The sequence below is a fragment of the Reichenbachiella sp. genome (assembly GCF_033344935.1).
Classification (GTDB): domain Bacteria; phylum Bacteroidota; class Bacteroidia; order Cytophagales; family Cyclobacteriaceae; genus Reichenbachiella.
This window is the reverse complement of the sequence record NZ_JAWPMM010000001.1, coordinates 4,670,242-4,785,584: the sequence shown is the minus strand read 5'-3', so window position 1 is coordinate 4,785,584 and position 115,343 is coordinate 4,670,242. Positions and strand designations below refer to the sequence as shown.

108 protein-coding genes (2 of these 108 only partly in view) are annotated in these 115,343 nt (G+C 39.2%); 60 read left to right on the top strand and 48 right to left on the bottom strand.

The genetic code is table 11. The features are described 5' to 3' along the window. The 3 genes in view from R8N23_RS20505 to R8N23_RS20495 are tightly spaced (at most 6 nt apart) and all read right to left on the bottom strand, a layout consistent with a single transcriptional unit that may run on beyond the window. Window positions 1-692, bottom strand: the start of a protein-coding gene (locus tag R8N23_RS20505) for a MutS-related protein (RefSeq protein WP_318173478.1). Its footprint begins 1,117 nt before the window's first position; 692 of the gene's 1,809 nt are visible here — the first part of the coding sequence; its start codon is at window positions 690-692; its stop codon lies beyond the left edge, outside the window. Between the two features lie 3 nt (window positions 693-695). Then, the gene (gene feoB / locus R8N23_RS20500) at window positions 696-2,807 is read right to left on the bottom strand and encodes a ferrous iron transport protein B (protein ID WP_318173477.1); all 2,112 of its coding nucleotides are present in this window, start codon (window positions 2,805-2,807) and stop codon (window positions 696-698) included. Window positions 2,808-2,813: 6 nt separating this feature from the next. After that, complete coding sequence (locus R8N23_RS20495) at window positions 2,814-3,032, bottom strand: FeoA family protein (protein WP_318173476.1); 219 nt, start codon at window positions 3,030-3,032, stop codon at window positions 2,814-2,816. A gap of 153 nt (window positions 3,033-3,185) precedes the next feature. Between R8N23_RS20495 and radA the strand changes: the two genes are divergently transcribed. Next, a complete protein-coding gene (gene radA, locus R8N23_RS20490) occupies window positions 3,186-4,559 on the top strand; it encodes a DNA repair protein RadA (RefSeq protein ID WP_318173475.1) in 1,374 nt (457 codons plus the stop codon). 475 nt (window positions 4,560-5,034) lie between these two features. Here the strand turns inward: radA and R8N23_RS20485 are convergent, their stop codons facing one another. From R8N23_RS20485 to R8N23_RS20465, 5 genes are all read right to left on the bottom strand, one after another. Continuing rightward, complete coding sequence (locus tag R8N23_RS20485) at window positions 5,035-5,460, bottom strand: DUF1987 domain-containing protein (RefSeq protein WP_318173474.1); 426 nt, start codon at window positions 5,458-5,460, stop codon at window positions 5,035-5,037. A gap of 317 nt (window positions 5,461-5,777) precedes the next feature. Further along, window positions 5,778-7,766 (bottom strand): OmpA family protein, encoded by a 1,989-nt coding sequence (locus R8N23_RS20480; protein WP_318173473.1) that lies wholly within the window; start codon window positions 7,764-7,766, stop codon window positions 5,778-5,780. A gap of 53 nt (window positions 7,767-7,819) precedes the next feature. Further along, window positions 7,820-8,305 (bottom strand): hypothetical protein, encoded by a 486-nt coding sequence (locus tag R8N23_RS20475; RefSeq protein WP_318173472.1) that lies wholly within the window; start codon window positions 8,303-8,305, stop codon window positions 7,820-7,822. A 59-nt stretch (window positions 8,306-8,364) separates the two neighbouring features. After that, complete coding sequence (locus R8N23_RS20470; RefSeq protein ID WP_318173471.1) at window positions 8,365-9,381, bottom strand: TerC family protein; 1,017 nt, start codon at window positions 9,379-9,381, stop codon at window positions 8,365-8,367. Between the two features lie 109 nt (window positions 9,382-9,490). After that, the gene (locus R8N23_RS20465; protein WP_318173470.1) at window positions 9,491-11,278 is read right to left on the bottom strand and encodes an ABC transporter ATP-binding protein; all 1,788 of its coding nucleotides are present in this window, start codon (window positions 11,276-11,278) and stop codon (window positions 9,491-9,493) included. A gap of 119 nt (window positions 11,279-11,397) precedes the next feature. Between R8N23_RS20465 and R8N23_RS20460 the strand changes: the two genes are divergently transcribed. The 10 genes from R8N23_RS20460 (at window position 11,398) to R8N23_RS20415 (ending at window position 21,416) form a co-directional block, all read left to right on the top strand. Continuing rightward, entirely contained in the window at window positions 11,398-11,979 is a 582-nt protein-coding gene (locus R8N23_RS20460; protein ID WP_318173469.1) for a TIGR00730 family Rossman fold protein, read from the top strand. Between the two features lie 73 nt (window positions 11,980-12,052). Continuing rightward, window positions 12,053-13,327: a DUF2851 family protein gene (locus R8N23_RS20455; protein WP_318173468.1), complete on the top strand. Its 1,275-nt coding sequence runs from the start codon at window positions 12,053-12,055 to the stop codon at window positions 13,325-13,327. 93 nt (window positions 13,328-13,420) lie between these two features. Then, entirely contained in the window at window positions 13,421-14,689 is a 1,269-nt protein-coding gene (locus tag R8N23_RS20450; RefSeq protein ID WP_318173467.1) for a hypothetical protein, read from the top strand. After that, on the top strand, window positions 14,679-16,037 hold the full coding sequence (locus R8N23_RS20445) for a N,N-dimethylformamidase beta subunit family domain-containing protein (protein ID WP_318173466.1): 1,359 nt from the start codon (window positions 14,679-14,681) through the stop codon (window positions 16,035-16,037). Before R8N23_RS20450 ends, R8N23_RS20445 begins: the two co-directional genes overlap by 11 nt. A 38-nt stretch (window positions 16,038-16,075) precedes the next feature. After that, window positions 16,076-16,714, top strand: coding sequence for an acetyltransferase (locus R8N23_RS20440; RefSeq protein WP_318173465.1), 639 nt, complete (start codon window positions 16,076-16,078; stop codon window positions 16,712-16,714). A gap of 69 nt (window positions 16,715-16,783) precedes the next feature. After that, the gene (locus tag R8N23_RS20435) at window positions 16,784-17,641 is read left to right on the top strand and encodes a nucleoside phosphorylase (RefSeq protein WP_318173464.1); all 858 of its coding nucleotides are present in this window, start codon (window positions 16,784-16,786) and stop codon (window positions 17,639-17,641) included. Beyond that, window positions 17,638-17,982, top strand: coding sequence for a tRNA-binding protein (locus R8N23_RS20430; protein WP_318173463.1), 345 nt, complete (start codon window positions 17,638-17,640; stop codon window positions 17,980-17,982). Before R8N23_RS20435 ends, R8N23_RS20430 begins: the two co-directional genes overlap by 4 nt. Beyond that, window positions 17,982-18,854: a GNAT family N-acetyltransferase gene (locus R8N23_RS20425; RefSeq protein ID WP_318173462.1), complete on the top strand. Its 873-nt coding sequence runs from the start codon at window positions 17,982-17,984 to the stop codon at window positions 18,852-18,854. The genes R8N23_RS20430 and R8N23_RS20425 overlap by 1 nt, the downstream gene beginning before the upstream one ends. Beyond that, a complete protein-coding gene (locus R8N23_RS20420; RefSeq protein WP_318173461.1) occupies window positions 18,847-19,617 on the top strand; it encodes an EcsC family protein in 771 nt (256 codons plus the stop codon). Before R8N23_RS20425 ends, R8N23_RS20420 begins: the two co-directional genes overlap by 8 nt. Before the next feature lie 5 nt (window positions 19,618-19,622). Then, window positions 19,623-21,416, top strand: a complete 1,794-nt coding sequence (locus R8N23_RS20415; RefSeq protein WP_318173460.1) for an AMP-dependent synthetase/ligase — start codon at window positions 19,623-19,625, stop codon at window positions 21,414-21,416. Here R8N23_RS20415 and R8N23_RS20410 read toward each other — a convergent pair. The 4 genes from R8N23_RS20410 to R8N23_RS20395 all read right to left on the bottom strand — a co-directional run bounded on the left by R8N23_RS20410 (window position 21,413) and on the right by R8N23_RS20395 (window position 25,070). Further along, complete coding sequence (locus R8N23_RS20410) at window positions 21,413-21,877, bottom strand: YybH family protein (RefSeq protein ID WP_318173459.1); 465 nt, start codon at window positions 21,875-21,877, stop codon at window positions 21,413-21,415. The two genes, R8N23_RS20415 and R8N23_RS20410, sit on opposite strands and share 4 nt — an antisense overlap. Before the next feature lie 72 nt (window positions 21,878-21,949). Then, window positions 21,950-22,405, bottom strand: coding sequence for a doxx family protein (locus R8N23_RS20405; RefSeq protein ID WP_318173458.1), 456 nt, complete (start codon window positions 22,403-22,405; stop codon window positions 21,950-21,952). Between the two features lie 11 nt (window positions 22,406-22,416). Then, window positions 22,417-23,889 (bottom strand): vanadium-dependent haloperoxidase, encoded by a 1,473-nt coding sequence (locus R8N23_RS20400; RefSeq protein ID WP_318173457.1) that lies wholly within the window; start codon window positions 23,887-23,889, stop codon window positions 22,417-22,419. Window positions 23,890-23,924: 35 nt separating this feature from the next. Continuing rightward, window positions 23,925-25,070 (bottom strand): transporter, encoded by a 1,146-nt coding sequence (locus tag R8N23_RS20395; protein WP_318173456.1) that lies wholly within the window; start codon window positions 25,068-25,070, stop codon window positions 23,925-23,927. Between the two features lie 141 nt (window positions 25,071-25,211). Between R8N23_RS20395 and R8N23_RS20390 the strand changes: the two genes are divergently transcribed. Continuing rightward, window positions 25,212-25,892, top strand: coding sequence for a LytTR family DNA-binding domain-containing protein (locus R8N23_RS20390; protein WP_318173455.1), 681 nt, complete (start codon window positions 25,212-25,214; stop codon window positions 25,890-25,892). Here the strand turns inward: R8N23_RS20390 and R8N23_RS20385 are convergent. The 3 genes from R8N23_RS20385 to R8N23_RS20375 all read right to left on the bottom strand — a co-directional run bounded on the left by R8N23_RS20385 (window position 25,884) and on the right by R8N23_RS20375 (window position 29,495). Continuing rightward, window positions 25,884-28,508 carry an ATP-binding protein gene (locus R8N23_RS20385; protein WP_318173454.1) on the bottom strand — a complete coding sequence of 875 codons (2,625 nt, stop codon included), beginning with the start codon at window positions 28,506-28,508 and terminating at the stop codon, window positions 25,884-25,886. The genes R8N23_RS20390 and R8N23_RS20385 overlap by 9 nt on opposite strands. A gap of 70 nt (window positions 28,509-28,578) precedes the next feature. Further along, window positions 28,579-29,040, bottom strand: coding sequence for a DUF3291 domain-containing protein (locus R8N23_RS20380; protein ID WP_318173453.1), 462 nt, complete (start codon window positions 29,038-29,040; stop codon window positions 28,579-28,581). Between the two features lie 101 nt (window positions 29,041-29,141). Next, window positions 29,142-29,495, bottom strand: a complete 354-nt coding sequence (locus R8N23_RS20375) for a YraN family protein (protein ID WP_318173452.1) — start codon at window positions 29,493-29,495, stop codon at window positions 29,142-29,144. Window positions 29,496-29,987: 492 nt separating this feature from the next. On the opposite strand from R8N23_RS20375, the gene R8N23_RS20370 reads away from it, so the two are divergent. The 4 genes from R8N23_RS20370 (at window position 29,988) to R8N23_RS20355 (ending at window position 34,215) form a co-directional block, all read left to right on the top strand. Further along, entirely contained in the window at window positions 29,988-31,328 is a 1,341-nt protein-coding gene (locus R8N23_RS20370) for an ammonium transporter (RefSeq protein WP_318173451.1), read from the top strand. A gap of 104 nt (window positions 31,329-31,432) precedes the next feature. Next, entirely contained in the window at window positions 31,433-32,485 is a 1,053-nt protein-coding gene (locus R8N23_RS20365) for an outer membrane beta-barrel protein (protein WP_318173450.1), read from the top strand. Window positions 32,486-32,629: 144 nt separating this feature from the next. After that, window positions 32,630-33,658 carry a glutamine synthetase beta-grasp domain-containing protein gene (locus R8N23_RS20360; RefSeq protein WP_318173449.1) on the top strand — a complete coding sequence of 343 codons (1,029 nt, stop codon included), beginning with the start codon at window positions 32,630-32,632 and terminating at the stop codon, window positions 33,656-33,658. A 329-nt stretch (window positions 33,659-33,987) separates the two neighbouring features. Beyond that, on the top strand, window positions 33,988-34,215 hold the full coding sequence (locus tag R8N23_RS20355; protein ID WP_318173448.1) for a hypothetical protein: 228 nt from the start codon (window positions 33,988-33,990) through the stop codon (window positions 34,213-34,215). Window positions 34,216-34,218: 3 nt separating this feature from the next. Here the strand turns inward: R8N23_RS20355 and R8N23_RS20350 are convergent, their stop codons facing one another. The 5 genes from R8N23_RS20350 to panD form a co-directional block, all read right to left on the bottom strand. Continuing rightward, window positions 34,219-34,509 (bottom strand): HigA family addiction module antitoxin, encoded by a 291-nt coding sequence (locus tag R8N23_RS20350; RefSeq protein WP_318173447.1) that lies wholly within the window; start codon window positions 34,507-34,509, stop codon window positions 34,219-34,221. A gap of 1 nt (window position 34,510) precedes the next feature. Continuing rightward, on the bottom strand, window positions 34,511-34,792 hold the full coding sequence (locus R8N23_RS20345) for a type II toxin-antitoxin system RelE/ParE family toxin (RefSeq protein WP_318173446.1): 282 nt from the start codon (window positions 34,790-34,792) through the stop codon (window positions 34,511-34,513). Between the two features lie 227 nt (window positions 34,793-35,019). Further along, window positions 35,020-37,581: an ABC transporter permease gene (locus tag R8N23_RS20340; RefSeq protein ID WP_318173445.1), complete on the bottom strand. Its 2,562-nt coding sequence runs from the start codon at window positions 37,579-37,581 to the stop codon at window positions 35,020-35,022. Between the two features lies 1 nt (window position 37,582). Further along, on the bottom strand, window positions 37,583-38,278 hold the full coding sequence (locus tag R8N23_RS20335) for an ABC transporter ATP-binding protein (RefSeq protein WP_318173444.1): 696 nt from the start codon (window positions 38,276-38,278) through the stop codon (window positions 37,583-37,585). A gap of 117 nt (window positions 38,279-38,395) precedes the next feature. After that, on the bottom strand, window positions 38,396-38,776 hold the full coding sequence (panD, locus tag R8N23_RS20330; RefSeq protein ID WP_263052457.1) for an aspartate 1-decarboxylase: 381 nt from the start codon (window positions 38,774-38,776) through the stop codon (window positions 38,396-38,398). Window positions 38,777-38,959: 183 nt separating this feature from the next. Between panD and R8N23_RS20325 the strand changes: the two genes are divergently transcribed. The 3 genes from R8N23_RS20325 to R8N23_RS20315 are packed head-to-tail and all read left to right on the top strand — an operon-like array spanning window position 38,960 to window position 41,459. Then, a complete protein-coding gene (locus R8N23_RS20325) occupies window positions 38,960-39,367 on the top strand; it encodes a YciI family protein (protein ID WP_318173443.1) in 408 nt (135 codons plus the stop codon). Window positions 39,368-39,404: 37 nt separating this feature from the next. Further along, window positions 39,405-40,076: an arylesterase gene (locus R8N23_RS20320; protein ID WP_318173442.1), complete on the top strand. Its 672-nt coding sequence runs from the start codon at window positions 39,405-39,407 to the stop codon at window positions 40,074-40,076. Window positions 40,077-40,091: 15 nt separating this feature from the next. Beyond that, a complete protein-coding gene (locus R8N23_RS20315; protein ID WP_318173441.1) occupies window positions 40,092-41,459 on the top strand; it encodes an alanine/glycine:cation symporter family protein in 1,368 nt (455 codons plus the stop codon). Here the strand turns inward: R8N23_RS20315 and R8N23_RS20310 are convergent. From R8N23_RS20310 to R8N23_RS20290, 5 genes are all read right to left on the bottom strand, one after another. Beyond that, window positions 41,446-42,570, bottom strand: coding sequence for a DUF3179 domain-containing (seleno)protein (locus R8N23_RS20310; protein WP_318173440.1), 1,125 nt, complete (start codon window positions 42,568-42,570; stop codon window positions 41,446-41,448). The genes R8N23_RS20315 and R8N23_RS20310 overlap by 14 nt on opposite strands. Then, the gene (locus R8N23_RS20305; RefSeq protein ID WP_318173439.1) at window positions 42,567-43,505 is read right to left on the bottom strand and encodes a hypothetical protein; all 939 of its coding nucleotides are present in this window, start codon (window positions 43,503-43,505) and stop codon (window positions 42,567-42,569) included. The genes R8N23_RS20310 and R8N23_RS20305 overlap by 4 nt, the downstream gene beginning before the upstream one ends. A gap of 74 nt (window positions 43,506-43,579) precedes the next feature. Continuing rightward, on the bottom strand, window positions 43,580-43,879 hold the full coding sequence (locus R8N23_RS20300) for a hypothetical protein (RefSeq protein ID WP_318173438.1): 300 nt from the start codon (window positions 43,877-43,879) through the stop codon (window positions 43,580-43,582). Next, a complete protein-coding gene (locus tag R8N23_RS20295) occupies window positions 43,872-44,843 on the bottom strand; it encodes a YpdA family putative bacillithiol disulfide reductase (protein ID WP_318173437.1) in 972 nt (323 codons plus the stop codon). Before R8N23_RS20295 ends, R8N23_RS20300 begins: the two co-directional genes overlap by 8 nt. A gap of 9 nt (window positions 44,844-44,852) precedes the next feature. Then, window positions 44,853-45,446 (bottom strand): 5-formyltetrahydrofolate cyclo-ligase, encoded by a 594-nt coding sequence (locus R8N23_RS20290; protein ID WP_318173436.1) that lies wholly within the window; start codon window positions 45,444-45,446, stop codon window positions 44,853-44,855. 112 nt (window positions 45,447-45,558) lie between these two features. Between R8N23_RS20290 and R8N23_RS20285 the strand changes: the two genes are divergently transcribed. The 4 genes from R8N23_RS20285 (at window position 45,559) to R8N23_RS20270 (ending at window position 48,475) form a co-directional block, all read left to right on the top strand. Then, window positions 45,559-46,137, top strand: a complete 579-nt coding sequence (locus R8N23_RS20285; RefSeq protein WP_318173435.1) for a sigma-70 family RNA polymerase sigma factor — start codon at window positions 45,559-45,561, stop codon at window positions 46,135-46,137. Beyond that, entirely contained in the window at window positions 46,130-46,387 is a 258-nt protein-coding gene (locus tag R8N23_RS20280; protein ID WP_318173434.1) for a hypothetical protein, read from the top strand. Before R8N23_RS20285 ends, R8N23_RS20280 begins: the two co-directional genes overlap by 8 nt. An 84-nt stretch (window positions 46,388-46,471) precedes the next feature. Then, window positions 46,472-47,143 carry an energy transducer TonB gene (locus R8N23_RS20275; protein ID WP_318173433.1) on the top strand — a complete coding sequence of 224 codons (672 nt, stop codon included), beginning with the start codon at window positions 46,472-46,474 and terminating at the stop codon, window positions 47,141-47,143. Between the two features lie 85 nt (window positions 47,144-47,228). Continuing rightward, window positions 47,229-48,475 (top strand): IS3 family transposase gene (locus R8N23_RS20270; protein ID WP_318173432.1). Its coding sequence is split into 2 segments (ribosomal slippage): window positions 47,229-47,592 and window positions 47,592-48,475, totalling 1,248 coding nucleotides; the frame shifts between segments, so codons are not numbered across the junction. Window positions 48,476-48,528: 53 nt separating this feature from the next. Here the strand turns inward: R8N23_RS20270 and R8N23_RS20265 are convergent. After that, the gene (locus tag R8N23_RS20265; RefSeq protein ID WP_318173431.1) at window positions 48,529-49,722 is read right to left on the bottom strand and encodes a hypothetical protein; all 1,194 of its coding nucleotides are present in this window, start codon (window positions 49,720-49,722) and stop codon (window positions 48,529-48,531) included. A gap of 447 nt (window positions 49,723-50,169) precedes the next feature. On the opposite strand from R8N23_RS20265, the gene R8N23_RS20260 reads away from it, so the two are divergent. The 4 genes from R8N23_RS20260 (at window position 50,170) to R8N23_RS20245 (ending at window position 57,189) form a co-directional block, all read left to right on the top strand. Beyond that, complete coding sequence (locus tag R8N23_RS20260; RefSeq protein WP_318173430.1) at window positions 50,170-50,541, top strand: TerB family tellurite resistance protein; 372 nt, start codon at window positions 50,170-50,172, stop codon at window positions 50,539-50,541. Window positions 50,542-50,713: 172 nt separating this feature from the next. Continuing rightward, window positions 50,714-53,116, top strand: a complete 2,403-nt coding sequence (locus R8N23_RS20255; RefSeq protein ID WP_318173429.1) for an efflux RND transporter permease subunit — start codon at window positions 50,714-50,716, stop codon at window positions 53,114-53,116. Window positions 53,117-53,166: 50 nt separating this feature from the next. After that, on the top strand, window positions 53,167-56,541 hold the full coding sequence (gene ileS, locus R8N23_RS20250; protein ID WP_318173428.1) for an isoleucine--tRNA ligase: 3,375 nt from the start codon (window positions 53,167-53,169) through the stop codon (window positions 56,539-56,541). 12 nt (window positions 56,542-56,553) lie between these two features. Continuing rightward, window positions 56,554-57,189 carry a lipoprotein signal peptidase gene (locus tag R8N23_RS20245; RefSeq protein ID WP_318173427.1) on the top strand — a complete coding sequence of 212 codons (636 nt, stop codon included), beginning with the start codon at window positions 56,554-56,556 and terminating at the stop codon, window positions 57,187-57,189. An 85-nt stretch (window positions 57,190-57,274) separates the two neighbouring features. On the opposite strand, the gene accD is transcribed toward R8N23_RS20245, so the two are convergent. From accD to R8N23_RS20205, 8 genes are all read right to left on the bottom strand, one after another. Further along, window positions 57,275-58,117, bottom strand: coding sequence for an acetyl-CoA carboxylase, carboxyltransferase subunit beta (accD, locus tag R8N23_RS20240; RefSeq protein WP_318173426.1), 843 nt, complete (start codon window positions 58,115-58,117; stop codon window positions 57,275-57,277). Between the two features lie 80 nt (window positions 58,118-58,197). Further along, complete coding sequence (locus tag R8N23_RS20235) at window positions 58,198-59,409, bottom strand: NAD(P)-dependent oxidoreductase (protein WP_318173425.1); 1,212 nt, start codon at window positions 59,407-59,409, stop codon at window positions 58,198-58,200. Window positions 59,410-59,639: 230 nt separating this feature from the next. Beyond that, window positions 59,640-60,407: a TIGR00266 family protein gene (locus R8N23_RS20230; RefSeq protein WP_318173424.1), complete on the bottom strand. Its 768-nt coding sequence runs from the start codon at window positions 60,405-60,407 to the stop codon at window positions 59,640-59,642. A gap of 25 nt (window positions 60,408-60,432) precedes the next feature. Next, the gene (locus R8N23_RS20225; RefSeq protein WP_318173423.1) at window positions 60,433-60,618 is read right to left on the bottom strand and encodes a hypothetical protein; all 186 of its coding nucleotides are present in this window, start codon (window positions 60,616-60,618) and stop codon (window positions 60,433-60,435) included. Continuing rightward, complete coding sequence (gene gltX / locus R8N23_RS20220; protein ID WP_318173422.1) at window positions 60,611-62,152, bottom strand: glutamate--tRNA ligase; 1,542 nt, start codon at window positions 62,150-62,152, stop codon at window positions 60,611-60,613. Before gltX ends, R8N23_RS20225 begins: the two co-directional genes overlap by 8 nt. A 73-nt stretch (window positions 62,153-62,225) precedes the next feature. Beyond that, a complete protein-coding gene (locus R8N23_RS20215) occupies window positions 62,226-62,594 on the bottom strand; it encodes a RidA family protein (RefSeq protein WP_318173421.1) in 369 nt (122 codons plus the stop codon). A gap of 121 nt (window positions 62,595-62,715) precedes the next feature. Beyond that, window positions 62,716-62,859 (bottom strand): Rid family hydrolase, encoded by a 144-nt coding sequence (locus R8N23_RS20210; RefSeq protein ID WP_318173420.1) that lies wholly within the window; start codon window positions 62,857-62,859, stop codon window positions 62,716-62,718. Between the two features lie 478 nt (window positions 62,860-63,337). Continuing rightward, entirely contained in the window at window positions 63,338-64,252 is a 915-nt protein-coding gene (locus tag R8N23_RS20205) for an alcohol dehydrogenase catalytic domain-containing protein (RefSeq protein ID WP_318173419.1), read from the bottom strand. A 340-nt stretch (window positions 64,253-64,592) separates the two neighbouring features. On the opposite strand from R8N23_RS20205, the gene R8N23_RS20200 reads away from it, so the two are divergent. The 7 genes from R8N23_RS20200 (at window position 64,593) to pafA (ending at window position 74,549) form a co-directional block, all read left to right on the top strand. Further along, window positions 64,593-67,352, top strand: a complete 2,760-nt coding sequence (locus tag R8N23_RS20200) for a TonB-dependent receptor (protein WP_318173418.1) — start codon at window positions 64,593-64,595, stop codon at window positions 67,350-67,352. A 12-nt stretch (window positions 67,353-67,364) separates the two neighbouring features. Further along, window positions 67,365-68,330: a tartrate-resistant acid phosphatase type 5 family protein gene (locus R8N23_RS20195; protein ID WP_318173417.1), complete on the top strand. Its 966-nt coding sequence runs from the start codon at window positions 67,365-67,367 to the stop codon at window positions 68,328-68,330. Between the two features lie 92 nt (window positions 68,331-68,422). Continuing rightward, window positions 68,423-69,100, top strand: a complete 678-nt coding sequence (locus R8N23_RS20190; RefSeq protein ID WP_318173416.1) for a response regulator transcription factor — start codon at window positions 68,423-68,425, stop codon at window positions 69,098-69,100. After that, a complete protein-coding gene (locus tag R8N23_RS20185; protein WP_318173415.1) occupies window positions 69,097-70,353 on the top strand; it encodes a HAMP domain-containing sensor histidine kinase in 1,257 nt (418 codons plus the stop codon). Before R8N23_RS20190 ends, R8N23_RS20185 begins: the two co-directional genes overlap by 4 nt. A gap of 33 nt (window positions 70,354-70,386) precedes the next feature. Continuing rightward, window positions 70,387-70,821, top strand: coding sequence for a PepSY-like domain-containing protein (locus tag R8N23_RS20180; RefSeq protein ID WP_318173414.1), 435 nt, complete (start codon window positions 70,387-70,389; stop codon window positions 70,819-70,821). Window positions 70,822-70,834: 13 nt separating this feature from the next. After that, complete coding sequence (locus R8N23_RS20175; protein WP_318173413.1) at window positions 70,835-72,889, top strand: phytase; 2,055 nt, start codon at window positions 70,835-70,837, stop codon at window positions 72,887-72,889. A 52-nt stretch (window positions 72,890-72,941) separates the two neighbouring features. After that, window positions 72,942-74,549: an alkaline phosphatase PafA gene (gene pafA / locus R8N23_RS20170; protein WP_318173412.1), complete on the top strand. Its 1,608-nt coding sequence runs from the start codon at window positions 72,942-72,944 to the stop codon at window positions 74,547-74,549. A 25-nt stretch (window positions 74,550-74,574) separates the two neighbouring features. Here pafA and R8N23_RS20165 read toward each other — a convergent pair whose 3' ends face one another. Continuing rightward, window positions 74,575-75,456 (bottom strand): PfkB family carbohydrate kinase, encoded by an 882-nt coding sequence (locus tag R8N23_RS20165; protein ID WP_318173411.1) that lies wholly within the window; start codon window positions 75,454-75,456, stop codon window positions 74,575-74,577. Between the two features lie 161 nt (window positions 75,457-75,617). Here R8N23_RS20165 and R8N23_RS20160 point away from each other — a divergent pair, with 161 nt between their 5' ends. The 10 genes from R8N23_RS20160 to R8N23_RS20115 all read left to right on the top strand — a co-directional run bounded on the left by R8N23_RS20160 (window position 75,618) and on the right by R8N23_RS20115 (window position 87,903). Next, complete coding sequence (locus R8N23_RS20160; RefSeq protein WP_318173410.1) at window positions 75,618-76,646, top strand: LacI family DNA-binding transcriptional regulator; 1,029 nt, start codon at window positions 75,618-75,620, stop codon at window positions 76,644-76,646. A gap of 324 nt (window positions 76,647-76,970) precedes the next feature. Next, window positions 76,971-77,957, top strand: coding sequence for a class II fructose-bisphosphate aldolase (locus tag R8N23_RS20155; protein WP_318173409.1), 987 nt, complete (start codon window positions 76,971-76,973; stop codon window positions 77,955-77,957). A gap of 16 nt (window positions 77,958-77,973) precedes the next feature. Then, the gene (iolB, locus tag R8N23_RS20150) at window positions 77,974-78,843 is read left to right on the top strand and encodes a 5-deoxy-glucuronate isomerase (RefSeq protein ID WP_318173408.1); all 870 of its coding nucleotides are present in this window, start codon (window positions 77,974-77,976) and stop codon (window positions 78,841-78,843) included. A 7-nt stretch (window positions 78,844-78,850) separates the two neighbouring features. Beyond that, window positions 78,851-79,870, top strand: a complete 1,020-nt coding sequence (gene iolC, locus R8N23_RS20145; RefSeq protein ID WP_318173407.1) for a 5-dehydro-2-deoxygluconokinase — start codon at window positions 78,851-78,853, stop codon at window positions 79,868-79,870. Between the two features lies 1 nt (window position 79,871). Then, window positions 79,872-81,749, top strand: coding sequence for a 3D-(3,5/4)-trihydroxycyclohexane-1,2-dione acylhydrolase (decyclizing) (iolD, locus tag R8N23_RS20140; RefSeq protein WP_318173406.1), 1,878 nt, complete (start codon window positions 79,872-79,874; stop codon window positions 81,747-81,749). Window positions 81,750-81,765: 16 nt separating this feature from the next. After that, window positions 81,766-83,241, top strand: a complete 1,476-nt coding sequence (locus tag R8N23_RS20135; protein ID WP_318173405.1) for a CoA-acylating methylmalonate-semialdehyde dehydrogenase — start codon at window positions 81,766-81,768, stop codon at window positions 83,239-83,241. 22 nt (window positions 83,242-83,263) lie between these two features. Further along, complete coding sequence (locus R8N23_RS20130) at window positions 83,264-84,163, top strand: TIM barrel protein (protein WP_318173404.1); 900 nt, start codon at window positions 83,264-83,266, stop codon at window positions 84,161-84,163. 92 nt (window positions 84,164-84,255) lie between these two features. Further along, entirely contained in the window at window positions 84,256-85,272 is a 1,017-nt protein-coding gene (locus R8N23_RS20125) for a Gfo/Idh/MocA family oxidoreductase (protein WP_318173403.1), read from the top strand. Between the two features lie 19 nt (window positions 85,273-85,291). Next, window positions 85,292-86,308, top strand: coding sequence for an inositol 2-dehydrogenase (iolG, locus tag R8N23_RS20120; RefSeq protein WP_318173402.1), 1,017 nt, complete (start codon window positions 85,292-85,294; stop codon window positions 86,306-86,308). A 14-nt stretch (window positions 86,309-86,322) separates the two neighbouring features. After that, a complete protein-coding gene (locus R8N23_RS20115) occupies window positions 86,323-87,903 on the top strand; it encodes a solute:sodium symporter family transporter (protein ID WP_318173401.1) in 1,581 nt (526 codons plus the stop codon). Window positions 87,904-87,926: 23 nt separating this feature from the next. Here R8N23_RS20115 and R8N23_RS20110 read toward each other — a convergent pair whose 3' ends face one another. From R8N23_RS20110 to R8N23_RS20065, 10 genes are all read right to left on the bottom strand, one after another. Beyond that, entirely contained in the window at window positions 87,927-89,141 is a 1,215-nt protein-coding gene (locus R8N23_RS20110; RefSeq protein WP_318173400.1) for a porin, read from the bottom strand. Between the two features lie 513 nt (window positions 89,142-89,654). Further along, a complete protein-coding gene (locus R8N23_RS20105; RefSeq protein WP_318173399.1) occupies window positions 89,655-90,020 on the bottom strand; it encodes a RidA family protein in 366 nt (121 codons plus the stop codon). A 95-nt stretch (window positions 90,021-90,115) separates the two neighbouring features. Beyond that, window positions 90,116-91,678, bottom strand: a complete 1,563-nt coding sequence (locus tag R8N23_RS20100) for a Tn7-like element transposition protein TnsE (protein WP_318173398.1) — start codon at window positions 91,676-91,678, stop codon at window positions 90,116-90,118. Further along, a complete protein-coding gene (locus R8N23_RS20095) occupies window positions 91,678-93,492 on the bottom strand; it encodes a TnsD family Tn7-like transposition protein (protein WP_318173397.1) in 1,815 nt (604 codons plus the stop codon). Before R8N23_RS20095 ends, R8N23_RS20100 begins: the two co-directional genes overlap by 1 nt. Further along, a complete protein-coding gene (locus R8N23_RS20090; protein WP_318173396.1) occupies window positions 93,482-95,044 on the bottom strand; it encodes an ATP-binding protein in 1,563 nt (520 codons plus the stop codon). Before R8N23_RS20090 ends, R8N23_RS20095 begins: the two co-directional genes overlap by 11 nt. Continuing rightward, complete coding sequence (locus R8N23_RS20085) at window positions 95,037-97,154, bottom strand: Mu transposase C-terminal domain-containing protein (RefSeq protein ID WP_318173395.1); 2,118 nt, start codon at window positions 97,152-97,154, stop codon at window positions 95,037-95,039. The genes R8N23_RS20090 and R8N23_RS20085 overlap by 8 nt, the downstream gene beginning before the upstream one ends. After that, entirely contained in the window at window positions 97,117-97,932 is an 816-nt protein-coding gene (locus R8N23_RS20080) for a TnsA endonuclease N-terminal domain-containing protein (RefSeq protein WP_318173394.1), read from the bottom strand. Before R8N23_RS20080 ends, R8N23_RS20085 begins: the two co-directional genes overlap by 38 nt. Window positions 97,933-98,013: 81 nt before the next feature. Then, complete coding sequence (locus R8N23_RS20075; RefSeq protein WP_412071661.1) at window positions 98,014-98,394, bottom strand: RidA family protein; 381 nt, start codon at window positions 98,392-98,394, stop codon at window positions 98,014-98,016. 66 nt (window positions 98,395-98,460) lie between these two features. Further along, on the bottom strand, window positions 98,461-99,189 hold the full coding sequence (locus R8N23_RS20070) for a hypothetical protein (protein ID WP_318173393.1): 729 nt from the start codon (window positions 99,187-99,189) through the stop codon (window positions 98,461-98,463). After that, window positions 99,182-99,832 (bottom strand): hypothetical protein, encoded by a 651-nt coding sequence (locus tag R8N23_RS20065; RefSeq protein ID WP_318173392.1) that lies wholly within the window; start codon window positions 99,830-99,832, stop codon window positions 99,182-99,184. Before R8N23_RS20065 ends, R8N23_RS20070 begins: the two co-directional genes overlap by 8 nt. 106 nt (window positions 99,833-99,938) lie before the next feature. Between R8N23_RS20065 and R8N23_RS20060 the strand changes: the two genes are divergently transcribed. From R8N23_RS20060 to R8N23_RS20040, 5 genes are read left to right on the top strand one after another with little or no spacing between them, the layout of a single operon-like run. Further along, the gene (locus tag R8N23_RS20060; protein ID WP_318173391.1) at window positions 99,939-100,091 is read left to right on the top strand and encodes a hypothetical protein; all 153 of its coding nucleotides are present in this window, start codon (window positions 99,939-99,941) and stop codon (window positions 100,089-100,091) included. A gap of 26 nt (window positions 100,092-100,117) precedes the next feature. Further along, a complete protein-coding gene (locus tag R8N23_RS20055) occupies window positions 100,118-100,510 on the top strand; it encodes a lecithin retinol acyltransferase family protein (RefSeq protein ID WP_318173390.1) in 393 nt (130 codons plus the stop codon). A gap of 2 nt (window positions 100,511-100,512) precedes the next feature. Continuing rightward, the gene (locus R8N23_RS20050) at window positions 100,513-101,277 is read left to right on the top strand and encodes a hypothetical protein (RefSeq protein ID WP_318173389.1); all 765 of its coding nucleotides are present in this window, start codon (window positions 100,513-100,515) and stop codon (window positions 101,275-101,277) included. A gap of 3 nt (window positions 101,278-101,280) precedes the next feature. After that, window positions 101,281-102,453, top strand: a complete 1,173-nt coding sequence (locus tag R8N23_RS20045; protein WP_318173388.1) for a nucleotidyltransferase — start codon at window positions 101,281-101,283, stop codon at window positions 102,451-102,453. Further along, the gene (locus tag R8N23_RS20040; protein ID WP_318173387.1) at window positions 102,419-102,859 is read left to right on the top strand and encodes a hypothetical protein; all 441 of its coding nucleotides are present in this window, start codon (window positions 102,419-102,421) and stop codon (window positions 102,857-102,859) included. The genes R8N23_RS20045 and R8N23_RS20040 overlap by 35 nt, the downstream gene beginning before the upstream one ends. A gap of 78 nt (window positions 102,860-102,937) precedes the next feature. Here R8N23_RS20040 and R8N23_RS20035 read toward each other — a convergent pair whose 3' ends face one another. Genes R8N23_RS20035 through R8N23_RS20025 form a run of 3 tightly spaced genes read right to left on the bottom strand, consistent with a single transcriptional unit; the run spans window position 102,938 to window position 104,185 of the window. Beyond that, window positions 102,938-103,702 (bottom strand): metallophosphoesterase, encoded by a 765-nt coding sequence (locus R8N23_RS20035; RefSeq protein ID WP_318173386.1) that lies wholly within the window; start codon window positions 103,700-103,702, stop codon window positions 102,938-102,940. A 1-nt stretch (window position 103,703) separates the two neighbouring features. Beyond that, a complete protein-coding gene (locus R8N23_RS20030; RefSeq protein WP_318173385.1) occupies window positions 103,704-103,955 on the bottom strand; it encodes a hypothetical protein in 252 nt (83 codons plus the stop codon). 14 nt (window positions 103,956-103,969) lie between these two features. After that, on the bottom strand, window positions 103,970-104,185 hold the full coding sequence (locus R8N23_RS20025; protein ID WP_318173384.1) for a hypothetical protein: 216 nt from the start codon (window positions 104,183-104,185) through the stop codon (window positions 103,970-103,972). 109 nt (window positions 104,186-104,294) lie between these two features. On the opposite strand from R8N23_RS20025, the gene R8N23_RS20965 reads away from it, so the two are divergent. From R8N23_RS20965 to R8N23_RS19975, 11 genes are all read left to right on the top strand, one after another. Then, window positions 104,295-104,528, top strand: coding sequence for a helix-turn-helix domain-containing protein (locus tag R8N23_RS20965; RefSeq protein ID WP_412071672.1), 234 nt, complete (start codon window positions 104,295-104,297; stop codon window positions 104,526-104,528). Between the two features lie 397 nt (window positions 104,529-104,925). After that, the gene (locus R8N23_RS20020; protein ID WP_318173383.1) at window positions 104,926-105,285 is read left to right on the top strand and encodes a hypothetical protein; all 360 of its coding nucleotides are present in this window, start codon (window positions 104,926-104,928) and stop codon (window positions 105,283-105,285) included. Window positions 105,286-105,294: 9 nt separating this feature from the next. Next, a complete protein-coding gene (locus R8N23_RS20015; RefSeq protein ID WP_318173382.1) occupies window positions 105,295-105,732 on the top strand; it encodes a hypothetical protein in 438 nt (145 codons plus the stop codon). A gap of 34 nt (window positions 105,733-105,766) precedes the next feature. Beyond that, entirely contained in the window at window positions 105,767-106,165 is a 399-nt protein-coding gene (locus tag R8N23_RS20010) for a hypothetical protein (RefSeq protein ID WP_318173381.1), read from the top strand. A gap of 155 nt (window positions 106,166-106,320) precedes the next feature. Continuing rightward, a complete protein-coding gene (locus tag R8N23_RS20005) occupies window positions 106,321-106,722 on the top strand; it encodes a Fur family transcriptional regulator (protein ID WP_318173380.1) in 402 nt (133 codons plus the stop codon). 58 nt (window positions 106,723-106,780) lie between these two features. Then, window positions 106,781-107,173, top strand: a complete 393-nt coding sequence (locus R8N23_RS20000; RefSeq protein WP_318173379.1) for a hypothetical protein — start codon at window positions 106,781-106,783, stop codon at window positions 107,171-107,173. 138 nt (window positions 107,174-107,311) lie between these two features. Continuing rightward, the gene (locus tag R8N23_RS19995; RefSeq protein WP_318173587.1) at window positions 107,312-111,688 is read left to right on the top strand and encodes a CusA/CzcA family heavy metal efflux RND transporter; all 4,377 of its coding nucleotides are present in this window, start codon (window positions 107,312-107,314) and stop codon (window positions 111,686-111,688) included. A gap of 16 nt (window positions 111,689-111,704) precedes the next feature. Next, window positions 111,705-112,907 carry an efflux RND transporter periplasmic adaptor subunit gene (locus tag R8N23_RS19990; protein ID WP_318173378.1) on the top strand — a complete coding sequence of 401 codons (1,203 nt, stop codon included), beginning with the start codon at window positions 111,705-111,707 and terminating at the stop codon, window positions 112,905-112,907. A gap of 248 nt (window positions 112,908-113,155) precedes the next feature. After that, on the top strand, window positions 113,156-114,043 hold the full coding sequence (locus tag R8N23_RS19985; protein ID WP_318173377.1) for a cation diffusion facilitator family transporter: 888 nt from the start codon (window positions 113,156-113,158) through the stop codon (window positions 114,041-114,043). A gap of 43 nt (window positions 114,044-114,086) precedes the next feature. Continuing rightward, window positions 114,087-114,974 (top strand): cation diffusion facilitator family transporter, encoded by an 888-nt coding sequence (locus R8N23_RS19980; protein WP_318173376.1) that lies wholly within the window; start codon window positions 114,087-114,089, stop codon window positions 114,972-114,974. Window positions 114,975-115,026: 52 nt separating this feature from the next. After that, window positions 115,027-115,343 carry the 5' end (the start) of a response regulator transcription factor gene (locus R8N23_RS19975; RefSeq protein WP_318173375.1) on the top strand. 355 nt of this gene lie beyond the right edge of the window, so the window shows 317 of its 672 coding nt (coding positions 1-317); it begins with the start codon at window positions 115,027-115,029; its stop codon lies beyond the right edge, outside the window.

Here is a 115,343-nt window from a genome sequence, read left to right as displayed (position 1 = left end):
ATACTAACTGAAATTGTCGGCATCAAATATCGCATGATACGCCAAAAGGAATTGTCTATGAGTCGCAGATTTTCGTCGATCCACTGAACCAATGAAACAACGACATTCGTGTATTGAGCATTTCGCTGATCCCCATGATAGCCATAGGCAGTTAAATTCTGTCTCCAGGAGGTATCCTCTGATAGTTCTTGAACAGCCTGTTGTCGTTCTTCTATTTCAGGTTTTGAAGATTTAGCAAGCAACCAATTTTTGATGATTTCCCGAGTACCAGACAGTTTACTTCTAACTAAAAGTTGGTAAAGGGAATTAGAGCCAAATAAATCCAAATCCGGAGCATAGGAATGGTGGGTGTCGAGGTATTCTATACCGTCGTCTAGGTCTGAAAATTTACCTGAAACCCTCTTGAGCTCGTTTTCATTGATAGCAACTAAAAACTGATGCTGGGCTAAGGCAAACTTGAACTTATTGTGTTTTTGAATGATCCAACCAAAAACAGGTACAAACAACAGAACACTTAAAATCATCAATTGTATTTCCCTGACATTGGCAAAATACACTGCAGCTACTATAAAAGCACAAAAAATGAGTACTCTAATCCAGGACAGACGAGTCTCATTCTGTTCAAGCCCTACGGACTTTTGTCTTAATTCTTCAAGGCGAGATTCATAGTAATTTCCAGGATGGTCAGTCATGTATTAGCTTAATAATTGATAGGCGATTAACGCAAAAATATAAGCAACTGCTGACATATAGATCAACTGAAGAACAGGCCATTTCCAGGATTTAGTTTCTCTATAAACGACTGCCAGCGTACTCATGCATTGCATGGCAAACGCATAAAACAGCATTAAGGATACACCTAGCGCAATGGAGTACATCGGCTGACCTGTGTAGGGATTGATTTCCGCCCTTAATTTGTCCTTGATGGTGGACTCGTCTTCTGCTTCGGAGCCTACACTGTATATAGTAGCTATGGTACCAACAAAAACTTCTCTTGCCGCAAAAGAAGTAATCAGTGCTATTCCAATTTTCCAATCATAACCCAGTGGGCGAATGGCTGGTTCTATAGATTTACCTAATAAACCAGCATAAGAATATTCTAGTTTATGTGCGTTCAGGGCATCATCATATTCTGGAGAATCAACACTTAACTCCGGATACTTTTCCATTATTTTTTGATCCGCCTGAGTGAAATTTTCTCCTGGGCCGTATGAGGCCAGTACCCAAAGGATAATAGAAATGGCAAGAATGATTTTACCCGCCTCAAATACAAAAGTTTTGCTTTTTGAAAAAATCGTGATCCAAACATTTTTCCATTTCGGCCAGCGATAAATCGGCAACTCCATAATGAAATAGCTCTGCTCTTTTACCTTTAGAATCTTTTTCATCAACAGGGCAGAAAAAATGGCGCCAAAAAAACCGATAAGATATAGCGCCATCAAGGCCAGTCCCTGTACACTTAAAAAGCCAAAGAGATATTCATTAGGGATAACCAAGGCGATTAAAATAGCATAGACAGGGAGTCTGGCCGAGCAACTCATAAATGGAGTTACAAAGATGGTTATGATACGGTCTTTCCAACTTTCGATATTTCTAGCGGCCATAATCGCAGGGATGGCACAAGCTACACCAGAGATCAAGGGAACAACACTCTTTCCATTGAGCCCAAATTTTCTCATGATTTTGTCCATTAGAAAAACCACACGAGCCATATAACCAGATTCTTCAAGGATCGCGATGAAACAGAAAAGAAGAGCAATCTGAGGAATGAATATAACCACGCCACCAAGGCCGGGAATAATCCCTTCCGCAATAAGATCAGTAAGAACCCCGGATGGCAAATAAGTTTTGGCCCAACTACTCAATTTGGCAAAGCCGAAATCGATGTAATCCATAAAGGGTTCAGCCCATGCAAAAATGGACTGAAACAAGGCGAAGAGAATCACAAAGAATATGAGGTAACCATAGACTTTGTGGGTCAATATTTTATCTATTTTTTGATTGCGAGTGGCAGTAGTTTCTAGGTTGGTTTTTGTTACAATGTGTGAGAGTTTCTCACGGATGATTTTGTAGCGTTCAACAGTTTCAGTGGTTTGAAACTGACGGTCACAAAAATTGTACTTTATTTTCTCGTCAGCAATAAATTGCTTTTCGTCATTGCTCAAAAAAGTTTTACTATAAGTTTGTTGCGCGTATTGATACGCTACATAGTCATTATCGAGCTCAAATTTCTCCTTAATAACTGGTATGATCTCTGGAGACAGCTCATTGATATCGTAGAACAGTTTTTTCGATGCAGGTACATCTTCTAACAAAACTCCTTTCAGTTCTTGAATGCCTTCGCCAGTTCTACCATTTATAGTTAAGACAGTGGTATTGAATTGTTCCTCCAAAGCACTAAGATCTATATTCAGTCCACTTCTATTGGCTACGTCAAGCATGGATAATACCAGTATAGTAGGCAGGCCTAGGTCTTGAATTTCCGTAAATAGTAGGAGATTTCTTTCAAGGTTAGACGCATCTGCAATGACAACGATTTTATCAGGGAAGTCATGTGCTTTTTTGTCGCTAAGCACATCAAATACTACCCGCTCATCCATGGAGCGAGGATAAATACTATAGGTCCCTGGTAAGTCTATCACATTAGCCACAGTCCCATTTTGTCGGAACGTACCGCTGACTTTATCCATAGTAACACCAGGAAAGTTACCCACCTTTTGGTTCATCCCAGTGAGCAAATTAAAAATGGAAGTTTTACCTGCGTTTGGATTGCCAATCAGGGCGACATTTAACAAAGCGTTGCTCATGGGTTATTAAGATAAAGTAATGGTTGCCGCCTCTTCTAACCTTAAAGACAAATCATAGCCAGAAACACGAATGCAGATCGGGTCTCCCAGTGGAGCAGAAAATTTCATTTCTACTTCTGTGCCAGGGAGTACACCCATTTCTAATAATTTCAAAGAGATATATTCATTGGTAAAATTGTTTACAATTCCTTTCTCGCCTGGTCTAAGCTGTGCCACTGATCGCATGAATACTCTTATTTAGAATTATTAAAAATAAGAGCAAAAGTATGTGATTTGACGTAAGGCAGCAAGTCTAATTTTATGAGAAAAGTCATTGGGTTAAAAACGCAATTTCTTTTTGAAATTCAATTTAAATTGTCGCTTCAAACTTCAGTGTCTATGGCTAAAACTAAAACAGCTTTTTTTTGTCAGAATTGTGGAGCTCAATCTCCAAAGTGGGTAGGTAAATGTCCATCGTGTGGTGAATGGAATTCTTATGTAGAAGAGGTGGTGACTCAAACAACGAGCAATACGAAGATTTGGACCGAGGAGGATAAAAATGCAAGACCGAATCAGGCCGTGTCTATTCAAGAAATAAAGGCAGAGGATAGCGTCAGATTCAAGACAATTGACGAAGAATTGAATCGTGTATTGGGTGGAGGTATTGTGCCTGGATCTTTGGTGCTGATAGGAGGAGAACCAGGTATAGGAAAATCTACTCTTTTTTTACAAGTAGCTCTTGGCCTACCTAATAAGAAAATATTATATGTGTCAGGAGAGGAGAGTCCCCAGCAGATAAAAATGCGCGCAGAGCGTATGCAGGCAAAGTCAGACAATTGTTTGCTCCTTTCAGAAACCTCCCTGAACAATATCTTTCAGCAGATCAAGCAGGTCAATCCAGAAATTCTTATCATAGATTCTATTCAGACGTTGTTTTCATCTAAAGTAGATAGCTCCGCTGGAAGTGTGAGCCAAGTTCGCGAATGCACGGCAGAGCTCCTTCAGTTTGCAAAGACCTCAAATGTACCTGTATTTCTTATCGGTCATATTACAAAAGAGGGTACTATAGCCGGGCCCAAGGTTTTGGAGCATATGGTGGATACCGTACTCCAGTTTGAAGGAGATCGCCATCTGAGTTATAGAATCCTGAGAACGATCAAGAATAGATTTGGATCGACTTCTGAATTGGGTATTTATGAAATGTCTGGTACTGGCATGCGTCAGGTTTCTAATCCGTCGGAGATTTTGATCGCGCACAAGGACAGCGAACTCAGTGGGGTGACTATTGGAGCATCGATCGAAGGCAATCGCCCTCTGCTCATTGAGACTCAAGCGTTGGTCAGCGCTTCAGCTTATGGCACACCTCAACGAAGTACTACTGGCTACGATGCCAAACGGCTTAATATGCTCCTAGCTGTATTAGAGAAAAGAGGAGGCCTTCGTTTGGGTAATCAGGACGTATTCTTGAATATAGCTGGGGGGCTAAAAATTGATGATCCCGCTTTGGATTTGAGTATTGCAGTTTCAATTGTCTCTTCTTATGAAGAAAAGGTCGTGAGTTCTGACATTTGTTTTGCTGGGGAGATAGGTTTAGGAGGAGAAGTAAGAGCTGTGAATAGGATTGAGAGTCGAATTTCGGAAGCAGAGAAATTAGGGTTCAAGAAGATATTTGTTTCCAAGAACAATTCGAAAGCGGTGGAGGCCGCTAATTTTAAGATTGAAGTGGTGATGGTTCAGAATATTGCTGAGGTATTCAGAAAATTAGCGTCCTAAAAAAATATCCCGCACCAAATGGCGCGGGACAGCTCAGGAATCGAAGCGACAAAAGCCGCTCCGAAATTCTTACCATAGCGGTAATTTTTTAGTTGGCTAGCTAACTATTGTGAGCAAAACCAACCCGATAAAATAGAGCAACAAATATTTATATTCTCGATCCATAGCTGTTTGATTTATAGGATTAAAAAAATATTTAATTGACTTATATAACTAATTAATTCTAATAATATTATTATTAATAGAATTAATTCAACAAAACAAAGTTGAATTGAATTATTGATAATTCAAGGTTTACAACGAGTTATTAGACCAATAGGAGCCATGTTTTAGATGACTAAAATGAGATGATCGATGAATCAAAGGAATTGATAGATTGAATTTTTGGCTCTTTCGACCAAAAGTGAATTGAATAGATTCAAAAAAGGCCTTGTAGATATACAAGGCCTTTAGAATATCTTAAGAATGCTCTGATTTAATTCTCCGAAGACTCTTCTTTCATTTCTCCTAAGATTTTTATCTCAGGGATTTCGACATAGTTGAATTCGTAGTTGAAGAATGAACTCAGGTCTTCGCCTGCTTCCAGCATATCTTCGTCACCTTCTTCGTAGTACCAATTGATATGTATCTCTTTTCCTCGTTCTACTTTAAGGTCATTTAATTTCTTGAAGAGTATGTATATACATTTGGACGAGCTGGTATTGAAGTACTCGAAGGCTGCATTTAGAGTGATGGCCGCCTTGTCTGTCTTGCCAAAATGATCGATAGAGTCATTGATATATCTGTAGAACACCAATGGGTTTTCCGGGCTTGATTTGCCTCGAATATCAAGTAGCCCTTTTCCTGGATCGAAGTAGATCGAGGGGGTCACTCTTGTCGCTCTAATAAAAAAACCTTTCATATTTATCTATCGCTCAAATTGGTTAGGCTTGTTTGTCTCCCAATTGTCTTTTCGGTTTATGTAATCTAAAACAGTCTTGTATGTAAGCCTGTTCGTTACACCCATTACAACTTCAAAGATCAACCGTTTTTAAAAAAAAGAGAATACAGGATTCTCCTAAAAATGAATTTTGTTCCTTAAAAGGTACGATAATGGCCAGAATTGGCAAAAAAAATCAAGTAAAAGGAAAAATATTTATTTGAAATTTTTCACAAAAAGTTGGAGGTGTTCGTTTTAATTAGACGGTTAGGTAATTCCCCTAAACATCCTATCGGTGTTTACTGTGAGTCCTCTACATCGTCAAAAAACCTATCTGACTCGTCATAATCTTCGGTGTTTTGCTTCTCGAATTTCTTATTGTATCTAGTAACCTTGAATTCTGTCCTTCTGTTTACCTGATGTTCCTCTTCAGTCTTGGCATTTTCGATGATCAATTTGGTTTCTCCATATCCTTTCGCTACCATTCTTCTGTTCTCAATTCCTTGAGAAGCGATATAGTTCACTGCACTCTGGGCTCTTCGCTGAGACAGGCTCATATTGTATTCGTGACTAGACCTTACATCAGTATGTGAACTTAACTCAATATTGATATTGGGGTTGTCTCTCATCAGAGTGACCAGTTTATCCAGTTCAGCAGCAGCCTCGGGTTTAATATCTGCCTTGTTGAGATCGTAGTAAATGTTGTTGAGTACAATAGCTTTGTCTACGACGATTTTTTCCAGCGGAAGATCCACTTCGAACTCAACATTTGTTATAGTATTTTTTAATGTAGATTTATCAACTGATTTTCCAATGGTGGAAAAGTCGATGCGTGTGGTGAAGTATTCCTCTTTTTCTGCAACCAGATAATATTTTTCTTCTGAGAATACACGAAACCTGTATTTGCCATCCACCTGTGTGAATTGCTCATCAACGATGTTATCATCCAGATCCCTTAATACTACTTTGGTATTGGATAAAGCGACCAACTGACTATCAGTTTCATGTGTCAGCGTGGTGCCAGAAAGCCAGTAATTCACTATGCGCAATTCTGGATCATCATTGACGAAAGTATAGATGTCGTCATCTCCCTTGCCACCTTTTCTGTTGGAGGTAAAAAAACCGCGCGAAGGGTTAAAAAGAAAGAGACCGAAATCATCAGCATTCGAATTGATGGGAGTACCAAGGTTTTCAAGTTTTACATGACCGCCTGCTCTGGTTGCTTCAAAAATATCTAGTCCTCCAAAACCTGGCCAACCGTCGGAAGAGAAATATAATTTTCCTGTACCGCCTACATAAGGGAATATTTCATTGCCAGGCGTATTTATTCCTTCTCCCATATTTCTAACATCCACCCATCTCCCCCTTCTGTTTAATGAAGCTGTGTAGATATCCAGTCCTCCAAATCCTCCTTCGCGGTTAGATGAGAAAAACAATGTTTTGCCATCAGGACTAAGGGCAGGTGTAGAGTCCCAAGAGTCTTGGCCATTAATGCTCAATGGTCTAGGCGTTTGCCAAGCGCCATTTCTGTAGCGAGTAAAATAAAGATTGACTTCGTTAGCTCCTGAGGATTTACCCGAATTTCCTTTTGCAAAAATCACCGTATTGCCGTTTTTAGACATGGTAATTGAACCTAGATTTACATTGGGTTCATTGATAATTGGGCTGAGCTCTTCCAGAGTTGCGAGATCTACATTTGCCCCCCGGGTATTTACCATGTAGATGTCTGTAAAGGGAGTTCCTGTGCCTTTGTAGATTTTACCGCCATGCCTGTTTGATGTAAAATAGAGTTTCCCATCACTATAGAACGGTGAATATTCAGCGAACTTTGTGTTGATCGCTTCAAGGTTCTTAACCCTGAAATGATTCACTCGTGTTTCTATTTCTGGAAGTTGTCCCAGGTTATTCAGTTCGCGTTCGGCTAATGCCACCACGGCATCATCTTGGCCTTTTTTCAGATAGTCTTCGAGTACTTGATTGGCTCTTTTTACGTCATCATTGGCCTTGAGTGAGACGGCATAGTAATAAAAGGCGCTTTCATCCTGGACGCCTGCATCGATGGCAGCCATGTAATAGGGTTCAGCTTCTTGAATTCGGTTAGATTTTCTATAGGCTTCGGCCAGCAGAAAATTTGACTCAGGGTCGTCTGGTTTTATCGACTTTTCTAACAGGTATATGGCATCGCTGTATTCTCCCGCTTCAAGACTCTTATTTGCTTTTTTGGAAGCGCTACATGAAGTCAAAAGGATAATTAGAAATAAACTGAAAAGTTTGTTGTTGCTGGCCATAAAATCCATTTATAGTTTACCTAAAGATAAAACACATTCCTAATATACGCCCCTTACTGGAAATAGCGTTTGAGCCAACTGTTTTTTGCTTCTACTTTCCAGTCGGTTTGAAATGAACGAATGTCGGAAACCAAATTGTTAAATGTTAACGTGTCCGATTTAATATTTCCATTTTCAACCTCAGATTTGATTCCGTTTAAAGGTATTTCAACAATCTCATCATTAACAAGGAAACAAATTTTTGTTCTGTCAAAGAAATTGATTCCCAGTTCCTGCTCTAGGTTCTTAACAAGTGCAACGGAAGCATCTATGGAACATCCGCTTGCCTGATTGAATGATTCGTCGACACTAATCACCAAAAATTTATCATGGATAATTTGGAACGAACTCTTTAATGCCTGTCCATGTGCAGCCCATTCTTGTAGAAAGGAGTTGCATTTAGATTCAATTTGAGATTGTTCAGCTGTGGAAAGTTGTTTGTCAGCTTGATATATCCAAACACGCGAGGTGTCAGCCATTTCGTCAAATGGGATGTACATAGTTTACTTTTTATAAGTGCCTAACGAAAATTAGACATCAAAAGTAACGATAAAGTGTATTAATTTTTAGTGGTTTCCACTGGCTCAACGATTTTCTCCTCTTCTGGAAACATGATAGACAGAACAATAGAAAGAGTAAGTGCTGCCATGATAACAATGAAAGACCAGATGATAGGAATATGAGCGTGCTCAATACCGAATGCCATTTGAAATCCCTGCTGCACTATGCTCATTTCCATAAGCATTTTTACGCCAATGAATATTAAGACAATAGAAAGGCCTTTTTGTAGTAGATAAAAGCGATCCAATATATTGGCCAATAAGAAGAACATGGCACGGAGTCCCATAACGGCAAAAATATTTGAAGTATAAATCACAAATTCATTTTGTGTGATTGCAAATGCCGCAGGGATGGAGTCTACTGCAAAAATTAAATCAGTTGATTCGATGAGAAGAATGACTAGAAAAAGTGGAGTAAACCACAGTTTTCCTTTTTCTATGAATACAAATCGTCCACCTCTGTCTTCAGTAGAAATGGGAAGTACCTTTTTAGCCCATCTGGTAAGGATATTTTTTTCTGGCTCGATTTCCATATCATCATCTTCATTGAAGATTTTGATACCCGAGTAAACCAGGAAGACACCAAAAATGTAGAGTATCCAGTGAAATTCACCGATGAGTAGGGCTCCCAGAAATATGAAAATTGCTCTGAAAACGATAGCACCTAAGATTCCCCAAAACAGAATGTCATGGTAGTACTCATCTTTAATCTTGAAGTACCTTAAGATTAGCAGGATAACGAAAATGTTATCAACAGAAAGGGCCTTCTCCGTAACGTATGCAGAGAAGTACTCTAAGGCGTCATCGGCACCGCCTCCGAAAAAGTAAATAAGCCCGCCAAAAATACACGAAACTACTATCCAGAATATGGTCTGTAGCAGCGCATCCTTTTGCGTGATCTTGGAAGGTCCTTTGTGAACGAGTCCGAGGTCTACTGCAAGGAAAAGGATGATTACAATTCCGAATATGCCAAAAAGCAAGGCTTCGTTAGTGCCCGAAAACAAATTGAGAATCATGGGTATGTATCTTGGTGGTTTTTAGTCTGTTATTCGCTACTTCCGATTAACAAGGCGCAAAGGAAGTGATTATCAGGGAGATAATGAAATTTATAGCAGAATTCTATACTTAATTAACCAATTGAAGGTTGACTAGGTGGTGATAGGTGCCTTTTACATTGTCAATGAGCTCATTGTGAGCACCAGATTCTTCAATCTTTCCATTTTCGATCACATAGATTCTATCTACCTCTTTGATTGTTGCCAATCTGTGAGCAATAATCAATGTCGTTCTGCCTTTCATCAATTCATTGAGTGCAAGCTGTACTTGTTGTTCGGACTCGGCATCAAGCGAACTTGTAGCTTCATCTAGGATTAGAATAGATGGATCTTTTAAAATAGTTCGAGCGATGGCAATTCGCTGTCGTTGGCCGCCAGATAATTTCACTCCTCGTTCTCCTACTACGGTATCGAACCCTTCTGGAAAGGAGATGATAAATTCTAACGCGTGCGCCTTTTTTGCAGCCAGCTCAATTTCTTCTTGCGTGGCATTAGGTTTGCCATAGGCAATGTTTTCTCTGATCGTACCACCGAAAAGGATAACTTCTTGAGGTACAATTCCAATATTCTTTCTGAATGCAGTAAGATCATACGAGGCGATATCCTGACCGTCTACCTTTACCGATCCTTCAAAGCCATCATACAATCGCATGAGTAGATGAGCGATTGTTGATTTTCCAGCACCACTTTTTCCTACTAAGGCCACTTTCTCGCCCGATCCAACCTCCATAGAGAGATTATTAAGCACAGGCATATCCTGTCTACTGGGATATTGAAAATTCACTTGATCAAAAGAGATGTCACCTTTGAATTTCTCTAATTCTGATGGTTCGGGTGCTTCTGTCTCAGAGGATTCATCATGTATTTCTAAGATTCTCTCTGATGCACCAATGGCTCGCTGAACTTGCCCGAACAAGTCTCCAATGCCGGCAATCGATCCGCCAATAAAAGCTGTATAAAAAGCGAAAGAGGTTAAATCTCCCAAGGTCATTTCTCCTCTTTGCAATAAAAGGGCTCCATACCAAAGGATAGCTACCATTCCTCCAAACAATGCAAAAATGATAAACGAAATAAAACCCGCTCGAAAGGTGGCAGTTTTTAAGGCGAGTGAAACTACTTCATTGAGTGATTTTTTATATCTGGCTTTTTCGAATAATTCGTTGGTAAAAGATTTCACAGCCAATATGGACTGTAATGTTTCTTCCACGATGGTTGAAGAATGGGCCAATTCATCTTGGGACTGGCGAGATAATTTTCGGATTTTTTTTCCAAAGATCATGGCAGCGATGATGATGACCGGAAGTGTCATGATCATGAAGGTGCTGAGTGCCGGCGTTATCACAAAAATGATTACGATTCCTGCAATCAATGTCACGATCTGGCGTATAACTTCAGCTAATGTTGTGGAGAAAGTGGTCTGAAGCAAGGTGACATCAGAAGACATTCTACTCATCAATTCTCCAGTGCGATGACGATCATAAAATGTAATGGGCAGATAGAGTAGTTTTTTATATAGGTCAAATCGAACATCAGCCATGGCATTTTCACTGACTTGCGCAAAGAGATAGACTCTAAAAAAGGAGAAAATTCCTTGTAAGAAAAGGATGGAAACTAAGCTCATGGCGATGCTGTTGATGTCATTTAGCCACCAGGTCCCTTCACCAGAGGCCACATCAATTAATTTTCCAGCTATCAAAGGAAAGGCGAGTAAAAGAAAACTACCTAGAACCAAGAAGACCAACCCTATTACAAACTTGGATTTGTAGGGCAATAAGTATTTGAAGATACCATAGAGCTTGCCAAAATTTTCTTTACTGAACGCCCGCTTCTCTTCTGCTTTTATTTTTTCCTTGGCCATAGCAATGCTTAAAATGTGCGCAAATTTATCTTTATCAGTTCACACGTCCAACCTTTTATTCAAAGAGGATTTATCAAATGATATATTCAAAGTTCCTCTGCAGCCATTATATTAGTTTAATGAAAAGTATTTGTGTGTATTGCGGCTCCTCCTTAGGCAAAGATGTACGCTATGTAAATGCAGCTACAGAGCTTGGTACGGCGTTGGCGACCAAATCAATTAGGTTGGTTTATGGTGGTGCAAGAATAGGTATAATGGGAGCCGTAGCCCAAGCTTGTCTGAGCAATGGAGGATATGTGACCGGTATTATCCCTGAATTTTTGGATCAGGTAGAAATAACAAATACTGATGTCTCAGAGTTGATTCAAACCAAAAATATGCATGAGCGAAAAACGATTATGGTTGATAAGTCTGATGGTTTCATCGCGTTGCCTGGCGGATTTGGAACATTAGAAGAACTGGCAGAAATCTTGACCTGGGCACAACTGGGGTTGGTTAAAAAACCGATAGGCATTTTGAATATCAACAATTTCTATGAAAAACTATTGACATTGTTTAAGCATATGCATGAAGAGGGATTTGTAAAGTTTTCTAATTTGAATTTATTTGTGACTGATGAGAATGTAGAAGGGTTGTTACAAAAAATGGAAGACTTCGATGGAGGGGACGCTTCATTCGAACAGAAATTGGATTTAACCTAATTTTGACTTTATACAATCAGCGGTTAAATTGGATATAAAGCGCTAATCATTTCATCACCCAACCTAACCAACCGTGAGGGAATCATTTTTACATTTCATCTGGCAATTCCAAAAGTTTAATAATGCATCATTGACCACGCATGACGGACAACAAATCCAAGTATATGCTATTGGTAATTATAATACTGATGCCGGGCCCGATTTTCTGAATGCAAAACTATTGATAGGAGACATCACTTGGTATGGTCATGTGGAGCTGCATTTGAGATCTTCTGACTGGAATAGGCACCATCATCAACAGGATGAAGCTTATAACAATGTAGTTCTACACGTGGTATGGGAGCATGATGCGGAAGTACAATTGGCTAATGGGCAAGTGCTTCCCGTGCTAGAACTACAGGATCGAATCAAGCCCGAGCTACTCAAAAAGTGTAATCAATTAATCAAGAGTCCAGAAAAAATACCCTGTGCTGATCAGTTTGGTCAGGTGAAGGACATTGATAAAATATCCATGCTTGAGCAGGTGGGTGTGATGAGATTGAAGCAAAAGTCTGAGTATATTCTGCATCTTTTGAATAAAAACAATGGAAATTGGGAAGAGACAACTTATCAGTTGCTGGCTAAAAATTTCGGTTTTAAAACCAATGAAGAGCCATTACTTAAATTGTCCCAAAGCTTAAGTCACAAGGTAATAGTCAAACATGTAGAAAAAATTGATCAGATTGAAGCGCTAATTTTTGGTATAGCGGGATTTCTTCATGTGGACGGAGATGCTTATGGATCGGCGCTAAAAAAGGAGTTTAGTTATTTATCTAAAAAGTATAGACTTCAGGATTTAACCTTATTGAAAGCTGAATGGAAATTTTTGAGGCTAAGGCCAGGGAATTTCCCAACGGTGCGTTTGGCACAATTTTCTTCTTTTCTTGCCAAAAATGTAAAGTGCTTCGATCAATTTATTCATTTTAGAGATAGTAAAGAACTTCAAAGTATGTTCGACTTTGAGGTATCAAACTATTGGCAAAAGCACTATGACTTTGGAAAGTTGAGAAAACGACCGACGAAGAATATAGGGAAAGCGAGTATAGATTTGATTTTGATCAATTCTGTGGCACCTCTATTGGCAGCTTATGCACAATATACGGATGAAGGCAGCTATATGGATAAAGCGGTAGAACTACTGCAGACTGTGAAGGCAGAAAATAATTTCATTTCCAAAGAATGGAATGACTTGGGACTAAAAGCCAAGGATGCTTTCGATAGTCAAGCGATGATTGGGCTTAGAAAGGAATTTTGTTTGAAAAAGAAGTGTCTATCCTGTAAAATTGGGGTCAGCTTGATTAATGGATAAGTATAAGTAACCAACTTCAACCTTACTTTTTCATATTGTCAAATGGCTGTAATGGATTACCCAATAATTTTCACTTGAATATTACCGATTAAAATGAAATGGTTTTTGATGTTGGTTGGTCTATTTGCAATCGTCTTTATGATTCGGCAGGTTTGGAGATATGATTCAACAGATCAAAATTTGAGGCAATTTTTTTTCCCTGCTTTAATTTTCAAGGTGCTGGCTGGATGGGCGGCAGGATTAGTTTATCAATATTATTATAACGGAAATGGAGATATCTTTCTATTCTTCAATACCTCTTGGGATTTGGTCTCTACCTTGATCAATGATCCGTTTTCACCAAAGACAGCCATCCTATCTAATCAAGGGCTGGCACAAGTACTTAGTTCGCTCAATTCAAGAACAATTTTTTTCTTAGGTTTTCTTTCTATTCCAGTGCTGTTTTCTGGAGGTGTCTATTGGATCTGTTCTCTCTATGTATCAGTTATAAGTTTTCTTGTTACATGGTATTTTGTCAGGACTTTAGTGTTTAATTATTACAGGCCAGAAATATTGTATGCCAGCGTGGGAGCTTTTCTTTTTTATCCATCAGTGGCTTTTTGGTCCGGAGGTCTTTTCAAGGAGTCTCTTTCTACAATAGCTATTTTTCTTTTGCTTGCTTCTGTGATAAGCATGGCTCATGCTCCAGGGAGGCAAAAAATTATATACATGGTGATATCTCTCATTAGTGTTATCATTCTTGCAGGAGTTAAATATTATTTGGCAGCACTTGCTGTGCCTGTGTTAGTCCTATATCTATTGATATTCAAATACAATCAGGCTAAGGGCAAGGTGATTCAGTTGGCTTCAATTATGGGCGTAGTACTGATTTTTTTTATTGCGCTCTCTTTCTTTAGCCCAAACCTTAACCTGAGCATTTTACCAGAAGTAGTGAATCGAGAATACTTGCGTAAGGTCATAGAAGCTCAATCTGAAAGATATGTTTACTATCCGAATCTTAACGCTAGCTGGGCTGGACTAATCGTGAGTGCTCCAAAAGCTCTCTTTGTGGGTCTATTTTCTCCTTTGACTTTTAATACAAATAACCCATTTCTATTTATAGCGAGTGTTGAAAATTTCGTCGTTTTATTTGTAGTCTTTCTGGCTATTTGGAAAATGGTAAAACAGGGTAGCCTGAATCTTTCAAGAGAAGTGTTGTTTTTACTTTTGTATGTCATTATCGCGAGTATTTTGCTTGCGCTGACAACACCAAATATTGGAACACTATCTAGGTACAAAATAGCCTATATGCCATTTTTTTTCTTTGTTAGCCTTATGGTTTTGTTCGCTCCAAAAAAGATAGCTTCTACAAATGAAAAATAGATTCAAATGGGGATTGATCATGTTTGCTATTATATCTGTAGCATTTGGTTTCAATAAGGCCTTCCAGTATTTGTCAGACAATAAACTGTATGCTCAGTTTGTATTTGACCAATGGTACGGAGCGAAGGACAGTCCGGTTGTAGACGGGTATACAGATAAGCAATCTTACGATTGGGGGGACACATGCGAGGTTTTTATCAACTCAGCTAGTCAAGGATCTGTTTGGTTAAAGTTGTATGATATAAATGATCAAGCAGTAGACTCTGCGTGGGTAGAGGTAAAACCACAAACAGCAAGTGAAAATGGGAGTGAGAAGGGATATGGCTATCAGAAAACATTTGAATATGTGATTCCAGAGCTCAAGGGTGGAATCTATTTATGGGAGAAGAAGGTGCCTGTTTTAGTGAAAGGAGATGAGGCCAAAATAGGTGTATTGTATCCGTCGAATACTTGTAATGCGTACAATATTTCTGGCGGAAAGAGTCTATATGGCATGTTTTCCCAGCAGGCCACACAAGTATCTTTTTTGAGACCCACTTTCCCTTATGTTTCTTTTCAATCCTTTCATGGCCTGAGGCATTTTTTCAATCATAAGGAATTCCAATTTTCATACTTATCTGATTTAGATATGGATCGTAAAGAAAGTTTAGAAAACTTGGAAGTTTTAATAATCGCTGGCCACAGTGAATATTGGAGCAGACAAGCCCGAAAGAATTTTGACTGGTTTATCTCCAAAGGAGGACATGCTATTATTTTATCCGGAAATACCATGTGGTGGCAGGTCAGATATTCTGATAAGAATGACGTCATGATTTGCTATAAATCTATGGAAGATCCAATTGAAAATCCACTATTGCGAACGGTAAATTGGTCGGACCCTTCACTTAATTACCCTATTGGAGAAAGTATTATCTCAGATTTTCTCCAGGGAGGATATGGTAGAAAAAATGGTATTGGTTTTAATGGCTACAAAGTAGTTGACAAGACCCATCCACTTTTTCAGGATGTGCGAGAAGATAAACTAGATATTCTGAATGTCCCTTCCAAGGAATATGACGGGGTGTTGATGAAATACAAAAAAGGTGAACCCATTGGACTGAATAATGAATCGTTCGCCAGAACAGAATTATTGGCTTATGATTCCCTTGGCGATAACCGAAATGGTGCCTTTGTCTTTGGTAAAAAAGCGGACTCAACTGGAATTATCTATAATGTGGGCACTATGGATTGGTGTAGTGGTTATGGCTTAGGAGGCAAAGATTCCACAGCGCTCAAAGCCATTACTGATAATATGATTCGTTTGTGCCTTGCAGAAAGCCAGAAAATTCCTGTTAATCTAAGAAAATAAAATAGCGATTCAATTCACACTTTCTCTACCTTTGCGGCATGGAAAATCCCGTAATCATTTTTGGTACTGGCGGCCTAGGTAGAGCTGCACTTGAAATCTTTGAATCTAATGGAAATGTCGTTTATGGCTTTTTGGATGACGATAAAAAACTCCACGATACAGAAATTGACAATATTCCAGTTTTAGGCAAAACTACGGATCAGGGATTCCTAAAGTTAATAGGTCAAAAATGTGAGGCTTTTGTGGCTACCGATGATAGCAAAGAGAAGCAAAGCATTGCTAAAACATTGATCGAAAAGCGCAAAGTGATGCCAACCAATGCTATCCATGCTTCTGCACATATCGCCAAGTCAGCAGTATTGGGTCATGGCAATTTCATCAATGCTAATGTGACTTTGGGAGCTGGTTCAGATTTGGCTAATCACTGTATTCTACACAGTGGCTGTACAGTTGACCACGATGCTAAATTGGGTGACTTTGTGCAGATAGGGGCCGGAGCTACTGTAAGTGCCAATGTGACTCTTGGGGAGAATGCATTTGTAGGCGCAGGCTCAGTGCTAGTGAGCGGCATCAAAATAGGGAAAAATGCCAGGATAGGAGCAGGATCCGTAGTCATAGCAGATGTGGCTGATGGAGACACCGTATTTGGTAACCCTGCCCAAAAGGTAGACGCATAACGGCCCATATATGCTTATCCTCTTTTAGTTTTTGCTATCTTTTCAGGAATTATTTTTCTTGAAAAGAGCATGGCCCAAATTTCTGAAACAGACCTTATTTTGAATCCTGATGGAAGTGTCTATCACCTCCATTTAAAACCTGAGGATATCAGTGATACGATTATCAGCGTAGGTGACCCTGAACGCGTGGCCAAAATCACAGATCGATTTGATCGCGTAGATTTTAAGAAATCATGCAGGGAATTTGTCACCCATAGGGGATTGTATAAAGGCAAAGAACTGACTGTCATGAGTACGGGTATGGGCACTGACAATATTGAGATTTTCCTCAATGAACTCGATGCGCTCGTCAATGTAGATCTTTCCACTAGAACGATCAAAGAACAAAAAACCAGCCTCAATATTATTAGGATAGGTACCTCTGGAAGTATGCAGGAGGATATTCCTGTAGGTTCACTATTAGCGACAGAAATAGCCGTGGGCTTCGATACTTTGATGTGCTACTATGAATTGAATCAGTCGCCAGAAGAGGAGTCTCTTTCGAAGTCGCTCCAATCTGAAACAGGTTTGCCTTTCGCGCCGTATGCTGTGGCTGGTTCACAACTTTTGAAAGAAAAGCTGGCCTTTGATATGTTACACGGTAACACAGCCACTTGCCCTGGATTTTATGGGCCTCAAGGAAGGACCTTACGAGCGAAAAATAAACTGCCTCGATTTATGGATACATTGAACCAATTCAGACAAGGCGATTTTAGGATGACCAATTTTGAAATGGAGACTGCGGGATACTATGCCTTAGGGAGATTATTGGGTCACGAGGTGCTGAGTTTAAATGCGATTCTAGCCAATCGAGTCACTCATGAGTTCGCCTCAGAGCCAGGAAAAATAGTTGACGATTTAATTCAAAAAGTATTAGATAGAGTATGAGTCAAGAGTTAATCAATTGGGGTGATTTTGAAAAGGTAGACTTGAGAGTAGGAACTATCCTTACCACAGAACCTTATCCAGAAGCTCGAAAACCGGCTTACAAACTCACGGTTGATTTGGGCGAAGAGATTGGTGTAAAAAAATCCAGTGCACAGATCACAGCGCTATATTCTTTGGAAGAGCTTGTTGGAAAACAAGTGATATGTGTAGTCAATTTTCCACCAAGGCAGATCGGGAAATTCATGTCTGAGGTATTGGTGACTGGTTTTGCTGATGAGCAAGGAGATATTGTTCTATCCTCTGTCGAAAGAAAATTACCGAACGGAGCTAGACTTTGCTAATGGCTTCTTCCTTGCATTATCGGACGCTTACTAAAGGTGACATGGGTCAAATGCATAGGTCATTTGTAGAAGCATTCTCAAACTATCAGGTCAATATGAAAATGTCTCGAGAGGCCTTTGAGGACCGAATGCTGTATAAATTAAATATCAATTTCGATCTATCTCCGGCTGTTTTTTCTGGTGACAAACTGGTAGGTTTTATTTTCCAAACCATCAATGAATACGAAGGGCAATTGGCAGCTTACAATGGTGGGACTGGCGTCATCCCAGGTTATCTAGGTCAAGGGCTGACCGCCAAGCTGTACGATTTTATAACGCCTCAACTGAAGGTGGAAGGAGTAGAAAAATGTGTGCTTGAAGTATTGACAGATAATGACCAGGCGATTAAAGCCTATACCAGATCAGGATTTGACAAAACGAAAACCTTTCAATGTTTGATGCTGAAAGATGGCTTTTTGAAAAGCAGTTTTGATAATTCAATAAGTGTGAAGGAAGTTCGAGAATTTACTATCGAAGAGTATTTGGCATTAGGAGATATAAATCCAAGCATGCTCGATCAATTGACCCAAGTCAAATATCACTTGGCTAAGGAGACAATTCTAGAATGTCGAAACGCAGATGAGATAGAGGGCTACATTATTTTTCAACCAAAAAATGGAAGAATTACCCAATTAGCCGTAGACAATAAGCATAGGAGGAATGGAGTTGGGACAGCATTGGTAAGCAGGGCACATTTGTTGAGTGAAAGCAAAACAATGTCAGTTCTAAATATTGAATCCAAACATGAAGGAATCATTTCATTTTTTGAAAATTTAGGTTTTACCAAGGATCTGAAGCAATTCGAAATGCAGAAAATATTAGTAGATGTCTAATTACGAAGAGAAAATAGCCAGAGAATTGGCAGAGTGGCAAGTGACCATGCAGCGTACCCCCTCCGTCTCCAATGCAGCTATTCGGAAGATACAAACCAAGATAAATAGTCTGTTACCCAACAAGCTACATCAGGTCATTACCAAAGTGATCAAAGAACTGACAAGAGCGGTATTGTTCGGAGCAGATTTTACTACCAAGCCTTCAACAGAGGTTCGATCGATGATGGATATCGAGGAGCAGGTCAAAGATAAAATCAATAAATACACTTCCACTGCCACTGCCGAAGGCGCCATTACAGGATTTGGAGGGTTTGTAAGTGGTTTGGCTGATTTTCCACTTTGGTTGTCGATAAAGATGAAGATGCTTTTTGACATTGCGGCATCTTATGGGATAGACACAAAAGATTATAAGGAGCGGTTATTTATCCTTCATGTTTTTCAACTGGCTTTTTCTAGCCAAAAGCGCAGGAATGAAATCTATTTGATCATCAGCAACTGGGAGGTGCAAAAAGATAAGTTGCCTACCGATATCAATGCGTTCGATTGGCGGTCTTTTCAGCAGGAATATCGAGACCATTTAGATCTGGCGAAATTGCTGCAGTTGATTCCAGGAGTGGGTGCCGTAGTAGGGGCCTATATCAATCATAAGCTGACTAATCGACTAGGGAAAACAGCCATGAACGCCTATCGAATGCGAAGATTGAGTCCGGACAAAATGGATTTAGAAAAATCGAAAAAAGCGCTTCCGAAACATCGGAAATAATTATCTTGGAAGACTACAACAAAAACAAGATGACTCCTACACGCGTATTTGACTTCCTTCATTCACAATTAGAAAACAACCCATTACCTAAGGCCTTAAATTATAAGGAATTTGGTCAATGGAAGGGCTACAGTACTGAGGAGGTCGTCCGTATTGTCAATGAGCTGAGCCTTGGCTTGCTGGCTATGGGTATGAATCCAGGAGACAAGGTAGCCATCGTATCACCCAATAGACCAGAATGGAATTTCATTGATTTTGCGTGTCAACAAATTGGCGTGGTGACCGTGCCGATGTATCCTACCATTACGGTTGATGATTATGAATACATATTTCAGCATGCAGAAGTAAAAATGGTTTTTGCTGCAGACAGTGAGTTGATAGAAAAGGTGAAAACAGCTACAGCATCTCTCGACATCAAGCACATTTATTCTTTTGACCAACTGGAGGCAGTAACTCATTGGAAAGAAGTACAAGCAAAAGATCCGAATGGAGATTTAGCCACTGTTCGCCAGCTGATGGAAAAAGTTCGGCCATCTGATTTACTTACGATTATATATACGTCGGGTACCACTGGCAGACCCAAAGGAGTGATGTTGAGTCACAATAATATCGTGTCCAATACTTTAGGTGTATCTGCCCGTACCATGGGCTGTATGTCACCTGGTGTTGACAAGACTTTGAGTTTCTTGCCCATGTGCCACATCTATGAGCGTACTGCCATTTATGTATATGTGCATAATTCTCTTTCGATCTATTATGCAGAGAGCATGGATTCGATTGGAGAAAACATCAAGGAGATTAGCCCTCAAATGTTTACCTGCGTGCCACGCTTGTTGGAGAAAGTATATGACAAAATCGTATCCAAAGGTTATGAGTTGCCATTGATGAAAAGGAAGCTTTTCTTTTGGGCTATCGATCTTGGTTTGAAGTACGACCCCAACGGAGACTTTGGCGGTTGGTACAATTTCAAATTGAAAATTGCTCGCAAGCTGATATTTTCAAAATGGAGAGAAGCATTAGGTGGAGAATTGAAATTGATATCGTCTGGAGCAGCGGCTTTGCAGCCTAGATTGGCAAGAATTTTTTGGGCCGCAGAAATCCCAGTTTGCGAGGGCTATGGGTTGACCGAAACTTCGCCTGTCATTACTGCTACAGCACCATTTCCCGATTATGTGAAAATTGGAGCTGTTGGAAAGCTAATAGATGATGTAGAAGTGAAAATTGCGGAAGATGGTGAAATTCTCTGTAAAGGGCCCAATGTGATGATGGGCTATTACAAAGCTCCAGAATTGACTGCCGAGGTAATTCAGGATGGCTGGTTTCATACTGGCGATATAGGAGTGATTGAAGAGGGCTTTTTAAGGATAACCGATCGGAAAAAAGAAATGTTCAAAACCTCAGGGGGTAAGTATATCGCGCCACAGCTGATGGAGAACAAATTCAAAGAGAGTGTATATATCGAGCAGATTATGGTCGTGGGTGAAGGACGAAAATTTCCATCGGCACTTATTGTACCTAATTTTGAAACGCTAAAAGACTGGCAAGCAGATCATGGCATTACAGCTCTAGACAACAAGCAATTGATCGCACATCCAGATGTTATCAAATTGTTTCAATCAGAAATATCCCGATACAATGAAGAGTTCGGCAACTGGGAGCAGATCAAAAAGTTTGAACTCGTGGAAACCGTTTGGGGAATTGATACCGGAGAGTTGACTCCTACCCTCAAGCTAAAGCGCCGAATCATCAAAGACAAATTCAAAGAGCTAATAGAGCGTATTTATATGATGTCGAGCTAGAGGTTACTTGATTGCTCTATTGAGCTTGCGTGATCTTTTATAACTACCCATTTACCATTTTGTTTTTCAAAATCGTAGCTAACAATCATACGGTTGAAATAGGGTTTCCCGTCTCTGTCAGGTTCTTTATACAATACTTCTACTACTGCCATCCCAAAGAATGCTCCTGCTTGCACATGAATTATTTTTGATTCAAATGTCCAGGAATTGTCTTCGAACCATTCTAAATGGTAGTCTAAAAATGCTTCAGTTGTATTTAAGATTTCTTGTCCCGGTAATATTAAAAGCAGTTGTCCTTTTTCAGGTATTGTACCTTTAAGATGATTAATGTCTCTGTTGGCTACAGCATCAAGATGACGTTCAATAGTATCTTGAACGGCCCTTTTTTCAATATCAAGAACAGTGGATCTGCAAGAAAAGAGAGCAGTTGCGCAAGTAATAAAAACGAAAACAGTCTTCATTTAAAGTCGATTTAATTTCGCTTTCAAATCTAATAAGTCTTTGAAATAAACAAAAAACTAGCGTCGGCCTCTTTAGTCTCTTGAGTTTTTAGTGTAGATCACCAGCGTTGCACTAATGATCACAAGGTTCTTCATGATATATTGGCCTACCATGCTAAACCCAAATGGAGGGTGAGTGAAAACTTGTTCGGGAAAGAAAATAATGGGAGAGAAAGTCCCTCCCATATGAACAAGTAATCCCCAAATCACATATTTGGATTTGATTCTTAATATAAGGGCTAAGCCAATCAATATTTCTCCAAAGGCGAGCACCCTGAGAAGAAATTGTTTGTCAAACAAGTGAAAGGTGATCAGATCCAAGGTATCTCCAGCCAATACTTCGGCAGGACTATAGTTCGGAAAAAACTTCAAACCACCGAACCACAGGTAGATGATACCTATGCTGGCTTCGAGCAATTTCATACCGTGCCTATCAGCAAGTGCAAAAAGCCTGTCATCTATTTTTTCTGATAATTCCTTTACACTCATGACTCTAAATTTTAGATAGCCTCTTTGTCTTCTCCTACTAGCTTGAGGTATTTTTTGTAAATGTCTCTGGCTACATTTCTACCCAAATTCAAACCTTCGATATTATCAGCTTGGATATGGTACCCACCCATGACTCTTGAGATTCCGGCCATTTCAGCTGCTTCGGTGAAGGTGGGGAAGTTCAAAGTGACCGTATCACCCAAGTTGTTAGGCTCCGTCATGATGCCGGGTACCAAGTCTACTGAAGCTCCGAATGTGTCATCACCCTTAAACAATCTTAGTGCTTCTGCACACCCACCACTTATGGTACTGTGTCCAGATACATAACTAGGAAAGGGAGGACATAGGAATGTTTCAGGGGAGTAAGGTCTCCACTGTGATCCATCCATTTCGGTCATGCCTACTTCTGGGCCGCCCCAAGCTTTGATTATCTGATCTTGGTAATAGTCGTGGACTAGAGCATAAGGCCTCGCATAATCATAGTACATTTTCGAATCCCAGCAAGCAATAAAGCCATCCATGGCTACTGCTTCTACCAGGAAATACATTTTAACATCTTCATCCAAAGTATGATTGTCTCTGACAGATACATTTTGTGCAAAGATTAGCCAGTGCCCTGCCTGCTGCACAGACTTAGGGCCATCTCTCATAAATTCTACCAGGGCACGGTTTTCATCTGTTAGATTAGCTTGAAGATCGATCACTTCTTTTACTTCCAATTCCAATTGATCAGATCCCACCATTGGAGGAGGCCCTGGTCTGAACTGGCTGGATGAATCCAACATCAATGGCTTGACCAGTTGCCAATATGGAGTCAAGCAGCTTGGTGCAAATTTGCCTCCTTTGCCGTCGGCAAAATACTTAGGTTGCCATCTGTTGATGTCTACATTTTTGTCTACTGAGTTTACTGGAGCATACTCGGTGTAATCGTAGTATGGTTTTCCCATTTCGCCTGACAATTCACCATATTGGTTTGAGCCATCGCCTTTTCGTCCTTCGATTACTGCTTTGGCAGCTAAGTTTCCAATTCCTACTGGAGTAGTTGGGTCCATCGACTTATCATCCGGGTCCAGCCCGAGCTTAACCATAAACTCACGGTACATAGTGGAATCAGAATAATAGTATTCGGACATGGAACGATACGCCGCATAGCTGATGGCTATTTCTTTATTGCGTGTAGTGAGTTCATCCGTCGGACGTCGATCCACACCTGATAGGTACACAGGGGTGGCTTTTTCGTCGTATCGTGTCCAGGCATCAAATATGGAAGTGAAGATTAAACCTAAAAACCTGCTGGTAATTGTTGGTCGTGGCTTAAACATGTCTGTGTCATTAGCCGTTGCCTCCAAAGCTATTTTTCCCCACTGGTAAGCCACATTCTCTGTTCCTCTAGGCTCTTCTTTCATCTCGGCTTTTTTTTGACTTGGACTACAGGCAGGAGTCAATAGAGCGATGATTATCGCAAAGTGTATTAATTTGTTCATGATATTAGTTTTACTTGTTCGTTCAATTTTTAATATTAGTTGCTCTCTTCATTCCAGCTAGGCACAAAGTCTTTGAGCATATCTTTGCCATGTGTTTTACCAAATCGATAAGTAAATGTGAAGCTCAGCAGATAATCAGCGAAGGCGGCGTCACCATTTCGGTATTCTCCTGTCTCAGCTGTTCTTTCTTTGTCAGAGTAGCTTTGTACTCTATTCCTATACAGAGCAAAGGGAATACTTACATTCACGGCAAAGTTATTTTTGCTATAAGCCACTCCTGGCTCAATAGATATGGCATATCCAGGACGTCTGTACCCCGAGCTGCCACCAATCAAATCATAGGAAGGTACACCTTCGATTCGTCCACCTGCATATAAGCTGAAACCGTGTATTTTGGTATTGTAAAATGTTCCAATTCTGGCAGCAAACTGATCCGGGCAAGAAAATTCACTTGAGCCTGATCTGGTGAGGGTGCCATTGGTTTCTTTGGGATTCAAGAGGTAGAATAGGTTAGACGCAAGAACGAATTGTGCTGACAGTATATGATAACCTTGCACATCGAGTGTAATCCCAGTGCCACCATCTCCAGGCTGGATCGATTGATCTACCACAGTATATCTTGTCTCGTCTCTTTTGTCTCCCTGATTGTAAAAATTGTCTTTATAGTCATAACTTCCAGTTGGCAATTTCAGTCCTAACCCTATGGCGTAGTTGAAACTTTTGCCTTTTGAGGGATCCACTAACCAGTAGCCTATGCCCATTCGAATATCTGCCAATCCTTTAGCTGAGGTATGATGCCTATCACCTAGTCCATTAGGCGGATTGCCGCCGTGTTCGTACATCGATGAACGATCGTGGTAAGTAAATGGAATGGTGAGCGTCCCATATAGTCGATCAGTAATCCCATAGGAGAGGGATAGATCGAGGAAGTAGCTCTTGTTTATTACTTCGGTGCCATTTTCTACACGCTCGGTTTCTTCATGACTTCCACGGAAGTGACGGAAAGATTTGAAATAGCGAAATCCTGTATTGGCAAATAATTCACCTTTGGATGTACCAAAAGTATTTGATAGACCAGATGCGCATCCGCTGAATCCTCTGATGGCTACGCAGCCTTGTGCAAATAAATGATGCGAGCCAATAACAAGAATGACTAAGAGCACTATACCTTTAGCTTTCATATAATTTTTTGATTTTGATATAAAACTTAGCTTTGGGTTTGTATTGCGATATCAATGATAATTCAAAGCAGATCAGAATTATTTACTAAAGGACGAAATGGTTATCTTGGTGGATGAAACTATCGGATAAATTGATAAAGTATGCATTGCCTGATTGTAGATGATGATCCCTTGATTTGTGACCTTCTGGAGCACTTCTGCTCTAAAGTAGATTTTGTATCTAATGTCACCGTAACGAACAGCGGTTTTGAGTCCATCAACCTGATTAGTGAGAATCAGTTTGATGTTATACTACTTGATTACAACTTGCCGGATATTACAGGAAAGGAAATCCTGCAAACCTTGAGCCGAGGCACTTCAGTAATAATGATTACCGCCAATCGTGATTTTGCACCAGAGTCTTATGATTACGAGCAGATCGTCGATTTTTTAGTGAAACCAATAGATTTTGCTCGTTTTTTTAAAGCAATGCAGAAAGTGAAAAAGGGAAATGAATTGTCTAATTCGACCTCTGATCAGATTTTTGTGAAGGACGGCAACAAGTTGGTCAAAGTCAATCTGAAGGAGGTGAAATACATAAAGTCTGCAGCGAATTATGCCGAATTGGTTTTTGAAGATAATAAATTACTGACCTTAATGACATTAACCGAATTGGCCGAAAAGCTACCAGAGTATTTTCAACGCTTGCAGCGATCCTATATCGTGAATGTGAATCACATTGACAGTATCACAAGTGGAGATGTACAGGTGGGGCCGGAGGAAATATCTATCAGTGATCGATTCGAAAAGGAGCTTTTAAATAAGATCAAGCTCTTAAAGTAGACGCAGCTCATTTCGGAAATAACTCAAATTGTATAATAGTAAATTCTTGATTTCGCCAAGATTTGTCTGGTTCAAGTGGTCCATGTCGCTTGGGAGCAGCTTTTCGAGTTTGTGTAACTCTAAACTTCGAATATGAGTAATCAACTTATGCCTAATGGCATTCCATTCGTTTGGATCTTTATTTTCAAAAGCTCGATCTATTCGGTCTAGATAGGTTTCAAACTCGGAGATTAACAGCGAGATGAACTTCTTGATTTTGACTTGATCGTGATCATATTGCGCATAACTTATGGTCAGTTGAGGGAGATCAAAGTTGTTTCTGCCAAGTAGACAAAGCACCAAATCTAATAGATGATCTATGTCAAAAGGCTTTTGTAAGTAGTACTTACTCACTTTTTCCATGTGCTCCTTTTCAAGTGCAGATAACACAAGAGTTGGGTGGTTATACGAGACATTGAGCTTAATCAACTCACTTCTGATATCAATATTCTCCAACATCAAATCACTTATGACTAGATCTGGCTTTTGCTTTGTGAGCGTTTGTTTGGCAAATGTTAGATTGTTCGTTTGTACCAATTCGATATTGGGTGATTGAAGTAGCTGGCTGACCAATAATCTAGCAGGTTCATCATCTTCGATGTGCAGAATAGTATGTTTTTCACGAAGGTCAGCAAGAGCCAGTCTTTTTATATTTACGGCAGCACCTGTTGACGTCGGTTCAGCTTCTATTAATGGAATTTTAATGGTAAATGCAGAGCCGACATTTTTTTCTGATCTGATTTCCAAGTTGCCCTCAAAAAGATCGAGAAGTTGCTTTACAATGGAGAGCCCTAAACCAAAGCCTTCCGATGAAGAATAATTCTTTTCTTGATAGAAGCGTTCACGAATTCGTACGACATTCTTAGGAAGAATTCCCCTTCCTGTATCAGTAACACTGATGACCAAATGGGTAGTTTCTTCTATTGCCTCAACAGTAATTTTACCTTTATCTGTGAATTTGATTGCATTGACAATAAGGTTGGTAACGATTTGAGTGAATCGTAAGGCGTCTGTTTGAAACCACTTTGTTTTTAGTTCAGGGTCTATTTTCAATTCGAAACCAAGGCCTTTATTAATGGCATCGAATCTGTAACTGGCATGGATGTCAGTGAGAATTTCTGCAATATGCTCTGGCTTATACTTGAGTTGAACTTGTCCCTCGATCAGTTTTTGATGATCTAGTACATCGTGCATTAGGCCCGCTAGCGATTGTGTGCTCCTGTGAATGGCATCTACAATAGGTTTTTGTTCTGGCGATGGTTTATTCTTTTTCAGAAGTTGGGTCAGTCCCATGATGGAATTCAGTGGAGTTCTCAGTTCATGACTCATATTTTGCAAAAATTCATCTTTCTCCTTGATTGCTTTTTGCTCTTTGTCCAATGCAGCTTTTAAATCGCTTACTTGCTGATTGATTTTAGTTTTCATTTTCATGAAAGTTCTGGCTAAAACTCCCAATTCATCTTTTCGGTTTTCAGAAAGTTTGATCGTAGGAGCAGAAACTTGTTCGTAGTTGCCAATGGCATGGGTAATTGACCCAATTCTGATGGCAAGGGCACGGATAAAAATCAGAGCAATGAGCAAAGCCACTAATGATACAATTGGAATAATCTGATAGCTATACTTTTTAATATATAGCACACTGCTCAATGCAATGTTTTGCTTCAGAAAGGAGAGAAGATAGATTTTGTTGTTGGTTGAATAGGTGATAGGTTTAATTTGAGTTAAAAAGGGGCTTCCTTTCTTACTCATCAATGTGGTGATAAGGGTAGAGTCCGAGTGAAGTGAAGCAAATGGAACGGTAAAGTCCGCATCAAATCTTTCGTAACTTCTGAGCTGTTTGCTAAAGCACTTGGTCATGTTTGAAGCAAATAAATATTGCCCATCCTCATCTATCAACATCAACTCTATTCCAGAAGCCATAATGCTTCTAAGCTTTTGATAGAAATTTTTTAGATCCAAATTGATGACTACCATATGAGTGGATTTCTGATTCGAATCGTAGATCAGACTGATGGCTCTGATTGTTGGAATAAGTGAAGGGCTCACTACGCCATATTCTTCATTTAAACTAATAGGTGAAAAATAGAATTCACCTGGTGTCAAATAAGAAGCTGCTTTATAATAGGGCCGATCTTTTTTGTTTTGAAGCTTTTCGTTAAGGGTTTGGACTACCTCCCCATTTTTTTTATCCAGCCTAATGAGTTCTTGTCCGGCATCAGTTAGGCTTATGAGTCTTACTTGAAAGTAATTGGGCTTATTTTTTAATGTGGTGTAAAATAGGTGGGTGATTTCATTTTGTAATTCTTGAGTGGGTTTATTCGCAAAAGCTTGAAGTTTCGCATTTTCGGCCATGATAGAAATATCGTTCTCAACCTCGGTGAGTAAGGAGTAAAAGGTTTGTTCAGCAAGCGTAGCACTATGTGCAATGCGCTCTTGGCTAAAAGTACTAATGATAGCCGATGCTCTTTTATAGATGAGGAACCCTGAAACGAAAATAGCCAGGATAAGAAGGCCCATAAAAAAAAGGCCGAACCTCGTAACAATAGAATGCCAAATTTTTACTTTCCCTGAATCCATAGATCAAATTGAAAGCGCTAAAGCTATAAAATTTGATTTAGATATTTTCAGGTTTAGGCGTGTTGTACCATCAATGCAGTGGTGAACCATCTGCGTGATACATTTCTCTGAGTCCAAAAGCCGAAGGAGATGCACCTTGTTGATTCAGCTGATCCAGTCTTTCTTTAGCTTCGGATAGGCTAGGTGTATGATCGGTTTCAACCCACCAAAGTACCACTTGATGGCTGTCCATTTTTTCGAACCACTTTTTGCGACTTTTTAAAAAGTAGTTATGTACGGTATCATAGGTATAAGCTTTCAATGATGGGTAATCTACCCAAACCGACATATTGGCTACAATCATTGCATCTTCAAAGACTGCTAAAACCTCACCTTGTTTTTCAGTGTATCTCCAAACGAATCCTGGACTTTCTTCGGCGAGCTTATTTACCGGGTCTAAAAAGTCGTTAAACTCTTTCATGATCGGGTCATGGAGCGGCGCTCGCATTCGAGTAATGTTGAGTTGGGCTAGATGATATTTGATTTCACTCATAGGTCAATTAGTAATTGAAAGTACTAGATACGTGTTGGCATGTGTCGGGTTAGTAAATATTCATGAGCAATCTTCATGATGATGATTAGCCGATTCAATGACTAATAAAAAGCATCTTCAAAATGTTCAATCTTGAAATTGGCATCCACTGCAACAATGTCAAATCGTATGTTATCCTCCCAGGCAATACTATCTATATAGTGTTCGGCACCTTTTATGATTGATTGTTTTTGATTGTCGGATACAAATTCTTCCGGGTGACCAAATTTGTTGTTGCTTCGAAATTTCACCTCTACAAATACAAGCGTCTTTTGATTAGTCATAATCAAATCAATTTCGGATCGCTTGTATCGATAGTTTCTTTCAAGCAACGAATAGTTTTTATCCACCAAAAAATTCAATGCTTCTTGCTCTGCCTTTTGGCCAATATACTTTGAGGGTTGGTTTGTTTTCAAATGGTTGGGTTTTGTGAGGCTAATCTATAAATAAAGCGGGAATTGACTGTTGAGACTCGGTCAATTGAGTTTCTGAATATGCAATGAAAGAGATGTTTCAGTGGAAATATTTCAGTTTTAGAGCATTGGAATTGGATTCAAACTTAAGTTTTTGACAAATCGATAAAATTTTCTCAAAATGGACCTTGTGGCAGTCATTGTTTTGCAAATAATTCAATGAGAGGGTAAAAAAATAACGAGAAATGTAATAATTCATGCTTTTACTGAAATACTAGGTATAAAAATTACGTAGTAATACGTAAAAATACTACTTTAGCATCTCAACAGCATTAAAAAGACCCCCAGAAAGATTGGATTTGCAGCTTGACAACAAAATCCAGTTAATTTTTTAACCTATACCTACTCAAGTTGCAACATCCTAAGTAAAAAGCTTGAAAACTCCTGGATGGAGATTTCATGAGGAAAACAATTTAGAACTAAAAATTACATGCTATGATTAATCTGTTGACCAATGTAGTGCAAGATTCAGTCGCGGTAATGGAAGCTCCAGCTGCCGTAGTTGCTGAAGTTCCAGCTGAAGTAACAGCCGCTGTGGCTGATGCTGCAAGTGCCGGTGCCACTGCATTATTTACTGCCAACAACATCTGGATGATGTTGGCTACAGCTTTAGTGTTTATTATGCACTTAGGCTTCGCGGGCGTTGAAGCTGGTTTTGGCCAGTCAAAAAACACCGTAAACATTCTTTTCAAAAATACTATTACACCAATCATTGGTTTGATTACCTATTTGATTTGTGGATTCAACTTGATGTACCCAGGTGATTTTGGAATCATCGATGGCGTACTTGGATTTGCAGGGTTTGGTTTGGACGCTGGCGACGGTGCTTCTATAGACTATGCCGGTGGAGGTTATACTTACTGGACAGATTTCTTATTCCAAGGCATGTTTGCTGCTACCGCTGCAACCATCGTATCAGGGGCAATTGCTGAGAGAGTAAAACTTTCAAGCTATATGATTTTCACAGTACTATATGTAGGTATTGTTTACCCAATCTTAGGAAGCTGGAAATGGGGAGCAGGATTTCTTGATGCTGCTGGATTCTATGACTTTGCAGGTTCTACACTTGTTCACTCTGTAGGTGGATGGGGTGCATTGGCTGGTATCATCGTGATCGGGCCAAGACTTGGAAAATATGTAGATGGCAAAGTAATCGACAAGCCAGGTACTTCTGTGCCACTAGCTGTTATCGGCGTATTCTTACTTTGGTTAGGATGGTTTGGATTCAACGGTGGATCTGTACTTTCTGCTGATCCGGATCTAGTATCATTCGTGTTGGTGACTACTTGTATGGCTGCTTGTACTGGTGGACTGTTCGGATTCTTAACTGCCTTCGTTGTATTCAAGAGAATGGACTTGGGTATGGTATTGAATGGTATCCTAGCCGGTTTGGTAGGTATCACTGCTGGTGCAGATGTAATCTCTGTAAATAACTCATTGATCGTAGGTGCTGTAGCTGGTATCATCGTAGTACTTTCTGCTATCACGCTTGACAAATTCAAACTAGATGACGTAGTTGGAGCTGTTTCAGTTCACTTGTCATGTGGTATCTGGGGAACACTTGCCGTAGGGATCTTCGGTGGAGATGATTACTCATTCATGACTCAGCTTTACGGAGTTGCGATGTACGCAATCGCAGCTTTCCCTATTGCCTTCATCTTATTCTTTGTATTGAAGAAAACTATTGGAGTGAGGGTGTCAGAACAACACGAAACGGAAGGCCTTGATACACACGAGCACGGTATCAGAGGATATACCATCGTTTACGACGAATAATATAAAAAAATGCCTGCTGGAATCATGTCTGCCAACATGCTCCAGCAGGTCTTAATCTCACAAATCTGAATAACAAATTTATGAACCAAAACACAAATTTAATCATGAAGAAATTTCTACCTATTGTTATGGTAACAATTTTAAGTCTGTCATTTAATGCCTTCGCACAAGAGGAGGAATCAAGTGCACCAGCATTGTCGATCTCGGGTAGTGTAGACTCATACTACAGAGCAGTATTGAGCGGAGGAACTAATGATCCTAGTGATGGTGGGTCAGTTGCACCTACTACTTCATTTGCAAACCAAACAGGATTTGCTTTAGGTATGGCCAATGTAATATTAGGATTGGAAGGAGAAAACTCAGGATTCGTAGCGGATCTCGTGTTTGGTCCTAGAGGTACTGACGCAGTTTTTCTTTCAACTACGGCTTCTTCAAGCATTGTGAATCAATTATATGCCTATTGGAATGTAAGTGAATCAGTAACGTTGACGATTGGAAACTTCAATACTTTCTTAGGATATGAAGTAATTTCTCCAACGGGTAACTACAACTACTCTACTTCTTATATGTTCTCGTATGGTCCATTTTCTCACACAGGTTTGAAGGCGGATATTGCATTAGGTGATGCTTCTTTGATGTTGGCGGTATTGAACCCAACTGACTGGACTGACTTTAATCCAACTGGTGATTATGCCTTTGGTGCTCAGCTAGGATTTGGTGGTGCTTATTTGAATACCATATTATCTGATGATTTCTATCAAGTGGACTTGACTGCAGGATGGGATTTGACAGATGCAATTTATTTGGGCGTAAATGCTACAAAAGCGAAAGATTCTTTCACTGGAGCAGCACTTTACTTACAGAATTCTTTCTCTGATGATTTCTCAATGGGTATTAGAGGAGAGTACTTCAAGGACGACGGAGTTGGTGCTATTGCATTAGATGAAAACGTGATTGATTTGACTTTGTCAGCTAACTATTCTGTAGGGAACCTGACATTTATTCCAGAATTTAGAATTGATATGTTGTCGTATGATGGATACGCTAGTGATAGTGAAGGACTTGATTTTACAGATCCAGATAGTCCACTTCCAATCAATGCAACATATGGAAAAAGCCTGTCATCGTTTACGCTGGCAGCAGTATACGCATTCTAAAAGAATCTAAGATTTAGCTTTTGCCGGGGTGCTCTCGAGGGTGCCTTGGCAAAACTTTTCAAACGATGCTGAGTCATCTGATTTTTTGAGGTGCAAAGTGAAATAGAATAAAAGTAAAACAGTAAAAGCTAAAATTTAAGTAAAATGGCAAAAGCAAAGTTAGAGTACATTTGGTTGGATGGATATAAGCCAACACAAAGTCTAAGAAGCAAAACTAAAATCGTCGATAACTTCGATGGCAAGCTAGAAAGCTGCCCAATGTGGTCGTTCGATGGTAGCTCAACAGAGCAAGCAGAAGGTGGATCTTCTGACTGTTTGTTGAAGCCTGTTGCGATCTTCCCAGATCCTGACAGAAAAAATGCATTCCTCGTGATGACAGAGGTGTTGGATGCAGATGGTGCGGCTCACGAAAGTAACGGTAGAGCGACTATCGATGATGATGATAACGATTTCTGGTTCGGTTTCGAGCAAGAGTACTTCTTGATCGACAACAACACTGGCAAGCCACTTGGTTTCCCAGAAGCTGGTTACCCAAGACCACAAGGACCATACTACTGTTCTGTAGGAGCGAGTAACGCTTACGGTAGAGAAATCATCGAAGAGCATTTAGACCTTTGCCTTGAGGCAGGTGTGAATGTTGAAGGAATTAATGCTGAAGTGGCAGCTGGACAATGGGAATTCCAGGTGTTCGCTAAAGGTGCTGCTGAAGCTGGTGACCACGTTTGGATTGGAAGATACTTGCTAGAAAGAACTGCTGAGAAGTACGGTGTTTCTATTGAGTGGAGACCTAAGCCAATCAAAGGTGACTGGAACGGATCTGGTATGCATGCTAACTTCTCAAACTCTGTTTTGAGAACATGTGGATCTAAAGAAACTTATTCTACAATTTGTGAGGCATTTGCTCCTTTCGTAAAAGAGCACATCGAAGTATACGGTGCTGAGAATGATCAAAGATTGACTGGTGCTCACGAGACTCAGGCTATCGATAAGTTCTCATACGGTGTATCTGACAGAGGTGCTTCTATCCGTATTCCTATCGCTACGGTAGAGAATGGATGGAAAGGATGGTTGGAAGACAGAAGACCTGCTTCTAATGGAGATCCTTACAAAATTGCAGCTAGAATTATCAAAACTGTAAAAACAGCTAAAGTTGCTGACGCAGTGACTGCATAAGAAAGTTTATTTCAAATTGACAAAAGGGAGGCTCGGTTCGGGTTTCCCTTTTTTTGTATCTGATGGACAATATGCTTGCCCTTGTTTGTCTTGCTCTGAAGGGATGCCTTTGGCATGACCTACAAAATAAATTGTGGATTGCAGAGCAAACCTCACCGAGATATTTATTTATAAGATCATAAAGTTAGAAGACTTAAGCTACAAAGGCTTGTCGGTGACAATACCAACGAGGGAGTAAGGGCTTACATTCATGTGTATATTTACTCATTAATGTTAAGAAATTAACTAAATGTAATATATTTGTTATGGAATTAAAAAAATAATTAATAATGAGATTAAGCAGATACTATAGTTCAGATGTACCATTTGGCACTAAAATATTTATGGCTCCAACTACTACGGAATTAAACCTCCTTAAGGAGAACTGGATTTATGAAATGGAAAAAAGAAACTTGAAGATTGCAATAGTGGAAGGCCCTTTTATTACCAATGTTGGTAAGAGTCAAAATGGCGGGAATTGTACTCTTTCATTTCGGTTTGAAATGTATCATAAGTAAGAATTAGTGAGTAGCTAAAGGCAGAATATTCTCAAAATTCTCTTTGTGCTCCATCTCTTGCATCAAGTCGTATCGACTTTGGGCATTGAGCCAAAACTCGGGAGACATATTAAATATTTTAGAAAATCTTATGGCAGTATCCGCAGTTATGCTTCGTTTGCCTTTGATCAATTGGCTAATCCTGGTCTGATCTACACCGATTGCCTTGGCCAAGGCATAGGCCGTTAAATTCAAGGGCTCTAGAAAGTCTTTTTCTAAAATTTCTCCAGGATGTACATTGTCTAATTTTTCCATATCAATGATAATCTACGATTCTTACTTCATGTGCATTGCCCTCTTTCCAAATAAAGATAATGCGCCATTGCTGATTGATTCGAATACTGTGAAAATGAACTAGATCACCCTTCAGTTTTTCTAGTCGGTTACCTGGAGGGGTTCGTAAGTCGCCGATTTCAATGGCTGAATTTATGTGAACTAATTTTCGGCGAGCAGTTTGCTGAATATCTCTTGGGAATTTTTTTGAAACTAACCCATTCCAGATCTTCTCGCTTTCCTTGCAACTGAATGTCAATATCACAGGTACTTCGTCATCTGTTCAATACTAACGTAATATACTACTAGTGTGTTGTACTAGCAAATAGAGGACTGCATTAAATGAAAAAGCTGAAAGAAAGCGCGAAAAAACAACTAGATCATCAGGAAAGTGGCAGAACAACTCAGCAGTATGATCATCAAGATTACTACGAAATGTTTCATTATTTCTTGAATTAGTTACATATAAGACAAGCAATAATAGGACCACCCTCAAATTTCCCTTCTCAAAATTTCAAGTGGACTTTTCTTTAATACCGGTCTGATATTGAATAATCCGATGATAACAGTGCCAAATGTGACCGAAAAAAAGATTAGAACAGAATGATAAATGCTGAATAAAAAATCATTTTCAAAAACAAATTCGGCTAATAAATAGCTAAAACTATGCGCTAAAAATAGACCAGCAAGGGAGGCAATCGCACCCAATGCGAGATACTCTATAAAGGTGATCCAGAATATTTGGTATGACCTTGCACCTATGGTTCTCAATAGTACACTTTCCTGTACGCGTTGCGTTTTGCTAAGCACAACTGACCCGGCTAAAACGATCAAGCCGGTCAGTACACTAAATGCTGCCATAAAATTGATAGCAAATGATACTTTGTTGAGTACTTCTTCCACAGTTTTGATGATCAATTCGAGATCGATAATCGATACATTGGGAAAGAGTCGCACTACTGCTTGTTGGAATCTAGCTGACACATCTGATTGATCGACTTTTGTTACCAATACATGAAACTGTGGTGCTTGCTCTAATACGCCAGTAGGGAAAACGATAAGGAAATTGGTCTGCATGCGACGCCAATCCACTTTTCTAAAACTTCCTATATATGTTTTGATAATTGCTCCCTGAACATTGAAAAGCAATTCGTCCCCAATTTGCCATTTACGACCTTCGGCGAATCCTTCAGATACAGATACAAAAACAGAGTCTTCAGATGATTCTACTTTTGATTGCAGTTTTCCTTTGGTCAATGTCTCAGAGTTGATCAGAGAGTCTCGAAAGGTTACTCGGTATTCCCTATTAAAAACCCAACTTTCAATATCAATAGTCGTGTCTTTTTCAACCATTTTTTTATTGATCCCATTGATTTCTTTGAGTCGCATAGTGACGATGGGTACATCTTGGACAACAGGCAGGTCATAATCAATAACCAAGGTTTTCAATTCTTCTTTTTGTTTGGTCTGAATGTCAAACAACACCATGTTAGGGCGTTCATTGGCTCCTGTAAGTGTAATCTGTTCGACTAGGATATATCTTGAAAAAAGAAGAGTAGAAATCAATATGGCACAAATTCCGATGGTGAGCAGGAGAATAGTACTTTGGTTGTTTGGTCTGTGTAGATTGGCTATGCCTTGCTTTACCAAAAACGAGGACGCCTTCGATGAAACCATTCTTGCTAAAGTCATCAAACCTTTAGCAATTAGCGTTAGCAACCCAAAAGTTACGACAAGTCCAGCCACAAACATCAGGGATTGTTTCCATTCGCCAATTTGGAAATAGGCAAATCCAAGTAAGAAAAGTGCTACCAAAGAAAATACAATAATTGAAGCTTTGCTGATTTTGGATTCTGTAGTTTCAAAGACAGCTCTTATCGATTGCAACGGTGATATTTGACCCAGCCTTACGAGTGGCAGCAGTGCAAAAAGTACAGCTATGATCAACCCTAGTAAAACACCTTCAACAATGACAATCCAAAAAATCTGAGGCTCGAAGGAGAAGGGTAAGATCTCACCTAGTAGTTTAGGTAAATAATACTGCAATCCAAGTCCAAGGCAAGTACCAATGATCGATCCCATCAAACCCATACCGAGCACCTGAATAAGATAAATGGAAAAGGCTTGCTTGCTTTTGACCCCCAAACATCGTAGGATGGCTACGGATTGATTTTTTTCTTTCAAGTAGATATGAACAGCGCCTGCTACTCCAATACTGCCCAGCAACAACGCAATGAACGCAGCCAAATTCAAGAAGACTGACATATTGGTGAAAGCTTCGCTGGTATCTTTTATTCGTTCCTCTACCGTTTCACTTCTCAACTCAAGTTCTTTTAGTCGATCACCAAATGTGGCTATTACTTCGTCTGCTGTTGCTTCTGTGGGATACTTATAAAACTTTGAAAAGGTGACTCTGCTTCCTTTTTTGATGAGTCCAGAGGCGAATGCATTTCCTTCTGAAATATAAACTACGGGAGCAATGGAAGTAGAAATCCCGCTTTGTCCTGGAACATTTTTAAGCTTGCCTCTAATTTCTAAACTCAAATTGCCTATCCGAACCTCATCACCTACTTCAACATTAAACTGTAGCATGAGCTTTTCATCGACCAAGGCGTAGGGTCCGTTGGTCAGGTCTCCTGCTGCCCAATGTGGTTCCGTTTCTATCTTGCCATAGTAGGGGTAAAATCCACGAATTCCTCTCACTTGTACAAGTCTGGTGCCATCTGTTCTGGGGAAATAAACCATGGATCCAAACCTTGTTTGACTTGATCTTTCTTCACCTAAAGAATCCAAGAGGTCATACTGTTCTTGCGTAAAGGGTTTGTTGCTAAAGATTTCAAGGTCAGCACCTAGAAGGGATTTCGCTTGAAGTTGAATCTCTTCATCCAAGTTTCTTTTGAAAGAATTGATGGCGACCAAAGCAGCTATTCCAATGGCGATGGAAATCGTGAAAAGAAGTAGTTTGGATCGACTTCTTCGACTGTCTCGCCAGGCCATTTTGAATAACCAGCTACTCGAGTATTTTTTCTGATGTACTGAAATCTTGTTGTCCATATCAGCTTGCAATAGAAGCTTTCAATGTGGTTTCTATCATTTTTCCACCTTTAAGGTGAATGACATGATCAGTTTTCTCTGCTAATTCTGCATCATGAGTCACAAGTACTAGTGCAGTACCTTTTTCGCGATTGAGTGTGAAAAGCAGGTCTTCGATCTTCTGTCCAGTTTCTTCATCTAGGTTGCCAGTGGGCTCATCGGCGAAAAGTATTTTGGGTTCGTTAGAAAATGCTCTGGCAATAGCTACTCTCTGTTGCTCACCTCCGGATAATTGGGAGGGATAGTGGTCAGCTCTCTCAGCAAGCCCAACTTGAGCCAGCAAATCGTGGGCAATAGTAGACGCACTTTTGTCTCCGCGCAATTCTAAGGGTACCATCACATTTTCAAGTGCAGATAACGTAGGGATCAACTGAAAATTTTGAAAAATAAAACCGACATGCTCATTGCGTACTTGTGCTCGTTCATCTTCGCTTAGACTGTTCAGTTTAATTTGGTCTATGGTTACCGAGCCTTTGTCAGATTGGTCTAGTCCGGCAGCCAGTCCTAATAAGGTGGTTTTACCACTTCCGGAGGGACCTACGATGGCTAGTGATTCTCCCGCCTGTATGGAGAAGCTAATATCATGCAGCACTTGCAGCGATTTGGAACCGCTTTGGTAAGTTTTAGAAAGTCCTTCGACTTTAAGAATTGTAGACATGTAATCTGATGTTTCCGAATTTTACGGAAACTAATACCAGAAGTTTATGAATGCAAGTGAAGAAGACTTGATGATTAACTTTTCCAAAGCTTGGAACTTTGGGAAAGACGTCCATTGTTAATTAAAATTCATGTCGCGGTTGAGCTCGTAGGACTCTTCCAGCCACTGTACAAATTTGTTGTTCTCGTCCACTAAGATCGTTTGTGGTTTGATTTCTTGATCGGTCAATTCATAACCCATGATGATTATTTCTTCACCCTCTTTGATCAAATGAGCTGCAGCTCCATTCATGCATATAGCTCCTGAGCCTCTAGGGCCTTCGATAACGTAAGTCTCCAAACGTGATCCGGAAGTATTGCTCACAATTTGTACTTTTTCACCTTTTCTCAAACCTACCAAATCGATAAGGTCTTTGTCGATAGTGATACTGCCCACATAGTTGAGATTCGCTTCGGTTACTACCGCTTTGTGAATCTTCGATCTCATGATCCATCTCATACGCTCCTTGACTTTAATGTTGCACCGCGAAATTAAATAAATTTCGAGGCACTTGTATTGAACCCTGCAAAATTAGGCTATTTACCTAAACTAGAATAATCACGAAAAAGTTTACGTTAGGTACAATTCTTAAGAAATTCATCATTTTCAGTAAATTGAATATTCAATTAGACCTGTATGACCATGAAAATACTTACATCACTACTCTTCCTATTATTTGTCTCACAAATCAGCTTCAGTCAGGCACCTCGAGAATTTGAATATCAAGACGGAGATACCACATATATCATGAAGCAATATTTTATGGGGTTCTTGATGAGAGTTCCCGATAAACCAGAACTGGATTCTGCAAAAGTGATGGAGATTCAACTTGCCCATCAGAATTACATGAGTGAAAATGCAAAAACAGGCACATTACTGGTTGCAGGTCCATTTGGTGATGACGGAGATATGAGAGGGATCGTCATCTACGATGTGGCTACTAAAGCCGAAGCGGATAGCATCATAAGTAATGATCCAGCTGTGAAAGCCGGTCGACTGGCTATTGACGTAAAACTCTGGTGGGCGGCGAAAGGAAGCGTGTTGAAGTAGATTCAAAAGGTTAGTAATAAATTCCTATCTTCGACGGATGAATAGGTCAATCATACTCATTGGATTGTACTTGCTTATGGCGTGTCAGCCAGAAAGTCAAAAGGAACAATCAAATACGACGTCTGCTGAGAAATCAGAAGCTGTAAAATCAGAGCAACAAAAGAAAACTATCCTCTTTTTTGGCAATAGTATCACGGCAGGGTATCAACTAGATTTGTCAGAGGCATTTCCTGCGCTAATTCAAGAAAGATTGGATTCTTTAGGGCTGAATTACCGAACGGTAAATGCTGGCTTAAGTGGAGAAACTACTGCCAGCGGTAATTCGAGGGTTGATTGGGTGCTGAAGAACCCGGTTGATATTTTTGTCTTAGAACTAGGAGCCAATGATGGATTGAGAGGCATAGGTGTAGCAGAAGCCAGAAAGAATCTGGAGTCTATCATAGAAAAGGTGAAAACCAAATATCCTGAGTGCAAAATATTGTTAGCTGGCATGATGGTTCCACCAAATATGGGACAGGACTATTCTGATAATTTTCAAAAAATATATACTGACCTAGCAGAAAAGTATGGTATCCCATTAATTCCCTTCTTACTGGAAGGAGTAGCTGGTAATTCAGAATTGAATCTTGAAGACGGCATTCATCCCACACCTGATGGACATGAAATTCTAGCTGAAAATGTTTGGAAGCACCTAGCTCCTATGCTCTAATTACAATATCAAAATATGCTCGATCTATTAAAGTCCTTAGAGAATTTTTTCAACGTCGCAGTAGGATACGTCTGGGGTATGCCGTTGCTGATATTGCTATTGGGAGGAGGTTTATTTTTTACCTTATATACTCGATTTCTTCCGTTTAGGTATTTCAAACATGGTATAGATGTCCTTCGAGGCAAGTATGATAGTGAAGAGGAAAAGGGAGAAATAAGTCATTTTCAGGCCTTGTCGGGTCACCTAGCAGCAACAGTTGGCATGGGAAATATCAGTGGTGTTGCCCTAGCTATAGTAGCTGGGGGGCCAGGAGCTATTTTTTGGATGTGGGTAAGCGCTCTTCTAGGTATAACAACTAAATTTTTCACTTGTACACTGGCAGTCATGTACAGAGGAAAAGATAGTCAAGGCGATCTTCAGGGTGGACCGATGTACGTGATCAGAGAAGGTATGCCTAAAGCCTGGAAGCCATTGGCAGCGTTCTTTTGTATTGCTGGTTTGTTTGGTGCCACACCTATTTTTCAGGCCAATCAGATTGTGCAGGTCACCAAAGATGTGATCCTCAGACCTATGGGATGGATGGGTACAAACGAATTGATGGTAAATGTCGGAATAGGATTGGTTATTACATTCTTTACCGCACTGGTCATATTCGGCGGGCTCAAGAGAATAGCAGATGTAGCGTCTAAATTGGTGCCGGCCATGGTGATCGTCTATGGTCTGAGTGTGCTGTTGATCATGCTGATAAACGCCAGGTCAGTAGTAGAAAATTTCTTTTTAATTTTTGAGGATGCCTTTACGGCCAATGCAGTACTGGGAGGTGCGGTTGGTGCAGTAATTATTGAAGGAGCCAAAAGAGCTGCTTTTTCTAACGAAGCTGGAATAGGTACGGCACCTATGATGCACGGCGCAGCAAAAACTAATGAGCCAATACGTGAGGGTTTAGTGGCCATGTTGGGGCCTGTAGTAGACACGCTAGTTGTCTGTACCATGACAGGCTTGTGTATACTCTCTACGGGTGTATGGCAATCCGGAGGTAGCGATGGTATTTCTTTGACTGCTCAGGCTTTCGAAAGTTCTATCCCTTTGGTAGGTCATTACATACTTTTCGTACCAGTATTGATCTTTGCCTTTACTACTGTATTTGGAATGGCTTATTATGGAAAGAAATGTTTCTCCTACTTATTTGGTGCAGAACATGGCCATTTATTCAACTATTGGTATGTGGCCATCATTGTAATTGGCTCTGTCTGGTCTTTGAATGGTGTAGTAAATCTGATCTTCGTGATGTATGGCCTAATGGCCGTTCCAACCATGGTATCAGCGATTTATCTTTCCCCAAAGGTTTTAGCAGAGGCAAAAAGGTATTTCAGAGATCTTTAAAATTATCAAAAGCGTAGATTTTAACTTGCTTACCTTTAATAATACCTAATACCCTTTCTTTTGGTTTGAGACTATTGTCTTGGTTGGATATCGGAAAAGAAACGCGTTCTGAGATCCGATAATCGTCATATATAGACTGATTATATAAATAATTAAATCCGGTATTAGTACTTAAAAGCTGTACATCTCCTTGAAGTCGTTTTACACTATTGAAGGTGGACTCATACAATTGGATTGGACTGATTTCTTCTGCCAAACAGTCCCCATATATGGACTTTTCTAAAATTTGAGACCAATAACTCTCCGTTGATCGATCGTATAAAATGAGATTATTATTATAAAGAAGTCCTGAAACTCCAAATTCAGAAAAGTCATTTTTTACTTCACTTTTCCAGGCTCTAGATGTGCCGGTCAAAGGACAATAACTCAATGCAATATTTTGCCCTTCAATTTGATCATTAACGATTTCATGGTATTCAAGTATTTTGTGAGGATAGACATGACTGGTATTACCAATCGTCAGAACAGTCACAAGGTCGTGTTGTCCTAGTGAACTATAAAATGGATCGTCAACAAACTCTTTTCCTGAAAGCGGAATAAAGGTTGGGTCGTCGATTGAGGGAATGCCATCTCTCGAGCTTCCGACAAATATAAAGTCTGTGCTAACCAACCAACCCTCCGAAGGTGATACTAAAGAATTACTACTGACTTGCCCATTGAACTGGGTAATATTTTCAAAAAACGCAGGGAAGATAAACCAATAGCCAACCAAAAAATTGACTTTTTTGAGGTCAAGATTATTTCCGAATTCAGCACCTAGTGATTTACCATTGATATCATAATTGTTGCCAAATTGATCTTGAAGAACAGCCGGTGCAAGATCGGGTGACATACTAAGAGTTAGAGGCTCGTTGTATTCAGAATGATCGCGACTGAATGCTACAAGTGTCTGATTTATACCATCCGCATAAATAGCTACTGGCTCACCTGCAAAATCATCATTAATTACCCCTTGGACAAGAATTAGGTCAGATGTGATAGAGGGTTCATCCTCTTGACAGGAGAAAAAGGAAAATATTAAAACCAAGAAAACATAAATCTTATTCATCATAACACCATGTTTATTGAAGCACTCAACTGTGAAGTTGTGCTCAGTTGCAACCCATTTAAATTTCTATACAAAGGAGCGCTCGCATTTAATGAAAAGAAGAATTCAGGAGTTATAAATACATTCATACCAATACTTGAATTCACCCAGTGACCTCCTGTATTGGTGTTTTGAAACCCTCCGTCAAACTCGTCTTGGTCTCTATATTGATAGGATGCGCCCAGAAACAGGTCTGTTACTAAATTGAACAATAACAAGTGATATCCCATACCGGCATATATCAAGTACTGATTGCCAAATTTATAATTTGGATGTGCTTTGAATTTATTACCCTTTGAGTTTAGTCGTAGTGCCATTTGATTTTCCAAAGAAAATTTCCTTTGCTTTCCGAAATACCAGCTTGATTGTACTATCAACGCCAAATCGTAAGAGCCAGTTCCAGTTTGCATACTTATTGGGAAAGCAAGATTGTTATCCCCTTCTTTGTTAGTACTTCCTGTTGGAGTTTTTAGACTAATGGCTGAATTGAGATTTAAAGAATTGATTTTTTTAGAATAGGTCAGCCAAACACTAATATCTCCTATTCCTCTATTGACATATTCTACATTGTTTACAGACAGATCAACAATTTCTTTTTGCCATAAATAAGGAATAGATATTGACAACCCAAATTGATCATTCAAAGCGTAATCCATTTGTAATAACAGAGAGGATACTTTTCTTGAAATGTGTGAGTTGTCAATGGATTCATCATCAAAAAATAGGTCATTGTTGTAATTGTAGCTGTAGAAAAGGTGAGCACCGAATTGGCCTTTGCTTAAATTTGAAAAGGTAAAAGCATCTAAAACTGGGACGCCTCCTGTACAACAAGTTTGTCCATGGCAGACAGAAGCCAGGACGAGTAGAATGAAAGTAATGGCTGTTTTAATTTTTGGCAATGCTGCTTTGTTTAACTCCCAACAATAATTAATTCTTTGAAGTTCAACAAACAAGGGTTTTGTTTAGAGATTGATTATTTACTTAATCTCAATCCAATTAGAATGACTGTCGCATAACTGACCAGCCCAGGCAATAGTATGGGCCCCAGCATAATGTCAAATGCGAAAGGCCAATAGGCCCAAATGAGTAAAGCACCCATGTTTCCAAAAACAAAAGCATTCAAGAGAATGGAGATATATGTCTTCCAGCTGAATTTATTATTTCTTTTCATTTTCCAAGCGAGGCCTAAGGACAAGCCTAAAAATGTAAGGCCTCCTAAGAAAATTTGAAGAATGAGTAATTCTATGCTTGGCGTCGGTAGTTGGTCAGACATTACCTTTTTTAGATATTCTTTCTAGTATCACCTCGGCATGTACCCTTGAATTTTCGATAAACCATTTATTAGTCTGAAGGCCACCGCAAATCACTCCAGCTAAGTAAATGCCTTCGATGTTAGTTTCCATGGTTTCAGGATTATGCTCTGGTGTTTGCATATCGTCTTTGCCAATTTTTATTCCTAATGATTTCAAAAAAGTGAAATTGGGCTGATAGCCTGTCATAGCCAAGACAAAATCGTTGGTTAACGTTTCAGAGCCATTTGGTGTATTGATGTCTACTTCGGTTTCTCTTATTTCAGTAATTGAGGAGTTGAAATAAGCGGTAATAGAGGATTCTTTAATTCTATTTTCAATGTCAGGTCTCACCCAGTATTTCACTCTGGGATTGATTTCTGGTTCTCGAACCACCATAGTGACTTCAGCACCTTTTCGATAAGTTTCCAGAGCGACATCTACAGCAGAATTGGCTGCGCCCACCACAATCACTTTTTGACCAAAGTAGGGATGAGGTTCGTCGTAGTAGTGTTTTACTTTTGGTAGACTCTCACCAGGTACATTTAGTAAAAATGGCAAATCGTAAAATCCAGTGGCTATAATTAGGTTCTTTGTAACGTAAGTCGCTTTGTTAGATATGATTTCAAAGAACTGGCTTCTTTTTACCTCTTTTACTCCTTCATACAAATTCACTTTCAAATCCCATGAAGTGGTCACTCTTCTATAATATTCAAGTGCCTCAGCTCTTGTTGGTTTGTTGTTGTGAGAGATGAATGGGACTTCCCCAATTTCTAATTTATCTGACGTCGAGAAGAACGTCATGTTCATTGGATAGTTGTATAACGAGTTGACCAAACAACCTTTCTCCAAAATTTGATAATCGAGATTGTTTTTCTTGGCTTCAATACCACAAGCCAGACCAATTGGCCCGGCACCTATAATAATTACATCTAAAACATGGCTCATACTGCGAATTTATGAATTGAAGCCATAGACTCCCAATGGCGTGATACAATAGTCCAAAGGAATATCGTGAGGCTCAACAAATGGAATTTCGTCTAATGGCGGAGCTAAACTAAGCCCAACTTTTATACAATCAGAAGAGCACTCAGCCAAAAATCGATCATAATACCCGGCGCCATAGCCGACTCTTTGTCCATTTCTATCAAATACCAGGAGAGGTACAAGCACCACATCTAAATTTTTAGGTAAAACTATAGTTCCATATTGAGGCTCTGGAATTCCGTATTTGCTTTCTTTCAATTGCTTGTAATCCTCAAAGAGATAATGAGTGAGCTCGTTGCTCGTTGTGCTACATTTCGAGATAATTATTTGTTTGCCTCGAGCCTTGAGCCATTCTATTAATGGCCAGGTGTTTACTTCCTTGTTTTTTTCAATAGAAAGAAAGGAGTGAATCATTGAGCAGGGATGACTTTCAAAGAATCGATGAAAATGGTAGAGTAGTCGCGCATTTTTTTTATCAAAATCTTTAGCGCTCAACATCTTTCGTTTACGCAGATAAACCGTGCGGTACTTTTTCTTATCAACTACAGGAGGTGCCTGACTCATAACCCGAAATTAATACATATCTATGGACGCTAATCTGTCAAGACACTTATTTTTGGTACAAGAAGTGTGACTTTTTCGGAAGGGCAGGATTATACCTACAAAGATTAATTCATTGGATAGAGATACGAACCGTAATGATTGGGAAGAAGAAGAGGTTATGATCGCTAAGGCGAAGACAGACTTGCGGCATTTCGAACCTATCTACAAAAAGTATTTTGAGGTGATCTTTAGGTTTATCCATAGGAAAACCGATGATGAGAATTTAGCTGCTGATCTCACGTCGAAGGTTTTTATGAATGCCATGCATTCTTTGGACAAGTTTGAATTTAGAGGAGTGCCTTTTGGTGCCTGGCTCTATCGAATTGCTACCAATGAGACGAACAAACACTATAGAGACAATAAAAAACGCCTCTTGAGTTTAGAAGATCACAAAGTGAATCTGGTGATGACTTGTAGTGATCTAGATGATGCGGACATTGAGCAGAAACAAAAGGTATTGACGGAGTTGATAAGTGAGTTGGAAGACGAAGAGGTAAGGATTTTAGAATTGAAGTTTTTTGAAAATAAAAACTTCAAAGAAATAGCATACATCTTAGATAAAAAGGAAAGTGCTGTTAAGATGAAAATGTACCGATCGCTCGATAAATTGAAGAAGCGATATGAAAAAATGAACGAGCGGAAGCATGACTAGATACGATATCAGATTGAGGAGAAAGGCATTGAGTAAAGGTCAGATTGAAAGACATATGGATTTCAAGGGGCTTTACCCGAAAGAACCGAAAGAAGGCAAGAAAGCTCGTTGGTTTAGGATATTGGCGATCGTACTGGCAGCATTGGCCATAGGAGCTATGATGTATGCTGGAGTGAAAAGAATAAGGGATAAACCAAAGCCAGTGCCGCAAGAGGATGTCGATATTTTTGATGAATTCAAAACCCAATAAATAAAGAAAAAGACTCGCCCGGGATAGTCTTAATTCTGGTTCACCAAGGTGGTGAACGTGTTGCTAACTATAAATTCAATAATCATGGAATTAAGAAAAAATCCAAAGATCGATTTGGAACGGAAGAGAAGTACCTTTTTCAATATAGGCCTTGCCATTAGTTTGATGCTGGTCATATCTGCTTTTGAATGGCGGTTTTATGGAGATGGGGGAATTGTGAGCCTAGTAGAAGTGGATGAAGACTTTGAGGAAATTATGGAGATTCCACCAACTGTTATGCCTCCTCCGCCCCCTCCAATAAGACAACCCATTTTAGTGCCTGTGCCCAATGAGGATGATTTTGAAGAAGAGGCCGAAGTAATAATCGATGCTGAATTTGATGAAACAGAGGTTATTGAGGATCTTGTTTTTGATGATCCCATTGATATTGAGGAGCCAGAAGAAGTTTTCGATATCGTCGAGACTCAGCCTGAGCCTCTTGGAGGGTTGATAGCTTTTTATAAGCATGTAGCTAAGAAGATGAAATATCCAAACCAAGCACGACGAATGGGTGTAGAAGGGAAGGTTTATGTTCAGTTTGTAATTGATAAGAGTGGTAAGCTAACCGATGTACATGCGATCAAAGGCATTGGCGCTGGGTGCGATGAAGAAGCTGTTCGGGTGATTAAAAATTCTCCGGATTGGTCTCCAGGCAAACAAAGAGGGCGACCAGTGAAAGTCCGAATGATCTTGCCCATCACATTCAAGCTAGGGTAATAAAAAAGGCGAATCATTCGATTCGCCTTTTAATTTCTTTATTTTGTCTCGTCCTGAAATAAGTTGACACAAAAACGACTTATTTATGAAAGACGAGAAGCGCAGTTCTTTAGGAGGGAAAAAGCGTACCCAGCGCGACTACAACATGGGCTTTAAACTGGCGGTTGTATCTGAAGTGGAAAAAGGCGAAATGACCTACAAGCAAGCCCAAAAAACTTATGGTATACAAGGAAGGAGTACAGTTTTGGTTTGGTTACGCAGATATGGTAAATTAGACTGGAGTCACCCGAAGCAACACTTTATGGCCTCACCTAAATCAAAAGAGACACCAGCACAGAAGATCAAGCGATTAGAACGTGAATTATCCGATGAGCGATTGAAGAATGAGATTCTTAATATGATGATTGACATCTCAGACAAAGAACACGGAACTTCAATCAGAAAAAAGGGATTACCCAAACAATCTGGCGCATCCGAGAAGAAAAGCACGTGAGTCTCTCACGTAGCTGTCGACTGTTTGGGATTAGTAGACAGGCGGTTTATCAATCAATACAGAGATCTAAGCAAAGAGCAGAAGAACTCTCCAGGATCAAACCCCTTGTCCAAAAGGTAAGGATGCAAATGCCCCGACTGGGCACGCGGAAGCTGTACCATTCATTGAAAGGTGAATTTGACCGGCAAAACATAAAAGTGGGTAGAGATGCTTTGTTCAACTATTTAAGAGCCGAACACCTGCTCATCAAGCCAAAGAAGAATTATACAAAAACTACCAACAGTAAGCATTGGTTGAGAAAATACCCCAACCTATTGAAGGATCGGAAAGCTGTTCGCCCTGAAGAAGTTTTTGTCAGTGATATTACTTACATCAAAAGCAGGGAGCGAACCCATTACCTCTCTTTGGTCACAGATGCATATAGTAGAAAGATTATGGGCTATCACCTCAGTGATGACATGAGTGCTGAACACGTGGTCAAAGCACTGAAAGTTGCTGTCAAAAACAGAAAAACAACCCAAACGCTTATTCATCATTCCGATAGAGGATTACAATATTGCTCCACTCTTTATCAGTCTGAGCTTAGTAATCATCAAATCACCCCATCTATGACCGATGGGTATGACTGCTATCAAAATGCACTAGCAGAAAGAGTTAATGGTATCCTAAAGGGGGAGTTCCTCATTCATAAATGCAATACTGGCCAAGAATTGAAAATACTGATCAAAGAGTCAATAGATACCTACAACAATCAAAGACCTCATCTAAGTCTCAACTATAAAACACCTAACTTTATACATGAAAAAACCTGTGAATATCAATCCACAGGTTTTACTTAAATCTTTTTAAAAACCGTCAACCTATTTTAGGACGGGTCATTTTATTTCCGCCATCAACCTATAATGAGCTGAACGGTAGATACTAGAAAATCAGCAATTGAGTTTGCAATTGGATTGTCAGCACTTCTTCCGATGATGTAGGCAATGAAAAGAAAATAAATACCTAATAATAGGAAGGCTTTTGTCTTTCCGATATACTGTGAGGAAGTAAATATAATCACTGCCACTATGGTTAATAGTAGCAATAAGAATCGAATTTCACTGCTGATGGCGATATCAGATGGTTCCATATGTATCGGTCCGTGTAGTATACAGAAGATAAATAGTGGAAATCCTAGCGCGAAACAAACATCGAAAATGTTACTTCCAAGTGCATTCGAAATAGCATCATCATATTGTCCTCTCTGCGCGTCTTTGATAGAAATTATGGTATCAGGGAAACTGGATGCAGCAGAGGCTAGTACTAAGGCAACAAACATCAACGGGATACCCAGTCCATTGTAAGAACCTAAGTAAGGCACTTCGTATACTTCAGAGCCCATCCACTCACAAGCAATTACTAACAGATAGCATACTGCTGCAATAGATAAGGTTGAAAATATGAGCAAAGGCCAGGCATTTTTACCTGTCACCTTATTATTTCGGATAAAAAGATCTTCTAAGTTGAATGAGATCAAGCTGATAAAGAATGAAGGTGCTTCTCCTCGATCTTCTTCCTCTTCTTCCTCTTCCTCCTCCACTTCATCAGAATCAGCATTTTTTTGATTGCTTTTCATGGACATAAACATGTAAGTGATGTAGATCACATATACACCCATTAGTACAAGACCATGATACCAGTCCAATACGGAGCCACTAATAAGTACTAGGAATATAGCTTCTGTAATGATAAGAGAAATACCGTCTCTGAGCATTACTTTTTTAGAGACCTTGATTCTTCGTGCCAAGCCAATTCCAATCACGGCAATTACCGAAACTGCTGGAATAACCATACTATTGAAAATGGCACTTCCAGCTGTAGTACCAATACCTCCAGCAAAGCCATCAGCATCCATCAAAACGAACAAGAAAAACAAGGAAGTAAAAACTTCAGGCATAGAGCTGGCAATTGCATTAATTGATGCTCCTCGTACTCCCTCGGAAAGATTTCTACCTATATATTCTGATGCAGTCATGAAGCCATCTCCGGCTCTCCAAATAACTACACAGCTTATCGCGATTAAAATCAACGGTATTATGATGCCCATATATTGTATTATTTTAAGTTATGCTTGGTCTAGATGTTATAGATAAAGAAAGCACAACTCAATATATATAATGTTTTTAATATGCTGATTGGGTTTCTAAATTAAAGCATTTTTTTAAACTAATGGCAAACTGACCCTAAATATGTAAGTATTTCAACTTCAGGGTCTTGTTGGCATTTTTATCGGATTCATCAAATAGAGCCGATAGATTCACTTAATTTATTCAATAAAGCCCGTGATGATCACTCAAGGAATTGGCTTCTGATTCGGTCATATGATTATTGCATTCACGGAGATGCTATTATTTTATGTATCTTTAGTTTGACTAAATAAAAAAACCTATCTAATCTATTTGAATAAACAAATTGGTTAAAATTCTTACCTTTGAATGCAACCGGCGTTTACTATAACCATGACAAAATAATGAGTATTAAATCACAATTAAGCATGCTAGTTAAGTTAGCAAACATTGACAATGACTTTGCTGACGACGAAAGAGACATGATATTGATGGTGGGCAAAGCAAATGGTGTTTCTGAAGATGAGATTAATGGATTGCTTGAAAATCCAGAACCACTGCCACCATTGAGCACAATTACCGATGACGAGAAATTTGAATATCTCTTCAATGTAGTTCAATTAATGAAAATAGATAAAGAGGTTTTTCTAAGTGAAGTAAAGTATTGTGAGGAAGTAGCCGTGAAGCTTGGATTCAAAAAGGCAGTAATAGCAGAGCTTTCTGCTAAGGTCTATTCCGACCCTACTATTGTGGCGAATAAAGAATCATTGAAAATGGCAGTTTTGAAGTATCAAAATTGATATTAGCAGGTTACTTGAAGAAATTTTAAGGAGGAACGTTCCTCCTTTTTTTATGAGGATTTTTAGGTCATTTCATTCGATTTTCATCTGCAAATTTTGAGTTGTTAGACTAATAAATCAACACCTTATTTAAATAGTAAAAATCCTTACCTTTGCAGATTCATTTTTGCACATGTGGTATAAACTTTCACAAATCATACTTAAGCACAGGCTCTTATTGATCCTTGCACTTTTTGGCATTACAGGCTTCATGGCTTATAAAGCTCAGGAGGTTAAATGGTCATTTAGTCTGGCCAACATTGTCCCCAAAACGGATCCTGAAATGATCTATTTCAAGGCATTCAAGAAGGAATTTGGGGAGGATGGGAACATCCTGGCTATTGGCATCAAGGATAGCGCAGTGTATCAAGCCGACAACTTTCGAAAGTTGAAATACATGACAGACGAGCTGGCAAGCATCAAATATGTAAAGGATGTCTTGAGTTTGCCTAGCCTGAAAAGATTAGTAAAGGACAAAGAAGAAAATCGATTCGAACTTGAAAATGTTTTCACTGATGTGCCCTCAGACCAGAAGGTGCTGGATAGTTTAATTGCCTATTGCCAAAGCTTGAAGTTCTATAGCGGTCAGTTATTAAATGCTGAAAATGGTGCCAATATGGTTTTGGTTACCATTGAGAATGAAGTGATGAATTCCAAGGCACGAAATACTGTGGTGGGTGATATCCTTCAAGTCACCGAACAATACAAAGAACACACCGGTATCAATCTAAGATACGCTGGACTGCCATTTGTGCGATATATCAACACAGTTAAGATTAAGAAGGAGCTCAATATGTTCCTAATCTTTTCAGTAATGGTGACAGGGTTCATTTTGTTCTTGTTTTTCAGATCATTCAAGGTAGTGCTAGTAGCACTTTTTATTATTGGAATGATTGTCGTTTGGGTCATGGGTACAATTGCCCTCTTCGATTTTGAGATTACTTTACTCACCGGGCTTATTCCACCGATCATTGTGGTAATTGGGATTCCCAATGCAGTATATATGCTGAATAAATATCATCAAGAATATTTCAATCATGGTGATCAAAGAAAGGCCCTAGAGAGAATTATTAGGAAAATTGGAATTGTCACATTGATTACCAATTTCACCACAGCGGTTGGATTCTTGGTCCTAGCCCTCACGGATATTATGGTGCTGAAAGAATTTGGTATCGTAGCTGGACTCAATATATTGGCGACATTCGTGGTCAGTCTAATTATGATTCCGGCTGTCTTTTCTTATTTGAAGCCACCATCCAGCAGGCATTTGAAACACCTTGAGTTTGTTCCGTTAGATAAAGTCCTAACCGGACTGGATATATTGGTGCACCGCCACAAATATTACATTTTCGCAGCTGCTGCGATAATCGTGATATTATCTGGTTATGGGATATCAAAGATTGAAGCAAGATCTTATATGGTCGATGATTTACCAGAAGAAAGTCAGGTAAAACAAGATCTAAAGTTTTTTGAGGACAATTTTGCCGGGGTAATGCCTTTGGAAATTATTATCGATACGGGTACGAAAAAAGGCGTTCAAAGCCTAAAAAACCTTCAAAAAATTGATGAGTTTGAGACTTTCCTTAATTCATTGGATGATGTGTCTCAGCCGCTCTCGGTTGTGAGCTTTATCAAGGCAACCAGACAGGCATTTTATAATGACAATCCCGAAAAGTATGCTTTGCCAAATAATCGAGACAAGAATTTCATCTTCAGATATCTGAAAAAAGAGTCAGACCAAAAGGGAATATCAAAGGCATTTGTCGACAGCACAGGACAAAAAATTCGTGTGTCACTCAAGATTGCAGATATAGGTTCAAACAAATTGGATGTCTTGGTCAATGATGTGATCCAACCCAAAATTGACGAAATATTTGGTGATACAAAAATGAAAGTTTCTATCACCGGGACGACATTACTTTTCATCAAAGGCAATAAATTTTTGATCGATAATTTGATCACCAGTATGATCATTGCATTTTTCATTATTGCACTAATCATGGCACTGTTGTTCAAAAATTTCAAAATGATCATTTTGTGTTTAATCCCGAATATTATTCCACTAATGATTACTGGTGGTATGATGGGATTTGCTGGCATTCCTTTAAAACCAAGCACAGCTTTGATCTTTAGTATTGCATTTGGAATTTCTGTGGATGACTCCATCCACTTCTTGGCGAAATACAGACAGGAGCTATTTGCTAATAACTTTTTTGTTCCTGTAGCAGTTAGTAAGAGTCTAAGAGAGACAGGCGCGAGTATGATTTATACATCTATCATTCTCTTCTTCGGGTTTGTGATTTTTGCAGCATCTGAATTTGGCGGTACAGTAGCTTTAGGAGCATTGACGTCAACTACATTATTGATGGCCATGCTGACTAACTTGATTGTGCTGCCGGCGCTTTTGTTAAGGTTTGATAAAGGCAGTAGAGATACTCACAGCCATCCGCTTATTGAGAAATATCCAGAATTCTATGATGAACGAGAGGATGAAGAGATCGATTTGGATATGATCGAAGTAAAAGAATCTAATTAACCCATATCTATTTAGAAATCATTTTTTAATACTTATTAGAAAATAAAACATTGAGTTACAAAGAATATAAGAATATCAATTACGCTGAGGTAGCAGATGAGGTATTAGAGTTTTGGAAGAATAATGATGTTTTCCAGAAGTCTGTCGACGAAAGAGAAGGCGCGGAAACCTTTGTGTTTTATGAAGGTCCACCATCAGCCAATGGTACACCTGGTATTCACCATGTGATGGCTCGTGCTGTAAAGGATATTTTTTGTAGATACAAAACCCTCAAGGGCTATCAGGTAAAAAGAAAAGGAGGCTGGGATACGCATGGTCTTCCTGTTGAACTTCAGGTTGAAAAAGAACTCGGTATTACCAAAGAAGATATTGGTTCTAAAATCTCCGTAGAAGAGTACAATGCCAAGTGTCGAGAGGCAGTGATGAAATTCAAAGACCAATGGGATGATCTAACTGAGAAGATGGGCTATTGGGTGGATTTGGACAATCCATACATCACTTTCGAAAAAGACTACATCGAAAGCCTTTGGCACTTACTTAAAAAGTTTTACGATAAAGGGCTTTTATACAAGGGCTATACAGTACAACCTTTCTCACCAGCGGCAGGAACAGGATTGAGTTCGCACGAACTGAATCAGCCAGGGACTTACCGCGATGTAAAAGACACGTCAGTTGTAGCTCAATTCAAGGTTAAAAAATCTGAAGCTTCAGCGAAGTTGTTTGATGGTGAGGAAGATTTATTCTTCTTGGCATGGACGACCACACCTTGGACACTGCCTTCGAATGGTGCCTTGGTCGTTGGTAAAAAAATCAAGTATGTGAAAGTGCAAACTTTCAATCAATACACCTTCAAGCCCATTTCTGTAATCCTTGCTAAAGACTTGGTAGGAAAGTACTTTTCTGAAAAGGCGAAAGAAATAGCACTAGAAGATTACAAAGAAGGGGACAAGCTTATTCCATGGAATATAGCGGCAGAATATACAGGTGCAGATTTACTTGATATTCGATACGAGCAACTATTCCCTTACGTGACTAACGAGGATCTGGAGGCCAATGCATTCAGAGTGATCCCTGGTGATTATGTGACCACAGAAGACGGTACGGGTATCGTACATGCAGCAGCCCTTTTTGGAGCAGACGATTACTTTGTTTCGAAAGCAGCAGGAGTGCCAGCTGTGGTAGCGAAGGATGAAAAGGGAGATGATATCCCATTAGTGGATAAGCAGGGTAAATTCATTCCAGAAGTAACAGACTTCGCTGGGAAATATGTGAAGGAAGAATACTATTCAGACGAAGAAAGAAAAGCTGACGGTTTCAAGCCGACAGATGTATTGATCGCGATACACCTAAAAGAGGCTAACAGAGCTTTCAAAGTAGAAAAATACGAACACAGTTACCCGCATTGCTGGAGAACTGACAAGCCGGTTCTATACTATCCGTTGGATTCTTGGTTTATCAAGACCACGGCCTACAAGGATCGTTTGGTGGAGTTGAACAATACCATCAATTGGAAGCCAGCTTCGACAGGTAGTGGCCGATTTGGAAACTGGCTGGAGAATCTAGTGGACTGGAATTTGAGTAGATCAAGATACTGGGGGACTCCATTGCCGATCTGGGTAACGGAAGACAGGCAAGAACAAAAATGTATTGGTTCTATAGCTGAACTTGAAGAGGAAGTGAAAAAATCGATTGCCGCAGGCTTCATGGAGGAAGAGTTGGGTGAAGACTTCGATTTGCACAGGCCATATGTAGACGACATTGTGTTAGTAAGTGATTCTGGAAAAAGAATGACTCGCGAACCAGACTTGATCGATGTTTGGTTTGATTCTGGAGCTATGCCTTATGCACAGTTTCATTTTATGGGAGATGACCCTAAAGCAAATACTCAGGCAGAAGGAGGACTAAGTGATGTGTACCCCGCCGATTTTATTGCAGAAGGAGTGGATCAGACCAGAGGATGGTTCTTTACGCTCCATGCTATTGCAGTGATGCTATTTGACAAAGTGTCGTTTAAAAATGTGATAGCCAACGGTTTGGTGCTTGATAAGAATGGCAACAAAATGTCTAAGCGATTGGGCAATGCGGTGAATCCATTTGAGACATTGGCTAAATATGGGCCGGATGCTACCCGTTGGTACATGATCTCCAATGCCAACCCATGGGACAATTTGAAGTTTGATATTGAGGGTGTAGCCGAGGTGCAGCGGAGATTCTTTGGAACCCTTTATAATACCTACAACTTCTTTGCATTATACGCTAACCTGGACAATTTTAGTTTTAGCGAAAGCGAAGTAGACAATACTAAAAAGACAGAAAGTGATCGTTGGATTATCAGTAAGTTGAACACATTGATCGGTCAGGTAGATGAGGCATACAACGAGTATGAACCTACCAAAGCGGCTCGAATGATTCAAGATTTTGTGATCGATGACATGAGCAACTGGTATGTGCGTCTGAATAGAAAACGATTCTGGAAAGGCGAATACAACGACGATAAAATGGCTGCCTATCAGTCACTTTATACCTGTTTGAAGACCATTGCGAAGTTGGCAGCTCCGATCGCACCATTTTATATGGATCGGTTGTATAATGATTTGAATGCGGTGTCTGGACATGAGTCACACGATTCGGTACATTTATCTAATTATCCATTGGCGAACCCTGATTTGATTGATGAATCTCTTGAAATCAGAATGGAAATGGCTCAGAAGATTTCTTCTTTGGTTCACTCCTTGAGGAAGAAAGAAAAATTGAAAGTTCGCCAGCCATTGTCTAGAATCATGATCCCTGTGCTAAACAAAGACACGGCTACACACGTGAAAGCGGTGGAAGAGCTGATCTTGAATGAGGTGAACGTTAAAGCCATTGAGTTTTTGGATGATACTTCGGGAATTTTGGTTAAATCAATTAAGCCTAATTTCAGAAAGTTAGGAAAAGAGCATGGCTCAAGGATGAAGGACATCTCTCAAAAGATTGGAGCTTTTACCAAAGAGGATATTGCAGCTTTGGAAGCTAACAACAGTTTTGAGTTGGACCTAGGAGACCAAAAAATCAATTTAACCTTAGAAGATGTTGAGATTAGTTCACAGGATATTCCAGGGTGGTTAGTTGCTTCTGAAAATGGATTGACTGTAGCTTTAGACATTCAGTTGTCCGATGAGTTAAAACAAGAAGGAGTAGCTCGAGATTTGGTGAATAGAATTCAGAATTTGAGAAAGGACAATGGACTTGAAGTTCAGGATAAGATCAAAGTTCAGCTACAGAGTTCAGATGAATTGGTGAAAGCTTCTGTCGACTCATTTAAAGATTATATTTGTCAGGAGACACAAGCTAACGAATTGAATCTCGTTTCTGATTTGAATGGAGGTCAGGCATTAGAGATGGATGAATTTGAGGTAGCGGTTAAGCTAGAAGTTGTAAAATAATTAAGAGATAGCGTGAAGTATTATAAGTATTATTTGTTGAGTTTGGGAATTATCCTTTTGGATCAGGTGGTGAAGCTATTGGTGCACTTCAATATGGACATGGGTATGCCGGGCCAAATTCATGTTATTGGTGACTTCTTCAAACTGTATTACCTCACTAATCCTGGTATGGCATTTGGAATGAAGTTGGGCACCGAATATGGTAAATTATTCTTGACGTTGTTTAGGTTGGTAGCCATGGTTGGTATTGGCTACTACTTATATACTTTGATCAACAAAGGCGTACACAAAGGCATGCTGATTTGTATTGCCATGATTTTAGGCGGTGCCATAGGCAATGTAATAGATAGTACTTTCTACGGTGTGTTCTTGGACAATGCACCTGTAGGGTCACCTACACCATGGTTCTATGGCCAAGTGGTAGATATGTTTTATGTAGACATTTGGGAGGGGCATATTCCTGATTGGATTCCATTTATGGGAGGGAAGTACATGTCACTCTGGCCTGTATTCAATGTAGCTGATGCCTCCATTTTTGTTGGGGTATTTGCTATACTCATCTTTCAGAAGAAGTTCTTTCATGAAGAAGAGGAAGAGGAAAATCAAGACTCTGCTGTTCAAACCGAAACGGTGGAAGTAGAGGCCTAAGAAAGATGCCTCCACTCTCCTGCGAAAACAAAAAGGGCTTCAAGTGAAAACTTGAAGCCCTTTTTGTTATTAGTCATTTAAGAATCTAGTTCTCTAGTAGCTCCAATAACGTGGTTAGTTTCTTTTTCAAACTTCTTCGATCTACAATAAAATCAAGGAAGCCATGATCCAAGACAAACTCTGCACTTTGGAATCCTTTCGGTAAATCCTTTCCAATAGTTTCTCTAATTACTCTCGGCCCTGCAAATCCAATCAAGGCACCAGGCTCAGCAATATTGAAGTCGCCAAGCATAGCATATGAAGCAGTTACTCCTCCAGTAGTCGGGTCTGTCAATAATGAGATGTACGGAATTTTCGCTTCGGATAATAACGCCAGCTTGGCTGAAGTCTTCGCCATTTGCATCAAGGAAAATCCAGCTTCCATCATTCTTGCTCCTCCTGATTTAGAGATCATCAAAAATGGAATCTTGTGCTTTAGTGAGTAATCAATCGCTCTAGCAATTTTTTCTCCAACTACTGAACCCATAGATCCACCAATAAAGCTAAAGTCCATACAGGCGATCACGATATCCTTGTTGTGCATTTTTCCAACTGCGCTTCTCACTGCATCTTTTAACCCTGATTTTTTCTGGGTAGCAGCAATTCGTGTAGGATAAGGTTTTGAATCCGTAAAGTTCAAAGGATCGGCTGAAGTCATTTCAGCGTCTAGTTCCTTAAACTCATTATTGTCAAACAAAATCTCGAAGTACTCCTTTGAGCCAATTCTTACGTGATAGTCATCTTCAGGACTTACATATGAATTGTTTTTCAGCTCTCGCATGTGCACAATTTTACCGCTAGGGGTTTTGTACCACAGCCCGTCAGGAGCTTCTTTTTTTGCTGTTGTAGGCGTCTGGATGCCTTTGTCTTTTCTATTAAACCAAGCCATAAATTACCTTTTGTTAGAAGGATTGCAAAGATATATTAGTTGAGAGACTTTCGAATAGGTGCAGTTAGTTATTTGACTTTTTACTCCTTGCCGTCTGCATAATCTTGCAAATATGCATAGTGAGCAGTCAATTTTCCGTTTTCTGCAATGGTTGCTCTTTCAATTATTTTATCAGGGTCATCACCAAGTAAACACGGAAGTACATTGTTTACCAATTCCTTCCCAAAATCCTCAGAAGCATTCCTCGGTAATTCACAAGGTAAATTGTCTACCGACATGACAGAAATATTGCCTTCATCTGAAAATGGAGGCATCTCTTGTCCCGTAGTTGGGTCATAGTCAAATACTGGTTCGTCGATGGTTGCCGGACGGATAGTAGACGGAATTGAGCCCTCGATATCACAGGTTACATCCGCGATGATGTTGATTTTGAAATCTCGATGCGTGGCTTCCTCTCTAGTGAAGAGCACTGGTGCTGCTGGATGCCAGTAGGCGCAGGCAATCAAAATGTCAGCACATTTTGCATATTGATAAAAATCCGATTCGAAATTTTCTGGCTGTTCAAAAAACTCTGATCTTGTGAATTCTTTACCTTCTTTGTGTTTGTTGTAGTCTCGACTATTCAGTTGAGTAAAAACTGGCTCCTGAAAATCTTCGTTGACAAATCTTTCAGGGGTAACCTTCCGGATATTCAGTCCCAGCAAAACTTCCATAGCACCTTTGGCTACACGACCACCCCCAGTGATCACGATTTTAATGTTTGGGAGTTTTACCTTGCTGAAATCGGATTTCATATCCTCCAAATCGAAGCACTCATGCGCTCGTCTGATATTGAAGAGATTATATCTTTTTCCAAAGGACCAGATTCCGTTGTATGCACCTACGATGCCTGCATATCGCCCGAATGCAATAATGCGCTGGCCGTTGGCATCAGTCAAGGTTTCATAATCTATCAGTCTTATGTTTTTGTCGAGAACCTCATTAAGTAGCTCCCGATTGTACTCTTGTTTTTTGATGGTGTGGGAAAAGAAGAAGTATGTTTTATTAGGAAGCAATTTGCCTAATGGGACCTCCTTAACACCAAATATGACATCGCAGTCATCTACAGCATCCACCAAGGTTATACCTTCTGCGCTGTAGTCATCATCAGAAAAGCATCTGATGTCACTTTTCTGACAAACTAACTCAAGGTTGGAGAAATTTTCCTTGATGAATTTGGCCTGTGATGGAATGATTGCCACACGTCGATCGATCGGAATTTTACCTTCTTTGAGGATGCCAATTTTAGTCATTTGATAAGGGTTATCTGAGTATCATGTTGTGCCGCAAATATGCTTCATTTTTACTCGAATTGAAATGACTGCAAAGACTTCATTTCAACTTTCGCGACGAAGGAGTGTTCGGAGAATCTGTTCTTTAAGGCAGATACGCGCAAGGGTATTGTGCCATGAACTACAGATTGCCTGAATTGATAATTTAACAGCGTATGTTAAATCAATGCGGCAATGACGGATTCTCCATATTACTCCAGAAAATCTCCTAAAATGGAAGAGGCTTCTTTTGACGAATTTTTACCGTAAGGTGCAATGGCTTGTATCAGTTTTCTGATAGGCATGGATTGGAGCCACACTTTGCCTGTGCCACGCATAGTGGCTAAAAACATGCCTTCACCCCCAAATACCATGGATTTGAGGCCCCCAGCAGATTGAATATCAAAATCCAGCGTTGATTCAAATGCCACCACGCAGCCGGTATCAATTCTTAGCGTTTCGTTGTTAAGTTGCTTTTCAATGACCGTACCTCCTGCATGTACGAAGGCCATGCCATCACCTTGTAGTTTTTGCAAGATGAATCCTTCGCCACCGATTAAGCCTGAACCCAATCTTTTGTTGAGTGTAATGGAAACTTTGGTGCCTAACGCAGCACATAGAAATCCATCTTTTTGAACAATGAGTTCTTGATTCGGCGATTGCTGGAGATCAATAGGGATTACCGTTCCAGGATATGGAGCCGAAAAGGCCACTTTTTTCTTACCTGCTCCATGATTGGTGAAGTGTGTCATAAACAGTGACTCGCCGGTCAGAACTCTTGTCCCAGCCGAAACCAATTTTCCTAAAAATCCCTGATTTGGTTCGGATCCATCGCCCATCTTGGTTTCGAAAGAGATCCCGTCTTCCATAAATAGCATGGCACCTGCCTCTGCTACCACCGTTTCTCTTGGGTCTAGCTCAACTTCAACGATTTGAATGCTTTCGCCTTTGATTTCATAGTCGATTTCATGACTTCTCATGTGGGATGTAGTTTAAGTTTAGGAATTAGTTTTTCAAGTCATCCAGATCCTCTCTGTCTTTCAGTTTTTTGTCCTCAACATTTTTATTTAGAAATTGATTGAGTTCATCAATTTTCAATGAAGACTTGATTTCCCCGAAGGAATTGATATTGACTTCGAACCCTTCTAATTTAGGATTGACTTTAGGTGTTTTTTTCTCTTTTTTACTCATTGTTGGCTATCTGATCAAAAGCACTAGTTGCTTTTTTTATACGATCAGTTACCTCATTTGTTCCGAGTACTTCCATGATCTTCATGAGATCAGGACCACCTGCTTCGCCTGTAATGGCTACTCTCAGTATTTGCATGACCATGCCTACTTTGGTGTCGTTTTCAGTGGCCGATTGTTCTAAAGTGGCTTGAAAGTCATCTGAGGTGAGCTCCTGATTAGATATTTTTTCCATGAAAGTAGCAAACACAGCCTTCGCTTCACCTTTCCACTTCTTACGAACTACTTTTTCGACATATTCAGTAGGCCCCGTGAAAAAATATTGCCCCTTAGAAAGAAGCTCAGGAATAAAATCTATACGTTCTTGAAGCAACTCAGCAATAGCCAATGCTTTTGAATCATCACAGGCTATGCCCGCTGCTTTTGTTTGATCTAGTAGAAGTGAACCTAAATCTGATGGCTTCATATTTCTAATGTACTGCTGGTTGAACCAGATAGCCTTATCAATGTCGAATTTGGCTCCTGCCTTGCTGATTCGTTCTATAGTGAATGCTTCGACCAACTCATCTAAACTGAAAATTTCATTTTCTGTTCCAGGGTTCCAGCCTAATAATGCAAGGAAGTTAACAAACGCTTCGCTTAGGTAACCCTCTTCTTTAAATCCTTTCAATGAGGCATCCTCTTCAGTTGCCTTCCATTCCATAGGAAAGATTGGAAAGCCATGTTTGGCAGCATCTCTCTTGCTGAGCTTGCCGTTTCCATCAGGTTTCAACAGTAAGGGTAGATGCGCAAATTTTGGCATGTCCTTTTCCCAACCTAAATATCTGTATAACAACACGTGCAAAGGAGCAGAAGGTAACCACTCTTCACCTCTAATGACATGCGTGATTTTCATTAAATAATCATCTACCACATTGGCCAGGTGATAGGTTGGCATCCCATCTGATTTCATTAAAACCTTGTCGTCCATTGTGGAGGTATGCACATTGACCCAGCCACGGATCATATCATTCAATCGAATATCTTCTTTAGTAGGCACCTTAATTCGAATCACATAAGGCTCACCAGAGTCTAGCCGTTGCTTCACTTCCTCTTCAGGGAGTGTCAGTGAATTCTTCATGGTATTTCGAGTGATCGAATTATAATTCAATGAATTAGCCTTCGCTGCTTTGAGTGTCTCGCGCATTTCGTCCAATTCCTCAGCGGTATCGAAGGCATAATAGGCGGTACCTTCATCAATCATTTGCTGAGCATATTTTTTGTATAAATCCTTTCGCTCAGATTGTTTGTATGGTGCGTAATCTCCTCCCTCATCAGTGCCTTCATCAATCTTTATCCCGCACCAGGCTAAGGAGTCTTTGATGTACTGTTCTGCCCCTTCTACAAAACGAGATTGATCAGTGTCTTCTATTCTAAGAATAAATTTTCCACCATTCTTTTTAGCAAACAGATAGTTGTATAGTGCAGTACGTACGCCTCCAATGTGAAGGACGCCTGTTGGACTAGGTGCAAATCTTACTCTTACTTCGTTACTCATCGATCAAATGTTTACTAAAAAAATATGCCGGAGAATATCCGGCACGGCAAATTTATCAATATTTAGGACTAGATTATAGTACGGCGATGCAGGAAATTTCCACATTCACGTTTTTAGGCAAACAGCTTACTTCTACGGTCTCTCGTGCTGGAGGATTGCTGGTAAAATATTCTCCGTAGACAGCGTTGATTTTTCCAAAGTTGCCCATGTCGCTCACGAAAATCGAGCATTTGACGACATGGGTATAATCTGCACCAGCCTCTTTCAATATGGCTCCCATATTTTTCATCACTTGATGAGTTTCTTCTTCGATACTATCTAGTAATAAATTATCAGTTCCGGGAACCAAAGCAATTTGTCCAGAGACGTACAAGGTGTTCCCGGCCAAAGTAGATTGGCTGTATGGACCAATCGGGGCTGGAGCGTTTGGGGTGTGGATCATAACAAAAAAGTTTGAACACTTTGCCAAAAAAGTTTGAACATTATTTGATCCGTCTGACCAAAAAAGTTTGAACACTTAAACTGCATGTTATGCAGCAAATTTAACAATATTTGGAAGCAGTTTATACAATGGCGATGCAGGAAATTTTCACATTCACATTTTTAGACAGGCAGCTTACTTCTACGGTTTCTCTTACTGGAGGATTACTGATGAAGGATTCGCAATAAACCGCATTGATTTTACTAAAGTTTCTGATGTCGTTCACAAAAATTGAGTACTTCTCTACGTTGGAGTAGTCTGCTCCCGCTGCTTTTAAAATGGTCCCATTTTCTTCGTAACCCGGTTAGTTTCTTTTTCAATGCAATCAAGTAGCAAATTGTCCATGCCAAGCACTCATGCAATCTGTCCAGATATATAAAAGGTATTCCCTGCTGGCGTAGATTGGCTATATGAACCAATAGAAGCAGGCGTATTTTCGGTGTTAATGATTTGCTTCATTGTATTTGAGTACTTCTTTTATTAGGTTTTACAGTACAAACATAATCTAAATATTAACTAACTCTGAAATGAGTACTGACCTATAACACTAAGAATCTCTATAAAAGGTTCATGACTGTAGATTTTCCGTTTGTGTACGCGCCCCTAGTCAATTCTTTAGAAAGGTCGAGGTTTACTTAAATAAGTAGTTCAATATCCTTTTGACCGAAGCTTTAAACTTATAATTATGAATTTCATCAAAAATGTCAGTTGACTGAATTATTTATGTCAATTATGATTTTGTTAGTTTTTGTTCTGGTCATATTTTCAAAACAAGCCTGAAGCGACTGTAGGGGATGTATGTCGATTAAGGAGTTGAAGTGGATTGGAAGTTTTGTCGTCAGTATACTAATGGCCTTTTCCATGTTTTTTCTTTCTCCATTAAGATATGGAAATGTAACACTAACTTCCTTTCTAGCAAGCGTCGAGTGAATAATATCATCATTACTTTCATCAAGATGGCTCATAACAATTAACTTTCCTCCTTTTTTAACCGTATCGCAGGCTAACTTCAGCCCATGAGAAGTTCCTGTTGTATCAAATACAAAATCAAACTCTGGTTCGACATACTCGAGTTGAGATGCATTTTTGAAACACTTTGAAAGTGCCAAACATTTAGTTAGAACCTTGTCAAATAACCAAACCGGTGTTTCTGAGAATTTTTCACAGAATGCTAAGGTTAAAAGAGAACCTATACTTCCAGTTCCTAATATCAAAACTTTATTCCTTTTCTGGATTTCTGAAATATCAATGGCATGAATGCAACATGAGAGAGGTTCGCATAAGCTTGCCAAATAGCCAATAGGCTTGTCTACTAGAAAAAGATAGTCTTGATGAATATCCATATATTTAGCAAACCCTCGATTTGAGAAGAGTTCTTTTTTATTTTCATTACACAAATGGGATTTTCCCTTATTGCAAAACTCACATTCGTTACATCTAAAGTTTAAATCGGATGTCACAAATTGCCCTATTTGAAATTTTGAATTCGTCTTACTGACTTCAATGATTTTACCGCAAAATTCATGGCCTAATGAAAAGGGATATTCAATAGGACGATTTCCATTAAAATGAGAAACATCGCTTCCACATATTCCACAATACATCAGATCGATTCTCACAAATCCATGTTTTAAGGAGCAGAAATCTCTCCTTGTACCTTGAAATAGTCCTGGTGCTATCAAATGGTAAATTATATTATGGCTATGGGTAGTCATTTTTCATATTAAAGTAAAAATATCTCAGTATTTAAGTATTTGGTCTATTCCTTTTTTGTTAGAATAATATTATTCTCTAAAATTAAAAATAGTGGTGGTGATTATGATTTTCTGAACAACTTGCTCTTTTAGCTCTATTGAAAATTGTAAAAATCAGAAAGAGTTCTAAGTGTCTCCAAATTCGTTACTACAGGATTGCTTCAGATTCATAAGCTAGCTTGGTTCGAAACAAAACTATAAACTTATGATGAACGATTACAAAGTAATAAAATTTGCTCTTGCAATTTTATTGTCACTATGCTTTTCATCTGTCCAAGCACAGGAAAAAGGTATGGTGACAGGAGTGGTCACAGATGCCAATACAGGAGATCCTCTACCTGGTGCAACTGTTAAAATAGTAGGGTCCTATTCGGGGGCAGCCACTGATGTAAGAGGCAATTTTGACATTTTTGTTGAGCCTGGTACAGTTGAACTTGAGATTTCTTTTATTGGAAATGAAACAAAAAAGGAAACTTTTGAAATAGCATCTGGAGAGATAAAGCAACTGACTGTAGCTCTTGGAGCAAATGTGACGGAATTGGAGGCAGTTACTATCACTGCTACCTTAGAAGGTCAAATGAGGGCCTTGAATCAGCAAAAATCGGCTGACAATTTAAAGAATATAGTATCAGCTGATCAGATAGGAAAATTCCCAGATCAAAATGCAGCAGAATCGCTTCAAAGAGTCCCGGGTGTTAATATTCAGAGAGATGAAGGAGATGGACGGTTTGTATTGGTAAGAGGTCTGGCTCCTCAATTTACTAATATTAGTGTAAATGGGGAGCAAATTCCATCTCCAGATGCCGGTGCTCGATTTGTAGCTTTGGATGCGATACCAGCAGCTCAGCTGGCTTCATTGGAAGTTACGAAAGCAATTACACCTGACATGGATGGTGATGCCATAGGAGGGTCTGTTAATTTGGTTACACCAACAGCATCTTCTGAAGAATTGAAAATTTCTGGGTCAGGATCACTAGAATACAATAACGGAATTGAAAAAACTGCTGGTCAAGGAAGTTTAAGTCTAAGTCAACGTCTGGCGAAAGGTAAGTTTGGCTATATAGTCAGTGGAAGTTACTCAGCGAGCCGTAAGGGGTCTGATAGATATGAACTTGATGGTTGGGATGGGGATCATCCCGATGGGCTTGATGAATTTATTATTGGTGATTATGAAATTGATAGAGACAGAATTGGTGTAAGTGCTACACTTGATTATGACTTAAGTTCAAGTAGTAAAATATATTTGAGATCATTGTATAGTGAGCTAAAAGAGTTGGAGCAAAGACGTGAAACATACAATGGAGCAGAAGAGGATGAAGGAACTTTAGAATTTGAAACTGGGAAAGAATTGAAACATAGACAGGAAGATCAAGGAGTATATAGTTTGAACCTTGGTGGTAGTCATGTGTCATCTAAACTTAAGTTGGATTATGAAGTTTCGTATTCTAAGGCATTTCAAAAGACTCCATTCAATGATAAGATCACATTTGCCAATGATGAAGATGTCTCTTGGGGTGTTAATCTCGACAATGTTTTGAATCCGAAATTAACAAACTATACTTACGATGGCAGTCCTTCAGCTTTTGGTGTGAGTGAAAACTATATCTTTGACAAGAGTGAGCAATCATCCACTTTGGGGGAAGACGAAAATATTACAGCAAAAATTAATGTTGCTCTGCCATTTTCTTTAGGTGAAAACATAGGTGAATTTAAATTTGGAGGAAAGACTAGATTCAAGGATAAGTTTTATCGCTATGATTCATTTCGTGAATTTGAATTAAACGACGATGCAGATGATCTAGCACTCATTCCTTTCCAAAGTAATTACACAGATAACAATTTTATGGCTGGAGACCTTGGAGAGACGATAGGTTTTTTCCCCGATCATAGCAGTTATTTCGCGTATCAAGATGAGAATTTGTCTGACTTTGATGTTGATGACGAAATTTTGGCTGAGGAGTCTGCTTTAGAAGCTTATAAGGCTTCTGAGGATGTATATGCAGGGTACGCACAAGGGAAAATAAATATCAAGAAACTAATGATTCTGGGAGGGTTGAGATATGAACTTACAAAAGTTCGCTATGAGAATTCAATTTGGGATGCAGATGAAGAGCAGGCCGTAGCTCATATAGAAGACAATGATTATTCATTTCTACTTCCTATGCTACACTTTAAATATTCATTAAATAGTAATGTTAATATAAGAGCGGCTGTTACTAGATCTTATGCCAGACCTAATTTTGAGGATTTGGTTCAAGGTGCGGAAATTGCTGCGGAAGATGAAGAAGCTTCGATTTCTAATCCAGCATTAAAACCTGTTGGTTCTTGGAATTTTGATATTTTCGGGGAAAAATATTTTGGAACAGTTGGTCTTTTGTCAGGCGGGGTTTTTGCCAAAAGGATGAATGATTTTATTTATCAACAAACAACACTTGGTGATATTTTGGATTATACTGATTTTGAGATTACCCAATCTATAAATGGTGATTTAGCTATCCTTTATGGTTTTGAAGTTGCTTGGCAGCAAAACCTTACTTTTCTACCAGGTGCCTTGAAAGGAATTGGAATATATGCCAATTACACTTTTACTGAGTCTAATGCCGAAGTTGAAAATTTTGCCCAAGGAGAAGATTTTACTGAGATTGAATTGCCAGGCCAAACAAAGCATGTTGGAAACTTTGCTCTGTCTTATGCAATAGGCGGTTTTAATGCGAGAGCTTCAATCAACTTCAATGGTAGCTACATTAGCGAGATTGATGGAGGGGATTTAGTTTATATAGACGGACGAAGGCAAATTGATCTTTCACTAAGTCAAAGCTTCATGGATAAGAAACTGACAGGCTTTATTCAGTTGAACAACATTACAGACGAAAATCAAATCGAGTATTATAATACAAGTGCTACACCAAAACAGCGCGAACAATATGGTTTTTGGGGAAGAGCTGGATTGAAATTTAACCTTTAATTTGGGTAGAAGATGAAATTGAAAAAAAACATACTTTTGCTTTGCTTGATTGTTTGGTTAAGTCCGATACAGGCTCAGAAGTCATCCGAAAAATCGGAGTTTATTGTAACTGATAGTCTGGAAATATGGGAAGATGCCTTTCACTTTCTTGCTATAGGAGACTGGGGTAGAAAAGGGCAGTATCATCAGCAGGATGTAGCTGACAGAATGGAAGAGGTAGCGAGAGTTTTGGATGCCGAGTTCGTGATGTCGCTAGGAGATAATTTTTATCCAAATGGTGTGGCGAGTGTTGATGACCCTAATTGGAACTACTCTTTCGAAGATGTTTATAAAGGGTATCATTTGAATATTCCTTGGCATGTAGTCTTGGGAAACCACGACTATCGTGGCAACCCACAGGCTCAGCTAGATTATACCTGGAAAAGTCAGCGATGGAATATGCCGAGCCGCTATTTCAATTATGACTATGAGCTGGATGATGAAGGTCTATTGAGCCTTGTCTTTATTGATACTTCACCTTTTGAGCATAAATATTATGAAGAAGAAAAGTATGATCAGGTTTGGTCTCAGGATTCTACACGGCAGATACAATGGGCTGACAGTGTGCTAAAGGCAAAGTCAAAATCGAGTTGGTTGATTGTAGCAGGGCATCACCCCATGTACTCTGGAGGAAAACGAATAGAGGCTACTTCAGATGTTCGGTCTCACCTCGAACCTTTGCTTACCCGCAATAATGTGGATGTGTATTTTGCTGGTCATGAACATGACATGCAATACATCAAGCCTAAAGGCAAATTGCATCATTTTATTTCTGGTGCGGGGTCTGAGGTAAGACCCACAGGCATGTTAGACTTTTCCAAATATGCCATTTCAGAGCATGGTTTTATGGCGGTTTCGGTTACCAAAGATAGGATGCTTGTGCAGGTGATTAATCATAAAGGAAACCTGCTCAATAGAACTGTAATTGAAAAAAACTGATTGTTTGATAAATAGGTGTCCTAAGTAAGCTTACTTGGGATACCTATTTTTGTTAAATTCATTAATTAACTGGCGGAAATAATAAATGTAGTATGAAAATACTGATTGTAGAAAATGAAATTGAGCTGCTCAACGATCTCGAAGAGTTTTTGAAGGGGGAAGGGTATTTAATAGAAAAAGCCAGTTCATTAGCAGAAGCCAGAGAAAAGGTATTTGTATACGACTATGACTTGCTGGTTTTAGATTTAGGCCTGCCAGATGGTAATGGCTTGGAAGTACTCAAGTTATTGAAGAAAGAAAAGCCAGATACTGGTGTGTTAATACTGACGGCCAGGGATGCGCTGGACGATAAACTGGCTGGTTTGGATATGGGTGCGGATGACTATATGACAAAGCCATTTCACCTGTCAGAACTCAATGCGAGAATAAAATCAATATTAAGAAGAAGAAATTTTGATGGAAGTAGTATCGTGTCTTATAAGGAAATTGAGATTGATACAGACAAGATGAACGTGAGTATCCATGGTAAAAAGCTTACACTAACCCGCAAAGAATATGAATTCATATTATATCTGGTAATCAATAAGAGCAAAGTGCTAACTAAGGAATCAATTGCTGAGCATTTATGGGGGGACGATTCGGACATGTTCGATTCTTTCGACTTTATTTATACACATATCAAAAACCTAAGAAAAAAGCTTCTGGAAGCTGGCGGCAATGATTATCTTAAATCTGTTTATGGATTGGGATATAAATTTGAGGCAGATTGAAATTACTCGCAAAAGCCACGATGTATTATCTTCTCGTTGCCCTGATTTTTTTTGGGATTGGAGGACTTTTGATTTACGTTAATACAGAAAAACTCATCAGAGAAGATATTGAAAATTTCCTTATCAATCGAGAAGAAATTGCTACTACACAAATCGTAAATGGAGAGCCACTTTCTAGCTTGAACAACTACGAGCAAAAGGTCTCTTTAATCCCTGAAACTGCAAAAATAGATCAACTCATTTTCGTTGATACCTTGATATATGACATCATTGACGACAAATACCAGCCCTACTTACAACTTACGGTCAACAGGAGAATAGGCAAGCAGCATTATCATATTGTGATATCGAAATCATTGATTGAGACAAGATTGCTGGTAACTGAAATTTTCCTTGATATGTTTTATGTGTTCGTAGGGTTGCTGGTTGCTCTCATTAGTCTAAACCTGCTAGTTTCAAGAAATCTTTGGAGACCTTTTAAGGATACACTTCTAAGGCTTCAAAATTATGACTTAGGGAGATCGGAAAAAATAAATTTTAGGGAGACAAGTACGGTGGAGTTTCTTCAACTCAATAGTATTTTATCCAGGATGACAGACAGGATAAGGAGGGATTTTCTAAACCTGAAGGAATTTACTGAAAATGCCTCGCATGAAATACAAACGCCCCTGGCCATTATCAAGAGTAAAACTGAAATGCTCATGCAGTCAGACAATCTGAATGAGCATCAATTCTCTTTTATCAAAGCAATTTATGATGCCACAGTCAAACTCTCCAAATTGAATCAGGGATTGCTTCTTTTAGCTAAAATTGAAAATCATCAATATGTAGCCGAAGAAGATTTAGATATTCACTCAATCATTGATAACAATCTAAAAGATTATCAAGAAATGATGAGTTTGAAAAAAATATCCATACGTGTAGATTTAAGCGGGGCAAACATAGTACAGATGAATTCTAACCTAGCTCAAATACTCATCAGCAACTTGTTGAGAAATGCTATTAAACATACACCTGAAGGAGGAAAGATAGAAGTGATTGCTTCTGATGGAAGTGTAAGGTTTTTAAATTCCGGTGAAAAAATCAAAACTCAAAACTTTCAAATGTTTGAAAGATTTCAAAAAGAAAATTCAGATTCACTGGGATTGGGTTTAGCTATTGTTAAGAAAATATGTGAGTCATATAGTGTACCCATTAGATACTCGTATGAACAAGATATGCATCAATTCAAATTAAATTTCAATACAGATTAACTACAGATTTAGCACCTAATATTGTCTTATCAGATGATTGAATTAAGAGTAAAATCAATTTGGAAATGGCTACTCATCTGCCTGGTCTCCTGCACAGCTGACAGCGTACCAGATTCGGTGAAAAGAAAGTTTTTGGAAATTGAACCATCGGCCTACAGTATTCGCTGGGTCAATGATGGAGACATCTACAAAGTCTATTACAAATTGAAAGACAAAGACAAAGTCACCTCTTATTTCGATTTCGATGGCAATTGGATGGAAACCGAAACGGAGATTGCTGTAAGCGAGCTAAGTGAAGCTGTTCTTCAGGTTCTTCAGGTCAAATTTTCAGAATATGAAATTGTCGATATCGAAATTGTCAATACATCTGACGGACAAGTGCTCTATGAAGTGGATTTAAGTAAGGAAAGTAAAACATATGATATTCTTTTTGATACCACAGGGCGCATTTTAAGAAAAAAAATTTAAAATGAATACCGACATGAAAAGACTTTTGACAACATCTTACCTGGGCATTATTGTGGCAATTCTAAGCCTGTCATGTACTGCAAGTGAGAATAAACCTAAGGCCAATGTACTTACTCCTAAAATAGTAACCCAACCAGTAAAATATGACACCGATGATCCAGCCATTTGGGTGAATGAAGATCAGCCGGAAGCTAGTTTGATATTAGGCACAGATAAAAATGAAGATGGAGCACTATATGTATTCGATATTAAAGGAAATATTATCGAAGATAAGGTCGTAAGAGGCCTTAAGCGTCCAAACAATGTTGATATTGAAGAGTTTGAATTTGAGGATGGTACTGAGATACACATTGCCGTATTGACTGAGCGCCTGACCAATAAAATCAGAATATTTTCTGTCCCTGATATGAAGGCAATTGACAATGAAGGAATAGAAGTTTTTGTAGGTGAAGCCGACCGCGCGCCTATGGGTATTTCGCTCTATAAACGAGAGTCTGATGATGCCATTTTTGCCATAGTGAGTAGAAAGTCTGGCCCTGCAGATAATTACCTTTGGCAATATAAGTTGACGGGAAATGAAGACGGAACTATAGGTGCCGAAAAAGTCAGAACTTTTGGTCAGTACAGTGGTAAATTTGAAATTGAAGCCATAGCTGTGGATGATGAGCATGGCTACGTATATTATTCAGATGAGGCCATTGGTGTGAGAAAATATCATGCAGATCCTGATATGGGCAACGAGCAACTGGCATTATTCGCTACCGAAGGGTTTGCAAGTGATCATGAAGGGATTAGTATATATAAAACTGATATTGGTACAGGCTATATCATAGTATCCGACCAGCAGGCCAACAAATTTCAACTATTCAATAGAGCAGGTACTAAAACCAACCCACACGACCATCAACTGGTCAAGGTGATAGACGTGTCTACCAATGAAAGTGATGGATCTGAAGTGACGAATGCTTCACTAGGTGATTTGTTTCCTCGTGGACTTTTTGTAGCCATGTCAGACAATAAGACATTTCAACTCTACGCTTGGGAGGACATCGCTGGCGATGATTTGATCATTGCACCAGATGGACTTCCAGAACATACCAAAAATGCCATTCAGCCAAAATATGTTACTGAACCAGTAGTCTATGATACTGACGATCCGGCTATTTGGATTAATGCTAAAGATCCTTCTCAAAGCTTGATTATAGGAACTGATAAGGAAGTAGGAGGTGGATTGTATGTATACGATCTTCACGGTAAGATAGTAAATAAGGCTCTGGGTTTAGGCAGACCCAATAATGTTGACCTGGCCTACAGTTTTAAAATAGGAGACAAATCTACTGATTTAGTAATTACTACAGAGAGAGAGAATGATCAGGTGAGGATATTCAGCTTTCCTGATTTGCAACCGGTTGATAATGGCGGCATCCTGGTGTTTGAAGGTGAAGAAGAGAAGGGACCTATGGGTGTTGCCTTTTATACGGCTCCCGATGCTACACTGTATGCCATAGTGGGCAGAAAGGATGGTCCATCGGATGGATATCTGTGGCAGTACAAAGTTGAAGACGCTGGCGATGGAAATGTGAAACTGACCAAAGTAAGAGCATTCGGACAATACAGCGGGGTTAAGGAGATAGAAGCTATAGCAGTAGACAACGAGTTGGGATATGTTTATTATTCCGATGAGGACTTTGGAATAAGAAAGTATTATGCCGACCCGGCCAAAGGAAACGATGAACTGGCACTCTTTGGTCAGGAGGATTTTGGGAGAGATATAGAAGGGATTAGTATTTACAAATACGATGACAAAACCGGCTACATTTTAGTCTCTGATCAGCAGGTGGGTACGTTCAATATCTATCCTCGAGAAGGTACAGCAGGCAATGTGCACGACCATCGACGAATTAAAGCAGTAGAAGTAATGACACTTGAAAGTGATGGATCGGACGTGACATCAGCTAACCTTGGTGAAGAATTTCCGAGCGGAATTTTTGTAGCCATGTCTACAGACAAAACCTTTCATATTTATGATTGGAGAGATATTGCCGGGAAAGATTTAGGTTCAAAATAGATATAATCAATTCTTGATGTTTAGTGTGAAAATGAAGTGCAAAATGATGATCATGATGATCATCATTTTTGCGATTGGGGTTAATGTATTTGCTCAATCTCAAAATAAGCCCAAGCTAGTAGTTGGGATAGTGGTGGATCAGATGAGACAAGAGTATTTGTATCGCTACAACGAACACTTTAGCGAAGGCGGATTCAAGAGATTGATGAGCGAAGGTTTTATGCTGAAAAATGCGCATTACAATTATATACCTACCAAGACTGGACCAGGTCATGCTTCAATATATACGGGTACAACTCCTAAAGACCACGGGATCATATTAAATGAATGGTATAATCCGAAAACAAACGCTGAGATCAATTGTGTAGATGATTTTGAGGTACAAACAGTGGGATCCAAATCGGATAAAGGTGAGTTTTCGCCGCGCCACCTACTAGCTCCTACTATTACCGATCAATTGAAATTGTCTACACAAAGTAGGTCTAAAGTAGTTTCCATATCGATCAAAAACAGAGGAGCTATTTTACCAGGTGGGCATATGCCTGATGGGGCTTATTGGTATGATGGCGATAATGGCAACTTCGTGACCAGTACTTACTACGCCGACAAACTACCCTCTTGGGTGAAAAAATTTAACCAGAGAAAGTTGGCTGATCAATATCTGTCTGGAAAGTGGGAGACTTTGCTGCCAGTTGAAGAGTATAAAGCCAGCGGACCTGATGACGCTCCTTTCGAAGAGATTTTCCAAGGGTCAACCAAATCAGTTTTGCCGTACCACCTTTCTCAATGGCCAGAGGAAGAGAAATATGATTTACTCTTGGAAACCCCATTTGGTAATACGATTCTGAAAGAATTGGCATTAGAGGCTATTATTAATGAGGAAATAGGTACTCACGATGAAACAGATTTTTTGGCGATTAGTTTTTCAAGTACTGACAAGGTAGGACATGCATTTGGACCGCAATCGGTTGAAATTCAGGATACTTATCTGAAGTTGGATAGAGATTTGGCGGAGATATTTTCCAAACTCGATGTACAGGTTGGCAAGGGCAATTATTTGGTCTTCCTAACGGCTGACCATGCCGTTGCAGAAAATCCAGACTTCTTGAAATCAAAAGGAATGATATCTGGTTTTTACAACGAGCCTCAAATATCAAAGGATTTGAATCAATTGCTTAAAAATCAGTTTGGATTCGAGGGATTAGTTGAGCATTTCTCTGACGGTCAACTTTATTTGAATGATGAGCTCATTCAATCCAACAAGCTTAATAAAACAGAAGTGGTGACTACATCATATGATTTTTTGGCTGATCTTGCTGAAGTAAGTGATATTTTGCTAGCTGAAGATTTGAGAAGACTTAGTTTTGCTGAAGATCAAAAAGCCATGGTACAGCGAGGATATCATTGGCATCGCTCAGGCGATATTACGGTGCTGTATCAACCTACATACATTGAACATAAAGAGGCTGGGACCACTCATGGTAGCGGGTTTACTTACGATACGCATGTGCCATTGTTGTGGTATGGTTGGAACATCCCACAAGGATATTCTTATCAATATCATGCGATCACGGAGATAGCCCCTACTTTAGCTTTTTTATTGGATATCAAACTTCCAGACGCCGCTACTGGTCAGCCGATATTGGAAATTTTAAAATAAAACCTGCAGTTAGTGAGGTGAGGAGTTAGTCGAGGATTTCCGCCAGAGAGATCAGGCTTTCTACCTCACTTACATTGGCACTAAATGGGCCAAAAGACTGAATATTGATGGTCGCCATGGCTGCTCCAAAATTACCCGCTTCCGAGATAGAAGCACCACTTTGTCTTTTGTGGAGGTAACCAGCCATATATGTATCTCCACATCCAGTGGCATCTACAATAGCCTTGGGGGCATAAGCCGGGATTTTGTGAAATTCCCCATCCGCATAAATCATCGAACCATGACTACCCAATGTGATAATTACTTCTTTCACGCCTAAATCAGCTAGCACATAAGCGGCTTCTTCAAAATCTTCCTTGCCGGAAATGATTCGTGTTTCTGATTCATTGGCTTTTAGTGTGTGAATATAAGCGAGCCCTTCTTTTTTATCCTTCCAGTCAGCGTGTAGCACTTCCTGGTTTTTGGTGTATCTCAAAAAACCCTGAATGTCCAAAGATACTTTGCCTTTTGTCGCCAGGTGTTTAATAGAGTCTAATGAAATGTCATCATTCAATAATGGTCCCAAATGGAAATAATCTGCGTCTACTTTTGGTAGGTTCATTGTAGTAAATGGTGATGCTTTCGCTAATACATTTTGCTCTCTATTATCCTGATTTTCACCATAGATATTTTCAAAAAAGACAGTATGGTCGCTTTCTAGCGCAACGATCGAAATTCCTTCATCAGCCAGCTGTTTTAATACATTTTTTTCTTCACTACCTACGGCAGTGATTAGCTCAAAGTCATTGTCCAATTGGTTCAGCGCTTTGCTAAAATAAAATGCTGTTCCACCAGGCATGTACCTTTCTGATTCTCTCGTGATTACTCTGTCTTTTGTGATATGACCTATCGTACAAATTTTTGCCATGCCGCTCTATTATCCATCAAAATGAAAGTTGCAAAACTAACTAATCCAATGGTTTATTTTTTGTAATTAAGAGTTGAAATTCAGTTAGATATGAGTTCGTTCCTAACCTGATATTTGACCCTTGTTTGAGTATATTTACTACTGATTCAGAAGATGAAAAAATGAGTAATTCGGTGACAATTATAGACCTGGCCAAGGAGTTGAAAATATCTCCCTCTACAGTCTCTCGTGCCTTACGTGATCACCCTGCTATCAAGCAAGAAACGAAAATAATGGTTCAGGAATTGGCTAAAAAACTAGGTTACCAGCCCAATACTTTAGCACTTAGTTTGTTGTATCGCAAGACCAACAACATTGGGATCATAGTACCCGAAATCACCAGCTATTTTTTCTCTTCTATCATTTGTGGCATTCAGGATGTGCTGGAGCCGGAAGGTCAGCATGTGATCATTAGCCAGTCCAATGAGTCTTATGAAACAGAACTCAAAGGCATAGAAACTTTCCTGTCCAGCCGGGTAGATGGGATGCTTATTTCAAGTACTTTCAATACCAATGACTATTCGCATCTGGAGAAGCTCAGACAAAACAATGTACCTGTAGTTGTTTTTGATAGGGATTGCGAAGGGTACGAAATGAATAAAGTATTGGTCGATGATTATGACGGGGCTTGTCAGGCAGTGGAGCATTTGATCAGTCAGGGATGCAAGCGGATCGCTCATATTGCTGGCTCTGACCAACTTTCAATCGCACGGCATAGAAAGAACGGTTATATTGACACCTTGTCGAAGCATGGAATAGCCATTGATGAAGAGCTGATGATCGAAAGTAAATTCTTTCAAATGGAAGACGGCGTAGAACCAACTAAAAGACTCCTTTCCCTTCCGAATCTACCCGATGGTATATTCGCTGTGAATGATGCTATTGCGATTGGTGCTCTTTCCGTACTTCGGGAAAGGGATGTCAAGGTCCCTGATGAGGTGGCATTGATTGGATTTGACAACGATCCGTATGCCAAGTTTTCGTCTCCGACCTTATCCACGATAGACCAACCAGTGTACGAAATGGGCATGTTGGCGGCTCGGATTCTGCTGGCCTCCATCGGCAAGTCAGACCATAACTCCAATTTCAGACAAGAAATTCTGAAACCGGAATTGATCGTACGAGAATCTTCGAACCGAGGAAAAATCTAATTCATCTCCAATCTCTCAGAGTTATTTCCAACCCCTGAGAGTTACTCGAAGAGAACTCTGAGGAACAAGGCGAGCAGACCCAGCGCCCCTTTCGGATGACGCTGAGTGGATGTTAATCGAGTCCAAAAGAGCTAAGATTTTCTCTTCTTTGATCAACTCAAATTATTTAGGAATTATTACCGAAATAGTACAATTCAGATTTGCTACAGATTGCAAAGGTTTGCATGATAACTATGCAAACCTTTGCATAAAACATTTCAGCGAATAGCTTATTTATTCAAATATTTTCTCTCAAATTGAAGAAACGATCGAAAAGAAATTGGCTTGAAAAAGTCATCTTTTGAAGCGTTCGATCAATTAGAAAAGTACAATAGAATGAAACTAACAACGGGTCAGCTATTTGAGAAATGCTATGGCAAGTATGCCATCGCTGCGGTTAATGTTTTCACAATGGAACAGGTGCTGGGTTTGTTTTCTGCTGCACAGAAATGTCAGGCGCCATTTATAGTACAGACGACTCCTGTGGCAAGAAATTATGCAGAGGCAGACATGCTACTGGCGATGATAGATGCTGCGGCTCGGATATATCCGGAAACGGTATATGCAGTACATCTCGATCACGGTGTGGAGGATCATGCGATGGATGCCATTGCTTCTGGGAAATATACTTCTGTGATGATCGATGCAAGTCATGAGGATTTCGATCGCAACGTAGCACGAACAAAGCCGATTGTGGAGGCTGCTCATTTGTCTAATATATCTGTAGAAGCAGAATTGGGCGTGTTGAGTGGGGTGGAAGACAATATCTCAATAGAAGAGAAACACGCCAAATACACCAATCCAGACGACGTAGTAGAATTTGTGAATCAAACCCAATGCGATAGTCTCGCTATAGCAGTGGGGACCAGTCATGGGGCGTATAAATTTTCTGGAGGTCAGGGATTACAATTCGATATCCTAAAAGAAATACAGGAAAGATTACCCGGCTTTCCCTTGGTTTTACATGGCGGTTCGGCTGTGAATGAGGTGGAAATTGAAGCCATTAATAAGTACGGTGGAAAACTCAATACCAATGCCAAGGGAGTAGATCCTGAGGAATTGAAGGCATCGATTCAATACGGCATTTGCAAGGTGAATATCGCCACAGATACCCGCCTGATTTGGACCCGTGTACACCGCGAATTTTTTCATAGGAATCCAGAGCAGTTCGATCCCATCGTTCCGGGTAAAGTTTACATCGAAGAGCAGCGAGACTTTTTGGCGAGCAAGTTCGATCTGCTTGGAGCCACAGGTAGAAACAAAGATTTTTAATTAAAAGCATAGAGAAGTGAACAGAGACAAAAAATATCCATTGCTGGTAAAGCCACTCAAACAAAGTGGTATTTACCAGGAAGTTTTGGCGAAAGAGGCCGATTGGCAATATCTCAATTTCAATGCACGATTATTAAAACAAGGTGAGGTTTGGAAAGGATTTACTGGAGACAACGAATATGGCATTATTTTGCTTTCAGGCAATTATTCTATCAAGACCAATCATGGAAGATGGAAAACAGTGAATGGAAGGAAGAGTGTTTTTGATGGCATTGCTCATACGTTATATCTGCCTCGAAATACGGAGTTTGAATTGATAGCCGAGTCCGAAATATTGGATCTGGCTTTGGGGTGGTGCGAGGCGACGGAAGATTTTCCTGCTCGTTTCAAAACGCCGGACGAGGCGGCTATAGAAATTCGTGGAGGCGACAATGCTACTCGTCAAATCAACTCTTTGATAGAGCCTGGATTCGGTTCACAGCGATTGGTTTCAGTAGAAGTGTACACGCCTTCAGGCAATTGGAGTTCATTTCCTGCGCACAAACATGATGAGCGCATATTGGATGAAAATGGAAAGGTAAAAGAGGCCCGTCTCGAAGAAACCTATTTCTACAAAATAGATAAACCCCAGGGCTATGCCATTCAGCAAATATATACCGGAGACAGGAGACTGGATGAAATCGCCGTAGCCAGAGAGAATGACGTGGTGCTGGTGCCAAAGGGTTACCATCCTGTGGTGGCTGGTCACGGCTACAATGTCTACTACCTCAATTTCTTGACTGGAAGCGATCAGTCTCTGGCTTGTACTAATGACCCAGATCACGAATGGATTTATGACTCCTGGTCTGGCAAGGATGCTCGCATTCCAATGGTTTCAGCTAAATGATATGGAAATGAACAATACAAACAAACCAATAGATGTAATAACTATGGGTAGGTCTTCTATAGATCTCTACTCACAAAATGTTGGTGCTGATTTTGAGGACATCAAAGGATTTGATGCCTATGTGGGCGGCTCGCCTTTGAATATTGCCGTAGGCTGCAAACGTTTGGGCCTTAATTCGGCTTTATTGACCGCGGTTGGTACCGACAAGATTGGGGATTTCATTCTTAACTTCTTAACTAAGGAGCAAGTCAACGTCGATTACATTCCTAAACTCGCCCACGCCAGAAGCAGTGCGGTGGTGTTGGGTATCCAACCACCCAATAAATTCCCTTTAGTTTTTTATAGAGACAACTGTGCTGATAGCCAGCTGACCATGGATCATGTAGAGCAGGCACATATCGAAAACTGCAGATTGTTGGAAATCTCAGGTACGGCCTTGAACATGGAGCCTAGTAGAAGCGCGGTATTGCACGCGGTTGAAATTGCTCATGAAAATGATGTTCCTATTTTGTTGGATTTAGATTTTCGAGCGGATCAATGGAAGGATATTCGATCTTTTGGGATTACTACAAGATCCATTCTCCCTCATGTCAAAATTGCCATCGGCACTGAAGAAGAAATATTGGCTACCATGCTACACTCCAAAGAGCAGGTTAGTATTTCAGATCAGCAGATATCTGCTCCGGAAATCACAGGTGATCTGGATGCAGCTATTCAAGAAATATTAAAACTAGGTGTAGAGACCCTTATCGTAAAAAGCGGACCAGAAGGAGTGACTATTCACCAAGCAGATTGCGAAGAGGAAATAGTGCCTGGTTTTCCAGTCGAGGTACTTAATGTACTGGGGGCTGGCGATGCATTTGCCAGTGGATTTATCTATGGCTATCTGAATGGCTGGGACTTATACAAGGCTTGCCGAATGGGCAATGCCAGCGGAGCGCAGGTAGTATTGCAGCCCGGTTGTGCCAACTTCATGCCCACGCTGGAGGAGTCAATGAAATTTATAGAAGCGAGAGGAGGGTTTTAACATGAAAACAGTAAGACTAACAGCGGCCCAGGCGGTCATCAAATTTTTGAGTAATCAATATGTAGCGCGCGACGGAGTAGAGCACAGATTTTTTGCAGGATGTTTTGGAATTTTTGGTCATGGCAATGTAGCTGGTATTGGGCAGGCACTTCAGCAGCAAAATGAGCTGAAGTACTACCAATGTCGCAACGAGCAGTCCATGGTGCATACCGCTGCGGCCTATGCCAAAATGAAGAATCGCCTGAGCACTTTTATCTGTACTACGTCCATTGGCCCAGGCGCCACTAATATGATTACGGCAGCCGCTGGTGCTACTATCAACAGGTTGCCTGTTTTGCTGCTTCCTGGAGATATATTTTCAGGACGACAAGTTTCGCCGGTATTACAGCAATTAGAGTCTGAAGGGTCGCAGGACGTTTCTGTTAATGACTGCTTCAAACCTATTTCTAAATATTGGGATCGAATCAATCGCCCAGAGCAATTACTGATGGCATTGCCGGAGGTAATGCGAGTACTGACTTCTCCGAGCGATACCGGAGCGGTTACGCTTTCGCTGCCTCAGGATGTGCAGGCCGAAGCATATGACTTTCCCGAAAGATTGTTTCAAAAGCGAGTATGGATGGTTCAACGGCCAAGGCCAGATAAAGGACTGCTGGATCGGGCTATTTCCATGATTCGCCAAAGCAAAAAGCCTTTGATTGTTGCAGGAGGGGGTGCCCACTACAGTGAGGCTTTGGACGTGCTGGAGGAATTGGTTGAAAAAACTGGTATGCCTGTTGCTGAGACCTTTGCCGGAAAAGGAGCACTTAAATACAACAATCCAAACAACCTCGGAGCGGTAGGTGCTACTGGCACAAAAGGAGCTGCAGAAGTGGCCGCTGAAGCAGATTTGGTCATTGGTATTGGTACCAGATACAGTGATTTTACCACGGCCTCCAAAACAGCTTTTCAAAATAAGAACGTCAATTTTATCAATATCAATATTTCCGCATTTGACTCAGCCAAGCATGGTGGTCTGATGCTGGTGGGAGACGCAAAGGTCATTTTAGAAGAGATTGATTTAGCGTTAGACAATTACGAAGTGTCCGCAACTTATAGCAAGCAAGTACATAAACATAATCAGGAATGGGATGACATCGTAAATGGTGTCTATGATTATCGCCATGATCAGGGACTGAGCCAGGGAGAAATCATCGGCGCAGTCAATCGATTTGCTGATGACAATGATGTAGTGCTTTGCGCAGCGGGGAGTTTGCCTGGCGACTTACACAAACTCTGGCAGACCAAAAACAGCAAGGGCTTTCATTTGGAGTATGGCAATTCTTGTATGGGTTATGAAATAGCCGGTGGGCTGGGAGCCAAAATGGCTGATCCTTCTCGGGAAATCTATGTGATGGTGGGTGACGGGAGTTATCTGATGCTGGCGCAGGAAATTGTGACTTCTATACAAGAAAATTACAAACTCACCATTGTGCTGATCAACAACGATGGCTACAAGAGTATTGGTTCCTTGTCTCGCTCATTAGGTAGCGAAGGCTATGGTACCAGATTTCTTTACAGAAATGACAAGTCGGGAAAAATAGAGGGAGACGAAGTGAAAGGGGATGCTTTCCTTCCTGTCGATTTGGTTGGCAACGCGAAAAGCCTGGGCGCTCATGTAATCGAATGCGAGACTTATGAAGATCTTAACCAAGCCCTATCAGATGCTAAGTCTGTACCTCGAACTACAGTGATTTATACGACATGTGATCGCTACCACGGCGTGGATGGTTATGCCTGGTGGGAAGTGCCTGTGGCGGAAGTTTCAGGGATGAAAAGTGTGCAGAAAGTGCATGATGACTATCTCGCTCATAAGAAAAAACAAAGATTTTATTATTAATTCCTAAATAGAGAAAATGGAAACCTTAAAGAACTATATAAATAAAAAATGGATTAGTAGTGAAAACCAGTCGGTACTGGAGGCCATCAACCCTGCCACGCAGGAGGTATTGGCCAAGGTGCCCGCTGGGTCAGCTTCAGTCAAAGATGTAGAGCATGCGGTTACAGCTGCCCAAAAGGCTTATCTGGAGTGGAAAAATGTACCTGTCATGCGTAGGGTGCAGCCGCTTTTCGAACTCAAGCGATTGCTGGAGGAGAATCTGGATGACCTCGCCGAAACTATCACATTGGAGTCTGGTAAAACGCTGGCAGAATCAAAAGGAGAATTGCAGCGAGCCATTGAAAATGTGGAGACTGCTTGTGGTACACCTATGCTCATCCAAACCGAATTTTCGGAAGACATTGCCAGAGGAGTGGATGAATTTATGATTCGCCAGCCTCTGGGTGTCACCGCTTGCATTGCACCTTTCAATTTTCCAGGGATGATCACTTTTTGGTTTTTACCCTATGCCATTGCGTGTGGTAATGCCATGATCGTGAAGCCGTCAGAAAAAGTGCCTTTGACAATGACCAAAATTTTTAAGCTCATAGATCAATTGGATTTACCAGAAGGTTTGATAAATATGGTACATGGAGGTAAGGAAACGGTAGACGCCTTATTGGAGCATAGTCTGGTGAAGTCGATCAGCTTCGTAGGCAGTACAAATGTAGCCAGATATATTTATTCTAAAGGCACCCAGCATGGTAAACGAGTACAAGCGCAGGGTGGAGCCAAAAATCCGGTGGTGATCCTGCCAGATGCGGATATTGATATGACAGCACAGATTGTTTCGGACAGCGTGTATGGTTGTGCAGGACAAAGGTGTCTGGCCGCTTCTACCATCGTTACTGTGGGAGATCAATCGAATCAAATTCGCGACGCCCTATACGAAAGTGCAAAGAGCAAGCATACTGGTTTTGGTTTGGATGCTGGGGTAGACATGGGGCCGGTCATTACGAAAGAGAGTCAATCAAGAATTAAAACGCTAATAGATCAGGGCATTTCTGAGGGAGGTAGCGTATTGCTTGATGGCCGGGATGTAAAGGTTTCAGGTTTTGAAAATGGAAATTTCATAGCACCGACTATTCTTGAAAATGTGGCGCTGGATGGCGAAATCATTGAAACAGAAATCTTTGGCCCCGTGATGAGTATGGTTCATATGAATACGGTTGAGGAGGCTATCGCTTTTGTGAATGGTAGTAAATATGGTAATTCTGCCTGCTTGTTTACCAGCAGTGGAGCCAGTGCACGCAAGTTTAGAAATGAAGCTATGGCAGGCAATATTGGAATTAACATTGGAGTGGCTGCGCCTATGGCTCAGTTTCCTTTCAGTGGATGGAAAGACAGCTTTTTTGGTGATTTGCACGGACAAGGCAGACATGCTATCGAGTTTTTTACTCAGACCAAGGTAGTAATCGAAAGGTGGCCGAAAGAGTGGTCTCGAAAATTCTAACGATTGATTTAAAACTAAAACTATGATAAAGATAGCCAATGCACCATGCTCATGGGGAATCCTTGAGTTTGGTTTGGAGGGTAAAACCTCGCCTTATACTCAGGTTCTTGATGAAATTAGGGAAACTGGGTACGAAGGAACTGAACTGGGAGATTGGGGTTTTTTACCTACACAGCCTTATAAATTATTTCAGGATTTGTCTGAAAGGAATCTTGATCTCTTAGGTGCATTTGTTCCAGTCAATCTCCGTAATGCAGATAGTCACGTGGCGGGAATTTCTTATGCACTGAAGATTGCTGGATTGATGTATTATGCTGGATATGAAAATGCCAGAATTGTGTTGGCGGATGATAATGGTACAGTAGATGCCAGGGTCAAAAATGCTGGTAGGATCACACCCACCATGGGCTTGAATTACAAAGAGTGGAAGGTTTTTGCTGAAGGAGCTAATCAGATTGCTTATGCCGTCAAAGAAGCTTTTGGTTTTGAAACGGTATTTCACCATCACTGCGCTGGCTTTGTAGAAACGCCAGAAGAAGTGGAAATGCTTATCGAACACACAGACGAAAATTTGGTAGGCCTTTGTTTGGATACAGGGCACTATCACTTTGGTGGTGGAGACCCTATCGACGCACTTAAAAAATATAAGGATAGAATCTGGCATGTGCATTTCAAGGACTTTGATCCTGTAGTGGCGGAGCAGGCTCGGATCAATAAATGGGATTATTTCACGAGTGTGAAACATGGAATCTTTTGTGAGTTGGGTAAAGGTGCTGTGGATTTCAAAGGAGTGTTGGCCGAGCTGGAAAAACAAAACTATACCGGATGGGCTGTGGTAGAGCAGGATGTTTTGCCAGGTATGGGCGACCCTAAATTTTGCGCCAGAGCGAATAGAGACTATCTTAAAGGAATTGGTCTGTAAGGATAAAATGAGATACAGAATTCACACAGGATTGTTAGCTAAACTGTGTAGAAATACAAAACTGTTAGGCCGGGTGCGATACGATTAAGCATATGAACAAAATAAGAATAGGTCTGGTGGGCTTGGGACGGTTGGGTTTCAAGCACGCAGAGAATATATCCAGAGTAATCAAGCATGCTGAGCTAAAGGCAGTATGTAGCATCGTGCCTGATGAACTGGGCAGGGCCAAAGCAGAATTGGGAGCAGTCAACTGCTTTACTGATTATACCGAGATGTTGGATAAAGCAGATTTGGATGCAGTAGCCATTGTTTCTTCATCCGATTTGCATGGTGCTCAAACAGTGGAAGCTTTAAATAGAGGATTACATGTATTCTGTGAAAAGCCGTTGGGCGTGTCATTTCAGGAATGTTTGGAAGTAGAAAAAGCAGTGGCTGAACACAAAGACCTGGTCTTCATGCTTGGTTTTATGCGCCGATATGACCCTTCATATGCCTATGCAAAAAAGAAAATTGATGAAGGGTACATTGGTCGTCCCATCTTATTTCGAGGGTATAGTGTAGACCCTGAATCAGCCATCGGAGGGGCTTTGAAATACGCTGCGCATAGTGCTGGGCAATTTATTGATATGGGTGTTCATGATATTGACCTGGCTCGTTGGTTTTTGCAGTCTGAGCCCAAATCTGTCTATGCCATTGGTGGTTGCTTTGCACATGATGAATACGCCAAATATGGAGATGGCGATAATGTTTCGGCTTTGATGCAGTTTGAGAATGAAAGTATGGCTTTCTTGTTGGCAGGGCGTACTGCTCCACATGGCTATAATGTAGAAACCGAAATTATTGGAACCAAGGGTCAAATTAGAATTGGCGCTGTACCGCAAAAAAATCTGGTAGAGTTGTTCGATCAATCTGGGGTGACTAAGGAATGCTCCCAGTCTTTTCCCGAGCGGTTTCACGAAGCTTTTGCCAATGAGATGCAGGAATTCGTGGATTGTATTTTGGAAGGGCGGAAGCCAGAGGTAACCGTGCAGGACGGCGTGCGATCGACACAAATAGCCGAGTGGGCTACCCAGTCATTTAAGAATAAAGAACTAATTAAAATCGGCTAAGGCATATTAAGTTAATAGAATGAAAAAGATAAAAGTAGGAATCATAGGAGTAGGCCGGATGGGACAAATCCATCTGGACAATCTCTGTCTAAAATTTCCAGATGTAGAAGTGGTAGCCATTTCTGATGTAATGGAAGAATCAAAAAAGTTTGCTGATCAATATGGAGTAAACAAATTCTACAAAAATTGTAATGACCTGATTGCCGATTCGGAGGTAGAGGCGGTAGTGATCTGTTCGCCTACCGATCAGCACGCAGACAACATCATGACTGCGGCCAGGGCAGGCAAAGAGGTGTTTTGCGAAAAGCCGATGGATTTGTCCCTTGAAACTGTAAAAAAGGTGTTGAGTGTAGTCGAAGAGACCGGTATCAAATTTATGCTCGGGTTCAATCGCCGGTTCGATCCGAACTTCATGAAAATAAGAAGCTTAATAGATGAAGGCAAGGTAGGAGAGCCGCAGATCGTGAAGATCACCAGTCGCGATCCGGGGCCGCCTCCGATCTCTTATATCAAAACTTCTGGAGGTATGTTTTTGGACATGACCATCCATGATTTTGATATGGCCAGGTTTATGACTGATAGTCCGGTTAAGGAAGTATTTGCCGTAGGCCGAAATCTGACAGATCCTGAGATTGGCAAAGCTGGGGATATTGATACGGCAGTCATTACACTGACTTTTGAAAATGGAGCCATTGCTACAATCGATAATTGCCGAAAAGCGGTCTATGGTTATGACCAAAGGGTGGAGGTTTTCGGATCGAAGGGCATGGCAGGCACACATAATAATACACCAGACAATCACTATTACTATGACCAGAACGGCCAGTCTGCGTCATTGCCTTTGCATTTCTTTATGGACAGGTATATACGGTCTTATTACAATGAAATGAAGGAATTTATGGATTGCCTGATTACGAATACAAAACCAAAAGTCGGTGGGGAAGATGGATTGATTTCCCTGGCGATAGGCTTGGCGGCCAATCTTTCCATGAAGGAAAACCGGGTGGTACGTCTCAGCGAAATACTTAACGATTAATTTAAAATAGCAGCATGTATACATTAATTACTTTTCTGGCTTTCACGACCTTCGTGGCACTATATTCCTGGTATAAATTGAGAAACGAACAGCTCGATTCTCAAGATGGGTATTTTCTTGGTGGAAGAAGCTTGACAGGAGTTGTGATAGCCGGATCCATGCTGCTTACCAATATTTCTACCGAGCATTTGATCGGTATGAATGGCTCTTCCTACAAAAATGGATTTATCATTATTGGCTGGGAGGTGACTTCTGCATTGGCCTTAGTTGGCGCCGCGATCTATTTTGTACCGAAGTATTTGAAAATGGGATTGACCACGATTCCTCAGTATTTAGAGAATAGATTTGATGGCACTACACGAACCTTAGTAGCGTTGTTCCTGATTATTTCATTCGTTGTTACGCTTTTGCCTATCGTACTTTATACTGGTGCGATCAACCTTGAAAGCATCTTCAATGTATCTGAAGTGCTGGGTGTTTCACAGTCCGAAGGGTTATGGATTACAGTGGTCGTAGTTGGAATCATCGGTTCTATTTATGCCATTTTTGGAGGATTAAAAGCTGTTGCTGTATCGGATACGATTAATGGTTACGGACTTTTGATTGGCGGAGTAGCCATCCCTGTTTTGGCACTGATCAGCATTGGAGATGGCAATATGTTCGAGGGGTTAGGTAAAGTGTACCGTGCTGTACCTGAAAAATTTAATGTGATAGGCACGAAAGGCTCTGTCATGCCTTTCGAAACGTTATTCACTGGTTTGATCATCAATCAAATCTATTTCTGGTGTATGAATCAAACGATTATTCAGCGGGCATTGGGGGCAAAAAATCTGGTTGAGGCCCAAAAAGGCTTATTGTTTACAGGAGTGTTAAAAATCATCGTTCCGGTAATTATCATCTTACCAGGTGTGATTGGGTTTTACTACTTTGGAGATGGCTTGTACAGCAATCAGGATTTAGTCTATCCAGAGCTCATCAAAAAGGTAATGCCTACGTGGTTTGCAGGTTTTTTTGCTGCGGTAGTGATGGGTGCCGTGTTGAGTACTTTCAATAGTGTGCTCAACAGTGCCGCTACCATATTCAGTGTAGATGTCTTCAAGCGCCACATCAGCTCCGAAGCCAGTGATCATCAGTTGGTAAAGATGGGTAAATGGACCTCTACTATTCTAGCATTATTCGCTATTCTGGTAGCTCCAATGGTAGCCAATGCACCCGAAGGTTTGTATCAATTGCTTCAACAGCTCAACGGCATATTCTTTATTCCTATCGCTTCTATTATGCTTGCAGGGTTCTTCATGCCTAGAGTGTCTGCTATGGGGGCAAAGGCGGCTTTGTTTGTGGGTTTGGCATTCTATCTGACATGTACTTTCTTCTTGCAAGTGGACTTACATTTTATCCATGTTTGGGGAATAGAGTTTCTACTGAATTTGGCTGTCATGTTTGGGGTTTCTCATTTTTACCCCAACCACAAGGATTTGCACACAGGAGAAATCGAATTGCTGGATCTGACGCACTGGAAATATGCTAAGCTATTATCTATCGTCCTTTGTTTCATAACTTTGATGATTTATATACTGTTGGGTCAAACGGGGTAAGCGTATTGAAACCTCACTTATGTTTAAAAGCCGATTTCCATTTGTAGAAGGACAATTAATTCATCATCCGTGGCCCAACGATTTCGATATATTGTGCTCCCTTGGATTTTTAGGGTGTGCTCAACGAAGTATTTTGACAAACCAAATTCGTACCGATTTTCTGGATGTTCTATGTGAATTTTTGCTCCGTCGATAGAAGTAACTTGATTTGGTCTATTGAAAGTACTCCTAAATTCAAATGAGAGTTTATTAGTTAACAAGTAACTAAAGTGGATATTATGAGCGAATCCAGTATAGAAATACAAAATCGTTTGCCCATTTGAAGAATATCCGAAATAGTCTCCGTTAGTCAGTCGCTTATTCGCATATTCGTAGTGAATGGTTCCCCCAATGTATTTGAAGATTGCATCAACGAAAATAGTGGCCAAGTCACTTCTTTGAGGATCACCTTGATCGTTAAAAAGAAAAAAGCCAAGCTGACCTCTTTGCCGGTTTGTTCCAAAGTTATGGTCATAGGTAGTACCAATTGATAACTTTGGAGTTTTTTCATGTATAAGGTCTGCGCCAAAATAATCACCTTTATTGGTAAACAACCCGAAAGGCATGACTTCTATTCTGAAGGTATAATCATACCCTGATGAGTTGTCAGAAGTGATATTTCTTCCCTCACCAGAAGTAATTGAGAATATTTCTCTCAATGCTAAAGTGCCTAGTTCGTGATAATGTCGTACCCATATCCCTTTATCTCGATCAATATTGTATCGACTATTCAAGACACTTCGGTCTGGAAGGGAAAGGGATTTGGAGGAAAAGAGCCGCTCTCTGTTTCCAGGTAATTTTGCTTGACCAATCCACAAGCTCCAGTTGGGATGAAAGTTCCACTTCAAAACGGCATCTAATACAATACTCGCAGCATAATTGTGTTCCGCAAAAAAATCACCTTGGTCTCGGTTAGACAATGCGAGTTCCATTTTGTATTGAAGTTGTGGTTTATAAACGTAACCCGTGGCTTTTAGTCTAAAGCGACGGATTGTAAATTGATCCTGATAGGAGTTGGTTTTTAGGTTGAATCTACCCATATATTGGGTTTGGAATCGAGAATTGAATCTCACAAAAAAAGATGAATCGCTTGACATGTAATTGATTCCATTCCCAAGTTCGATTTCGTTTTGGCCATAAGCCTGAACATGGTATAGTATAAGAGTTGCAATAATTTGCCAGATGTATACTATTTTCATCTGGCAATTGTAGCAGCTCAATTTGGAGAAAAGCTGTAGTACTTATTTCAAGCTTGACGTTAACGGATGACGTTCAATAATAATTTGGTAACACCGAGGATTTTCAATGAGTTTACCGATCATTTGAGCAAATCATTGTTCAAAAAGGAGACTAAAGATGGAATGAAAAAATACGCTGATTGAATAGTTAAGGATGTTTTATTTTCAACAGGTTTATTAATTTCATCTGCAGACATTAAATCAAATTTGGATATTTTTTTTTGGATTCTTCAGAGTATCCAAAGTACAACTTGAATTAAGGTAATTTGGCTCCCATTTTCCTCCTGTTTTGCCATTTTGCCAAGCACGTTTCCCAAAAACTCTTTTATTAAAATTTTAATGTTTTTGAATAGTAGTGTTGAAATGTATTTATTGTCCGAATTATCAACTCAAGAAAAGGATCGAGAAGAACAAAAAAATTTGAACACTTAAACTGCATGTTAGGCAGTAAATTTAACAATATATGGAAGTAGTTTATACAATGGCGATGCAGGAAATTTCCACATTCACGTTTTTAGGCAGGCAGCTCACTTCCACGGTTTCTCTGGCGGGGGGATTGCTGGTGAAATACTCGCCATATACCGCATTGATTTTTCCAAAGTTGCCCATGTCGCTGACGAAGATGGAGCACTTCACTACATTGGAGTAGTCTGCTCCGGCTTCTTTTAATATAGCTCCCATGTTTTTCATTACTTGGTGGGTTTCTGCTTCGATGCTGTCGAGCAGCAAGTTGTCCGTGCCAGGCACGAGCGCTATTTGTCCTGATACATAAAGCGTATTGCCTGCTAAAACGGACTGGCTATAAGGGCCAATAGGAGCAGGTGCATTTTCGTGGATCATGATAATAAAGTTTGTGCAACATTGCTAATTAAGTTTGTGCTTAAACTAATCGTATATGATAATAAAGTTTGTGCAAGTTATTATTTATTATTCTGCTAAACGGTGAAAATATTCAATAATTTATAAGATATTCTTTCAATCATCGTGTCTTGTTTGACTTCAATGTTTTTATCGGATTTTCGTTTTCTAGGGTGTCTTATTGTGTGGTAGTCAGAAATAGTGCTAATACTCTCTTCTGGCCATCTACCGTGAGTATTTGCTGTCTCATTCAGTGTGAGTTGAATAAACTTCTTATGATCTTTAGTTTTGATATTGAATAATACTAATGTTGATATAAAACGATTGTCGGAACTGTCTATTTCAATGAAATAAATTGGCATGCCAATATCAAATTTAACGACAATTGCCTTTCTAGTATTATCATTTAAGAGTCTAAAGGATGATTTAGAAGCAAATTCCGCAATCCAATGTGTGAAATTTTTATTGAGTGTACTGGCTAGAATTTTTATTGCTTTGGAAAATGTAATTAGACCTTCAGGAATTTCAGAAAAATCGAATGAACCCAAATTTCTATCTCTATTAAGATTAAGAAAATTACCTTCACCTGTACTTTCCTGTTGTAGCAAGCTTAGATTAAGATTATCAATTATTTCTTGGGGGATTGCGGGCGATCCAATTAAGTTATCGTTGCTAGTTTCCTTCTTATCAAGTCTAAGCCTTTCAATTTTTAGTTTTTTGTTGAATTTATAATCTAATGGTAAAACGGAAATTTCTTCTTGAGAGCTCTGGTTTCCACTTTCTGTATTGCTCGTATTGTGTTGAGAGGCATGTTTTAATGGAAATGTTTTTGGTTTAGATGTCCCAGAATTTGGCCGATGATTTTTTGACCTTACACTTGAATTAATAATCGTTAATTCGTCAATTGGAAAGTTAAGAATTGAATCAATGGATTCTATATAATATACGAGATTAAAAGTTTCATATTGTTTTACATGACATGTTAGCGTAATATTCTTGAGGTCTATTTTTGAAAAATTGAAGTGACATTGTACTTCTGTTTTTTCAGCCTGAGTAGAATGTCGTAGGTTTTTAAATGTCTTATCATATATCAATAGCAGGTATTTTTGAAGGAGAGAATTACTCCTCAAAAACGATTTAGGAAAGGATTCATTTAAAGTCAAAGTGGCATGTACATGACCATTATTTCTTTCAATTAATTCATGATCAATGAAAGACTCCAAAACGTCATATTGGAACAGGTAGTTGATAAGTCTGTTGTCCATGCAGAGAAAAGTCCTAAATAATTCATAGCAAAAAAATATGTAAGGTTTGTTATTTGCATTCACAGAAAAAAGTTTAGTACTATCTTTTATGTCATCGGATATTTCAAATGGGTATAGCTCATCTTCGAGCTCATTGATGGTGATGGTTTTTCCAGATCTAAAATCTGAAAAATGGATTTTCTCTTTTGTGCCTGAACTTCTTGTTATGGTATTGTCGTCCTTAATTTCTGCACCTATCGGTAATCGAGGTATTTCTGCAATTGGGAAGTCTTTTTGAATATGATCATTTGTTTTTAAATCTATGAGATGAGCATCCAGGAACCAATTCTTACCTTTTTTTCTGCAACTTGGGATACAATATATTTCAAAGGGCATTAGGCTGTTTTTAGTTTTGAGTCAGTTTGATGAGCTACTATTTGAAGAACAATGCGCTCTATTTTTTCAGTGATGTCTTTTTTTCGTATTCCTGCTATTCTATAAATACGCCAAGCTTTTAAAGAGAGATCTTGAGTTTTGATAGTATCAATTGCCATCATAACTCTTCGAATTTGGTGCTCCTGAATTGATTCTTCATGTTTTGACAATAGTCTTGAGCTTATAGGCAATTTGGATTGGTTTTTATAATATGTATGCTCATGACTAGCGAGTTTTAAGAGAATGTTTTTGCTAATTCGCTTTTTGTAACCAGTGGATAATAGGTAGTGATACTTAGAATAAATTCGATCGCCTAAATCTTTATCGCGACTCTTCCAATTAACCCGATATTGAGTTCTTTTTTTTCCACTCGGATATTTGAGAGTTAAAAGCCAATTTTTATCATTTTTGTAGAGATGTGTGTATAGAGCTGGTTGGAGGCTCCTGAGATTTGAAATTGACAAATCAGAATGTTTTTGTTTTAATTGAATCCACTTTTTTCTTTTTAGTAGTAATACTTTTGGGTTTCTCTTTTTTACATCTATTCCAGTGTTTTTCATATGATGGATCACAGTTTTACTATCACAGTTCAATTGACTTGCAATAGCTCTAATAGATATATCTTTCTTTAGAAGCTTCTTTAATTCAACTTCCCAAAGACGACCATAAGTTTTTACTCTGCGAAAAGGTTGGTTAGCCAAATCTTTGCTTTCGGTATAACTAAATCCACAATCACACTTGATCGTTAAAATTCTCTTTTTAGCCTTTTGATCGTAGTGTTCAGAGAAAAGTGACAGTACATTTTTAGATTTGTTGATGCAAACGGGATTCAAACAGGGCCATTTTTGATTTTTGAACTCATCAGTAGTGGTATTTGCTTTAGTCTTTGCTAAAATGAAATCTTCTATTAATACATGGCGAATTGGGTCAAAAGATTTTCTGTGCTTTCTGGCAATAGACTTTAGCCAACATTTTGACTCATTAGGTTTGATTTCACTTTTTAGTGCTCTAAGAGTTTGTTGCGAAAAACGATCTGAAAATGACGCATATAGCTTCTTTAGATCTATAAAATTTTCTCCCTTATTGAATCCAAGTGATTGAAACTTTTTTTTGTAGAAGTAAATATCTAGATCAAATAAGTGCTTTTCTTTTGGGTCAAGTAGACTAATCATACGTTCACCGATCTTTTGAATTTGTGAATTCCATGTTCCTTTAGATCTTGTAGAAGTCAGATGTGGGATTTGTGATGCCGAAAGAAATTTATGCTTATTTAGCGTTTCTGGTGACAACAAAAGTTCTTCAAGTTGATTTTTATGTTGGGTGCAAATCGCAATTAGTGGAATTTGATGAGATCTTCTGAAATAACTTTCACCATATTTATTAAGATCATTTTCATAGCATTTCGAACAATATCTGGGTTGACGGGATGATTTGGATAGGCCTGCATTTACTCCTATTGTTGTATGGATATTTCCATCTCCTGCATAAAAGTATTTAAGTATTAGTTGAATTCTATTTTCGCGTAAAAACCTTTTATAAAGCGGAAATAATGTGTGGTTGTTTATAATTCGCTCTGGAGTGTAATATTCAGATTTAGTGTTTTGAGCAAAGACTTTTAGGTTGTTCGGGAAATCTAAGGTGGCAGACTGATGGTTTGAGGAAAATAATGAGTATAAGTGTTCTTTTGGCCCAGCTGTTCCAAATGAGTCATAGTATCGAGCGACTATACTATAAAATGTTTCGTCTGGGTATGGGTTAGGAAAATTAAGAACCATGAAAAGGTAAAAGTATGCCCTCCATTTCTAAATCTGCCAAGACACCAAGTTCACTCAATGCGTCATGAAAATTGCTCTTTGTTGGGTCGCAATTTCTTAAATCAAGAGTAGAGAATTGATTCAAAGTTTTTCGTTGGGGAGTTTCTTTTTGAGTTTCCTCAAGTACTATTTCATTTTTGTATTTATGAATAATTTCTAAAGAAATTTTTTCAGCCGAAAAATGAGGAAATTTTTCTGTTAATTGTTTCACACTCTCGGTTAGAAAATGTTTTGGGATACCAAATTCGATAAGTGAGTCAACTGCAGCGTCTATTTTCATTTTATGAATCTTTTCTGAGGATGATTTTTCCTGCAAATCATCGCGAAAGAAAAGGTCGGGAAATTGACTGATCTGGCTAATTTTACCACTTCGGAGAGCTTTAGTGGATGGCATTTCTAGCCAGAATGACTCTTGTACTACATTATTAATTATTTCTTCGCTAATTGCGGTGAGATTTTCTTCCAAAGCTGCCTTTTGTGATTCAGTAAAAATTCTAATTGCCGTGTCAATAATGCCTTGGCTGTGGTAGTAAAATAACTCTGCCCATCTTTTTGAATATGCAACTTTTTCATTGGTATACTGATAGTTAAATAGCATTTCAATGAAAAATTCCCATTCGCTATCCATTGATAAATTATGCCATTTTTTTGCGCCTTCTCCAGACCACCTTCTAGGAAGTCTGTGAGAACTACTAAAGAGTTTTAAGCTTTCAGGAGTGCCAACAATTAGTATTGGAATTCTTACTCTATTGTTGAGGTTTACAAAGAAGTTTAAAAGTAACTCTGCACCATTCTTTTTTGCATTTGCTAGCTGTTGAATTTCGTCGATGATTAGCATTCCAATTCGATGAGAAATGGCAAGTTTGGACATCGCGTTTACCATAGAGTCAGCTGTGGCTTTTGGCCGATCATATATCAATTGATAATCAGTACCAAGAATCTCATCAAGCTGATAAAAAAAACTCCTACATAGGTCCTTTGTGGAAGAATCTTTTGGACATTCAATTTTGATAATTGGGACTTGGACTATGGGATCAATTCCTTCTATATTATGCACTAACGCTTTTGGGAAGAGCGACAATATTTTATTCACGGCTGTAGTCTTTCCAATTCCAGAAACTCCAAACAAACAACTGCTTAATGATGATGCATTTTCATTTTCTACAAACGTGTAGAGTAAATCATGGTAGCTTTGATTTAATTCCTTTCGAGCATTTATTTTAAGTGGATTTCTAAGGTGATATCCTGCTGTAATGGAAGAGTATATAGATGTATAAAGTTGATATAGCCTTTCTTGTGGAACAAAAAAGGTAAGTCGAAAAGTTGTTAAAAATTCAATTCGGGTTTCTTTTTCATGAAGCAGGGCTTCTTTTCTAGATCGTGCTTTTTGATTGAGTATTAATTCGAAAAATTTGTCATGCTCTTTTTTCTGAGGAAGACACTCAATTAAAGGATTGCCCTTAAATTCAGGATTACTTAATTCAATATATTGAGCCTTTACAATATTATTCATCCTTCATTAGTTTTCTGAAGAAATCTAACTTTTCATTCCGATTGGGCTTTTCTTGATCTTTGTTTGGTTCTAGTTTGATTACCTTAAATCCTTTTGTGTTTTCAGCTATTTTTAGTGAATTTTTTGGAACAGATTTTTGTCGTGTTACATTTCTTTCCAACTTTTTATTGTCTCTAATTTTGGAAGGATTAAGTGAGTTTGTCTTCTTTTTCAGTTTTTTCTTCTTGGCATTATTCAAAACGTTTTTTACAAGTGATAGAGATTCCACAACTTTGGATTTATGCACTAATTGATCTGCATATTTTTCTTTTTTGGATACTGTTAAGTGCGCATTGAATTCCCATTCATTTAGCTCAAGCCCAATTGGATTTCGTGATTTGCTTAGTGTACATTCCGTAAGTTCAGAGTCATGATAGATAAACACTTTTCGGAGGTCAAATGGGTCGAACAAAACTTCCACAATTATGGCTTTATTTTGAAGTAAGATCTGTTTATTGAGGATTTTACTATTAGAGGTGATGTTATACCAAAGCTTATTAAATCTTAGTCCATTCTTGTTAATTTTTCCATTCTTGCGTGGCAATAATCTTTGTTTTAATCCAGGTATGTTGTTTGGTCTTAATTTCCCAGATGCATTATTGATTCCCCAATCCCAAAGTTTTAAAGGGGTCGGGCTTGGAATGTCAAGGATCAATTGTTCGTCAAATGGATATGCGTCTAGAACTTTGCTACTATTGTAAACAAGCACTTCAGACAGAATTGCTATATAATATTCTTTTAGATTTAAAACTGCATCTTTTCGTGCGTCACGAACACCCCTTTGTTTATGATTCAGCCCTTTCATTCCAAAATTTTTATCTACTCCTTTTATCCTGGTATGTAAAACTCTAAAATGATTTTCCACTACACCTTTGAGGTCTGCTCTGTAGGCTGCAGTGTTTTCAATAGTTATGCCTAAATCTTGGATTATATTATTCGATTGATGCCCTAATAATTCTGCTCGATCTGCAACAATTGCGTCTGGAATGTAATTGCATGGCCAGTCTTCATTCTTGATTTGAAAGGCGCTTATTTCATTGAGCCTTTCTTCTTTGAAGAATTGCTCTTTGGGTACGATTGCATTATATAACGCTCTTGCGGCTGTATAGTATGACGGTTCATCTAATGTAACCAAAACACCCACAATCATTCTTGAGAAAACATCTGAAACGAAGTAGAGGGTTGGTGAGCCAACGGGAATACTTCTGTCTATACTGCTTACTAATTCAATATCAGCTTTAGTAGAGTCAATTTGATAAACTGAACCTGGACCTGTTATATTAATCAAGGAGGACTCAGTTCTGGTTCTAATATCTTTGTTAAAAATTTTTAACCCTAATTTGCGTTTTTTTCTTTCATGAGCTGGGTATTTTTTTTCTCCCCAATATCTAAATTGTGTTGATGAAGGAATAAGAGAATGTTCACGATTTAAAGTCTCTTGATAATATTTGGATTGGAGGAAGTTCTCATAGGCTGTTTCTAAGGACGCATGTTCTATATCCAAATAGAATTTTTTGAAACCCGCTTGCAACAGAACCTTTAATTTATCATCTACATTAATATTATTTTTAGTAAATGTATTTGGCCTACCCCTCTTTTTAGTTGACGGCCTACGTTCTTTGCCTTTTCCTCCTGAATTGTTCAATTTTGGGAGCAATGCAAGATTAACTTTACCACCTTTCCAATACTTCAAAAATACTCGGCGGGGAAGCATCCGGCTTACTCCCAATTGGGAGGCAATTTCTGAACATCGTCTATTAAAATAGGAATTCAAGTAAATCTGAGGTTCTTCGGATTTGGCTAAATCGACAATTTTACAATACGTATTCCACTTATCAAGGCTTTTGGCTTTATACGTTGAAGGATCCCCATATTCATCTGATGAATCTAATAAATTGAAATAATCATTCTTTTTCAATTGGTTAAATTCTTCAAAGCCAATACTCTCTGGCAGACTATTGCAGTCGTCTGAATTGATCCAAAAGATTTCTTCAATTTCTCTGTCAATATATAGAATTCGATAGCATTTGTTTTTAAGCTGCCAAATCTGATTTACCAATAACTGTTTCATGATTGATTTTTAATGTCGTGTGTTCCATATTAATCTTGGTAATCGGAATTTCAAGGTTGGTGTGAATTAAACCTTTAGCAATTAGCGATTTAATAAAACGTAATGTAGTACCAACGGTCAGTCCCAATTCATTGTCAATGTAACTTGAAAATTTTGGTATGGTCAACTCAGAAAACTTTGGGTGTAAGTCGACGATTTGTGTTTTGATGTCTTGAAGTAATTTGTCTTGAAAATCCTCCTGAATAAAACCCCTCAAACAATTATGCATATCCTTACAATTCAGTGAATAATTTCTTGATGCCAATTCTGTTTCAGTGGCAATTATCCATTTAATTTCATTTGCCTCCCAGTATCTTCTTTCAATCTCAAAGAGTTCTAGTTGTCTTTTAGTAATATTCTGAATTGGCTTTATAGTAATCGCCAATTGTCTGTTGTCATTAAAGTCAATCAGGAAATCGGTTGTGAGAATATGGGGTTCATTATCACTTATGTGGGGATACTTTATTCCTGCCTGCAGAGCAATTTCTTTTGCCAAATTAATATCGAGCAATGGAAACTGCTCTCGAATGTCTGAAACCTTTGGGTTGAGGTCAAGTATGTAGAATAACCCAGCCTCTAAATTTGAATGGAAATGATGTTCGCGTCCACTAATAAGTCCTTTGATACGAGAACTATGTCCCATGTTTGAGAACTCCCCAACCTTTATCCAAGGTATATAGCCACCTTTAGTTCCAAGCCCTCTTTTTTGCTGGATTTTAGTCTTATAAGAGGGACCCATATATTGCTGGTTTGATTTATTGTGCTTACTGGATTCAATATATCAAAAATTGAAAATGAATAAAAGAGAAATTGGATATAGTCACGAATAAAGTGCTATGCAACTAATCTCTACATTCACTCCCTTCGGTAAACCACTAACTTCGACTGTTTCTCTAGCAGGAGGGTTATCTTCAAAATATTCACCATACACAGAATTCACTTGAGCGAAAGTGCCCATATCGGATACAAAAATTGAACACTTTAGTACGTCATTAAATGTAAGACCTGCCTCTTCCAAGATGTAAGACAGATTTTTCATTACTTGTTTCGTTTCTTCTTCTATTGATCCCGATACTAAATTGCCACTTGCCTGGTTAATTGGAATTTGGCCAGATATATACAGTGTTGAGCCAGCTTTGACGGCTTGAGAATATGGGCCTATTGGTGAAGGTGCTTTTGGTGAGTTGATGATTTGTTTCATTATAGTTGGAGGTTGCTCTAGTCAAAGTTGTATTCGATTTTTTGCAAACATAATCTTAAACTTAATTTAGTTATCCGTAATCGGATAAATTCTATTATCCCTCATCCAATTGATAGCGTTGTTTATTTGATCGGCGGTAAATTTTTGTTTTTCCTCAGACCATGCATAGAATTTTGATATTATAGTTTCAGAATCAAACTGGTGTTTTTCTTTTAATGTTTCCTTCCAGCAATCGTATAAGGTTGCAATTAATTCAATCTGATATGTTTTCATTTTTCTAAAAAGATCAATAAGCATTTGGATGTCTTCCAGTTCATCCGAAAAATAGCGTTCATACCATTCCTTGTGACCTCCAACATTCTCGAGAGGTAAATATTTTTGCTTAGAGTATTTGTTAAAATTGAACCACTTGTTCTTTAGAAATTGGGAATCTATTGACCTCATCAATTTTGGATCATAGGGCCCCATTGCTTGCTTCAAAAATTGCGTGTGGAGAGCCATTCCAATAGAATTTTGACATAAATAGATAAGCTTTTGAAGCTTTAGATGACCGAGAGACCATTCTTCATGTAATTGAAACACAATTTCAGCAGCTAAAACTGTTCTTTTATGATAATCTTTTCCCGTAATTTTCGGAGCATGTATAGATTCCCAAATCTTTTCTGGATCAATACAGTTCGGATTTGATTTGAATTCATAGTCACTATAGAATTTTCGAAAATTGCTTAGCTCCTTCTCTGTTGAAGGTGATCCAAACCCCAATGAATTCAATATGTCTTCCATGCTGTTATTCATTACCTTGAAAATTAAGTGCATCTAAAGCGGCTGAAATTTTATCGTTGGCTTCCTTTTTATAAACACGGATTGAAGTTTGACTTAAGTTGAGATATTCTCGCAATTCTTCTAGTAAAAATTTTGGAAGGTTGCATCCCACTTTTTCATGCAATTTGTATGTTAGGTAAATCACCCGATGTTTGTGAGACAGAGATAAAAGAACATTGTATTTAAGCTGATCTTCAATAGATAAGTTTTCTGGGCATTTAGGTAAAAATGAGACAATACTTTCTGTTCCAGTGTATGCTAAACCTGCATTAATCTTTTTAACCTTTCTATAATGGTCTGTTAGCAGATTACGCGCAATGGATACAAGATATAGAATAAATGCATCATCCACAGAAGTGCATTTTGATTTTTCAAAATCGAACTTTGCAGAAATTGCGTATTTTTCAAAGGTAGCTTCAGCTATTTGTTCTGCCACTTCCAAAGGTTGATTAAATCTTCTGCATCTCATTTCACAATACTTGAGTAATTCTTCTCTGAATCGATAAACGAGTTCAAAAAAGGAGTCCTTTTTTTTCTCACATTGAGATTCTTGGAAACACTTTATTACTTCTGAAGTGAGCTTTTTTTCAAAGTTACGTCCTCTTCTAACTTCCATACGTCAAAGCGTTAGTAACTCTTATTTGTATTATTCTTGATTGCTTTTGCTCCAATTAGGTTGTTGGGTGAAGGTGAACTTGTAATATAATAAAACGTATAAAAAAATGGCAATAAATAAACCTTACGGTGATAATGCAAGAAAGGGGCAAGTGAAAGGGAGGTCTCAAACCTTGAATCCAAAAACAGGACAGTGGACTAAAAGAGATTCGTATAATGGTCATTTTATGGACGGAAAAAAAGATTGTACGCCATTTTAAGGAGTGCGAAAAGAAAAGTGAAAAATATGAGAGATAATTACTTATTAAAAGCTGGTGATGTACCTATAAGGAATAAAAGTGCATTTGGCATTATAGACCATTTTGGACTGTATATAGGAAACGGAAATGTAATTGATAACCATCCAGAAAGAGGAGTTCGAGTGGTTAGCTTAGAATCTTTTTTGAACGGAAGAGAGCTAGATAGAATTGTACGATTTAAAGGTAATTCTTACGAAAGAAGTCAAGTAGTAAGAAGGGCTAATTTTATGATAGGTCAAGATTATCACTTGACAAAATTTAACTGTGAACACTTTGTGAATGCAGCTTGGGGTACTGAAATAAAAAGTAATCAAGTCGCTGCTGCTGGGACCTTGATTTTGTTCTCTGCGGCTATTTGGGGATTAAGTAAATTAAGGTAAGCATGACCATGAGTTCTATTGCATTAATGTCATTACTGAAGCCCATAATTTCTAAGGGAGCAGCAGTTGCTTGGGAAAACCGAAATCATTTGAGTCTGTTTTTCCAAACAAAATGGGGGAAGTATAAAAATCAGGATATTCGCTTTTCTCTAAGTGGACTTTATAAAATACAGATACCTGGAACTAATAGGTATTTACTTGTTCTTAATCGAAGAATTGCAAATCAGCTGCAGCCTGTCGGAGGAGCATATAAACGCTTTGGTGATGAAAGCCTTTTTAACAAATGGGGATACAGACCTGATAATTCAAAAAATGGGTTAGACGTTGACGAAAAGAGCTCCCGAGATCTGCGGTTTATTGTAAAAGGGAAGTATGCAATTGACGTATTAAATTGGTTTGCCGAAGGAAATGAAAGGGAAAATGACGTGGGGAGAGAATTTAATGAGGAGCTAATAGATACGGGCATTTTGGATGGGGTAGTGTTTCGTGATTTTGATGCAAGACATATCCGAAGATTCTCAAAGAGTTTGCAATGGAGTGATTATTTCACCTGTTATGAGATTTTAACCTATGACATTTTTGAAATAATTCCGAATGAAAAACAAAAGGAAGCATTAGTCAAATTAGCTAGACAGGGTAGTGACTTGGCCAAAGGGTATGCTATTGTTAGCTGCGATGATATAGAGCAGTTGCGTTTTATGCAGGGTAATAAGCAAAAGGCTCGCATAGGGCAGCATTCTAAACTTTTAATAAATCAAAGCTTTTAAATAATGATAGACATATTTAACGATTACGTATTACAGCGTGAAGAACTTTTGGCCAGGATAGCGCAAGAGTTGCAACTGAACAAAACTAGAATCGAAAAAATGGAATCAGCGTACAATGCTGTTTCCGAAGTTCTAAAAAAGGATGAGGATTTTTTTGATGGATTAGTCATAGAAATTTATGCTCAAGGTTCCAAGCGGATTGAGACAACAGTAAAGCCAATCAATGATGAAGATTTTGATCTGGATACTGTACTCCATATATATGATCCATTTTATAATCATTCACCACAAGAGATATACAATGCCTTAGTCAAAGCATTGGAAAAAGGTGGATATGGTGAAATTATGGAAAAAAAGATAAGATGTGTTCGTTTGAATTATAAGGGAGATTTCCATATGGATATTTTGCCTGCCTGTATGCCTGATGCCATTGAAAAGGAGTTGATAAAAATTCCAGAGAAGGTACTTACGAACTGGTCTTCCGGAAACCCCAAAGGATTTGCTAAATGGTTTTTAGATATTGCAAATTCTGCACAAGAATCTCTACTCAGTAGGTACTCAGACGTATTGATAAAGGCCCAAGTTGAAACCGAACCTCTTCCAGAGGAACTTTACGAAAAGACACCTCTTCAAAGAGCTGTACAATTGATGAAAAGATATCGAGATATTTACTTCAAGAATCGGGATCATAGGGTTTCAAGTATTGTTATTACCACCTTGGCAGCTCAATTTTATGATGGGGAGAATTCTATTTTTGAGTCAATTGATCAAATCGTTTCAAGGATTAGAAATGGCTATGATGATGCTATCAAAAGTGGATACAAATTCAAAGTTCATAACCCCGTGAATCTGGATGAAGATTTTACGGATTCTTGGACTGATAAGCATTATGAAAGTTTTTACAACTTCATGTCGGATTTTCAAAAAAAATGGCAAAAGCTCAAAGAGACATTTGACTTTAGCAAAAATGACTATATCGAGTTATTTGGGGAGGGTATATATAAAAAATCATTAACTGAGCAGATGGTTTGCTTTTCAAAAAGTACAGGAGACGCTCTAACTAAATCTAGCAGTTTAATAGCTGGAGGAGCGGCTTTTACAGATGCTAAGGGTCGTATTAACCAAACACATGGGATTAAAAATGAACCACATCACAGTTTTGGAGGAAAGTATTAGAAACAAACACCAAGAGAACTGGCATATCTTTCTTACTCTTCAGAAGATGTTAGTGGAGTCTCATTTTGATTGGTTAAGCCTGAATTTGAACTCAAAAAATAAGACCCTATACGGGTCTGGTTTATTAAATATTAATGGCAAAAACTATACCATTATACTCATGTATTCACCATTCAATAAGTATAGGTATGACAGAATTTTTATTAAGGATCCGCCGATTAAGTATCACAGAGATATACACTTGTATTCGGATCATTCGCTTTGCCTTTATCATCCTAAAGTTGATCAAGCTTTGATTCAAAAAATTCCTCTAGTCAAAATGATACCATGGATATCAGAATGGATCGTTTTTTATTTACAGTGGAAGAAGTATGCTGTTTGGCTAGGGAAAGAGATAAAACATTGAGTTTTTAAATATGGATTAATTCAATAGTATTCCTATAAGTATTGATTGTTACGTCAAAAATGATTGATAAATTAAATCTTATACTTCGATTACTTTCTCAAAATCAAATTCCTTGTGCTCCATGGAAAAGACATAACCAAGTTGATTTGACTTGAATTTAACATCAAGAGCATCAATATCTTTATCCCAATGGTTATGGCCGTAGATCCAATAGTCAATATCCCAGTCTCTGATTCGGTTCTCCAAATTAGCCACAAAATATCTATTCATGATGACCTGTTTGTAATCACCTGTATGTTGAGGATACCCATTTGCCAATTGGCAAGGAACAAAATGTGATACCACTATACGAGGACGTTCTTTCTCGAGACATAGCACTTGACTAAGCCACCTAACAGCCTTCACATGCAATTCATCATGTTGCTTGTATTTAAACTGGCCCTCTCCGTACTTACATTTACGGAAATCAGCAATCATACTTTTGATTAATGAGGTATTTATCCTTGACCAAAGAGTTGTGAAAATAAGATCTACAGCTTCGATAGTAATTACTTGATGATTGAGGTATCTAACATTTGGATGAATTGTCAATTCCAAATTGTATGAAGAGGCTACATTTCCTTTGTCATAAAATTCATGATTGCCAGGTATGATATATACTTCTTGCCAATGGTCTGATAGATACTGAAAAAAATCTGGACGTGTGACCTTCCCGTTTGAAATAATGTCAATGTCTCCAGCCAAGATAAGATAGGGAGCTACAGGTTTGAGCTTATTCTGCATTAGAAATTGAAAGTTCTCGTCAAATTCGACATGGAGATCAGATGCATATTGAAATTTCATATTAGGAAGTTTCTACTTTCTTATTTTTCGGTTTTAAGTTTTTGTCACTTGATTTATCAGGGTTCTTCTTTCGATCTGAAAATTGCACATAAAAAGGGTCGAAATATCTGAGTTTTCCATCTTCAAGTTCGACTAATACATGTGTCTCACTGTGATAGTTGGCTAATTTGTAAACAAAACGATGAAAGAATCCTTTGAGGCTTTTTCCTTTGTGGAGTACAAGTACTGGCCTCAAATCATTTTTATTCTGCATACTAATTAGACGCGTTATTCACCGAATTGCTCTTGCATATCGTTTTTAATTTCAGATTGATAAGATTTCATCCAATTGATCAAAATATTGAATATCAAATCTGACATGGCTATGTTGTAATGATTGGCAGTCCTTTTAAGGAATAGGTGTAGATCTTCATCAACATTGACTGTTTTATACTTGCCATTCTTTGGCTCAATTCTTTCTCTAATAAACTGTTCTAATTTCATATATAACACGGTTCAGCTTCAATTGGCCGCCAATATATAAAAACTATATTACATCTTGCCCTTTAGGCTATGGTGTGAGGCTGTAAGAATTTTGAATTTGCTTGTTGAAATGAATGACAAGCAGATCATAAGGAAATTTGGATTAGTCCTGAAGTCTTTGAGGGAGGAAAAGGGCATTTCTCAAGAAGCCCTTGCACATGCAATAAAGTCTCATTCGACCCACATATCTCGCCTTGAAAATGGGCATAAGCAACCAACACTAACTACTTTTATCAAGTTGGCCGACGAACTCAATGTAGAGCCAATGGAATTAATGAAATTAGTTTGTTCTGAATTAGGCTGAACCACTCAACTCTTGTAAAAAAGCTGTAGTTGTTTGAATTCTGGGTCGAAAAAATTCAGATTCATTACTAATATATTCTTATTGTAAGATACTTAACTATAAGTAGAAGGACATTCTATTACGAACAGTTAGGTTCAATTCGACGAACTCAATACCTTTAATCTCGTTTCTTATGCTTATGAGGTTTCAGTGATGGCGTATTTCCTGGGGTATCTTTATTATCTCGTTGTCGTCTATCTGGCTTCCCAGTAGATTTGGCGGTTCTTTTTGGACCTGGTTTAATTCCCATAATGTGTATTTTATTATTGTTATTTTAATTATTTTAACTTCAAAATAATTAACGTCAATACAAGATATAAAGATTCACCAATTCTTATTATCACCAATAAAACTAAATATGGCATTAACAGATTTTTTTAGAATTAACCTTCCATATGGCATTCATATTGATCAAGAAGGTAAAATGATGGCATTCAACAGAGAGTACCGTCCAGTTGGCATTAATGACCTTTCTGTTGAATATGAAAAAGAAAAAACTACTCTTCCTGTTTATACGAGATATAAGGGGCTTACCAAAAGTTTTTTAGAAAAGCTGAGTGAAGGTTGCCAGAAAAATCTTGATGAAGAAGGTAAGATTTGTACTATTTGGTTTTATAATGACCGAACTAATCCTGCCACTAGAAATTCTGAATGGGATAGGTACTTTGATAAAATTAAAAGGCTAGCAAAGCTACAAATTGATCCAAGATCTAAATAACATAAACCCATGGAAAGTCTTAAAAAGTACATCGATTTTTCTAAACTCTATGAGACTTTTGAATATGAATTTGGCGAGATTTTGCCAAGTTCAATGAAGATTTTTCTTGAAGGCTTTTTATTAGACACATGGAAGGTGTTCGCAAAACAAAGGTCAATAGACGAATTAGTATTACTCCTAAAATCTAATCAGGATTATTCGGCTCAGTTTCCATTTAACTATGAGGATCTTCTGATTAAAGAATACGGAGAGGATGAAGTAATCGATTTTGATTTAGAAAATTTATTTAGCGATTGTGTTGCGATGCTATTTTATGCTAGACAAATTGAAATTGCTCAAATGATGAAGGAAAAAGAGTTATGTGATCAAAAGATTAATCGATACAATTCCGCAATAAACGAGGATGATGAAAATGTATCATACTGCATTGCATTTAACCCTCAATAGAGTATCTCTAAAAAGGATTTAACCTTGTTGCCGTATGGAATCAAAGAAATTTAATAAGGAAGCTTATAAAGAAATTGTTAAAATAGTCAAGTTTCGTTTTTACGAACAACTGAAGAATACCGGAATATCCATAGAAGGAATTCTTGAGGCAACCGATATGGTTAGTAAGAAAGAATTCTATATTTTGATTTTAAGTGATCAAGAAACAAAACATCATATTAGATTTCGAGAAAGCAAGTCATTGCTTATACAACTGGTTAAAATATTTGAGATGAGATTAAAGGTACTTAAGATGGAAGAAAATGAATTGTTAACCATTAATGATACCGAGGCCTACGGTGAAGATCGGTATTTCGATGAAACAGAGCAAATAGCTTGTGCTCTAACATCCATACCTTCTTTACTAGAAATTTTCACTAAAAATCTCAAGTAAAAGACCTCTTAAAAGAAACAGTAAACAATCTTCTAACAATTTCAGTTTTATGATAAAATCATCAAAATATTGATACCACCCTATTGAGGTCTTAGTGCGGGAGCCTAGTTACGGAAATGTCGATTCTAATAGCAATTCTTCGTACTTTTAATATAATGCTCGAACAAAAATTAGAGAACAGAAATATCAAACCCACTGCCATGAGGCTGCTTGTACTTAGGCAACTCGTAGAAAGTGGTTCGGCCATCAGCCTAAAAGACTTGGAATCCAAGTTTGAAAAAGCAGATAAAGCAACCTTATATCGAACGCTTAAAACCTTCGAAGAAAACAAACTAATACACGGTATTGAAGATGGTACTGGCTCGGTGAAATATGCGCTTTGCGAAGAAGGTTGCGAATGTGCACCACAAGACCAACATATTCATTTTCATTGTGTGCAATGCGGAGAAACCTACTGCCTGACACAATCTAAAATTCCTCAAACCCAAATTCCAATAGGCTTCAAAGCCTCCAGTGCCAGTATGGTCTATAAAGGTACTTGTGCAAACTGCCAATAAAGAAATATTAAACTATGCAAACAGGTTGCATTAATTTTTGTTTAGACTTGTATTCTGAATGAAAGGTATCAAATCCATAATACTATCAGTTTTTTTTATCATTGCAGCACTTGTGATGGGATTGGATTTGTGCTGTGAAATCAAACAAGTCCCTAACCTCATAGCTCACTATTCTGAGCATAAAGCACAAGACGGCGACTCTTTTTGGGATTTTTTGGTGGAAGATTATATTGATCATGGCAAAGGCGAAAACCACCATGATGAAAATGAGCATGATGATTTACCCTTTCACGGCAATCATCAATGTCAGCATGCCAATATCTTGTTTTCTTCTTCTCTCATGTTTTCTGTTGAGCTTGATATAAAACCTTTGGAGCCTTCTAAAGGAGTTTACCAATTCATGTTCTCTTCTCGCTATTTAGAGACTCCTTTTCAGCCACCCCAGGGCTGATAATTCTCGAATAGTATATGTATTGCCATCCCTCCAGATTAATGGAGAAAATTGGGCTATACCCCATTCTGTTCGATAAGTTTCTATGGACAATCAATGTCCACATTTATTAATTATCAGGAATTCAAAAGAATCATTATGCTGGATAAAATCATATTATTTTCAGTTAAAAACAAACTGATCATAGGCTTGCTTACGTTCGTCTTGGTCATTTGGGGAAGCTTTTCTCTTACGAAACTTCCTATTGATGCAGTACCAGATATAACAAATAATCAGGTACAGGTCATCACAAGTTCACCTTCTTTGGCGGCCGAAGAAGTTGAACGTTTAATTACCTTCCCTATAGAGATTGGTATGGCTACCATTCCTCAACTTGAAGAGATTCGCTCTTTCTCACGGTTTGGTTTGTCCGTTGTTACGATAGTATTCAAAGAGGATATTGATGTCTATTGGGCGAGACAGCAGGTAAGCGAGCGTTTGGTAGAAGTTCAGTCGCAAATACCCCCAGGAGTGGGTCAACCGGGCATGGCACCTATCACAACAGGCTTGGGTGAGATTTATCAATATGTAGTAGGTACAAAACCTGGCTACGAAGACCAATACGATGCGCGTGAACTGCGAACCATTCAGGATTGGGTAGTACGCAGACAGTTGTTAGGCACTCCTGGCGTGGCGGATGTGAGCAGTTTCGGTGGCTATCTAAAACAGTATGAAATAGCTATAGACCCCGATCGGCTCAAGTCCATGAACATTTCCATCGCTGAGATATTTCAGGCATTGGAAGCAAACAATGAAAACATCGGAGGAGCATACATCGAAAAAAACCAGAATGCCTACTTCATCCGAAGTGAAGGTTTAGTTAGCAGCATGGATGATATCCGAAATATGTTAGTTAGAACTAATACGGATGGTATTCCAGTATTAGTTAAAGATGTGGCTCAAGTGCAGCTTGGCAGTGCCGTTCGATATGGCGCGACTACTCGCAACGGAGAAGGTGAAGTTGTCAGTGCCATTGTTATGATGTTGAAAGGAGAAAATTCAGCTGAAGTCATTGATAATGTAAAAGGGAGAATTTCCAAAATTCGTAAAACGCTACCTGAAGGTGTAACTATAGAGCCATTCTTGGACAGAACTAAACTGGTAGATACAGCCATCGGTACGGTGACCAAGAATCTGGCCGAAGGAGCATTGATTGTCATCTTTATTTTGTTACTCCTATTAGGCAACCTGAGAGCAGGTTTAATTGTAGCTTCCATGATTCCTTTGGCTCTTCTTTTTGCTTTTGGGATGATGAACCTATTTGGGGTATCCGGAAACCTTATGAGCCTCGGAGCCATAGACTTTGGCCTAATCGTGGATGGGGCAGTCATCATTGTTGAAGCCACGCTTCATCATTTAGGATTAGTAAAATTAGGAAGACGGCTGACTCAGACTGAAATGGATGACGAAGTCTATCAATCGGCTAGCAAGATTCGAAATTCTGCAGCATTTGGTGAAATTATCATTCTAATAGTTTATTTACCGATCCTGGCTCTAGTAGGAGTTGAAGGTAAAATGTTCAGTCCTATGGCTCAAACTGTGAGTTTTGCCATTCTGGGAGCTTTCATTCTTTCTTTGACTTATGTCCCCATGATGTCGGCTTTGGTGTTGAGTAAAAACACAGTCAACAAACCCAATATTTCTGACAAGATCATGGCTTTCTTTCACCGATTGTATGACCCTACCATTCGGTGGGTTATGCATAAAAGACCATTCGTTTTGACCATTGCATTAGGGCTATTTGGATGTTCTCTATGGGTTTTTGCCAACATGGGAGGTGAGTTTGTTCCCACACTGGAAGAAGGAGATTTTGCCGTTGAAACGAGGGTGATTACTGGGAGCTCATTAGAAAACACAATCAGCGCTACCACGCAGGCGGAAAAGATCCTTTTGGATCAATTTCCAGAAGTCGAGCAGGTGGTTTCCAAAATAGGTGCAGGTGAAATCCCCACAGATCCCATGCCCATAGAAGCCGCTGACCTGATGATTATTCTAAAAAACAAATCAGAATGGGTGTCAGCTTCAAATCGCGAAGAATTAGCGAACAAAATGGCCAAGGCGTTGGAGGTGATTCCAGGTGTCACTTTTGGTTTTCAGCAACCTATACAAATGCGATTCAATGAATTGATGACTGGTGTACGTCAGGACGTGGCCGTGAAAATATATGGAGAGAACCTCGATGAACTCTCTGAGTATGCAAGGCAGGTCGGGCAAATCGCCTCTAATGTAGAGGGAGCTGTCGATTTATACGTAGAGGAAGTCACCGGAATTCCTCAGATCGTAATCAGTTACAAACGCGATCAACTGGCCAAATATAATCTCAGTATCCGTGAAGTGAACCGAACCGTTCAAGCCTCTTTTGCTGGTGCTTCGGCTGGTTTGGTTTTTGAAAATGAACGGAGGTTTGACTTGGTGGTCAGATTATCAAAGGTGAATCGAAATGATGTATCTGCTGTGCGAAACCTTTATATCACACGTAGGGATGGTCATCAAATACCATTATACCAAGTCGCTAATGTAGAGATTAAGGATGGGGCTTATCAAATTCAGCGTGACGATACGAGAAGACGTATTATAGTGGCATTCAATGTTCGGAATAGAGACGTTGAAAGCGTAGTGACAGAATTGAAGGAGAAAATTGACAAATCAGTCGTTTTTGCTCCTGGTTATTCCACTACTTATGGTGGACAATTCGAAAACCTAGTAGAAGCCCGTGAGCGGTTGAGTTATGCTGTTCCATTGGCATTGCTTCTGATTTTTGTATTGCTCTATTTTACATTCTCTTCAATAAAACAAAGCCTTTTGATTTTCACTGCTATCCCACTTTCCGCTATTGGTGGTGTCATGGCATTATCAGCGAGAGGAATGCCTTTTAGTATTTCTGCAGGAGTTGGCTTTATCGCACTTTTTGGTGTAGCTGTTTTGAACGGTATAGTCTTAATAGGTGAATTTAATCATCTGAAAAAGGATGGTGTAACGGACATTATTGATCGGATTTACAAGGGCGTCAGCGTACGTTTACGGCCTGTAATCATGACAGCTGCTGTAGCTTCGTTGGGATTTCTACCCATGGCACTCTCACAATCTGGAGGTGCCGAAGTACAAAGACCTTTAGCGACTGTGGTAATCGGTGGGTTGATTAGTGCTACTTTTCTGACTTTGATTGTCTTGCCAATTCTGTACTATTATTTAGAAAGAGGAGTCAAGTTGAAATCAAAAGTATTTACACCTTTATTGGTCATGGGCCTCCTGCTTTGCCAAGCTGTGCAGGTAAGCGCACAAGAGGTTACCACGACTTATACATCTTTGGATGAAGCCATTCAAACAGCTATTGCCAATAATCCCAGACTGAAAGCGGCATCGCTTCAAACAGAACAGGAGATTACGCAAAAAGGGTCGAGTTGGAATTTGCCTAATACGAATTTTAGTTTGACACATGGGCAATATAACAGCGTCTTTGATGATGACAACCAATTCAATATCAGTCAAAATTTTGCTTTCCCAACGGTTTACAGCAATCAAAACAAGTTAGCCAAAGCAAAAATTGAGGCTAGTGAATGGATGCGTACTGCAACGCAGAATGAAATGGTACGACAAGTAAAATCGGTTTGGTACACGCTACTGTTGGAAAAAAGTAAGAGAGATCTACTCCTTGATCAAGATAGTATCTATGAGAGTTTCGTAAGGGCAGCTACACTACGCTATGAAACAGGCGAAAGTAATCTTTTAGAAAAGGCCACAGCTGAATCCCAAGTGGCCGAGATAAAAATGCTGCTCGAACAAAATAGATCTGATATTGAAATTTTTCAAACTCATTTGGGGATCTTGTTGAATACCGAGGAGCTCGTGGACATAGCGGCTCAAGAGTTAAAGACCAGAGAACTCAAGATTTTGTTAGAAAATTCCGATTTATCTGCGAATCCTACTTTGGCTTGGTTTCAGCAACAAATAGAAGTAGCCAAAAGAGAAAAGTCCTTAGAACAATCCCGTTTTATGCCAGATTTTTCAATTGGTTATTTCAATCAATCGTTGAATGGTCCAAATCAAGATATCAATGGCAACCCTATAAACTATACTTCTAGCGATCGATTTACAGGGGTTCAGGTAGGTATTGCTATTCCCATTTTTGGTGCAAAGTCACACATTTCTAGTATTAAAAAGAGTGAATTGAAAATGCAAGAAAGTGAGGCTAGGTATGAAGCTGCATCTAATGAATTAAAAGGTGAAATGACATCACTTGTTCAGCAGTTTAATAAATTCCAAAATAGTTTAGAATTCTATCAGACCAATGCACTTCCACAGGCAGAATTGATTCTTACGCAAGCCCAAAAAGGGTTTGAAAGTGGAGCAATTGGTTATGTAGAGTATACGCAAGGACTCAGCAGATCCCTTGATGTACGATTCAAATATCTGGATTTACTAGATCAATACAACCAGACCATTATACAAATTGAATTCATTTCAGGAGTTCATTAATAAAAAAAAGAAAACAATGAAAAATTCATTTAAGTATATCAAAAGCATATTTATCCATACTTTATTGGCATTGGTAGTAATTGCCTGTGAGTCTCAATCAAAAGTAGAGCAAGAAGCTCAACATCATGAGGAAGAAAATGAAGTAGAACTTACTCAGGCACAATATGATCAGGCAAAGTTAGAGTTAGGGTCGATTAAAAAAAGAAATATTGGATCTGAATTACAGGTGAATGGAATGATAGACGTTCCCCCTCAGAGCAATATTTCAATTAATATGCCCTATGGTGGCTTCATAAAGTTTATTGATATGTTGCCTGGTACAAAGGTAAGAAAGGGACAGTTGTTAGCTGTAATAGAAAACCCTGAATTTATTCAGTATCAACAAGACTATCTGGAAGGCTTAGCTAATCAAGAGTATTTGAAGGCAGAATTTGACCGTCAACAAAAGTTGTACAACGAAAAGGTAGCTTCAGGAAAATCATTTCAACAGGCCAAGAGTTCCTATTTAGCTAATGAAGCTCGAATCAAATCGATGGTAGCTAGACTGAAACTCATCGGGTTAAACACAACAAGTATCCGTAATGGAAAGGTTTCTACCTCAGTGAATATTTATGCTCCTGTATCCGGATATGTAAGAGAGGTGTATACCAATATTGGTAAATTCATCAATCCCAAGGATGTGATCATGGATATAACTAATGCTGACGATCTTCATGTAGAACTAACAGTCTATGAAAATGATATTCCTAAGGTTAAAGATGGTCAACGCATTCGTTTTTCTCTGGCAAACACACCAGATCAATGGCGTGAGGCAGAAGTCTTTTTAATTGGAAGAGGTGTTCGCGAAGATCGTTCTGTAACCGTACACGGACATCTGAAAGAGAAATATGAAAATTTACTTCCAGGAATGTACGTTTCGGCCAAAATTGAGACGGACATGCAAGAAGTGTGGGCTGTGCCTGAACAAGCCGTTGTTCGTTTTGGTGGCAAGCACTTCATTTTTGCATATACTGAAACGTCCAAAAAAGGAGATGAAAAAATTCATTCTTTTGACATGTTGGAAGTTGTTGTTGGTAATACTGAAGATGGCTTTGCGCAAGTTGAACTAATAAATAGTTCGTTGGGATACAACGAGGTAAAGCTGGTTACAAAAGGTGCTTTCACGCTGTTGGCAAAGGCCAAAAATACTGAAGAAGAGGGTGGTGGTCACGGACATTAATTAGGCTACAAGAACATGAACTTCTATCAAATATTCCTTCCAATAGCGACACTGTTATACATCCTGTCGGTGTTTGTTTAAGCTTAGTTATTCTTTGGAAACATACGGGTGCGTACCCGTTTGTTTTTAGAAATACTGAAAAGGCGCATGACTGAATTGGCAGGGTAAAAAACTAAGAACATTGAAAATGCCGATATGGGTATTAAACCCATATTAAAAACTGAATCAGAACAATTAATCTCCATAAAATGAAGCGTAAAAGAAATCCCAACGCTATTTCTGAAAAAGGATTGAAAACAACCCTAATTGGAATTATTATAAGCGCAGTATTAGCAATAGTAAAAGCGCTTGGAGGAATTTTTGGTAACTCTTATGCACTTATAGCTGACGCAATAGAATCGGGCACTGATGTAGTAACGTCCGGGATGCTTTGGTTAGGCTTGAGATGGTCAACCAAGCCAGCGGATGAAAACCATCCGTATGGACACGGTAAGGCGGAAGCTTTGGTGGCACTTGGAATTTCACTGGCACTTGTGGGTGCAGCCTTTATCATTATAAAAGACAGCATTTTCCACATTCAAAGTCCTCATAAAACTCCCGCACCATTTACCCTAATTATTTTAGTGGTGGTGGTGATTACAAAAGAACTACTATATCGTTTTGTGTTGAAAGCAGGAAAAGAAATACAAAGTGAAGCAGTAAAAGCAGATGCTTTTCACCATAGAAGTGATGCCATTACTTCGGTAGCCGCATTCATGGGAATATCTATTGCACTTTGGGGTGGGGAGGGATATGAAGTTGCGGATGATTACGCAGCACTCATCGCAGCTGCCTTTATTATTTACAATGCCTACGGGATCGGCCGACATGCTGTTGGTGAATTATTAGATGAGTCATTGGAACCTGAACTTCATGAGCAGATTATCTTGCTCGCAGAGCAAATTATGAATGTTAAAAAAGTGGAGAAATGTCATGTCAGAAAAATGGGCACTGCCTACCATGTTGATCTACACATTTGGGTAAATGGCGAGCTTACGGTAGAGAATGGGCATATGATCGCTCATAAAGTTAAGGATAGGCTAATTGAAGGTTTTCCTCAAATTATTGATGTACATATTCATATCGAACCCGTTTAACCGACGCTTTGCCGATCGGGTATTTAGATTAAAATGAAAAACTATGGGACACAAGCACGACCATTCACATCATCACTCAGGGGGCAATGTAAAAGTGGCCTTCTTCCTCAATCTCAGCTTTACCATTATAGAGATCATCGGTGGCCTTTATACCAACAGCTTGGCCATCCTTTCAGATGCCTTGCACGACTTAGGTGATAGCCTGAGTTTAGGACTTTCCTGGTACTTCCAAAGGCTATCAAAGAAAGGACGCACTAAGGCTTTTTCGTATGGATACAAAAGGTTCTCATTACTGGGGGCTATCATCAATTCCGTCGTATTGCTAGTTGGTTCCATTTTCATTTTGACCAAGGCTATTCCAGAACTATTCAATCCCGGAGAAACTGACGCTCAAGGTATGTTGTACCTAGCCATTTTAGGAATAGTGGTCAATGGGGCGGCAGTTTTCAAGCTAAGGAAAGGAGAATCTCTAAATGAAAAAGTAGTCTCACTTCATTTATTAGAAGATGTATTAGGCTGGGTAGCTGTATTGATTGGTAGCATCATCATGATGTACACGGATGCTCCATTCATAGACCCACTTCTTTCAGTACTCATCTCGCTTTTTGTATTACATAATGTCTTTAAAAATCTTCGAAAGAGTATGCTTGTGATTTTACAAGGCATACCACGTGAAGTATCTATTGGGGACATCAGAGAAAAGCTAAAGAACATACCAGCAGTCATGGATATTCACGATTGCCACATTTGGTCAATGGACGGTCAGTACAACATTCTTACTCTTCATCTTAGACTAGATAATGACTACAAACTTTCAGAGCAAGCCAAGCTAAAAGAGAAAGTGAGAAATCATCTCATAGATGAATCCATCAATCATGTCACTATTGAGTTTGAAGGAAAGGATGAGAACTGCGAGTTGGAGGAGTGTTAAAAGAGTATTTAAATTCCAAATTTCTTCCAAATTGAATTCGTAGTTTGCATTAATGAAAATCCTAATCATAGAAGACGAGAAAGAGCTTGCTCAAGATATGGTAAACTACCTTGCCAATGAGCAATATCGGTGCGAGTGTGCGTCTGATTTCCAGTCAGCAATGAAGGTGTATGCGTATGAATATGATTGTATCCTGCTTGACCTTATGCTCCCGGGAGGAGACGGACTTACTATTCTTGAGGAGCTCAAAAGGCAGAACAAGCAAGATGGTGTAATCATTATCTCAGCTAAAAATGCAATTGAAGATAAAGTAAGAGGGCTGAAACTTGGAGCAGATGATTATCTCGCCAAACCATTTCATCAAGCAGA

Bases quoted from the DNA above. Each gene is read 5' to 3' on its own strand.
- R8N23_RS20195 (WP_318173417.1), top strand. From the start codon at position 67,365: ATGAAATTGAAAAAAAACATACTTTTGCTTTGCTTGATTGTTTGGTTA.
- R8N23_RS20365 (WP_318173450.1), top strand. From the start codon at position 31,433: ATGAAGAAATTTCTACCTATTGTTATGGTAACAATTTTAAGTCTGTCA.
- R8N23_RS20065 (WP_318173392.1), bottom strand. From the start codon at position 99,832: ATGGAAGTTAGAAGAGGACGTAACTTTGAAAAAAAGCTCACTTCAGAA.
- iolD (WP_318173406.1), top strand. From the start codon at position 79,872: ATGAAAACAGTAAGACTAACAGCGGCCCAGGCGGTCATCAAATTTTTG.
- R8N23_RS20435 (WP_318173464.1), top strand. From the start codon at position 16,784: ATGGCCCAAATTTCTGAAACAGACCTTATTTTGAATCCTGATGGAAGT.
- R8N23_RS20025 (WP_318173384.1), bottom strand. From the start codon at position 104,185: ATGAAATTAGAACAGTTTATTAGAGAAAGAATTGAGCCAAAGAATGGC.
- R8N23_RS20410 (WP_318173459.1), bottom strand. From the start codon at position 21,877: ATGAAGACTGTTTTCGTTTTTATTACTTGCGCAACTGCTCTCTTTTCT.
- R8N23_RS20295 (WP_318173437.1), bottom strand. From the start codon at position 44,843: ATGAGCCATGTTTTAGATGTAATTATTATAGGTGCCGGGCCAATTGGT.
- R8N23_RS20310 (WP_318173440.1), bottom strand. From the start codon at position 42,570: ATGATGAATAAGATTTATGTTTTCTTGGTTTTAATATTTTCCTTTTTC.
- R8N23_RS20100 (WP_318173398.1), bottom strand. From the start codon at position 91,678: ATGCCCTTTGAAATATATTGTATCCCAAGTTGCAGAAAAAAAGGTAAG.
- R8N23_RS20340 (WP_318173445.1), bottom strand. From the start codon at position 37,581: ATGGACAACAAGATTTCAGTACATCAGAAAAAATACTCGAGTAGCTGG.
- R8N23_RS20480 (WP_318173473.1), bottom strand. From the start codon at position 7,766: ATGGCCAGCAACAACAAACTTTTCAGTTTATTTCTAATTATCCTTTTG.
- R8N23_RS20225 (WP_318173423.1), bottom strand. From the start codon at position 60,618: ATGAGTAAAAAAGAGAAAAAAACACCTAAAGTCAATCCTAAATTAGAA.
- R8N23_RS20050 (WP_318173389.1), top strand. From the start codon at position 100,513: ATGACCATGAGTTCTATTGCATTAATGTCATTACTGAAGCCCATAATT.
- R8N23_RS20135 (WP_318173405.1), top strand. From the start codon at position 81,766: ATGGAAACCTTAAAGAACTATATAAATAAAAAATGGATTAGTAGTGAA.
- R8N23_RS20290 (WP_318173436.1), bottom strand. From the start codon at position 45,446: ATGAGTCAGGCACCTCCTGTAGTTGATAAGAAAAAGTACCGCACGGTT.
- R8N23_RS20165 (WP_318173411.1), bottom strand. From the start codon at position 75,456: ATGGCAAAAATTTGTACGATAGGTCATATCACAAAAGACAGAGTAATC.
- R8N23_RS20030 (WP_318173385.1), bottom strand. From the start codon at position 103,955: ATGCAGAATAAAAATGATTTGAGGCCAGTACTTGTACTCCACAAAGGA.
- R8N23_RS20385 (WP_318173454.1), bottom strand. From the start codon at position 28,508: ATGGATTCAGGGAAAGTAAAAATTTGGCATTCTATTGTTACGAGGTTC.
- R8N23_RS20130 (WP_318173404.1), top strand. From the start codon at position 83,264: ATGATAAAGATAGCCAATGCACCATGCTCATGGGGAATCCTTGAGTTT.
- R8N23_RS20380 (WP_318173453.1), bottom strand. From the start codon at position 29,040: ATGAGTGAAATCAAATATCATCTAGCCCAACTCAACATTACTCGAATG.
- R8N23_RS20390 (WP_318173455.1), top strand. From the start codon at position 25,212: ATGCATTGCCTGATTGTAGATGATGATCCCTTGATTTGTGACCTTCTG.
- R8N23_RS20325 (WP_318173443.1), top strand. From the start codon at position 38,960: ATGAAAATACTTACATCACTACTCTTCCTATTATTTGTCTCACAAATC.
- R8N23_RS20265 (WP_318173431.1), bottom strand. From the start codon at position 49,722: ATGGGCATCATAATACCGTTGATTTTAATCGCGATAAGCTGTGTAGTT.
- R8N23_RS20075 (WP_412071661.1), bottom strand. From the start codon at position 98,394: ATGAAACAAATCATCAACTCACCAAAAGCACCTTCACCAATAGGCCCA.
- pafA (WP_318173412.1), top strand. From the start codon at position 72,942: ATGATGATCATCATTTTTGCGATTGGGGTTAATGTATTTGCTCAATCT.
- R8N23_RS20475 (WP_318173472.1), bottom strand. From the start codon at position 8,305: ATGTACATCCCATTTGACGAAATGGCTGACACCTCGCGTGTTTGGATA.
- panD (WP_263052457.1), bottom strand. From the start codon at position 38,776: ATGAGATGGATCATGAGATCGAAGATTCACAAAGCGGTAGTAACCGAA.
- R8N23_RS20015 (WP_318173382.1), top strand. From the start codon at position 105,295: ATGGAAAGTCTTAAAAAGTACATCGATTTTTCTAAACTCTATGAGACT.
- R8N23_RS20035 (WP_318173386.1), bottom strand. From the start codon at position 103,702: ATGAAATTTCAATATGCATCTGATCTCCATGTCGAATTTGACGAGAAC.
- R8N23_RS20355 (WP_318173448.1), top strand. From the start codon at position 33,988: ATGAGATTAAGCAGATACTATAGTTCAGATGTACCATTTGGCACTAAA.
- accD (WP_318173426.1), bottom strand. From the start codon at position 58,117: ATGGCTTGGTTTAATAGAAAAGACAAAGGCATCCAGACGCCTACAACA.
- gltX (WP_318173422.1), bottom strand. From the start codon at position 62,152: ATGAGTAACGAAGTAAGAGTAAGATTTGCACCTAGTCCAACAGGCGTC.
- R8N23_RS20055 (WP_318173390.1), top strand. From the start codon at position 100,118: ATGAGAGATAATTACTTATTAAAAGCTGGTGATGTACCTATAAGGAAT.
- R8N23_RS20495 (WP_318173476.1), bottom strand. From the start codon at position 3,032: ATGCGATCAGTGGCACAGCTTAGACCAGGCGAGAAAGGAATTGTAAAC.
- R8N23_RS20320 (WP_318173442.1), top strand. From the start codon at position 39,405: ATGAATAGGTCAATCATACTCATTGGATTGTACTTGCTTATGGCGTGT.
- R8N23_RS20445 (WP_318173466.1), top strand. From the start codon at position 14,679: ATGAAAAATAGATTCAAATGGGGATTGATCATGTTTGCTATTATATCT.
- R8N23_RS20000 (WP_318173379.1), top strand. From the start codon at position 106,781: ATGAAAGGTATCAAATCCATAATACTATCAGTTTTTTTTATCATTGCA.
- R8N23_RS20465 (WP_318173470.1), bottom strand. From the start codon at position 11,278: ATGGCCAAGGAAAAAATAAAAGCAGAAGAGAAGCGGGCGTTCAGTAAA.
- R8N23_RS20070 (WP_318173393.1), bottom strand. From the start codon at position 99,189: ATGAATAACAGCATGGAAGACATATTGAATTCATTGGGGTTTGGATCA.
- R8N23_RS20315 (WP_318173441.1), top strand. From the start codon at position 40,092: ATGCTCGATCTATTAAAGTCCTTAGAGAATTTTTTCAACGTCGCAGTA.
- R8N23_RS20040 (WP_318173387.1), top strand. From the start codon at position 102,419: ATGAACCACATCACAGTTTTGGAGGAAAGTATTAGAAACAAACACCAA.
- R8N23_RS20085 (WP_318173395.1), bottom strand. From the start codon at position 97,154: ATGAAACAGTTATTGGTAAATCAGATTTGGCAGCTTAAAAACAAATGC.
- R8N23_RS20215 (WP_318173421.1), bottom strand. From the start codon at position 62,594: ATGATCCACACCCCAAACGCTCCAGCCCCGATTGGTCCATACAGCCAA.
- R8N23_RS20300 (WP_318173438.1), bottom strand. From the start codon at position 43,879: ATGTCTGACCAACTACCGACGCCAAGCATAGAATTACTCATTCTTCAA.
- R8N23_RS20110 (WP_318173400.1), bottom strand. From the start codon at position 89,141: ATGAAAATAGTATACATCTGGCAAATTATTGCAACTCTTATACTATAC.
- R8N23_RS20965 (WP_412071672.1), top strand. From the start codon at position 104,295: ATGAATGACAAGCAGATCATAAGGAAATTTGGATTAGTCCTGAAGTCT.
- R8N23_RS19985 (WP_318173377.1), top strand. From the start codon at position 113,156: ATGAAGCGTAAAAGAAATCCCAACGCTATTTCTGAAAAAGGATTGAAA.
- R8N23_RS20460 (WP_318173469.1), top strand. From the start codon at position 11,398: ATGAAAAGTATTTGTGTGTATTGCGGCTCCTCCTTAGGCAAAGATGTA.
- R8N23_RS20485 (WP_318173474.1), bottom strand. From the start codon at position 5,460: ATGAAAGGTTTTTTTATTAGAGCGACAAGAGTGACCCCCTCGATCTAC.
- R8N23_RS20440 (WP_318173465.1), top strand. From the start codon at position 16,076: ATGGAAAATCCCGTAATCATTTTTGGTACTGGCGGCCTAGGTAGAGCT.
- R8N23_RS19990 (WP_318173378.1), top strand. From the start codon at position 111,705: ATGAAAAATTCATTTAAGTATATCAAAAGCATATTTATCCATACTTTA.
- R8N23_RS20125 (WP_318173403.1), top strand. From the start codon at position 84,256: ATGAACAAAATAAGAATAGGTCTGGTGGGCTTGGGACGGTTGGGTTTC.
- R8N23_RS20080 (WP_318173394.1), bottom strand. From the start codon at position 97,932: ATGGGTCCCTCTTATAAGACTAAAATCCAGCAAAAAAGAGGGCTTGGA.
- R8N23_RS20395 (WP_318173456.1), bottom strand. From the start codon at position 25,070: ATGAAAGCTAAAGGTATAGTGCTCTTAGTCATTCTTGTTATTGGCTCG.
- radA (WP_318173475.1), top strand. From the start codon at position 3,186: ATGGCTAAAACTAAAACAGCTTTTTTTTGTCAGAATTGTGGAGCTCAA.
- R8N23_RS20450 (WP_318173467.1), top strand. From the start codon at position 13,421: ATGAAATGGTTTTTGATGTTGGTTGGTCTATTTGCAATCGTCTTTATG.
- R8N23_RS20180 (WP_318173414.1), top strand. From the start codon at position 70,387: ATGATTGAATTAAGAGTAAAATCAATTTGGAAATGGCTACTCATCTGC.
- R8N23_RS19980 (WP_318173376.1), top strand. From the start codon at position 114,087: ATGGGACACAAGCACGACCATTCACATCATCACTCAGGGGGCAATGTA.
- R8N23_RS20175 (WP_318173413.1), top strand. From the start codon at position 70,835: ATGAAAAGACTTTTGACAACATCTTACCTGGGCATTATTGTGGCAATT.
- R8N23_RS20090 (WP_318173396.1), bottom strand. From the start codon at position 95,044: ATGAATAATATTGTAAAGGCTCAATATATTGAATTAAGTAATCCTGAA.
- R8N23_RS20160 (WP_318173410.1), top strand. From the start codon at position 75,618: ATGAGTAATTCGGTGACAATTATAGACCTGGCCAAGGAGTTGAAAATA.
- R8N23_RS20280 (WP_318173434.1), top strand. From the start codon at position 46,130: ATGACTAGATACGATATCAGATTGAGGAGAAAGGCATTGAGTAAAGGT.
- R8N23_RS20060 (WP_318173391.1), top strand. From the start codon at position 99,939: ATGGCAATAAATAAACCTTACGGTGATAATGCAAGAAAGGGGCAAGTG.
- iolG (WP_318173402.1), top strand. From the start codon at position 85,292: ATGAAAAAGATAAAAGTAGGAATCATAGGAGTAGGCCGGATGGGACAA.
- R8N23_RS20470 (WP_318173471.1), bottom strand. From the start codon at position 9,381: ATGATTCTCAATTTGTTTTCGGGCACTAACGAAGCCTTGCTTTTTGGC.
- R8N23_RS20045 (WP_318173388.1), top strand. From the start codon at position 101,281: ATGATAGACATATTTAACGATTACGTATTACAGCGTGAAGAACTTTTG.
- R8N23_RS20020 (WP_318173383.1), top strand. From the start codon at position 104,926: ATGGCATTAACAGATTTTTTTAGAATTAACCTTCCATATGGCATTCAT.
- R8N23_RS20235 (WP_318173425.1), bottom strand. From the start codon at position 59,409: ATGACTAAAATTGGCATCCTCAAAGAAGGTAAAATTCCGATCGATCGA.
- R8N23_RS20370 (WP_318173451.1), top strand. From the start codon at position 29,988: ATGATTAATCTGTTGACCAATGTAGTGCAAGATTCAGTCGCGGTAATG.
- R8N23_RS20425 (WP_318173462.1), top strand. From the start codon at position 17,982: ATGGCTTCTTCCTTGCATTATCGGACGCTTACTAAAGGTGACATGGGT.
- R8N23_RS20005 (WP_318173380.1), top strand. From the start codon at position 106,321: ATGCTCGAACAAAAATTAGAGAACAGAAATATCAAACCCACTGCCATG.
- R8N23_RS20275 (WP_318173433.1), top strand. From the start codon at position 46,472: ATGGAATTAAGAAAAAATCCAAAGATCGATTTGGAACGGAAGAGAAGT.
- R8N23_RS20190 (WP_318173416.1), top strand. From the start codon at position 68,423: ATGAAAATACTGATTGTAGAAAATGAAATTGAGCTGCTCAACGATCTC.
- R8N23_RS20430 (WP_318173463.1), top strand. From the start codon at position 17,638: ATGAGTCAAGAGTTAATCAATTGGGGTGATTTTGAAAAGGTAGACTTG.
- R8N23_RS20095 (WP_318173397.1), bottom strand. From the start codon at position 93,492: ATGGTTCTTAATTTTCCTAACCCATACCCAGACGAAACATTTTATAGT.
- R8N23_RS19995 (WP_318173587.1), top strand. From the start codon at position 107,312: ATGCTGGATAAAATCATATTATTTTCAGTTAAAAACAAACTGATCATA.
- R8N23_RS20360 (WP_318173449.1), top strand. From the start codon at position 32,630: ATGGCAAAAGCAAAGTTAGAGTACATTTGGTTGGATGGATATAAGCCA.
- R8N23_RS20335 (WP_318173444.1), bottom strand. From the start codon at position 38,278: ATGTCTACAATTCTTAAAGTCGAAGGACTTTCTAAAACTTACCAAAGC.
- R8N23_RS20200 (WP_318173418.1), top strand. From the start codon at position 64,593: ATGATGAACGATTACAAAGTAATAAAATTTGCTCTTGCAATTTTATTG.
- R8N23_RS20420 (WP_318173461.1), top strand. From the start codon at position 18,847: ATGTCTAATTACGAAGAGAAAATAGCCAGAGAATTGGCAGAGTGGCAA.
- R8N23_RS20230 (WP_318173424.1), bottom strand. From the start codon at position 60,407: ATGAGAAGTCATGAAATCGACTATGAAATCAAAGGCGAAAGCATTCAA.
- R8N23_RS20260 (WP_318173430.1), top strand. From the start codon at position 50,170: ATGCTAGTTAAGTTAGCAAACATTGACAATGACTTTGCTGACGACGAA.
- R8N23_RS20350 (WP_318173447.1), bottom strand. From the start codon at position 34,509: ATGGAAAAATTAGACAATGTACATCCTGGAGAAATTTTAGAAAAAGAC.
- R8N23_RS20255 (WP_318173429.1), top strand. From the start codon at position 50,714: ATGTGGTATAAACTTTCACAAATCATACTTAAGCACAGGCTCTTATTG.
- iolC (WP_318173407.1), top strand. From the start codon at position 78,851: ATGAACAATACAAACAAACCAATAGATGTAATAACTATGGGTAGGTCT.
- R8N23_RS20405 (WP_318173458.1), bottom strand. From the start codon at position 22,405: ATGAGTGTAAAGGAATTATCAGAAAAAATAGATGACAGGCTTTTTGCA.
- R8N23_RS20400 (WP_318173457.1), bottom strand. From the start codon at position 23,889: ATGAACAAATTAATACACTTTGCGATAATCATCGCTCTATTGACTCCT.
- R8N23_RS20010 (WP_318173381.1), top strand. From the start codon at position 105,767: ATGGAATCAAAGAAATTTAATAAGGAAGCTTATAAAGAAATTGTTAAA.
- feoB (WP_318173477.1), bottom strand. From the start codon at position 2,807: ATGAGCAACGCTTTGTTAAATGTCGCCCTGATTGGCAATCCAAACGCA.
- R8N23_RS20105 (WP_318173399.1), bottom strand. From the start codon at position 90,020: ATGATCCACGAAAATGCACCTGCTCCTATTGGCCCTTATAGCCAGTCC.
- R8N23_RS20115 (WP_318173401.1), top strand. From the start codon at position 86,323: ATGTATACATTAATTACTTTTCTGGCTTTCACGACCTTCGTGGCACTA.